The 115,343-nt window shown below is 43.0% G+C and carries 109 protein-coding genes, 2 tRNA genes and 5 pseudogenes (1 of these 116 only partly in view); 85 read left to right on the top strand and 31 right to left on the bottom strand.

Annotation, left to right across the window (positions count from 1 at the left end; all coding sequences use genetic code 11):
• Positions 1–11: 11 nt before the first annotated feature.
• Entirely contained in the window at positions 12–896 is an 885-nt protein-coding gene (locus AB4133_RS06495) for a LysR family transcriptional regulator (RefSeq protein WP_017059145.1), read from the bottom strand.
• Positions 897–1,028: 132 nt separating this feature from the next.
• On the opposite strand from AB4133_RS06495, the gene AB4133_RS06500 reads away from it, so the two are divergent.
• Both AB4133_RS06500 and AB4133_RS06505 read left to right on the top strand, forming a co-directional pair.
• Complete coding sequence (locus tag AB4133_RS06500; RefSeq protein WP_017059146.1) at positions 1,029–2,039, top strand: aldo/keto reductase family oxidoreductase; 1,011 nt, start codon at positions 1,029–1,031, stop codon at positions 2,037–2,039.
• Between the two features lie 9 nt (positions 2,040–2,048).
• Positions 2,049–2,441, top strand: coding sequence for a heme-binding protein (locus AB4133_RS06505; protein WP_017066157.1), 393 nt, complete (start codon positions 2,049–2,051; stop codon positions 2,439–2,441).
• A gap of 112 nt (positions 2,442–2,553) precedes the next feature.
• Here AB4133_RS06505 and AB4133_RS06510 read toward each other — a convergent pair whose 3' ends face one another.
• Both AB4133_RS06510 and AB4133_RS06515 read right to left on the bottom strand, forming a co-directional pair.
• Positions 2,554–3,927 (bottom strand): L-cystine transporter, encoded by a 1,374-nt coding sequence (locus AB4133_RS06510; protein ID WP_372224097.1) that lies wholly within the window; start codon positions 3,925–3,927, stop codon positions 2,554–2,556.
• A gap of 185 nt (positions 3,928–4,112) precedes the next feature.
• The gene (locus tag AB4133_RS06515; protein WP_017059149.1) at positions 4,113–4,808 is read right to left on the bottom strand and encodes an NAD-dependent epimerase/dehydratase family protein; all 696 of its coding nucleotides are present in this window, start codon (positions 4,806–4,808) and stop codon (positions 4,113–4,115) included.
• A gap of 717 nt (positions 4,809–5,525) precedes the next feature.
• Here AB4133_RS06515 and AB4133_RS06520 point away from each other — a divergent pair.
• The 11 genes from AB4133_RS06520 to AB4133_RS06570 all read left to right on the top strand — a co-directional run bounded on the left by AB4133_RS06520 (position 5,526) and on the right by AB4133_RS06570 (position 16,763).
• Positions 5,526–6,137, top strand: a complete 612-nt coding sequence (locus tag AB4133_RS06520; protein WP_017065519.1) for a flavin reductase family protein — start codon at positions 5,526–5,528, stop codon at positions 6,135–6,137.
• Between the two features lie 57 nt (positions 6,138–6,194).
• Positions 6,195–7,241 carry a nicotinate-nucleotide--dimethylbenzimidazole phosphoribosyltransferase gene (gene cobT / locus AB4133_RS06525; protein ID WP_372224098.1) on the top strand — a complete coding sequence of 349 codons (1,047 nt, stop codon included), beginning with the start codon at positions 6,195–6,197 and terminating at the stop codon, positions 7,239–7,241.
• Entirely contained in the window at positions 7,241–8,047 is an 807-nt protein-coding gene (locus tag AB4133_RS06530; RefSeq protein ID WP_372224099.1) for an adenosylcobinamide-GDP ribazoletransferase, read from the top strand. Before cobT ends, AB4133_RS06530 begins: the two co-directional genes overlap by 1 nt.
• Positions 8,048–8,056: 9 nt before the next feature.
• Positions 8,057–8,677, top strand: coding sequence for a bifunctional adenosylcobinamide kinase/adenosylcobinamide-phosphate guanylyltransferase (cobU, locus tag AB4133_RS06535; protein ID WP_372224100.1), 621 nt, complete (start codon positions 8,057–8,059; stop codon positions 8,675–8,677).
• 9 nt (positions 8,678–8,686) lie between these two features.
• Complete coding sequence (gene cobC / locus AB4133_RS06540; protein ID WP_372224101.1) at positions 8,687–9,304, top strand: alpha-ribazole phosphatase family protein; 618 nt, start codon at positions 8,687–8,689, stop codon at positions 9,302–9,304.
• Between the two features lie 139 nt (positions 9,305–9,443).
• Positions 9,444–11,240, top strand: a complete 1,797-nt coding sequence (locus AB4133_RS06545; protein ID WP_017066161.1) for a M3 family oligoendopeptidase — start codon at positions 9,444–9,446, stop codon at positions 11,238–11,240.
• Positions 11,241–11,517: 277 nt separating this feature from the next.
• The gene (locus AB4133_RS06550) at positions 11,518–12,546 is read left to right on the top strand and encodes a succinylglutamate desuccinylase (protein ID WP_017057427.1); all 1,029 of its coding nucleotides are present in this window, start codon (positions 11,518–11,520) and stop codon (positions 12,544–12,546) included.
• A gap of 133 nt (positions 12,547–12,679) precedes the next feature.
• Positions 12,680–13,675 (top strand): vitamin B12 ABC transporter permease BtuC, encoded by a 996-nt coding sequence (gene btuC, locus AB4133_RS06555; RefSeq protein WP_017096955.1) that lies wholly within the window; start codon positions 12,680–12,682, stop codon positions 13,673–13,675.
• Complete coding sequence (gene btuD / locus AB4133_RS06560; RefSeq protein ID WP_372224102.1) at positions 13,662–14,420, top strand: vitamin B12 ABC transporter ATP-binding protein BtuD; 759 nt, start codon at positions 13,662–13,664, stop codon at positions 14,418–14,420. The genes btuC and btuD overlap by 14 nt, the downstream gene beginning before the upstream one ends.
• Positions 14,421–14,449: 29 nt before the next feature.
• A complete protein-coding gene (locus AB4133_RS06565; RefSeq protein ID WP_102320089.1) occupies positions 14,450–14,809 on the top strand; it encodes a DUF6559 family protein in 360 nt (119 codons plus the stop codon).
• 487 nt (positions 14,810–15,296) lie between these two features.
• Positions 15,297–16,763 carry a lytic polysaccharide monooxygenase gene (locus AB4133_RS06570; protein WP_371724527.1) on the top strand — a complete coding sequence of 489 codons (1,467 nt, stop codon included), beginning with the start codon at positions 15,297–15,299 and terminating at the stop codon, positions 16,761–16,763.
• Between the two features lie 224 nt (positions 16,764–16,987).
• On the opposite strand, the gene AB4133_RS06575 is transcribed toward AB4133_RS06570, so the two are convergent.
• Positions 16,988–17,191, bottom strand: coding sequence for a hypothetical protein (locus AB4133_RS06575; protein WP_372224159.1), 204 nt, complete (start codon positions 17,189–17,191; stop codon positions 16,988–16,990).
• Between the two features lie 8 nt (positions 17,192–17,199).
• Positions 17,200–17,775, bottom strand: a pseudogene (locus AB4133_RS06580) (hypothetical protein); the annotation flags it as partial.
• 1 nt (position 17,776) lies between these two features.
• Between AB4133_RS06580 and AB4133_RS06585 the strand changes: the two are divergent.
• The 3 genes from AB4133_RS06585 (at position 17,777) to AB4133_RS06595 (ending at position 19,279) form a co-directional block, all read left to right on the top strand.
• The gene (locus AB4133_RS06585) at positions 17,777–17,986 is read left to right on the top strand and encodes a hypothetical protein (RefSeq protein WP_017059164.1); all 210 of its coding nucleotides are present in this window, start codon (positions 17,777–17,779) and stop codon (positions 17,984–17,986) included.
• Between the two features lie 180 nt (positions 17,987–18,166).
• Positions 18,167–18,676 carry a hypothetical protein gene (locus AB4133_RS06590; RefSeq protein ID WP_017059165.1) on the top strand — a complete coding sequence of 170 codons (510 nt, stop codon included), beginning with the start codon at positions 18,167–18,169 and terminating at the stop codon, positions 18,674–18,676.
• A 114-nt stretch (positions 18,677–18,790) separates the two neighbouring features.
• Complete coding sequence (locus AB4133_RS06595; protein ID WP_372224103.1) at positions 18,791–19,279, top strand: GNAT family N-acetyltransferase; 489 nt, start codon at positions 18,791–18,793, stop codon at positions 19,277–19,279.
• A 156-nt stretch (positions 19,280–19,435) separates the two neighbouring features.
• Here AB4133_RS06595 and AB4133_RS06600 read toward each other — a convergent pair.
• Positions 19,436–19,798, bottom strand: a pseudogene (locus AB4133_RS06600) (SAM-dependent methyltransferase); the annotation flags it as partial.
• A gap of 1,012 nt (positions 19,799–20,810) precedes the next feature.
• Between AB4133_RS06600 and drt3a the strand changes: the two are divergent.
• The gene (drt3a, locus tag AB4133_RS06605; protein WP_372224104.1) at positions 20,811–22,037 is read left to right on the top strand and encodes an antiviral reverse transcriptase Drt3a; all 1,227 of its coding nucleotides are present in this window, start codon (positions 20,811–20,813) and stop codon (positions 22,035–22,037) included.
• Entirely contained in the window at positions 22,038–24,062 is a 2,025-nt protein-coding gene (gene drt3b / locus AB4133_RS06610; protein WP_372224105.1) for an antiviral reverse transcriptase Drt3b, read from the top strand.
• A 490-nt stretch (positions 24,063–24,552) separates the two neighbouring features.
• On the opposite strand, the gene AB4133_RS06615 is transcribed toward drt3b, so the two are convergent.
• The gene (locus AB4133_RS06615) at positions 24,553–25,743 is read right to left on the bottom strand and encodes a hypothetical protein (protein WP_372224106.1); all 1,191 of its coding nucleotides are present in this window, start codon (positions 25,741–25,743) and stop codon (positions 24,553–24,555) included.
• A gap of 148 nt (positions 25,744–25,891) precedes the next feature.
• Here AB4133_RS06615 and AB4133_RS06620 point away from each other — a divergent pair, with 148 nt between their 5' ends.
• From AB4133_RS06620 to AB4133_RS06650, 7 genes are all read left to right on the top strand, one after another.
• Positions 25,892–27,118, top strand: a complete 1,227-nt coding sequence (locus tag AB4133_RS06620; RefSeq protein ID WP_372224107.1) for a chromosome partitioning protein ParB — start codon at positions 25,892–25,894, stop codon at positions 27,116–27,118.
• 168 nt (positions 27,119–27,286) lie between these two features.
• Complete coding sequence (locus tag AB4133_RS06625; RefSeq protein ID WP_372224108.1) at positions 27,287–28,804, top strand: type I restriction-modification system subunit M; 1,518 nt, start codon at positions 27,287–27,289, stop codon at positions 28,802–28,804.
• The gene (locus AB4133_RS06630) at positions 28,794–30,077 is read left to right on the top strand and encodes a restriction endonuclease subunit S (RefSeq protein ID WP_372224109.1); all 1,284 of its coding nucleotides are present in this window, start codon (positions 28,794–28,796) and stop codon (positions 30,075–30,077) included. The genes AB4133_RS06625 and AB4133_RS06630 overlap by 11 nt, the downstream gene beginning before the upstream one ends.
• Positions 30,078–30,155: 78 nt before the next feature.
• The gene (locus AB4133_RS06635) at positions 30,156–31,010 is read left to right on the top strand and encodes a DUF6933 domain-containing protein (protein ID WP_372224110.1); all 855 of its coding nucleotides are present in this window, start codon (positions 30,156–30,158) and stop codon (positions 31,008–31,010) included.
• A gap of 40 nt (positions 31,011–31,050) precedes the next feature.
• Positions 31,051–34,326: a type I restriction endonuclease subunit R gene (locus AB4133_RS06640; protein ID WP_372224111.1), complete on the top strand. Its 3,276-nt coding sequence runs from the start codon at positions 31,051–31,053 to the stop codon at positions 34,324–34,326.
• On the top strand, positions 34,326–35,102 hold the full coding sequence (locus AB4133_RS06645; protein WP_372224112.1) for a M48 family metallopeptidase: 777 nt from the start codon (positions 34,326–34,328) through the stop codon (positions 35,100–35,102). Before AB4133_RS06640 ends, AB4133_RS06645 begins: the two co-directional genes overlap by 1 nt.
• A gap of 165 nt (positions 35,103–35,267) precedes the next feature.
• Positions 35,268–35,864 carry a nucleoside triphosphate pyrophosphohydrolase family protein gene (locus AB4133_RS06650; RefSeq protein WP_004734924.1) on the top strand — a complete coding sequence of 199 codons (597 nt, stop codon included), beginning with the start codon at positions 35,268–35,270 and terminating at the stop codon, positions 35,862–35,864.
• A gap of 42 nt (positions 35,865–35,906) precedes the next feature.
• Here AB4133_RS06650 and AB4133_RS06655 read toward each other — a convergent pair whose 3' ends face one another.
• The 5 genes and pseudogenes from AB4133_RS06655 to AB4133_RS06675 all read right to left on the bottom strand — a co-directional run.
• On the bottom strand, positions 35,907–37,301 hold the full coding sequence (locus tag AB4133_RS06655) for a site-specific integrase (protein ID WP_004734925.1): 1,395 nt from the start codon (positions 37,299–37,301) through the stop codon (positions 35,907–35,909).
• An 8-nt stretch (positions 37,302–37,309) separates the two neighbouring features.
• Positions 37,310–37,825 (bottom strand): hypothetical protein, encoded by a 516-nt coding sequence (locus AB4133_RS06660; protein WP_232288505.1) that lies wholly within the window; start codon positions 37,823–37,825, stop codon positions 37,310–37,312.
• Complete coding sequence (locus AB4133_RS06665) at positions 37,812–40,151, bottom strand: site-specific recombinase (protein ID WP_372224113.1); 2,340 nt, start codon at positions 40,149–40,151, stop codon at positions 37,812–37,814. The genes AB4133_RS06660 and AB4133_RS06665 overlap by 14 nt, the downstream gene beginning before the upstream one ends.
• Positions 40,138–42,474, bottom strand: coding sequence for a hypothetical protein (locus AB4133_RS06670; RefSeq protein ID WP_004734928.1), 2,337 nt, complete (start codon positions 42,472–42,474; stop codon positions 40,138–40,140). The genes AB4133_RS06665 and AB4133_RS06670 overlap by 14 nt, the downstream gene beginning before the upstream one ends.
• Positions 42,475–42,611: 137 nt before the next feature.
• Positions 42,612–42,830: pseudogene (locus tag AB4133_RS06675) on the bottom strand (nucleoside triphosphate pyrophosphohydrolase family protein); the annotation flags it as partial.
• 213 nt (positions 42,831–43,043) lie between these two features.
• Here AB4133_RS06675 and AB4133_RS06680 point away from each other — a divergent pair.
• The gene (locus tag AB4133_RS06680; RefSeq protein WP_372224114.1) at positions 43,044–44,114 is read left to right on the top strand and encodes a diguanylate cyclase domain-containing protein; all 1,071 of its coding nucleotides are present in this window, start codon (positions 43,044–43,046) and stop codon (positions 44,112–44,114) included.
• A 38-nt stretch (positions 44,115–44,152) separates the two neighbouring features.
• Here AB4133_RS06680 and AB4133_RS06685 read toward each other — a convergent pair whose 3' ends face one another.
• Both AB4133_RS06685 and AB4133_RS06690 read right to left on the bottom strand, forming a co-directional pair.
• The gene (locus AB4133_RS06685) at positions 44,153–44,719 is read right to left on the bottom strand and encodes a DUF1415 domain-containing protein (RefSeq protein WP_017066169.1); all 567 of its coding nucleotides are present in this window, start codon (positions 44,717–44,719) and stop codon (positions 44,153–44,155) included.
• A gap of 85 nt (positions 44,720–44,804) precedes the next feature.
• Positions 44,805–46,004 carry an MFS transporter gene (locus tag AB4133_RS06690; RefSeq protein ID WP_372224115.1) on the bottom strand — a complete coding sequence of 400 codons (1,200 nt, stop codon included), beginning with the start codon at positions 46,002–46,004 and terminating at the stop codon, positions 44,805–44,807.
• 110 nt (positions 46,005–46,114) lie between these two features.
• Here AB4133_RS06690 and AB4133_RS06695 point away from each other — a divergent pair, with 110 nt between their 5' ends.
• The gene (locus AB4133_RS06695) at positions 46,115–46,987 is read left to right on the top strand and encodes a LysR family transcriptional regulator (protein WP_017065533.1); all 873 of its coding nucleotides are present in this window, start codon (positions 46,115–46,117) and stop codon (positions 46,985–46,987) included.
• A gap of 89 nt (positions 46,988–47,076) precedes the next feature.
• Here AB4133_RS06695 and AB4133_RS06700 read toward each other — a convergent pair whose 3' ends face one another.
• Complete coding sequence (locus AB4133_RS06700) at positions 47,077–47,313, bottom strand: glutaredoxin family protein (protein WP_016786183.1); 237 nt, start codon at positions 47,311–47,313, stop codon at positions 47,077–47,079.
• Between the two features lie 137 nt (positions 47,314–47,450).
• Between AB4133_RS06700 and AB4133_RS06705 the strand changes: the two genes are divergently transcribed.
• Positions 47,451–47,948, top strand: coding sequence for a YgjP-like metallopeptidase domain-containing protein (locus AB4133_RS06705; RefSeq protein WP_004734935.1), 498 nt, complete (start codon positions 47,451–47,453; stop codon positions 47,946–47,948).
• Between the two features lie 4 nt (positions 47,949–47,952).
• Positions 47,953–49,275 carry a 23S rRNA (adenine(1618)-N(6))-methyltransferase RlmF gene (gene rlmF / locus AB4133_RS06710; protein ID WP_017068287.1) on the top strand — a complete coding sequence of 441 codons (1,323 nt, stop codon included), beginning with the start codon at positions 47,953–47,955 and terminating at the stop codon, positions 49,273–49,275.
• A gap of 91 nt (positions 49,276–49,366) precedes the next feature.
• On the opposite strand, the gene pilW is transcribed toward rlmF, so the two are convergent.
• Positions 49,367–50,134, bottom strand: a complete 768-nt coding sequence (pilW, locus tag AB4133_RS06715; RefSeq protein WP_372224116.1) for a type IV pilus biogenesis/stability protein PilW — start codon at positions 50,132–50,134, stop codon at positions 49,367–49,369.
• A gap of 168 nt (positions 50,135–50,302) precedes the next feature.
• Positions 50,303–51,244 (bottom strand): homoserine O-succinyltransferase, encoded by a 942-nt coding sequence (gene metA, locus AB4133_RS06720; RefSeq protein WP_017059174.1) that lies wholly within the window; start codon positions 51,242–51,244, stop codon positions 50,303–50,305.
• A 273-nt stretch (positions 51,245–51,517) separates the two neighbouring features.
• Here metA and AB4133_RS06725 point away from each other — a divergent pair, with 273 nt between their 5' ends.
• Positions 51,518–51,886 (top strand): ATP-binding protein, encoded by a 369-nt coding sequence (locus AB4133_RS06725; RefSeq protein WP_372224117.1) that lies wholly within the window; start codon positions 51,518–51,520, stop codon positions 51,884–51,886.
• Between the two features lie 78 nt (positions 51,887–51,964).
• Positions 51,965–52,387 carry a DUF3859 domain-containing protein gene (locus AB4133_RS06730; protein WP_019824122.1) on the top strand — a complete coding sequence of 141 codons (423 nt, stop codon included), beginning with the start codon at positions 51,965–51,967 and terminating at the stop codon, positions 52,385–52,387.
• A 108-nt stretch (positions 52,388–52,495) separates the two neighbouring features.
• Here the strand turns inward: AB4133_RS06730 and AB4133_RS06735 are convergent, their stop codons facing one another.
• The gene (locus tag AB4133_RS06735; protein WP_017059177.1) at positions 52,496–53,602 is read right to left on the bottom strand and encodes a M20/M25/M40 family metallo-hydrolase; all 1,107 of its coding nucleotides are present in this window, start codon (positions 53,600–53,602) and stop codon (positions 52,496–52,498) included.
• Between the two features lie 260 nt (positions 53,603–53,862).
• On the opposite strand from AB4133_RS06735, the gene AB4133_RS06740 reads away from it, so the two are divergent.
• The gene (locus AB4133_RS06740; protein ID WP_372112786.1) at positions 53,863–55,821 is read left to right on the top strand and encodes a diguanylate cyclase domain-containing protein; all 1,959 of its coding nucleotides are present in this window, start codon (positions 53,863–53,865) and stop codon (positions 55,819–55,821) included.
• A 135-nt stretch (positions 55,822–55,956) separates the two neighbouring features.
• Here the strand turns inward: AB4133_RS06740 and AB4133_RS06745 are convergent, their stop codons facing one another.
• Positions 55,957–56,142 carry a hypothetical protein gene (locus tag AB4133_RS06745; RefSeq protein WP_017059179.1) on the bottom strand — a complete coding sequence of 62 codons (186 nt, stop codon included), beginning with the start codon at positions 56,140–56,142 and terminating at the stop codon, positions 55,957–55,959.
• 273 nt (positions 56,143–56,415) lie between these two features.
• On the opposite strand from AB4133_RS06745, the gene AB4133_RS06750 reads away from it, so the two are divergent.
• Positions 56,416–57,075 carry a DUF2726 domain-containing protein gene (locus AB4133_RS06750; RefSeq protein WP_372224118.1) on the top strand — a complete coding sequence of 220 codons (660 nt, stop codon included), beginning with the start codon at positions 56,416–56,418 and terminating at the stop codon, positions 57,073–57,075.
• Positions 57,076–57,202: 127 nt separating this feature from the next.
• On the opposite strand, the gene AB4133_RS06755 is transcribed toward AB4133_RS06750, so the two are convergent.
• Positions 57,203–58,216, bottom strand: a complete 1,014-nt coding sequence (locus AB4133_RS06755; protein WP_372224119.1) for a porin — start codon at positions 58,214–58,216, stop codon at positions 57,203–57,205.
• Positions 58,217–58,974: 758 nt separating this feature from the next.
• On the opposite strand from AB4133_RS06755, the gene AB4133_RS06760 reads away from it, so the two are divergent.
• Positions 58,975–59,051 (top strand) — tRNA-Val (locus tag AB4133_RS06760).
• 69 nt (positions 59,052–59,120) lie between these two features.
• Positions 59,121–59,197, top strand: a tRNA-Val gene (locus AB4133_RS06765).
• A gap of 131 nt (positions 59,198–59,328) precedes the next feature.
• Here AB4133_RS06765 and AB4133_RS06770 read toward each other — a convergent pair.
• Entirely contained in the window at positions 59,329–60,588 is a 1,260-nt protein-coding gene (locus AB4133_RS06770; protein ID WP_102547907.1) for an adenylosuccinate synthase, read from the bottom strand.
• A 214-nt stretch (positions 60,589–60,802) separates the two neighbouring features.
• Between AB4133_RS06770 and AB4133_RS06775 the strand changes: the two genes are divergently transcribed.
• From AB4133_RS06775 to AB4133_RS06790, 4 genes are all read left to right on the top strand, one after another.
• Complete coding sequence (locus tag AB4133_RS06775; protein WP_017068305.1) at positions 60,803–61,675, top strand: LysR family transcriptional regulator; 873 nt, start codon at positions 60,803–60,805, stop codon at positions 61,673–61,675.
• 276 nt (positions 61,676–61,951) lie between these two features.
• The gene (gene dmeF, locus AB4133_RS06780) at positions 61,952–62,947 is read left to right on the top strand and encodes a CDF family Co(II)/Ni(II) efflux transporter DmeF (RefSeq protein ID WP_017059184.1); all 996 of its coding nucleotides are present in this window, start codon (positions 61,952–61,954) and stop codon (positions 62,945–62,947) included.
• Complete coding sequence (locus tag AB4133_RS06785; protein ID WP_017059185.1) at positions 62,925–63,341, top strand: MarR family winged helix-turn-helix transcriptional regulator; 417 nt, start codon at positions 62,925–62,927, stop codon at positions 63,339–63,341. Before dmeF ends, AB4133_RS06785 begins: the two co-directional genes overlap by 23 nt.
• Before the next feature lie 618 nt (positions 63,342–63,959).
• Positions 63,960–65,684, top strand: coding sequence for a methyl-accepting chemotaxis protein (locus tag AB4133_RS06790; protein WP_102393909.1), 1,725 nt, complete (start codon positions 63,960–63,962; stop codon positions 65,682–65,684).
• Positions 65,685–65,829: 145 nt separating this feature from the next.
• On the opposite strand, the gene AB4133_RS06795 is transcribed toward AB4133_RS06790, so the two are convergent.
• The gene (locus AB4133_RS06795; RefSeq protein WP_004733935.1) at positions 65,830–66,069 is read right to left on the bottom strand and encodes a PAS factor family protein; all 240 of its coding nucleotides are present in this window, start codon (positions 66,067–66,069) and stop codon (positions 65,830–65,832) included.
• Positions 66,070–66,308: 239 nt separating this feature from the next.
• Between AB4133_RS06795 and AB4133_RS06800 the strand changes: the two genes are divergently transcribed.
• The 4 genes from AB4133_RS06800 to AB4133_RS06815 all read left to right on the top strand — a co-directional run bounded on the left by AB4133_RS06800 (position 66,309) and on the right by AB4133_RS06815 (position 73,366).
• On the top strand, positions 66,309–67,307 hold the full coding sequence (locus AB4133_RS06800) for a DHH family phosphoesterase (RefSeq protein WP_372224120.1): 999 nt from the start codon (positions 66,309–66,311) through the stop codon (positions 67,305–67,307).
• 487 nt (positions 67,308–67,794) lie between these two features.
• Positions 67,795–69,984, top strand: coding sequence for an immunoglobulin-like domain-containing protein (locus tag AB4133_RS06805; protein ID WP_372224121.1), 2,190 nt, complete (start codon positions 67,795–67,797; stop codon positions 69,982–69,984).
• A 234-nt stretch (positions 69,985–70,218) separates the two neighbouring features.
• The gene (locus AB4133_RS06810) at positions 70,219–71,139 is read left to right on the top strand and encodes a LysR family transcriptional regulator (RefSeq protein WP_017059189.1); all 921 of its coding nucleotides are present in this window, start codon (positions 70,219–70,221) and stop codon (positions 71,137–71,139) included.
• A 181-nt stretch (positions 71,140–71,320) separates the two neighbouring features.
• Entirely contained in the window at positions 71,321–73,366 is a 2,046-nt protein-coding gene (locus tag AB4133_RS06815; protein WP_372224122.1) for a TonB-dependent receptor domain-containing protein, read from the top strand.
• A 129-nt stretch (positions 73,367–73,495) separates the two neighbouring features.
• On the opposite strand, the gene AB4133_RS06820 is transcribed toward AB4133_RS06815, so the two are convergent.
• Complete coding sequence (locus AB4133_RS06820; RefSeq protein WP_102321012.1) at positions 73,496–74,239, bottom strand: class I SAM-dependent methyltransferase; 744 nt, start codon at positions 74,237–74,239, stop codon at positions 73,496–73,498.
• Between the two features lie 459 nt (positions 74,240–74,698).
• Between AB4133_RS06820 and AB4133_RS06825 the strand changes: the two genes are divergently transcribed.
• The 7 genes and pseudogenes from AB4133_RS06825 to AB4133_RS06855 all read left to right on the top strand — a co-directional run bounded on the left by AB4133_RS06825 (position 74,699) and on the right by AB4133_RS06855 (position 82,652).
• Positions 74,699–75,223 carry a GNAT family N-acetyltransferase gene (locus AB4133_RS06825; protein ID WP_017059192.1) on the top strand — a complete coding sequence of 175 codons (525 nt, stop codon included), beginning with the start codon at positions 74,699–74,701 and terminating at the stop codon, positions 75,221–75,223.
• Between the two features lie 14 nt (positions 75,224–75,237).
• Complete coding sequence (locus AB4133_RS06830) at positions 75,238–75,834, top strand: LysE/ArgO family amino acid transporter (protein ID WP_017059193.1); 597 nt, start codon at positions 75,238–75,240, stop codon at positions 75,832–75,834.
• A gap of 13 nt (positions 75,835–75,847) precedes the next feature.
• Positions 75,848–76,005, top strand: a pseudogene (locus AB4133_RS06835) (porin family protein); the annotation flags it as partial.
• Positions 76,006–76,218: 213 nt separating this feature from the next.
• Entirely contained in the window at positions 76,219–77,472 is a 1,254-nt protein-coding gene (sbcD, locus tag AB4133_RS06840; protein WP_372224123.1) for an exonuclease subunit SbcD, read from the top strand.
• 5 nt (positions 77,473–77,477) lie between these two features.
• Positions 77,478–81,194, top strand: coding sequence for an AAA family ATPase (locus AB4133_RS06845; protein ID WP_372224124.1), 3,717 nt, complete (start codon positions 77,478–77,480; stop codon positions 81,192–81,194).
• A gap of 276 nt (positions 81,195–81,470) precedes the next feature.
• Complete coding sequence (locus AB4133_RS06850) at positions 81,471–81,620, top strand: DUF2256 domain-containing protein (RefSeq protein WP_372224125.1); 150 nt, start codon at positions 81,471–81,473, stop codon at positions 81,618–81,620.
• A 147-nt stretch (positions 81,621–81,767) separates the two neighbouring features.
• Complete coding sequence (locus AB4133_RS06855) at positions 81,768–82,652, top strand: PA4780 family RIO1-like protein kinase (protein WP_029236383.1); 885 nt, start codon at positions 81,768–81,770, stop codon at positions 82,650–82,652.
• A 147-nt stretch (positions 82,653–82,799) separates the two neighbouring features.
• Here the strand turns inward: AB4133_RS06855 and AB4133_RS06860 are convergent, their stop codons facing one another.
• The 3 genes from AB4133_RS06860 to AB4133_RS06870 form a co-directional block, all read right to left on the bottom strand.
• On the bottom strand, positions 82,800–83,540 hold the full coding sequence (locus AB4133_RS06860) for an SDR family oxidoreductase (protein ID WP_065583629.1): 741 nt from the start codon (positions 83,538–83,540) through the stop codon (positions 82,800–82,802).
• Positions 83,540–85,111: a cryptochrome/photolyase family protein gene (locus AB4133_RS06865; RefSeq protein WP_102321009.1), complete on the bottom strand. Its 1,572-nt coding sequence runs from the start codon at positions 85,109–85,111 to the stop codon at positions 83,540–83,542. Before AB4133_RS06865 ends, AB4133_RS06860 begins: the two co-directional genes overlap by 1 nt.
• 293 nt (positions 85,112–85,404) lie before the next feature.
• Complete coding sequence (locus AB4133_RS06870; RefSeq protein WP_017063967.1) at positions 85,405–85,827, bottom strand: universal stress protein; 423 nt, start codon at positions 85,825–85,827, stop codon at positions 85,405–85,407.
• Positions 85,828–86,062: 235 nt separating this feature from the next.
• Between AB4133_RS06870 and AB4133_RS06875 the strand changes: the two genes are divergently transcribed.
• The 10 genes from AB4133_RS06875 to AB4133_RS06920 all read left to right on the top strand — a co-directional run bounded on the left by AB4133_RS06875 (position 86,063) and on the right by AB4133_RS06920 (position 93,881).
• A complete protein-coding gene (locus tag AB4133_RS06875; RefSeq protein ID WP_372224126.1) occupies positions 86,063–87,193 on the top strand; it encodes a PcfJ domain-containing protein in 1,131 nt (376 codons plus the stop codon).
• A gap of 23 nt (positions 87,194–87,216) precedes the next feature.
• On the top strand, positions 87,217–87,351 hold the full coding sequence (locus AB4133_RS06880) for a hypothetical protein (protein WP_017059202.1): 135 nt from the start codon (positions 87,217–87,219) through the stop codon (positions 87,349–87,351).
• 66 nt (positions 87,352–87,417) lie between these two features.
• Complete coding sequence (locus AB4133_RS06885; protein ID WP_372224127.1) at positions 87,418–87,852, top strand: GNAT family N-acetyltransferase; 435 nt, start codon at positions 87,418–87,420, stop codon at positions 87,850–87,852.
• A gap of 241 nt (positions 87,853–88,093) precedes the next feature.
• The gene (locus AB4133_RS06890) at positions 88,094–88,348 is read left to right on the top strand and encodes a DUF3297 family protein (RefSeq protein ID WP_017059204.1); all 255 of its coding nucleotides are present in this window, start codon (positions 88,094–88,096) and stop codon (positions 88,346–88,348) included.
• 542 nt (positions 88,349–88,890) lie between these two features.
• Complete coding sequence (gene glpT / locus AB4133_RS06895; RefSeq protein ID WP_052878355.1) at positions 88,891–90,264, top strand: glycerol-3-phosphate transporter; 1,374 nt, start codon at positions 88,891–88,893, stop codon at positions 90,262–90,264.
• Positions 90,265–90,341: 77 nt separating this feature from the next.
• A complete protein-coding gene (gene glpQ, locus AB4133_RS06900) occupies positions 90,342–91,397 on the top strand; it encodes a glycerophosphodiester phosphodiesterase (RefSeq protein ID WP_136978493.1) in 1,056 nt (351 codons plus the stop codon).
• Positions 91,398–91,659: 262 nt separating this feature from the next.
• The gene (locus AB4133_RS06905) at positions 91,660–92,124 is read left to right on the top strand and encodes an ASCH domain-containing protein (RefSeq protein ID WP_017059207.1); all 465 of its coding nucleotides are present in this window, start codon (positions 91,660–91,662) and stop codon (positions 92,122–92,124) included.
• A gap of 130 nt (positions 92,125–92,254) precedes the next feature.
• Positions 92,255–92,749 (top strand): HAD family hydrolase, encoded by a 495-nt coding sequence (locus AB4133_RS06910; RefSeq protein ID WP_372224128.1) that lies wholly within the window; start codon positions 92,255–92,257, stop codon positions 92,747–92,749.
• Positions 92,750–92,870: 121 nt separating this feature from the next.
• A complete protein-coding gene (locus AB4133_RS06915; RefSeq protein WP_017059209.1) occupies positions 92,871–93,251 on the top strand; it encodes an STAS/SEC14 domain-containing protein in 381 nt (126 codons plus the stop codon).
• 228 nt (positions 93,252–93,479) lie between these two features.
• Positions 93,480–93,881 (top strand): NUDIX domain-containing protein, encoded by a 402-nt coding sequence (locus AB4133_RS06920; protein ID WP_061018042.1) that lies wholly within the window; start codon positions 93,480–93,482, stop codon positions 93,879–93,881.
• Between the two features lie 53 nt (positions 93,882–93,934).
• Here AB4133_RS06920 and AB4133_RS06925 read toward each other — a convergent pair whose 3' ends face one another.
• Positions 93,935–94,336, bottom strand: a complete 402-nt coding sequence (locus AB4133_RS06925; protein WP_017065706.1) for a YkgJ family cysteine cluster protein — start codon at positions 94,334–94,336, stop codon at positions 93,935–93,937.
• Positions 94,337–94,544: 208 nt separating this feature from the next.
• On the opposite strand from AB4133_RS06925, the gene AB4133_RS06930 reads away from it, so the two are divergent.
• The 14 genes and pseudogenes from AB4133_RS06930 (at position 94,545) to AB4133_RS06995 (ending at position 102,336) form a co-directional block, all read left to right on the top strand.
• Positions 94,545–94,706 carry a hypothetical protein gene (locus AB4133_RS06930; protein ID WP_017059212.1) on the top strand — a complete coding sequence of 54 codons (162 nt, stop codon included), beginning with the start codon at positions 94,545–94,547 and terminating at the stop codon, positions 94,704–94,706.
• Positions 94,706–95,404, top strand: coding sequence for a pseudouridine synthase (locus tag AB4133_RS06935; RefSeq protein WP_372224129.1), 699 nt, complete (start codon positions 94,706–94,708; stop codon positions 95,402–95,404). The genes AB4133_RS06930 and AB4133_RS06935 overlap by 1 nt, the downstream gene beginning before the upstream one ends.
• A gap of 65 nt (positions 95,405–95,469) precedes the next feature.
• Positions 95,470–95,751: pseudogene (locus AB4133_RS06940) on the top strand (glyoxalase); the annotation flags it as partial.
• A 69-nt stretch (positions 95,752–95,820) separates the two neighbouring features.
• Positions 95,821–96,177 (top strand): hypothetical protein, encoded by a 357-nt coding sequence (locus AB4133_RS06945; RefSeq protein ID WP_136982724.1) that lies wholly within the window; start codon positions 95,821–95,823, stop codon positions 96,175–96,177.
• Between the two features lie 36 nt (positions 96,178–96,213).
• A complete protein-coding gene (locus tag AB4133_RS06950) occupies positions 96,214–96,684 on the top strand; it encodes a GNAT family N-acetyltransferase (RefSeq protein ID WP_372224130.1) in 471 nt (156 codons plus the stop codon).
• Between the two features lie 88 nt (positions 96,685–96,772).
• Complete coding sequence (locus AB4133_RS06955) at positions 96,773–97,117, top strand: VOC family protein (RefSeq protein ID WP_017063932.1); 345 nt, start codon at positions 96,773–96,775, stop codon at positions 97,115–97,117.
• A 119-nt stretch (positions 97,118–97,236) separates the two neighbouring features.
• A complete protein-coding gene (locus AB4133_RS06960) occupies positions 97,237–97,653 on the top strand; it encodes a VOC family protein (protein ID WP_017061801.1) in 417 nt (138 codons plus the stop codon).
• Between the two features lie 129 nt (positions 97,654–97,782).
• A complete protein-coding gene (locus tag AB4133_RS06965) occupies positions 97,783–98,364 on the top strand; it encodes an HD domain-containing protein (protein ID WP_102321002.1) in 582 nt (193 codons plus the stop codon).
• Between the two features lie 203 nt (positions 98,365–98,567).
• Positions 98,568–98,825 carry a hypothetical protein gene (locus AB4133_RS06970; protein WP_017061803.1) on the top strand — a complete coding sequence of 86 codons (258 nt, stop codon included), beginning with the start codon at positions 98,568–98,570 and terminating at the stop codon, positions 98,823–98,825.
• 178 nt (positions 98,826–99,003) lie between these two features.
• On the top strand, positions 99,004–99,468 hold the full coding sequence (locus tag AB4133_RS06975; protein ID WP_017066540.1) for a DUF302 domain-containing protein: 465 nt from the start codon (positions 99,004–99,006) through the stop codon (positions 99,466–99,468).
• A gap of 259 nt (positions 99,469–99,727) precedes the next feature.
• A complete protein-coding gene (locus tag AB4133_RS06980) occupies positions 99,728–100,243 on the top strand; it encodes an adenylate kinase (protein WP_136978486.1) in 516 nt (171 codons plus the stop codon).
• Between the two features lie 132 nt (positions 100,244–100,375).
• Positions 100,376–100,600: a hypothetical protein gene (locus tag AB4133_RS06985; RefSeq protein ID WP_017061807.1), complete on the top strand. Its 225-nt coding sequence runs from the start codon at positions 100,376–100,378 to the stop codon at positions 100,598–100,600.
• Positions 100,601–100,738: 138 nt separating this feature from the next.
• Positions 100,739–101,767: a radical SAM protein gene (locus tag AB4133_RS06990; protein ID WP_017061808.1), complete on the top strand. Its 1,029-nt coding sequence runs from the start codon at positions 100,739–100,741 to the stop codon at positions 101,765–101,767.
• A 17-nt stretch (positions 101,768–101,784) separates the two neighbouring features.
• Positions 101,785–102,336 (top strand): DUF1349 domain-containing protein, encoded by a 552-nt coding sequence (locus AB4133_RS06995; protein ID WP_136974256.1) that lies wholly within the window; start codon positions 101,785–101,787, stop codon positions 102,334–102,336.
• Between the two features lie 94 nt (positions 102,337–102,430).
• Here the strand turns inward: AB4133_RS06995 and AB4133_RS07000 are convergent, their stop codons facing one another.
• Complete coding sequence (locus AB4133_RS07000; protein WP_017068336.1) at positions 102,431–102,763, bottom strand: PBPRA1643 family SWIM/SEC-C metal-binding motif protein; 333 nt, start codon at positions 102,761–102,763, stop codon at positions 102,431–102,433.
• Between the two features lie 255 nt (positions 102,764–103,018).
• Between AB4133_RS07000 and AB4133_RS07005 the strand changes: the two genes are divergently transcribed.
• The 7 genes from AB4133_RS07005 (at position 103,019) to AB4133_RS07035 (ending at position 106,881) form a co-directional block, all read left to right on the top strand.
• Entirely contained in the window at positions 103,019–103,735 is a 717-nt protein-coding gene (locus AB4133_RS07005) for an HAD family hydrolase (protein WP_372224131.1), read from the top strand.
• A 51-nt stretch (positions 103,736–103,786) separates the two neighbouring features.
• A complete protein-coding gene (locus AB4133_RS07010; RefSeq protein ID WP_017061812.1) occupies positions 103,787–104,170 on the top strand; it encodes a nuclear transport factor 2 family protein in 384 nt (127 codons plus the stop codon).
• Positions 104,171–104,241: 71 nt separating this feature from the next.
• On the top strand, positions 104,242–104,973 hold the full coding sequence (locus AB4133_RS07015) for a glucose 1-dehydrogenase (RefSeq protein WP_372074088.1): 732 nt from the start codon (positions 104,242–104,244) through the stop codon (positions 104,971–104,973).
• Positions 104,974–105,066: 93 nt separating this feature from the next.
• Positions 105,067–105,699 carry a type B chloramphenicol O-acetyltransferase gene (gene catB, locus AB4133_RS07020; RefSeq protein ID WP_372224132.1) on the top strand — a complete coding sequence of 211 codons (633 nt, stop codon included), beginning with the start codon at positions 105,067–105,069 and terminating at the stop codon, positions 105,697–105,699.
• A 171-nt stretch (positions 105,700–105,870) separates the two neighbouring features.
• Entirely contained in the window at positions 105,871–106,122 is a 252-nt protein-coding gene (locus AB4133_RS07025) for a Rho-binding antiterminator (RefSeq protein WP_017068339.1), read from the top strand.
• An 8-nt stretch (positions 106,123–106,130) separates the two neighbouring features.
• On the top strand, positions 106,131–106,364 hold the full coding sequence (locus AB4133_RS07030; RefSeq protein ID WP_372224133.1) for a hypothetical protein: 234 nt from the start codon (positions 106,131–106,133) through the stop codon (positions 106,362–106,364).
• A 67-nt stretch (positions 106,365–106,431) separates the two neighbouring features.
• Positions 106,432–106,881, top strand: a complete 450-nt coding sequence (locus AB4133_RS07035; protein ID WP_372224134.1) for a GyrI-like domain-containing protein — start codon at positions 106,432–106,434, stop codon at positions 106,879–106,881.
• Positions 106,882–107,104: 223 nt separating this feature from the next.
• Here the strand turns inward: AB4133_RS07035 and AB4133_RS07040 are convergent, their stop codons facing one another.
• Positions 107,105–107,695, bottom strand: a complete 591-nt coding sequence (locus AB4133_RS07040) for a glutathione S-transferase (RefSeq protein ID WP_372224160.1) — start codon at positions 107,693–107,695, stop codon at positions 107,105–107,107.
• 173 nt (positions 107,696–107,868) lie between these two features.
• Between AB4133_RS07040 and AB4133_RS07045 the strand changes: the two genes are divergently transcribed.
• Positions 107,869–110,124, top strand: a complete 2,256-nt coding sequence (locus AB4133_RS07045; RefSeq protein ID WP_017063916.1) for a peptidase U32 family protein — start codon at positions 107,869–107,871, stop codon at positions 110,122–110,124.
• Between the two features lie 187 nt (positions 110,125–110,311).
• On the opposite strand, the gene AB4133_RS07050 is transcribed toward AB4133_RS07045, so the two are convergent.
• Entirely contained in the window at positions 110,312–110,776 is a 465-nt protein-coding gene (locus AB4133_RS07050; protein ID WP_372224135.1) for an acyl-CoA thioesterase, read from the bottom strand.
• Positions 110,777–110,925: 149 nt separating this feature from the next.
• Positions 110,926–112,749, bottom strand: coding sequence for an ABC transporter ATP-binding protein/permease (locus tag AB4133_RS07055; protein ID WP_372224136.1), 1,824 nt, complete (start codon positions 112,747–112,749; stop codon positions 110,926–110,928).
• A gap of 556 nt (positions 112,750–113,305) precedes the next feature.
• On the opposite strand from AB4133_RS07055, the gene artP reads away from it, so the two are divergent.
• The 3 genes from artP to artQ all read left to right on the top strand — a co-directional run.
• Positions 113,306–114,034 (top strand): arginine ABC transporter ATP-binding protein ArtP, encoded by a 729-nt coding sequence (gene artP / locus AB4133_RS07060; RefSeq protein WP_032545343.1) that lies wholly within the window; start codon positions 113,306–113,308, stop codon positions 114,032–114,034.
• Positions 114,035–114,154: 120 nt separating this feature from the next.
• Positions 114,155–114,886, top strand: a complete 732-nt coding sequence (locus AB4133_RS07065) for a lysine/arginine/ornithine ABC transporter substrate-binding protein (protein ID WP_004733839.1) — start codon at positions 114,155–114,157, stop codon at positions 114,884–114,886.
• Between the two features lie 3 nt (positions 114,887–114,889).
• Positions 114,890–115,343, top strand: the 5' portion of a protein-coding gene (gene artQ, locus AB4133_RS07070; protein WP_017061822.1) for an arginine ABC transporter permease ArtQ. It continues 233 nt past the right edge of the window; the window shows 454 of its 687 coding nt (coding positions 1–454); the start codon lies at positions 114,890–114,892; the stop codon falls past the right edge of the window.

The raw sequence follows: 115,343 nt of genomic DNA on the forward strand, positions 1-115,343 counted from the left end.
ATCTTAAACTATCAAGCTCTCAAGTTTTCAAAGTAATGCTGAACAAATTTAACGAACACTTGGTGTTTCTTTGCCGGATAAATAACTTGCGGATAGAACAGATAAATACTGTTGCCTTGTTGCAGACATTCATCAGGCAGCACTCGCTCTAATTCTCCCAGTTCGACCTCTTTCGCAACGTAGTAACTTGCAATACGGATGATGCCACTGCCTGCCATGGCTTGTTGCTTAAGCAGGTGGTTGTCATTACTTGAAAGCCAGCCGGACACATCAATATTTACCGATTTTAAAGGCCACTCGGTTTGGTGCAGAGTTGCTAAGCATTGATGATCACTTAAGTCACTCACATTGGTAGGGCGACCAAATTGGTTAAGATAACCGGGAGTCGCGACTAAATCATGTTGATAGCTAATCAAGTGTTTCGCCACCATGTTGTCAGGTGGCGTATTGGTGGCACGAAACGCGATATCGATATCATCTTGATTGAGATTAAAGTTGGTGTAGCTACTGTTTATCTCGAAACGAATCTCAGGGTATTGCTGCCTAAACTGTTGGCAGATATCGAATAGATATACCTCAGTAAACATCTTTGGCGCAGTGAGGCGTAATAGGCCTTTGACGATGTCGTGTTGCTCAGAAACACTGCGTTCAAGCTGTAAGACTTGCGAGCGAATCGTTAAGCCTTGTTGTAACGCGCGTTCGCCTTCTTGGGTTAAACGAACACTGCGAGTGGTTCTGACCAAAAGCGGGCACTGTAAATCGTTCTCTAAACGTTTGATCTGTTCAGAAAGGTAGCTCTTAGAGATACCGAGCTTTTCGGCTGCCTTGGTAAAGTTGAGTTGCTGAGCAAGTTCTACAAACAGGATCAGTCGTTCTATTCTTTTGTGTTCGTTCATTCGCGCGTTCCTACCAATCAATTGTTCGTCATATCAAACAATCATTTCGTAACTAGCATATTCTGTTTTTTAAAAAGAACAATATGATAGAGGCATATTTCTGGTCAGCAAATCTTCTAAGCGAGAATCGATATGACGAACAGCACTGAATCTACAAACAAAACGAATGACAAAAAACGTATCCCATTATCAAATTATCTACCGAATGTTGGGCAAATTGCCTATGGCTGCATGGGGTTAGGTGGTGGCTGGAATGATAATCCAGTGACGAGTGCGGATGTTGCTCAAACACGAAGCGTAATCGGCACCGCACTAGAATCGGGCATTAACTTATTCGACCATGCGGATATCTATACCTTCAGCAAAGCTGAGCAAGCCTTTGGTCAAGCATTACAACAAGCGCCTGATCTGCGTGAACAGATGTTCATTCAATCTAAGTGTGGGATTCGTTTTGAAGGCGAGGGCAATGTTGGTCGTTATGATTTCTCGGCTGATTGGGTAGGCCAATCGGTAGACGGTATTCTCAATCGATTGAATACTGAAAAGCTTGATGTGCTGTTATTGCACCGCCCTGATCCTTTGATGGAACTCGATGAGCTAGCAAGAACGTTAGAGAACTTAAAAGCGCAAGGTAAGGTCGATTATTTTGGTGTGTCGAACATGAACAGCCATCAAATTCAGTACCTGCAATCTGCGCTTGGGCAACCCATCGTCGCGAATCAAGTTGAGATGAGCTTAGCCAAATTGGATTGGTTGAATGATGGGGTGATGATTAACTCGCAAGGGCACCATCAATCAGACTTCGCCGCAGGCACTCTTGAACATTGCCAATTGAATAACATCCAACTGCAAGCTTGGGGCTGTTTGGCACAAGGCCGATTTGCTGAGCAAGGTTTGTATTCAGAACATGAAAACGTGAAAAAGACAGCGCACTACGTGGCTCAGTTAGCGAACCAATATGGCGTAGAAAGTGAAGCGATTGTGTTGGCATTTTTGCTTCGTCACCCTGCTCGTATCCAACCTGTAATTGGCACCACCAATCTAGAGCGAATCAAAGCTTCGGCAGTCGCGACTCAGATAAACCTGTCTCGTGAAGAGTGGTACAACCTATACGTGTACTCACGTGGTCAAGCACTGCCATAAGGAATGAATATGTTGAATCAAAAGATCGCGCAACAACTGGTGTCTAACGCTCTAGACATTGCTGAGCGTAATCAACAAGCAATCGCGGTGAGCGTGTGTGATACGCACGGTGAGTTACTGGCGTTTATTCGCATGGATAATGTGAGTGTTCAAGCCGGATTGTTAGCACAGAACAAAGCTTATACATCTGCAAGAGATAGACAGCCAAGCGGTAACTTAGGTGCTTGGGCGAGAGAAACTGGTAAAGACTTAAGTTACTGGACTGACCCAAAGATCACTGGCTTTAAAGGCGGTGTTCCCATTGAATTAAATGGGCAGGTGATTGGCGCTATTGGTGTCAGCGGATTAAGTGAAGACGACGATGAAGCACTTGCCGAAAAAGTCATTCAACTTGTGTTCTAAGCTGTTGCTCGTGAAGTAATGGAAGTTAGAAGTAACAGATAATAAAAAACCGATGCATGTGCATCGGTTTTTTTGTTTAACGAGACTCAAGTGCTTGAATCAATCGAACCCATTAAGCGTTCGCTTGTTCCAGATCTTGTTGCTTGTCTTTCTTGCCTAATAGGCGGCTTGTGATCGTACCGGCTGTCATAGCACCAGACACGTTAAGCGCCGTACGTGCCATATCGATAAGTGGCTCGATAGAGATAAGCAGTGCTGCAATCGTTACAGGAAGGCCCATAGCAGGAAGTACGATAAGCGCCGCGAACGTTGCACCGCCACCTACGCCAGCAATACCGAATGAGCTCACTGTGATAATAGCAATCAGAGACAGAATGAAGTTGATGTCCATTGGGTCGATGCCAACCGTAGGTGCAACCATGACTGCTAGCATTGCAGGGTAGATACCCGCACAACCGTTTTGACCAATCGTCGCACCGAAAGAGGCAGACAGGTTAGCAATCGCTGGTGGCACATTTAGCTTAGTGATTTGAGCTTCAACGTTCAGTGGAATCGTTGCAGCAGAACTACGCGAAGTGAAAGCGAACGTTAGGACAGGCCAGATTTTTTGGAAGTACTCTTTCGGGTTTACACCAACAAAAGAAACCAACACACCGTGTACGACGAACATCAGTAGAATCGCAACGTAAGAAGCAACGATGAAACCGAGTAGGCTTAGGATGTCTGAAGCACTCGATGTTGCGACTACTTTCGCCATTAACGCAGCGATGCCGTATGGCGTGAGTGCCATGATCATCTTAACTAAGCGCATAACGATAGATTGCGCCGCGTCAACGAAAGTACGGATTGGAGATTCTAGTTCTTCTTTCTCTGCCATCACTTTACGAGCAGCGATGCCCGTTAGCACACCAAAGATAACAACCGCGATGATAGACGTAGAGCGAGCCCCCGTTAGGTCTGCAAATGGGTTAGTCGGAATAAAGCTGATCAGCATTTGTGGAATTGTTAGGTCTGAAACGCTACCGATGCGGCTTTCAAGTGTTGCGATACGTGCTGTTTCGCGAGCGCCTTCTGTTAAACCTTCAGCAGACAGGCCGAATGCTTGCGTTACAACAATACCAACAATCGCAGAAATCGCGGTTGTTGCTAACAGTACAGAAATGGTGATACCAGAAATCTTGCCCAGTGAGCCGCCTTTTTCAAGCTTCACTACTGCTGCAATCATTGAAACCAATACTAATGGCATGATCACCATTTTCAGTAGGCCAACATAACCACGGCCAACAATATTTATCCAGTCTAGTGTTTCGTTGATGACCGGATTGCCTTCACCAAATAACAGCTGTAGACCAAGACCAAATGCGCTACCAAATACTAAACCGAGTAAAACGAGGCGAGAAAGTGTGTTTTCTTTTTTCTGCTGTCCGTAGAGAAAAAAGAGGATACCAGTGAATACCGCTAAGGCAGCGATAGCTGAAAATGACATTTGTTTTCCTTATGAATCTCTTTAAATCGATAGGGCGCTTAGATATATGGGCGCAAATACTGTTAGCTACAGTAGCGACCTGTAACAAAACGTAAAATAAGGAAAAGTAATTTATTAGAACGATTAGTAATATCCACTCAATAGGATGGGTGGATATTCAACATTGTGATGAATAGGTGAGCTTTTTAGCGATATTTTGCCAATAAATTGAGCATGTCACTTGACGAGTAAATTTCGATATTTTGGAAATTATTTTCGAATAACCGGAACAACATTGCTTTGGCTACGTCTTCCGACTGAATAGGGCGTAGGTTTTTGAACTTACCAAGCATAAATGGAGACAGCAGAGGAAAGACACTTTGCAGGAGTTTTTCATCAGCTCTAGGTTCATCACGCTCACCCACCAGAGGCCCAGGGCGTGCGATGAAAAGCTGCTTGAAGCCAATACGTTTTAAATTTTGTTCCATTTGTCCTTTACAGCGAAGGTAGTGCGAATAGGAATCTGGTGAAGCGCCATAGCTAGAAACGACCGCTACGCGTTGAACCCCAAGAAACTTCATCGACTGTGCGACTTGGCTAACCAGTTCCACATCGATTTTGCGAAGCGCTTCTTTTGATCCTGCCTTTTTCTTAGTCGTACCTAAGCAGATAACGCCAAGATTAGGCGTCGCATTCGTGTCATCCCAACTGGTAACTTGCAGGTCGCTGTGAATGAGTGTGTGGAGCTTGTTGGAATCAAACTGTGAATCTAACGCTCGGCGAGATAGGGCATAGATATGATCAACGGCGGGTTCATCGATGAGCAACTTCATCACATGATGACCAATTAACCCGGTTGCACCAGCCACCACGACCGATGTTTTGTCTCCAGAAATGCTCATTTTAATCCCTTCTTCACTCCACAAGTGCTTGTTTAATATAAACAGTGTTTGAATTTTAAGCGAATAAAAGTTTGTTAAACGAGTGGTCAGTAGTATGTGGGGAGTCGCCTGTTTATGGAAAAAGAGATGATTTAGTTTGGCTCGACGCATAAGTACGGTCTGAAGCATAAGTACGATATGAAACATAATGGCGGTGGGAAAGATAAATGCGGTTTGAAACTTAAGTTAGGCGTTAAACATAACAAAGCCCGCTGGGCGACGGGCTTTGTTACTTTTCTGCTTCTTACTAGGTAAAGGACAGTGGGATTTTCCTTACCTTTTTGCTAGCTTTCTTACTTGATTTATTTGGTTTTCTTTTACTTGAATTTGGAATCATTACACCTCCTAAATCGTTGTTCTGTTTTGTCTTTCAATCGATTGTCTTTCTTCGTGTAGCGTCAGTGTTGTGGGCATTCACTGTATGGGTACTTATCAATGGAGAGATTAATAAGTAATTTAGATAAGGCATAAACGATGCCAAAATGTAAGTTATTGATAAATCTATTATCAGTATTATTTGTGTTTTAGGGTTCGTCAATTTGACTGTCAATCTGAGAAAAAACCAGTGTGATCTGTTTAAATTAAGAACACTCTCTGCGGTTTCTGCCACATAGCCATAGATACAGCCTTGCTTAACACGTAAACTGAGTCGTAATTCACATAGACCAAGGACGTGCTATGAACCTCAAGCTTGATACTCTTGCTCCCACTCAGATTTATCACCTGATGACACAAACCGTTGTTCCTCGCCCGATTGCGTGGGCATTGACGGAATCTTCTGACCAAGAGTACAACCTCGCGCCTTTCTCTTATTTCACGCCTGTTTCTAGTAATCCGCCGTTACTGATGTTATCGGTTGGGAAGAAGCCGTCCGGCGAAATCAAAGATACCACTCGTAATGCCCTAGAAACGGGTAAGCTAGTGATTCACATTGCTTCTTCAAGTTCTGCCGAAACCATGACGGCGACAGCAGCTACCCTTGAACATGGTGATTCGGAAGTCACCGCGAATAACATTGATCTGGTTGAATTTGAAGGCTTCTCTTTACCGAGATTGAAAGAGTGCGCGGTCGCTTTTGGATGCACCTTGTACGAAGTAAAAGAGGTTGGAGAAGTGCCACAAAGCCTTATCTTTGCTCAAGTCGAAACCGTGTACATTTCCGAAGACGTGATCGACAAAGACAGTGAGCGTCTTAAGATCGACGCGTTAGCACTTGATCCTTTATCTCGATTGGGTGGCGGTGAATACGCCACGCTTTCCAATGTGTTTTCTGTCGCACGCCCTAAGTAGCAATACCTAAGTAGCAGCCCTATATCAACGTACCCAGAATAAGCGTTTTTAAAAACTATGTTAGATACCCAATACTCGCAGTACATCCAACACCGAATTGACCAAAAAACCAAGCCACTTGGCGCACTTGGCTTACTAGAAAAAGTCGCACATCAACTGGCTTTGATTCAGAGCCAAGGCAAAGAAGCTGCGGTTGAACACATCGAATTGAATAAGCCAAGTATCATCATTTTTGCTGGCGACCATGGCATTGCTGACGAAGGCGTGAGTATTGCTCCAAGCGCGGTAACACAACAGATGGTGTTGAACTTCTTAAGCGATGGCGCGGCGATCAATTGCTTCTGTGCGGTGAATAATATCGATATCACGGTAGTCGACACGGGGATATTGTTGCCTGTGGAATCAGACAGTGACATGTTGATCTCTCAGCGTTTGGGTACGCGAACCAATAACTTTGCCAATGAAGCGGCAATGAGTTTAGAAACGGTTGAACGTGGGATTGAACTGGGTACAGATCTTGTCTCTAGAACCATTTCGAATGGCACCAATATCATCATGTTTGGTGAAATGGGTATCGGAAATACCAGCAGCGCATCAGCGATCTTAAGTGCATTAGCGAATCGTGCTGCAGCGGAGTGTGTTGGCCTAGGCACTGGCATCAACAATGAACAGCTTGCACGTAAAGTGGCTGTGGTTGAGCAAGGTGTCGCGCGTTGCAAAGGTTTAGATGCGAATGAAGTTAAAGATATTAAAGAGGTACTCGCACAAGTCGGTGGCTATGAAATCGTTCAAATGGTCGGTGCTTTCCTTGGCGCTTACCAAAACAAAACCCCAGTATTAGTCGATGGCTTTATCGTGTCGGTTGCGGCGTATGTCGCGACTTTAATTGAACCGAGTTGCCGAGACTATATGATCTTCGCCCATCGCTCTGAAGAGTCAGGACACAAAATTCTGTTAGAGCTGCTCGACGCTGAGCCACTGCTCGATCTTGGATTGAGATTAGGCGAGGGCACAGGTGCTGCGCTAGCTATGCCAATCATTCGTGCGGCAGCCGAGTTCTATAACAACATGGCGAGCTTCGAAAGTGCTGGAGTCACGGTTTAATGAGTGATGCACCAGAAAGATCGTTGAAAGATCGAGTTACTTATCAGTGGGAGCTTTTTGCGCTGGCGATGGGTTTCTTTTCTCGCTTGCCAATGCCGAAAAACACGCCCTATTCTACAGAGCGAATGAACCGTTCTGGTCGCTACTTTTCAACGGTTGGTTTGTTACTTGGTGTTCTGTGTGGTGGTGTGTTCTTGCTACTCGATGCAATACTGCCGAGTGCAGTGGCCATCTTTTTGATGATGAGTTTTAGCCTGATGCTCACTGGCGCATTCCATGAAGATGGTTTGACTGATATGGCCGATGGCATTGGTGGCGGCATGACCCTAGAACGCCGTTTGACCATCATGAAAGACAGTCGAATCGGTACTTATGGTGCGTCTGCTCTGATTATGGCTCTGCTTGGCAAGTGGGTGCTGTTGAATGAACTCATAAGCATGACGGGACTGTTTATGGTAATCGTGACCAGTTATACCTTTAGCCGCGCGATTGCTGCATCGCTAATTTACGACATGCCTTATGTCAGTGATTTAGATACCAGTAAAAGTAAACCATTGGCCAACAAGCAAACCAAAGGCGAACTTGTCTTCTTGTTGCTGGTAGGCGTGCTGCCTAGCCTGTGGTTTGGTCTTGAATTCGCTTTGGTTTTATCTGTCGTCGCCTATCTGTTCAGAACAGGTTTTAAAACGTGGTTATTGGCTCGAATTGGCGGCTTTACTGGCGACTGCTTGGGTGCGGCTCAACAGTTAATGGAGTTGCTGACTTACCTTGTATTCATTACTGCATTTTACAATGGCTTTCTATAACGGCTTCCTATGACCAACACGAATGAAACTATTCAAGCTAATCAAATTAATCAAGCAAGTCAGCGAAACAGCCATTTGGTATTGGGTGGAGCTCGTTCTGGCAAGTCGAGTTTTGCAGAGCAACAAGCATTATGGGCGCTTGAAGCATGTTCAAATGGACGCCTCAATTATATTGCGACAGCGACATATCTTGATGATGAAATGCGAGAACGAATCGCGCACCATCAACAACGTCGTGGCGAGCAGTGGATTGAGCATGAAGTACCCGTCGAATTAGCCGAAAAACTGCAGTCTTTTGAGAAAGAAGATGTGGTATTGATTGATTGCCTAACCTTGTGGTTGAACAACATCATCTTTGAACTGGGTGATGACGCAACTAATGAACAGGTTGAAGCCGTGGTTGAAGTATTGGTCAAAAGCGTCGAGCAAAGTCCGGCGCAAATTATCATGGTCTCTAACGAAGTCGGTTTAGGTGTGGTGCCGCTGGGTAAAGTGTCTCGCTTGTTTGTGGACAATGCAGGACGAATGAACCAAGCGCTAGCTCGCGTCGTTGAGCGCGTCACGCTGGTTGCTGCCGGATTGCCGCTGCACTTAAAACCATCTAATCACTTGCTTGATATTCAAGGCTAGGTCGCACACATGGTCAATGGAACAACCAAAAACATCTATTTGTTAAGACATGGCAAAGTCGAAGGAAAAGCTGCGCTCAATGGTTTATCTGATGTGCTGGTCAACTCTGATCTTCAAGAACAGATATGTGAGGCACTAACTACACAAGACATTACCTTTGATAGCGTGGTTAGCTCTCCACTAAGACGATGTGGTGATCTCGCGAGCTTGTTTGCAGAGCGTATGTCTGTGCCTTTATCAGTTGCATCGGGTTTTCAGGAAATGAACTTCGGTGAAGTAGATGGTGTCCCATTTGATGAACTTGAAGACAAGTGGGGAATGTTAGAAACCTTTTGGAAAGACCCTGCTAATCATCAATTAACTGGCGCAGAAAGTTTACAGAGCTTCCACGACAGAGTAACTCAAGCTTGGTCGCAACTTTTGAATGATTCAAGTGACAACATATTGTTGGTTACTCATGGTGGTGTGATTCGCATACTGCTAGCGCACTGCCTTAATATTGATTGCAAAAACCCGAGTTTGTACTCGAAGTTATCGATAGAAAACGCATCGATAACGCATATTCAAATCACTCAGTTTGCGCAGAGCTTTATCAGCGTTAAATCGATAGGGATACCTGTTCTCTGAGTGTTCAAAAAACACAGTTTAAGAATTAACAATCTTTTAGATCTGTAAATAGAAACAGAAATATAAATAGAAGTATAAAGCGGCGTTCACAGCCGCTATACCTGATTGGTATTACTACCTACGTGAAAGGAATTTAGTCATGACAACACCAAGTTGGGATCTAAGCATTGCTTATAGCGATCTTAATGATGCAAAAATCGAACAGGACATTGAACTCATTCAGCAGTGCATTGAGCTGTTGAACCTACACGTTGAAAAGCGTCATATCATTCTAGCGATGCAAAACGCGATTCAGACTTCAGAAGCGGCAGGCACATTACTGAGTACAATCAACACCTTCGCTAATTGCCACGCATCGGTCGACGCGACACACACAGAAGCCAAAGCGTTGCTTGGTCGTGTAGCGAAGCTGAACTCTGAAATGTCTCAAGCGTTCAGCCCTTACGAAGATACGCTAATTCACGCAGAACCAGAATTTATTGATGCAGTATTAGAGCATGATAGTGCGGACGTAGCAGGGCAGCGCTTTGCGATTGAAAGCTCTCGTAAGTTATCAAGCAGCCGACTCAGTGTTGCTGAAGAGCAGTTATTAGCAGCGATGAAGGTTGATGGTCGTGACGGATGGGGTCGTTTATACGATAACCTAACCGGATCTTTAAAACTGTCGCTAAAGCTGGACGGTGAAGAGGAAGCCCTAGGCTTTTCACAAGCCGCGAGCCTGTTGTACGGCAGCGAATTCGACAAACAAGAACCAGCATGGCGCGCGGTTCAAGGTGCGATGAAAACGCACCAAGAGTCTTTTGCTTCGATTCTAAATGCATTGGCGGGTTGGCGACTGACTGAAAACAAAAAGCGTTCGAAGATTAGCGATGTGCATTTCCTAGATCCAAGCCTACACGGCAGCCGCATTGTGCCAGAAACGCTAGACACCATGATGTCGGTAGCGAAAGCTAATCGAGCTGTTGGTCAGAAAGCAGGTTTGTTAATGGCAAGAGTTCACGGGCTAGATGAAATGAAGCCTTGGAATCACTTAGCTGCGATGCCGCCGCTGGGTGACGCTGAATCTAAGGTTTACCCATTTGATGAGGCGATCGACGTGATCAAAACTGCGTTCGCTGAAGTAAATCCAGAGATGGCTGATTTTGTCGCTTTGATGGTTGATAATGGTTGGATTGATGCCGCACCAGCAGCCAACAAACGTTTAGGCGCTTACTGCACCAAGTTTGCTGCTACACGCACTCCGCTTGTGTTCATGACATGGAGCGGTAGCCGCTCAGATTTAATGACATTAGCGCACGAGCTAGGCCACGCGTTCCACAACTGGGTGATGAAAGACATGCCGTTGTGTCAAACACGCTACCCAATGACGCTAGCAGAAACCGCTTCGATCTTTGCTGAAAATATCGTTCGTGACCATCTATTGAAGCAAGCACAAACACGTAATGAGAAACTTGAAATGCTGTGGGAAGAGCTTTCTTCTTCTTTGGCATTAATGGTGAACATTCCCGTTCGTTTTGAGTTTGAAAAAGCCTTCTACGAGCAGCGTGAAAAAGGCGAGCTAACGGCTCAGCAGCTGTGTGACTTGATGGAAACGACTTGGAAAGAGTGGTATGGCGATGCAATGACAGAAGCTGACCCTTACTTCTGGGCGAGCAAACTGCATTTCAGCATCTCTCAAGTAAGCTTCTACAACTACCCATACTTGTTCGGTTACCTGTTCAGTAAAGGTGTTTACGCTCAGCGCGATGCGAAAGGTGAGCAATTCTACGGCGATTACGTTTCGTTGCTTCGTGATACGGGCAGCATGATGGCGGAAGAAGTCGTTCAAAAGCACTTAGGAATGGACCTGACTCAAGCTGATTTTTGGCAACAAAGCATCGACATGGTCAAAGTTCAAATCGATGAATTTGAAAGATTGCTCGATCAGGAAGATTAATTGATCTCAATCTGTTCATAGCAGGTAAGAGCTGTGTTAGCTTACGTGGCCTTATCTTGCTGGCATAACCTGAGATAAGCCGAAACAACCAAAAGTCTCTTTAAATAGAGAAAGTTATTTGGAACAGATGTCGGTTAGTAAAGTCAGCAGGTAATATAAAAATATATGGGTAGTATTTGTGAGTGATAACGGAGTTTCTGTTGATAAGTGCGATCCTAGCAACACAATTTCTATGTACAATTTATTAACATACGGCCGTGCAATTAAGGAGTAGCGCATGACGAAGACCCTCTTTCGCCAATCATTTCTTTTTGACAGCCTAGATCTTGAGCAAGAAGTGGTTGCAGGACAAACCGTACTGAGTAACGGTGTTCAAATTAAGCTTCATCAACGCGGTGTATTGGAAGTGATTCCCGCGGAGTATAATTCTGAAACCAAGAACATCATCTTTTCAACAGGTGTTCACGGCGACGAAACTTCACCAATGGAGCTGATTGATAAGCTCATTGAGGATATTGAAACAGGCTTCCAAGTAGTGACAGCAAGATGTTTGTTCATCATTGCTCACCCAGAAGCAACCAACGCGCATACTCGTTTTCTTGATGTGAATATGAACCGTCTGTTTGATGAAAAACAGCACGAGAGTAATCGAGAAGTGGATATCGCGAAGAACCTTAAGTACTTGGTTACTGAGTTTTACAAGGAAACGGTACCTGCCACTCGTTGGCACTTAGATCTGCACTGTGCGATCCGTTTGTCTAAGCATTACTCTTTCGCCGTGAGCCCTAAGGTTCGCCACGAAGTTCGCAGTAAAGCCTTGTTCGATTTCATTAACAGTGCTCACGTTGAAGCTGTGTTGTTGTCGAATGCTCCAACGAGCACTTTCAGTTGGTACAGCGCTGAAAACTTCGAAGCCCAAGCACTGACAATGGAGCTAGGGCAGGTAGCAAGAATTGGTGAGAACCAGCTTGATAAGCTTACTGCTTTCGATTTGGCAATGCGCAATCTGATTGCTGAAATAGAACCAGAGCATTTACCAAAGAAAACCATTACTTATCGCGTAAGCCGAACCATTGTTCGTTTGCACGATGACTTTGATTTCATGTTCTCTGATGACGTTGAAAACTTTACGGCGTTCAAGCACGGTGAAGTGTTTGGTCATGATGGCGATAAGCCATTGATGGCGAAGAATGAAAACGAAGCGGTGGTATTCCCAAATCGTAACGTGGCTATTGGTCAACGAGCGGCCTTAATGGTGTGCGAAGTTGAAACACGATTCGACCACGGTCAGCTTGTGTACGATTAATATCGAAATGGGTTAAAGCGACGAAAACAACCGCTCAACTGGTTGAAATAGCAAGGTTCACATTACGGTGTGAGCCTTGAGTTTATTTAGGGATACAGGTAAGGTTACGCGAACAATTTCAAAGTAGCTTGATATGGATTTCCAACAACTTCTTCACCAAAAACAGCGCAAATGGACCCGAGCCATTTATCTGATGGCAGCACTGCTTGTCGCGCTGAGTGCGATTTACCTAATGGTTGGCGATCTTTTCATTTCCCCTCTGGGCACCTTGTCCACGTTAGAACAAAAACTACTGATTGATTTACGCTTACCTCGATTATTAGCAGCGATTGCTATCGGGGCAGGGTTAGCTGTATCTGGCGCAAGCCTACAAGTCTTATTGGGTAATGTATTAGCAGAGCCAGGTGTGCTCGGCATTTCTGGTGGCGCAAGTTTGGCGATGGTTATCGTACTGTTCTTCTTACCGTTTGCTCCTACACCAGAACTGTTCATGATTGCCGCCGTTTTAGGCTCGCTCTGTTTTACCGTGATTCTAGTGAGCATGGTAAAAACCATGCGGCTCACCACGGCTAAATTACTGCTAGTCGGTGTCGCGTTGGGCATTCTTTCAGGAGCGATGGTGACATGGGCGTTCTATTTTAGTGATGACTTAAGCCTACGCTTATTGATGTATTGGCTAATGGGCAGCTTAGGTGGCGTCACTTGGTATCAACACTCGCTCACGTTGGTGATGATCCCCGTGATTATTTGGCTGTGCCTGCAAGGTAGTAAGCTAGATAAGTTAATGATTGGCGAAACGCATGCCGCACAGTTAGGCGTAAACGTACCGAGATTGCGCTGGCGTCTAATTTTCGCCGTGTCTATTTTAGTCGGCTGCGCGGTAGCTTTAGGTGGCGTGATCAGCTTTGTTGGCTTGGTTGTGCCACACTTGTTGCGTTTAGCGATTGGTACTGATAACAAATACCTTCTTCCTTTGTCTGCCGTTGCAGGTGCCGCGTTACTGGTGTTTGCTGATATTTGTGCAAGAACTTTACTAGATTCAGCAGAACTCCCCTTGGGTGTGATGACCACCAGTATCGGTGCGCCTATCTTCATTTGGATGTTAATTAAAAATCATGATTCAAATTAAGAGCCTGAGCGTCGGCGCTCGTTTATTACCATTATCATTTGAGCTCAAGCAAGGGCAGGTGACTCATGTCATCGGTCCTAATGGCAGTGGCAAAAGTACCTTACTCGAAGCGATATCTGGCGTTGGTGATGGCTACAAAGGTGATATAAAGCTCGACGGACAAGACTTGTCAGTATTATCACTGCAAGACTTGTCATTACATCGTGCTTACTTGTGCCAAAGCGCAAGACCTGCCTTCAACTTAGAAGTGTTCCAATACCTTGCGTTGTCACTGCCAAGTTCATCGCACGGCCTTGATGCTGAAATCAACGCAGCTTTGGAAGAAATCAGCCAGATGCTAGACATTGCAGACAAACTTCATCGTTCCATTCAGACACTGTCTGGTGGTGAATGGCAACGCGTTCGTTTGGCGGGCATGTGCTTACAAATTTGGCCGACACTTAACCCATACGCGAAGCTGCTGATCCTCGACGAACCCGCAGCTCCACTGGATATTGCTCAAGAGGCCTTGTTGTACAAGCTCATCGAACGAGTGGCTGAGAAGGGCATCGCCGTGATCATGGCTAACCATGATTTGAACAGAACACTAAGACACGCAGACCAAGTGTTGTTGCTCGATAAAGGTGTACTTCAAGCATCAGGCTCAGCTGATCAAGTGCTTACCCCTGAGCAGCTAGAGTCCGTGTTCAACACCGAAGTCAAAAGTATCTCAGTCGACAATCAGACCTATCTGCTGTTTGGTTAACTTAAGCTCATCAATACAAGGCAATCTATATGTTTAGATATATTCAACGACGACGAATCAAGAAAGTAATCAAATCACTTTCTGCAAAGTTGGTGAAAGCGTACGGAAGCAGTGACTTTTTCTCTATTGGGCAAGTAGAAACGAGTTCATGTGAATTAAGTAAGCGCCAACAACTGGTTGCCTTAGCATTGTTTGCTGATCCACAAGACCTTGCTGCTGAAATTGCTCCAGCCATTCAATTGCTGCGTAATAATGTGTCTAATGACTTCTTCGGTGGTGAGGAATATAACGCGCGTGATGTACTTAATTTGTTGGGCGGTGGCGGTTGGAAGGGCGGTCGTATGGACGATGATATGTCGAATCGATTTGGCATGAATAGCCGCTATTAGTTTAGCTCGTTCAAATTAACGTTTAATGATTTATCCATTTATAAACGTATACGCTCAATAGCTTAGCGACTTTACAGCAGTCTCAACAACGTAATAATAATGATGATAAAAAGCACTCAATATCATTATTTATGCGAGCGTTTCACTCCAATTAATTCAATGAAAAAATACCTTCCTAGCGATCTATTTTCTTAGGGAATGCGTAATTTTTGTCGGTAAAAATTGATAATTCGAACCAATATCATCTATCTACAACGCATTTGTTTGAGTTGTGTGATGCTGATTCCTATCAATATAAAATCCGCTGTTATTGATAAAATTGACGTATATATTTTTCGTTGTTCTTTAAGTCAGAAACTATAAACCTTCGAATTACAGTGCTGGTTGGTTAGTAACCAATTGGTTTTGTGTTTAGGGTAAAATAATAGAGAGTGGGAAAGTGACAACAATAAATAATAATATTCTAAAAATAGCAGTGGGTATGGCTATGCTATCGAGTGTGCCGTCAGTGGCAAATGCTCATGGTTGGTCTGAGTTTCCAAGCGCGCGTCAGAACACGTGTTACGAGCAAGGCGGGATTTGGTCGGGTACACCACCTAATGCTGCGTGTGCTCAAGCAAAAGACATTTCGGGTTCATACCCGTTTGTTCAACGTAACGAGTACGCGAAAAATGTCCAAGATTTCAATAATATCAATGCTGTAAAAGCGGCGATTCCTGACGGCACGTTATGTTATGCCAACGATTCGCAAAAACGCGGCATGGGTGCGCCTCATACTGGTTGGACTCGTACCGAGCTAAATACTGGTACGTTTGAATATGTATTCAATGCGACAGCGCCACACAACCCTTCTTTCTGGGAGTTCTACCTAACGAAACCAAACGCGGACCTAAGCAAAGGCCTAGCGTGGGGAGACTTAGATCTTATCCAAGAAGAGGGTAACGTTCCGGTTAATGGCGGCAAGTACCGCATTAATGTCACTATTCCTTCAGACCGTTCTGGCGATGCGATTCTATTCGTTCGTTGGCAACGTGATGATGCTGCGGGCGAAGGCTTCTACAACTGTTCAGACATCACTATCGCGGGTGGCACAACCCCTCCACCAGAGCCTACACCTCAACCTGATCTAGTCCGTGGCGACCTGTTTGTTTCTGACCAGTTTGGTACGCCAGAAATTGGTGATACGGTTAAGTACGACATCATCAACAAGTACGGTGAAGTCGCGCGTAGCTTCGACATCGTTATCGACGCTTCAAACGTTAACGATTGGGCTCGCTTGTTGGCTTCAGAGATTAACGGCTGGCACGAAGAGTTTAAAGATGGCGCGATCTTCATTGGTGATTGGCACGCTGAAATGCAGCACTACATGTACTTCCAAAACGATCCTTCACGTAACTTCTTTAACTCAAAAGATAGCCGTGCTTCTGGTCAGTTAACGCTGATTGATGGTGGCGACGGTGGTGTTGAACCATTAAAAGGCGACATCTACGAGCTAGTGAAGAGTGACAACGTAGTGAATGCTGGCGACAAAGTTGTAATTGCAACAAGCGAAGCGGCGACATTGACTCAAACTCAAGGTACTTCTGTAAGCATTCAAAATAACGGCACGGCTTCTATCGTAGTTGATACCACTGGCATCACTGCAAACGAAACTTTATCGTTTATGGCTAGCTCGATTGAAAGCGACAGTGTTGAAACCTTCACTTTTGAAGTAATTGCTGATGACGGTGGCGTAACACCAGACCCAGATCCAACGCCGGATCCTGATCCGACTCCTGACCCAGACCCTACGCCAGATCCAGGTACGTGGGACTCATCAGCGACTTACCTTGGTGGCGAAGTCGTGACTTACTCGAACCAGTCATGGAAAGCACAATGGTGGGTTCAAGGTGGTACTAACCCTAAAGCGACTTACGAAAATGACAAATGGGGCGTTTGGCGTCCAGCCAACTAATCTTAACTATTGTTAGTTAATTAGCCTTGCAATAATAACCAAGACACCACACTTTTTGACGAGTGTGGTGTCTTTTTTAGCGTCTGCATTTTCGGTTTTGAATGTCATCAGCCTAGAAAAAGTGATTCAGGAACGGAGTCTTAATCACTCAGCACGGCTCTATAAGAAGATGAGAGTTATATAGAAAACAAGAGCTATATAACGTTTTGTAATGTGTTGAAGAATTATTCCAGAGTAAGGTTTTGCTTAATCTCATCGTTAAGATACCCCTGATCAAAATCTGGTGTCATGAATTCGACGAAGGAGGAGTCTAGATAGCTGGTTTCTAGATAACTCGGCTCTAGATAATGGGAGTCTAAGTGATCAGCACTTACGTAGGTGGGAATCGCAGAAAACAAAACGATACTGATCGCTGCAGCGATATTAATGGCTTTGTTACGTTGTCATCGTTGTGGGTAAACCCGCCATTGGATCCATCACTGTTTTCGTGAGTGTATTGATAAGCTAAATCCCAGCCTGCGAGTGAGTACCCCGCACCGGCGATGAACTTATTGGTGTTGATCGTGGTGTCGCTTACATTCTCGAGTACTTGCCCTGACTGGTTATATCCCAATCCACTGAATACATTGAAGTTGTCGTTCACTTGATAATCGATAATACCTTCGATTAATAACTCTTCACCGTTGTCCCATTTACCAAGTTCACCGTATAGGTTGAACGTGAAGGACTCGCTGATGTGAAAGTCGTGGCCGTAACCCGCTGCCAGCCAACCCTGGTCATCAAAACCTATATAGACTTGTCCATTTTCTGAGGTATCGATTAATGCGCCAGCTTCTGTGGTGTAGACACCGCTATCAGCAGCATTAGAGGCAACGTTTTGTTCGATGTAAACTTGAGTCGAAGTCGCAAACGCTGCGCTGCTGAGTAACGTAAGTGGTAGAGCACCTTCCGATGCAATGCATGTTGCCGATGAAGGCTCGCTAAAAATAACGCACGGTGAAGGTGGAGGCATTATGACGGAATACACAATAAAGGATGGCCAACACGCTTTTTCTGTTATGTGTGGATACACCTCGGGTCCTTCATTTTGGGCTGATGGGAAACCAGCGAAGGTATGTGAAGAGGCGCAAGCACTAGCGGTTGCATTGGAAGCAAAAGGTGAATGGGAGGTGAAGCCAATGACTTACACCATCGCACCAGCAAGAATCGTAGTTGATAAGTGATTTTTGTCTACAGAACGCTCGTTATATCGAGCCTCGTTATCCAACCATATTGATTATTTGTAGTGAGACAGAGGGGTACTCAGGCTGAAATGGTCTTGAAGTTCCCCTTAACTTAGCTCACAAGAAGCTAAGTCAGCCAACTAATCAACTTTGTATTCGAAAATACAGAAGGTCTATCCCATGAAAAATACCATTAAGCTACTGGCTATCGCATGTGTTTTACTTACTCCAATGCTTGTCGCCGCTGCCGAACATAATCACAGTCACAATCATTTTAACCCTGAATTAGAGCAACTTGGCGACGACATTATTGGCCTAACCGTGTGTTACAAAAATGGTCATCTATCAGATGAGAATCAAGAGCCTGCGTTTATGAACCTTATCAACCACGCCAATGTTGAAGGAGAGGAGTTGGGGATGTTCTACATGGACAAATTGGGCCCTAAAGCCGAGCAAATCATGAGTGATGATGAGGCTCGACGTTTATGGACCGAAGAATATTGTGCTGATTTAACTGATACCTATTTGGACTCACACAAGTTAGCTCAAAGAGCAAATGAACACAAAGGTTATTCCCACGGACACGATCATGGTCATCACCATAATCATGACCACCATGGACATGGCGATTTAACGCCGGAGGTACTTGAGCAAGATATTGAGAGAGGGCGTTTACTCAGTATCAATTAAGCCCAATAAGATAAGTTCATCTAACCTATTGTTAAATATTCACTATTTGTTAGTGTGTTTAGGTGCACATTGAGGATGTGTTTCATATTTAGCGAAGAAATATTAGGAGTTGCGATGAGTATTATAGTGAGACGGTCTGAGCCGTCAGATGCAAAGGGAATAAAAGAAGTTTACGAATGCACTAATGCTTATACCGGTACGCTGCAACTCCCAAATCCATCTCTGGAAAGCTGGCAAAAACGAATCTCTAATATGTCTGATAACGTGTACTCGTATGTCGCGATGATCGACGATGAGATTGTTGGCAACTTGGGAATGGAAGTGTGCGTGAATCCAAGAAGACGACATGTGGCTTCATTTGGTATGGGTGTTAAAGACGATGTGCTAGGCAAAGGTGTGGGTAGTCAGCTGCTCGCGACCGCGATCGACTTGTGTGATAACTGGATTAACATCAAGCGAATGGAGTTAACGGTATACACCGATAATGAAAGAGCGATCAGCCTGTATAAGAAGTTCGGTTTCGTGATTGAAGGAGAGTCCGCAGGGTTCGCTTTCAGAAATGGCGAATATGTGGCGGCTTATCATATGGCTCGACTGGTATAGCATTTAGCTATGATTAACACACAGCTACGATTAACACAGTTAGAATTAACTGACAGATAATAAAACGCCACGTTATTTAAACGTGGCGTTTGCTATTTTGGTGCGCTGGTGCTTTAAAGAGCTACAGCCATAACCTTAGTTCAGTCGTAAACTTAGTTAAGCCGTTAGTGGCTCAAGGTTCGCAGGACGGTAGTGTACAGATTTTAGTACTTTACCTTGGCGAACTGTCTTGCCTTCCGATACGAAATCTTCCGCACACTTAGCGATGATGTATTCGCCTTTTTGAACCGCCATCAGCTTGATGTTCTGCTCAGCATAGAAAGCTTCTGTTTCAGCATATTCAGTTTCGTTGCGACATACTTTGCTCATGTTGCTTGAGTGTACTTCGTCCCAGCAAGGTAAGAAGTCAATTGAGCGGTTTTTAGAAACATTCAACAGTAGGTCGATCAGGTAGCTGATTGCTAGGTTGTCTTCAACCTTAGCTTGGCCAAGGTGAACCAGACGTCCCATCAAAACATATTTTCCTAAGTGACCTGAGAGTTGTCAAAACTCTATAGTTAGATCGTTTAATCAATTTTTCTTCAATATATCAAATTAGTATGGCTCCAAATGAACTCAAATAAGTACTATAAAGATGAAACAGATCTGATAGGTTTGAGCGAGTTGAACTGAGACAGTCAGACTGAACACCGAGCTAAGCGACTTTTGCTTATTGGTAATTTTCTAATTTAGTAAGATCACTGACTCTGAAGAGTCCAGAGATTTGCTATGCCGCTATGCTTAGGGATGTTACGTTACCCGGAATCATGACTATCTCGGGAACAAAAGCTTACTGGTATCGTAACGTGATCGGCAGATGGTGAAGAGTCTGGAACGGTACACAACATACATGATAACTATGTTGCAGGTACTTATCTGAATGGCGGGGTGACTACGTGCAATTAAGGCACGATTAGACTATAACGTTTCAACAGTAATCGATTGAATCAGGAGCGAGTTATGGAGTTACCTAATTTAGAGGCATTTCGAATGGTTGGGGCTGCATTCCCGCTGGTAGACCCGTCTGAATTGCCACCCAAATGGGAGCGGGTTTTTGATGAATTTATGCGAGGGAAGTCAGTTCCACACCCAGTTTATGTCTATGCTCACGACTGGAATTCATTCTGTGTTCGAGTCCAGCAAGGTGATGTCAAAATAGACTGATGTCCACGCGTGGAAACTAAGGCGTACTTACTCATACACGATCGGACACCTTTAGCGTTGAAGCCTGATCTAGTCGTACAGGACTACCCTCTATTGTCACCAAAATCGGTTTTGGACAAAAACACCTTAGTGCTACGATTCTAAAACGTTTGTGCCCAAAAATGTACGCCTCGAAATATAAACTCAGATAATCAGCAACTTTAGACATACAAAAAGTAATTAGTGGCAATAGGCAAGAAAGCTAGTTTGAAAATTGCATATAACATGATATTTATCAGTGTGTTATATGATATAGTACCAAAACGATTGAAATTATTGGAATAACCTAATGACAGATCAGGCTATCTCACCTAAAACCTTAGGCCAGTGTATCTATGAAGGTGATATCTACAATTGTGTCGATATACTCGATCCTGAAAAGAAGAAAAAGCTCATCGATTCGGCCTATAGTTCCTCTTTATCCTCTGAACTATCTTTCTCTACTGTGAAGATAAAAAGAAATGGTAAAAGCTGTTATACACTGAAAGATTTCGATCAAGTTTTAATATCAAGGAATTTGGCAAAGAACTTAAGAAAGGTATTAGATAAATCTAAAAGTAGAAATCAAATATCTAGACAGTTAGTACAACACCTGAAAGAAGGTACTAGTTATCGAGTATACCGATTGGATATTAAGTCATTTTTCGAAAGTGTGGAATATTCAACCATTCAAAGCTCATTAGAAAAAATTAAAGTCAGTAATCAAACGAAATTATTAATTAGCTCTATTGTTAAAGGATTAAATCAAACTGATAATAAAGGTATACCAAGAGGGTTAGAGTTTAGTCCAAGTATAGCTGAGCTAGTATTAAGTGATTTTGATAAAAAAATGAAAAATCATAAGGATGTCTTTTTCTATTGTAGATATGTAGATGATATAATTATTATTACTACCGGATTTGAAGATCAAAAAATATTTTTGAAATGTATAAAAGAAAAATTGCCAAACGAACTTTCTCTTAACTATAACAAACAGAAAGTAATTTTCGTTGATAGTAGAACCAAGCAGGATAAAATCGTAGCGACATTTGATTACCTTGGATATAACTACTCAGTTAGGGATACAGAGACTAGAATAAACAAAAATCTCTTTCGTGAGGTTGATATATCACTTTCTACTTCAAGAATGAAAAAGATAAAGACAAGAATCTCAAGATCTCTTTTTTGTTTCTCTAAAGATGGCAACTTTGAAATATTAAAGCAACGTTTAGATTTTCTTACGTCAAATAGGTTGATGAAAGATAAAAAATCGAAACGTATTATTGCAACAGGAATATATTACAATAACGTTAATTTAACTGATGATAGTGAAAGCCTACTAGAACTCGATGAATATATTAAAAAAACAATTCTAGGTTATGCATGTAAACGTGGTGCTAATTTTACTAACACACTCTCTAAAAGTCAGAAAAGAGAGTTACTAAAATTTTCCTTCATGAATGGTTATCGCAATAATAATTATAAGAAGTTTTCACCGAACAAATTAGGTGAGATCAAGAATGCTTGGAGATATTAAATGAAAAGTATAAAGCTAGACAAAAAAGATTACTCTAGAGCATTGTTGACTGATACATACCCAGCAGATGTCCCAATTATATTTAGTAATGATGGGTTATATATAAATGGTCATATTGTTAGAAAATCAGTTTCTGATAGTAAAACAGAAGTAGTGTCTGATATTTACATGGCTCTGATAAATCCTGAACTAAACACTTCTTTAAATGCAGCTGATAGAAAAAGAGACCAGCTAAAGCAAACAACACCATTTAAATATAAGATAATAAAGAATGATGTAAGTTTAAGAACATTATCTCTGATCCATCCTCGATCTCAAATTAACTATTCAAATATATATAGAGAGCATTCTGATTATTTGGTCTCTTTGTGTGACAAAAGTGATTTTTCTATAAGATCCCCAATGAAGATTTGTAATTCATTCTATATTAAGGGTGAGAGCCAAGTAACGAGTAATGCCTATAAAGAAATAAGAATAGAAACAATAGAAGAAGAAATATACAAAAAGCATGCGTCTTCATATTTTTCATATAAAGGGTTTAATCGTATTCATAAGCTATACTCTTCTCCTTTATATAAAGAACTTGAGTCTAAGTTTCCGTTTATGTTTTTCCTCGATGTAGCCAATTGTTTCGATAGTATCTACACCCATACAATTGCTTGGGCTGCGAAAGATAAAGATTATATAAAGGATAATTACGTCTCTTGGTCTAACCAATTCGCTCAGAAACTTGATACCACTATGCAAAGAAGTAATGCCAATGAAACAAATGGCATTCCTATTGGTTCGGAGTTTAGCAGGATATTTGCTGAGGTTATTTTTCAACGGATAGATATTAATATCGAGAAGACTCTTAAGAGCGAATATTCATATGTTAATAGGGTAGACTATCAAGTTTTAAGATATGTAGATGACTATATTGTATTTGGTATGACAGATGAAATATGTACTGTCGTTTCTAATACTATAAGCGACTGCCTTTCAGAGTATAATCTTTACATTAATTCTGAAAAAGTGACTAAACTTGAGCGTCCTTTCTGTACAGATAAATCTAAAATTATTATTTCGATGTCTAAGTGTTTGGATTACTTCGAAAACACGATATTTTCAAAAGAGCACCTTTCCTCAAGAAAGTACTTCCCTGCTAAAATATACAAAAAGCACAACTTCATGAATAAGTTCATGAATGAAGTTAGGCTCGTTGCATTAACAAGTAATAAAAACGGCTATTCAGAAGTTTCATCATATTTGGTTTCATTCTTTTCAAAAAGAATCGAAGCTGCAATGAATTGCTATTCAGAGTATATTGAACAAGGTGGGAAGGCAGGTATATTTGTAGCAAATGTTGAAATAATGATCGAGTTGATGTTGTTCTATTATAAGGTTCACCCAACGGTAAATGCATCCAATAAAATAGCAAAAGTTATAGTTTCGTTAATGGATTTTTTTAAATCAAATCAATCACTATCTACATTTGACCCTCAAATAAAACTGCTGATTACTAGTTCAATTATAGATTTCACCTTTGATAGAAATAAAAACGGAAAACGGAAAGGTTATCTTTCGATCGAGCGTTTGAATATAATTTTATCAACTAGTGACTTTGGTGATTGTTTTCGACTTCCAGAGTCTTACTTCGTTGATCTAGTACAGACCTCTTATAAGCTTAATTATTTCGAAGTGATTTCTTTGCTTTATTATTTTAAAAATCATCAGGAATACCTTGATATTCAGAGCCAAGTTGTAGACTTTGCTATTGAAAGGCTCTCTTCGTTCGAAAAGATAGAAAACGACTCAGAGCGTGTTCATATGCTCCTTGATTTAATTGCTTGTCCTTACTTATCTGAGCCTCAAAGGGTAAAGCTGCTCTCCATTATTTACGATGGGATTGCTGCCCCAAAACCTTCGGAACAATGTTTACGGTCATATCTTGTTGCTATCGATAGTGTGTATTGGTTTGTAAACTGGAAAAATCTAAATATCAAGCAACTAATTGAACGTAATGAATTGAAATCTCAATACTAATGCTATAGATTATGGATGTGGTGGAGGTCACGCCATATTACTTCTTCGACTCCTGCCCTTGAATGCTACGCTGATGACAGGTTACTTGATTCAAGTTGTTGGATGGGGCGTGGGACGACATTCGGTTATTGAAAACAGTGATGATTTACCGGAGACGGGACGTCATTTGGGCCGCAAGCCCCTCATGAGCAATTGCCTGAGAGCGCTGAAAGGTGCCACACACCAGATGTTGAAGCGTGACCTTTTCCCACCGCACCTATTATATCTCCTCTTTGTCTTCAAGCATCAATAGGAAATTTAGGGTCAGATCTTGCATTTTGCCACTTGAGATTTTGACTGACTTTTCCGAATCTAACGTAACTAAACTAGATTGAAAGATTAGCTCATTCATGTCCAAAAGTGTGCAGGAATTGAGTTTGGGAGCCTGTGTGCGGCGACATGTATTCTTCCAAGAATAATACTGGGTTATTCATGCCTTTTTTATGTTGAGTTAATAGCCAGTTACTGCAACAAAATACTCACACAGCCCAACCCGAAACAGTCTCGTCGAACTCGCAGCATTCTTATAAATACGCCCCTTAGCATCCAATTCCATTGCCGAGCAACTATCCCAGTGCTTGGCGTCCTTGCTGTAATCAAGGCTGCCCAATGCTTTACCTGCCGCTTGTAGGTCATTTAACGAAGCTTCATCACTAACTAACTGATGGATCGTTAATCCTAATGCTTGCCACACTTGTGGGGATAAGTGATAACCAGAACGACTATTTATGAATGCTTTAGCTTGTGGTTCAAGCCATGCCTTTAAGAAAGTAGAAATCTTGCTGGCATAGCCATCACTGAGCACAGAAGTAAGGCTTGTACCATTCGGTAACGTAACGTCCTTAGACATCTTACTGTATTCTTGAGTGCCCACTCCAGCGACAGCACCAACGATCAATTTGAATAAAATATATTGAGTCGTGATGCAGCGCTCTGAAACCTTTACATGTTTAGAGTCAAAACTCACACCACCGTATGATTCGATATTAGTCTCTTGAACTAACTGCTCAATGAAGGGTTTTAGAGGAAACTGATCATCGGGAAGTAAATTTTGTCCTTCATTGAGGTGTGGAAGGCTTAACGAAGAATCAAGCACTTGGCTTTTTTTAAATAACTCAACGATATGCTTTTCATCTAACCCCTGTTCATCATCGAATATCACTCGAATTTCTATGCTTTCCATCGCTAGGCGTTGTCTCAATTCGCTTTTCTGGTTTGCCTCTTTAACGCTTAACCTTGAGCTGAACAAAAAAGTTTTTATTCCTAAAATTTTGCAGATGGCGACCAAGCCCAAAACATTGCCGACAATGCACGTATTCGAGGGGCTATAACTGAGTGTTGATAACGAGCTAGAGGCCTTCTGAATACTGGGCTTACCCGTAATTGCAAATGTTAGCGATAGCGGTGCGCTTACCACGTTGTCAATCACGACTTTTTCAAGTTCAGCGTGAATGGCTTGTACTTTATTTGAATTTGTTGAATTAACCGCAGCATCAGCAACCCACTTCAGTTCTGGCAACAATTTTGTCAAAGAAAAATAAGCACTTACTTCAATCATGGGCATTGTAGTAATGAGTGTTTTTTGTGTTCGCCCTTTTGCAGAGAGCAACATGCCAGTGAGTTTATTATCTGAAAGCTTCAATTTTTTTAATCCAGTGACTCGACTAGCGCAGTCTAAAATAAAAACTAAACTTGATCCGACAAGGCTGTCGGATCAATAATGAAGTGAATGTTAACTCAATTACTGTTCCTAAACACTATATTGCCACACCAGCGATGAGGATTACCCAATGACAGATAAGTCTCCAGAAAATACACATGAAATATCAGATAAAAACCTAGAGGCATCTATCGTAAACACGTTAGTTAATCGTTTTGGTGACACTCCAAAATTGAGCTTTTTGGCCAGTTCACGACAATTGCTAGAATCTTCCAGTCAGCTACTTTCAAGAGATGTCATATCTGAAGTTTTCCAAAGTAAATCTAAATATTATTCTGGGGTTAGAGAGGTGGGTACAGGGTTAAAGCATGTTGATATTTTCATTAGCCCTGAGCTAGCACGAGATATGCTCGAACACTCTCGACGAGGGATAATCAACCCAGAGAACAAGAACAGGACAATCAGTAAAAATAAGGTCAAAAACTACAGTAAAGCGATGAAGGATAGAAAGTGGTGTCTGACAGGAGAGCCAATCATCATTTCTAGTGACGGAGAAATTCTGAATGGGCACCACCGCCTCGAAGCGGCCTGTGATGCGCAAGTCGGGTTTATTGCTCCAGTTACTTACGGTGTGACCGATGACTTGTCCTTTGCCCATATTGATGTGGGTAACACCCGTTCTCGCGCCCAAGTATTGGCAATGTCCGGTGTCAAAGTTAATCCTAGCGTACTCTCTCGTATTGCAATGCTCGCAAAGGCATTCGAGTTAACGAAGAATCCATTTTCGTTTCGTGGAACTCAGGGGACGTCTTTTCCGCCGCCTGAAATCTTAGACTTTGTAGAAAAGAATAGTGAACTCGCACTGTCCGTTAGCTTTGTTAGCGAGGTTGTCAAAAGATACAGGCTTGAGAGCCAAGCCTCTGAGCCGATTTATGCGTTTGCACATTACCTAATTAAAAAGAAACTCACGGAAGTTCAAATCGAAGAGTTACCACTATCACCAGAGACTTACCTTACTAGAGTTATTTCATCACTGGGTTTAGAGTCCGAAGACGATGTCGAATATCAGGTGAGGAACTACTTACAGTCACTTGTGCATGAATCGACGAGTTACTCTTTACTTTGCAAGTTATCAGCCATATTCAAAGGTTGGAACATGCACTTAGGCATCCCCGTCGCTGGTAATAAAATCGCGGTACGCCGAGTTGCTAGGTACAAAAAAGATGAAGATGGTAATAATATCCCTCTTCCTGCCGCAGGAAACATAAACGAACCCTTTACTGTCCCATGTGTGCCAAAAGGAACCGTCCCCAAAAGTATTCAAAAACAAAGTAATGTGAAAATAATCCGTAAGTAAACGTGAAGGAGCAAGATCGACTCTTGCTCTTCCATTTCTTTTGCCCTAATGAGCAGGTTTTCATATCAAATAATACGATGTGAACCATCACTTTCATCAAGTCTTTTCACTTGGCTTAATGGTAGAATCTCAGTATTAAAGTAAGTAACTCTACTAACTGGGAAAATCATGCCACACACTAAAATCAATCAAGATGACATTAACAAAGCCGTCTGGTCTGCCTGCGATACTTTCCGAGGCACCGTAGATCCATCCATCTACAAAGACTTTATCTTAACCATGCTGTTCCTTAAATACATTTCTGATGTGCATCAAGATAAAGTGGATGATCTGGCGAAAGAGTATGGTGACGAGCCTGAATTGATTGCAGCAATGATGGAAACTCAGTCTTTCAAGATCCCAACAGGTTCAACATTCTGGGATTTATACGAAGCTCGCCATGAAGCAGGTAACGGCTCACGCATCGACCAAGCCCTACACGCGATCGAAGAAGCGAACGGTACTAAGCTAAAAAATGTCTTCCAAGACATCAGCTTTAACACCGACAAGCTCGGTGACGAAAAGCAGAAGAACGATATTCTACGTCACCTACTGGAAGATTTTGGCAAAGATACGTTAAACCTTCGCCCAAGCCGCGTTGGTACATTAGATGTTATTGGCAACGCTTACGAATACCTGATTAAACATTTCGCTGCGGGTAGCGGTAAATCGGCGGGTGAGTTCTATACCCCACCAGAAGTTTCTGACCTTTTATCTATCATCCTAGAGCCACAACAAGGCGACACAATTTGCGACCCTGCTTGTGGCTCCGGCTCACTATTGATGAAGTGTGGTAAACAAGTTCAAAACAACTTTGCTGGCTCTAAGCAGTACGCACTGTTCGGCCAAGAAGCGATCGGTTCAACTTGGTCACTGGCGAAGATGAACATGTTCCTGCACGGTGAAGACAACCATCGTATTGAATGGGGCGATACCATTCGTAACCCTAAACTTCAGGATAAAGAAGGTGGCCTGCTGCACTTTGATGTGGTAACGGCAAACCCTCCATTCTCGTTAGATAAATGGGGCTTTGAGGATGCAGGTAACGATCATTTTGGTCGCTTCCGCCGTGGCGTACCGCCAAAGACCAAAGGTGACTATGCGTTTATCTCGCACATGATTGAGACGCTTAAGCCACAAACAGGCCGTATGGGCGTGGTTGTTCCTCATGGCGTGCTGTTCCGCGCATCATCTGAAGGTAAAATCCGTAAGCAACTTATCGATGAAAACCTGCTAGATACCGTGATTGGTCTGCCTGAAAAGCTGTTCTTCGGTACAGGTATTCCTGCCGCGATTCTTCTGTTTAAAAAGCAAAAGGATGATAACAAGGTGCTATTTATTGATGCCTCTCGTGAGTTCAAATCAGGTAAAAACCAGAACCAACTGACACCAGAGAACATCCAAAAGATTGTTGATACCTATAAAGATCGTGAAACCACGAATAAATACTCTTATCTTGCTACGCTAGAAGAGATTGCCGAGAACGACTACAACCTCAACATTCCTCGTTATGTAGATACCTTTGAGGAAGAAGAAGAGATTGATCTAGTGGCCGTACGTAATGAGCGTTTAGCGCTACAAACCGAATTGGCTAACCTAGAAGCAGAAATGGCGGGTTACCTAGAGGAGTTGGGTTATGGTGCCTAATGGTTGGGAAATCGGTAATTTTTCGTCACTTGGAATAAAAACAATAGATGGAGATAGAGGTAAAAACTATCCTAAAAAAGACGAATACTTAGAAGACGGTTATTGTCTATTTCTCGGAGCTGATAATGTATCCAGTAATGGCTTGATGCTCGATAAAAAGACTTTTTTAACGAGAGAAAAACATGAGCAGCTTGGTAATGGTGTCGTTAAATATGATGACTTGCTTTTAATTATGAGAGGAAACGGAACTGGCCGCGTATGCATTTATGATCGTGTCATTTCTTCTTATGAAAACGCGAGAATTAATTCTGGACTGATAATTATTCGATTGAATCCAGACTTTCTGGATAAGAATTTTGCCCTCCAGTTAATGCGTTCAAGTTTTGTTATTAAGCAATTTGAAAGTTTTATGTTTGGGAGTGCGCAACCGCAGCTAACAGTGAAGATCTTGAAATCTTTAAAATTACCAAGGCCAGCTCTCCCAGAACAACGTAAAATCGCCAAAATCCTCTCAACTTGGGACAAAGCGATTGCCATCACAGAAAAGCTAATTGAAACCAGCAAGCAGCAGAAAAAAGCCCTGATGCAACAGCTTTTGACGGGTAAGAAGCGTTTGGTGAATCCTGAAACGGGTAAGGTGTTTGAGGGGGAGTGGGAGGTACACACATTCGAGCAGTATTTCGATATTGGATCGAGTAAACGTGTATTGCAATCAGAATGGAGAGATGAAGGTGTTCCTTTTTATCGTACAAGAGAGTTGGTTTCTTTGGCGAAAAGAGAAGCGTTCCGTAGCGAAATTTTTATCTCTAAGGAGCTATTTGATTCTTTGAATGAAAAGTATGGTGCTCCAAAAAAAGGTGACCTGTTAGTCAGTGGCGTAGGTACGCTTGGTATATCTTACCTCGTAGGCGTTGGTGATAAATTTTACTTTAAGGATGGGAACGTACTTTGGTTTAAAAACTTAGGTAATATTGATAGTAAGTTTTTTGATTATTGTTTCCATAGTGATTTTGTTAAAAATCAGATTCTTAACCAAGCAACAATCACTACAGTCGGTACTTACACTATTACAAACGCAAAGAAAACCAAGTTTAAGTGCCCTCTTGATAAGCAAGAACAACAGAAAATCGCCTCTGTCCTTACCGCTGCTGATAAAGAAATCGAAGTGCTTCAAGCCAAACTTGCTTACTTTAAGCAAGAGAAGAAGGCACTGATGCAACAATTGTTGACGGGTAAGCGCCGCGTGAAAGTGGATGAAGAAGTCGCGGCGTGATGCATCTCTTAGCTCTCGACCAATGTGTGACGCAGTGCGCCACACATTATTGCCACTATCAGAACTAGGTATGAAACAATGTTAGTGTTTAACTGTACCAAAGCCGCTACTGACTTTTTCACCGTAAAACGCAATGGCAAAAAAGTCTCTCCTTTAGAAGCGCCGCCGACGGATTCTGTCAGTGGTTCAGACCCCGTAAATACGTTCAGCACCCAACCACCTATTAGTGCTTGGCTGGTTCATGCGATAAACGTTCAACGAAAGAAAGTGCTGATCGCCATGCATGTCGAAACTCGCTATTCCATGGTGTTTGTTGGCATTCAAAAGGGCGATTGGGCAGAGTTCACCAATCAACTACTTGAGAGACTGTTTAACAACATGCAGTTCTTTGGTGAAGAGTTTGAGCTGTGCGATGAAGAGAGCTTTGAGGAGATGTTTAATGAGTTCATCAAGCTTCATCCTAAGCCTATCTTTTGCCAACGTGGTGATCGTAGCGTGCAGAGCCACATTAATGATGTCGCTTGGCAGTTTGAAGACCGAGTTTATCAAGTTGGCTCTCTACCTGATGGGCATGAACAGTCGGCGAGTTTTGACGAGTGGATCAATGGCTTGATTCGCTCGACTAAACAGAAGAAAGACCACTTTCACCCTGATGAAGAGATGTTTATTGATTGGATGCAGACTTATAGCGAGTTAGGCGACAATGAGGATAAGCTGATACGTCAGTTATTTGGGTCTCTGCGCCGACAGATGATGCACGCAGAAATGGTTAAGCGCGGTATTCCAGATGACGGCTACTTTGACGAAATGAATTCTGAACTGAACCAAGCGATCAATAAGTACAACGAAGAGATTGCTCCTGACACGTTCAATGAAGTGTTACCAAATAACGTCATCGACTTCAATCAAGCTAAGAAACGCAAACAACATTAAAATCATAAAACAAAAACGAAACGATAAATAAAGGACAACAATGTCAGGCAACTTACCCAACTTCCGTGAAGAGCAAAGCGCCAAAATCCCAGCGTTAACCTTGCTCACCAATCTTGGTTATCAATTCATTCCACCGAGCGAATGCGTTGTTAAGCGTGGCAACCTATCAACGGTTATTTTGCCTGACGTTTTACGTGATGTGCTGAAACACAAAACCTACTCATTCATGGGCAAAGATCACCCGTTATCAGAAGCGGCTATCGACAAGATTGTCCACGAGTTAGCGAACCTAGCCATAAATGAAGGGCTGAAAGCGGCGAATGAAAAACTCTATAACGCACTGACCTACGGCATTGGTGTGACCGAGTTTGTTGATGGTAAGAAAGCCAACCCAACCATTAATGTAATTGACTGGCAAACGCCTAACAATAACCAGTTTCACTTCACCGAAGAGCTTGTCGTTGAAAATACTCATGGTACTGCTAACCGAATTCCAGACATTGTTTGCTTTGTAAATGGCTTACCTTGGGTCGTGATTGAAGCTAAACGTCCTGATTCGTCCCACGGAGGTAAGCCGACCGTAGCAGAAGGAATTTCTCAAAATATTCGCAATCAAAAGGTAGATGAGATTCCACATTTGTTTGCTTATAGCCAACTATTACTGTCGGTAAATGGTCACGAGGGCTTATACGGAACGTGCGGCACGCCAAGTAAATTCTGGGCAAAGTGGAAAGAAGAAGAGATCACCGAAGCCACTTTTGAGCGCTTAAAGAACAAACCTCTTGAGCAAACCAGCCTAGATCGAATCTTTGGTCATCGCCCAGCTAAAGTATGTGATGAATATTTATCGCTGATTGCTGGCGGTGAATTAGTGGTGACAGACCAAGACCGTTTGTTGGTGTCTCTGCTTCGCCATGATCGACTATTGGAAATGACCCAGCTCTTCACCTTGTTTGATAAGAAGGCCGGTAAAATCGTTGCCCGTTATCAGCAAGTATTCGGCATCAAAGCCTTGATTGAACGTGTCACCTCTTTTGATGAAAAAGGCGCACGTAATGGTGGTGTGATATGGCATACCACGGGTTCAGGTAAGTCATTTACCATGGTGTTCTTATCGAAGGCACTCATATGGATTAAAGAGCTGGCTAAATGTCGAGTAGTGGTCGTAACCGACCGTGTTGATTTAGAAGACCAACTAGCGAGTACCTTTGCCTCTGGCGGTGCGCTATCAGAAAAAGATCGTAAAGCCTCGATGGCAACAACAGGGAGGCGTCTTGCCGAGCAAATCGGTAAAGGTAATGAGCGTATTATCTTCTCCATCATCAATAAATTTGGTACTGCGATTGAGTTGGAAGAATGCTACAACGACAGTCCTGACATGATTGTGCTAGTTGATGAAGGCCACCGTAGCCAAAACGGTGAGAACAATATTCGTATGCAGCAAGCTCTACCGAAAGCCGCTTATATTGGCTTTACAGGTACACCGCTGTTGCAAGATGACAAGACTGAAAACAAGTTTGGCAAAATCATCCACTCCTACACAATGCAGCAAGCTGTGGAAGACAAAACAGTCACTCCGTTGTTGTATGAAGAGCGCGTACCAGATCTGAGCACCAACGATAAAGCGTTAGATGCGTGGTTTGATCGAATCACCGATAAGCTCACCGAAAAACAGCGCACCGACTTGAAGAGGAAGTTCGCTCAGAAAGGTCAGATCTATCAAACTGAGGGGCGAATCGAGCTTATTGCTCATGATATTTCGGATCATTTCCAAAACTTTAAGCGTCAGGGCTTAAAAGGTCAGCTTGCTTGTGACTCTAAAGCCTCTGCAATCCAATATAAGAAGCTTCTCGATAAAATAGGCAAGGTAACCTCGGTTGTTGCTATGTCTTCGCCTGATACGCGTGAGGGGCACGATACAGTTGATGGGGAAAGCACGGATATCGTTCAGAATTGGTGGAAAGAGAATGTACTCAAATCTGATTTTGGTCAAGATGAGAAAGCTTATACCAAATATATTATAGAAGAGTTTGGTAAGGATAATGGCCCAGACATCATGATCGTGGTTGATAAGCTACTGACAGGGTTTGATGAGCCAAAGAACACCGTGCTTTACATCGATAAGCCGCTCAAGCAACACAACCTGATCCAAGCCATTGCTCGGGTAAACCGTCTGCATCAGAAGAAAGAGTTCGGTTACCTCATCGACTACCGTGGCATTTTGAAAGAGCTGGATGCCACCATTGCCGACTATCAAGATCTTGCCGAGCGTACCCAAGGTGGTTTTGATATTGAAGACTTAAAAGGTCTTTATAATCGTATGGATACGGAATACAAAAAACTACCCGGTTTATACAGTGAGCTGTGGGCGATTTTTGCCGAAGTACCCAACAAACAAGATGGCCCAGCACTACGCCAAGTGCTCGCTCCGAAAATTGATACCATTGATGGGCAACTTACCGATACCAACCAGAAAAAACGTGATGACTTCTACTCTACGCTCACTGCTTTTTCAAATTGTTTAAAAGTGGCATTGCAATCCGCAACTTACTTTGAAGATAAAAGCTTTGACGATAAGCGCGACCTCTATAAGAAAACGCTCAAGTCCATGGCTGAATTACGTAAGCAAGTTCGTGAAGATGCCGAAGAGACTATTGATTACGATGAGTACGCTGAAAATATCCGTACCATGTTGGATAAGCATATTGCAGGTGTTGAAATTGAAGAGTCGAAAGGTGCTTATCTAGTTGGGAATATGGGTAAGGGTGTTAAGCCTGACCAACTCACCGACGATGAAGCTCGCAACCAAAAAGATAAGATCACTGGTCGTGTCACTAAAATGATCGAACAAGACCTTGCCGATGACCCTTATGCGCAAGAATACTTCTCGAAACTGCTTAAGCAAGCGATTCAGCAGGCAAAAGAGATGTTCGATGCGCCTGTAAAGCAATACCTGCTATTTGCTGATTTTGAAGAACAAGTAAAAGAACGCGATGTGAAAGGCATGCCGACGGATCGCTTCTCAGAACTCGATCCTAAAATAAAACGACACGTACAGGCATTCTATGGTCTATTCCCTCATCACTTAGGGGATAATGTTTTGTCAGAAGACGAGTGCTTTAACTATGCTTTACAAATCGATGAAATCGTTACTGCCGCAGTTGCTGAGTTTTCAATTAACCCTCAAGAAATAGAGAATCAGATCCGGCGTAAGTTAATCCCTGTGTTATTCAAAGCGATAGGCATGGATAAAACCCAAGCCATCATTACTGATGTCATCAAAATTACCCGCCTTGGCGTGTCAGGGCATCATTAATGACGTCGGTAAGCTCCAGTGAAGGCAACAAAGAAGAATACAGCTTCGTCTATGGCGACGAAGCTTTGTGCTACGAAGTAGTCAGAAAACCTCATTTAGACGGTAAGAAACGCAAAATCACCATCAAGGTTCACCCCAATTGTGAAGTGGTGATTACTGCCCCAGAAGATGCAGAGCGTAACGACATTCACCAAGCTGTGATGAAGCGTGCTGCGTGGATTTACGATGCGTTAAAAGAGTTTCGTGGTCATCTGGAGTACGTTCAAGCTAAACACTACGTTAGTGGTGAAATGCAGTTCTACCTTGGTCGTCGTTATGTATTGAAGGTCGTGGATGATTCAGAAGCACTACCAACAGTAAAAATGACTCGCGGCAAGTTACTGGTCACCTTAACTCGGTTTAATGATGACAAAACGGCCATGGTTCGCGCATTAGTGCGTAACTGGTACAAGGTACGTGCGGAGCGTATTTTCCATGAACGTCTATCTGAATTGCTGCCGCAAGCTACATGGGTTGATGGTATCCCGAGTTTTCGTGTTCTTCCCATGAGTAAACAATGGGGAAGCTGCTCGGCTAAAGGCAACCTGATGCTAAACCCACACCTCATTAAAGCTTCTAAAGAATGCATTGACTACGTTATTCTGCACGAGCTTTGTCACATCGCCGAGCACAACCACAGTGAGAAGTTCTGGCGCTTGCTGACCAGTGTTATGCCGCATTGGAAAGAAGTGAAAAGTAAGCTCGATGGCATGGCGGAGTTGTATTTGAATGATTAGGTTATATATCAAACAGGTAGCCTGTTACTGGTATATTTTTCAGGCTGTTTATCAATTGAGTTTCTGTGAAATGGTAAGGATCTAGCTTTTAGACTCTCCTCGTAATTACAAATTAGCTTGTAAATATGTTAAAATTCGAAAAAATTGAAATTGAAAGAGACAATTATGCTCCAAGAGTTTTCAAATAAGTTCACAACTCTTACTCCAGAGTTTTGGCTTCAGATGTGCCATGATATCAAAGACTTCAGAAACACATTCCAGCTTCCTGTAAACAATCCTATTTCTGTTAATGATTGTAAAGTGCACAATTCATTGCATATAGAAGAGTTGGTCGAGTTAGCTTTAGCGACCAATAAGGCTGAGCAAGCAGACGCTATTTTAGATGCAGTATACACATTGGTAGGTCGCACAGCCCAAGTTGGCAAATACGACATGGAAAGCTCTTCTGTCGCTCATATGGTGGATATTCTACTAGCTACCGCTTTAACGTTAGAGATCCCTTACGAAGCTTGTTGGAGAGCAATCCACGCATCAAATATGACTAAAGCAGCCTCTACTGAAGAAGAAGCCTTGACGACCGTTGAACATTATAAAAATCGTGGCATTGCAGGTGAAGTCTTTGTCGCAGATAGTGGTAAATACCTAATTAAGTGTAGCGAAGATTCAACCGATGAAACAGGTTCAATGATCCGCAAAGGCAAGGTTCTGAAATCAGTCAAATATACACCTGTAGACCTTGTAAAAGTGCTACAAGAAGCCTAATTGGCCTATGAAAAGAGCAGGGGCTTTAGTTGCCCCTTTTTTTTACTCAATATCCAACTCCAAACTAGATAAAGTATTCTGCATCTCCTCTATTGACTGATGAACAGTTATTAGGCCACTTTTAAGATTTGACTTGATTCGCTTGATAGCCTTTTTAGTAGATTCAATAGCTGACCGAATTTGTAGAGCTTTATACTCGGCGTCAAATTTGAAGCTTCGAGCGAATGCTAGTTTTATATAATCTTCCATTGATGAAAGATACTTATGGCCTGTCCATTCCTGTAGCTCACGTTTAAACCATTCAGTATTGATTATCAAGCGCTGGAAGTCTTCTGGAGTTTTCACATCCCCTCGTGATTCAATGATTTCGATTAGCTTGTTTGTAATATAGGTGTGTCTAAACAAATGTGCGTGTAGTTCCTCTTTTATGCAGAGAATATCACGCCAAATAGTGAAGTATGTTGTTAACGTATCTTCAGATAACGGATTGCCGCTAGTGGTGCTTATGAAGAGGTAACCATGATCATTCTCCCTCGCTTGACCCAATAAACGGTGGATAATAGGGCGTCTGTATAGTCTGATATAATTTGATAACTCGGAAAGGAATACCCTAGATACAGGCACATATCTCTCTGACTTCTCGGCATCTCTCTGTTTTAAGGTAATGAAACGCAATCGTGGGTATTTATCTTTTGATCTTAATGCGGCCTTGACATCGGATACTCGTAAATTAATTATTTCTGCTCTTCTCGCACCCGATTGATCGAGGACATGAAAAAGTGCTAAGTCACGCTCTCTAACATCAATGTTGGTGTTAGATTTTAAATAATTAAACAATTTATCATTTGCTTCTGTTGATATAGGTGTCTTAATGCTTCTTGGACTAGAGTTTGGGAAAGAGGTGTGTTTGTAAGGTGGTTCATTGCCTGTGCTAGAATATCCGTTGATTTTTCGACGGTTGCTTACAAGCGAAATTATTATATTGTTTTCTGGTGTCGTTCCAATGAAAAACTTCAGGTGATTCGTGTCTTGTATAAGCTGTAGGAAAGCTATACATCTCTTACCTATACTAATCACGGTGTTTGCTTTTCTTTTCGGTGTGACTTCGTCCCGCCGTCTCTCAGCAGAGAGACCATTAATAAAATTCGTAAAATAAGCATCTGTCAGTTGGGATAGCTCTATATTGTTTTTATAGGTATAATCTAATAGAATACTTATTTGAGAGGCATATGAGTGCAGTGTGCCGCCTTTCCGACCAAATGTTGAGACGCCTTTTTTCACAAGCATTCGTATGTAGAGATTTGCTTCGTAACATGGAAATCCGTTTGGATAAGTAATAAAGGGATATCTTTTTATAGGGTCAAGAGTATCTAGTTTATCATTTATTGGATTATAACCATCCCACAAGACATGATTTTCAATATAGGTAACAGTCATACGTGCCCTCAACTATTTTCATTGATTTTTGCATGTTGTAATTTAAGGTTTATAATTCTATTAATATTTTCTAAAGCACGTTCTGGATTTTCAGGTCTAGATAATAGTGCCTTTTTAAGCTCTCCTCTGAGTTGGTCTATAATTATAGAATAATGCGAGTTCTCACTCATAAGTTTATTTACTAGCATAGAGTCATCAAAATCTCTTCTATTTCGATGCTCCTTACCTTCATTTTTAGCATAACGTATTGCTGCTATAGCTTTTAACCTTTGTTCATCGAGTTTTTTATAACCCTCAATAAACTCTTGACGACACAAGGACTTTTGAGTATTTAATGCCATAGGATAAATTGATTCATATTTATCTTCTTTTTGTAATGATGCTTTAGCTAAAGATGATTGGGATGAAATAATGGCAATTAAATCACTGTCTTTCATGAATTTTTCTGGCTCTGATTCAATCGATGCTAGTAAACTCATCATATTGTGGATTGATTGAATTTTCATCTCTCTACCATTCATCATCTAAATCCCTTACTTTTATTGCAAAGTTAAATGTTGAACCATTTGATTCGTTCTTAAAAAACTCAGGTTCAAGTGTAATGATATCCTTATCAAGGAGATACTTTATTTGCCCCTCTAGTTTCGATTGTTGCACCAAAAGTTCTGAATCTAGATTCAACTTAAAGTCTTTATCTAGTTGGCTATCTGTAAAATACAAACCCATAAACTCTTTTATCGTCTTAAAATTTATACTATCGACACCAAACTGATATAAAAGGGCTGCATTAAGTTTCTCTAAGTCTGTACTTTTCAAACTTCTGAATTTGTGTGCTAGGTAAGTAGCTTTGGTACTATTTAGTACATCGCCAGTAACCGATTCGGTTATGTAATTATATAAGTGTTCAAGATCACTGTGGGCTAATTGATGTCGTAAGGAGTCAATTTTTGCATCTCCTGAAGACCAAAAGAACAAGAGTGAAAAAAACCTGCGAAGCTCATGTTCAAGGATGTAGTATCTATATACTACGCCGTCTACTACTGTTGTTGGTGTTTCTATATAATCACAAAAACAGCTTATCGCCTCATTAAATTGCTTAGTGTCTAAACAATGTAATTTAAAATTGTTGAATGCTACTCCATTGAATAGTGCAATATTTTCAACTGAGCAAAGTCCTTTTTTGATAAAAATAGCGTTATAATTTTCTATTTTGTAGATGAGTTTTGCAATAATTAGAGGAGTTGGTCTCTCTACGTAATCCCGTAAAGATATTTCTCCTCCAATACCTGTTTTTGCAGCACAGAATCTCAACTTGTAATCAGAAATTTCTTCTGAATTTTTTTCTAACCATGGGTTTCTATTGGTTGGTTCTAAATTTCCAACAGGAGGAAGGCTAGTTAGTTCATCAACTCTTCTAGCATTGAGTGTCCCGGTCAACACATAGATAGCCCCCATCAAAACCTTATAATAGTATACGATAGAGTTTACTTTTACAGGATCAGGTTCGTCGACATGGATAAAATGGTTAAACCCTAAATCTCTCAACTTATTACTAATGAATAGTGATTGGCTTACTATTTTTCTGTATGCACTACTATTACTTTTTAACCCTTTTGTTTCTTCTGAAAATTTCAAAATTGTATCGTAAAGCAAATCGATAATTAACACGGGTTCATTTTCGCATACAACATCAGGGTACCATAAGTCATCCTTGCTAAATTTATCGCTCAGGGTTAAATTAAACGCTTTTTCCATTGAGTTTAATACAAAAACAGGAGGTAAACTGAATGTTCTTCCTACAGGCTTGAAGTCATGCAGACCTTTCAGTCTCCTCAATGTTATGAGTGAAGGATCAACGTCAAGATAATTTATTTTCGCAAGTTGCGCGCTTACTGGAATATGTTGAACAATATTCATTAGAGCCATAACTGAAGACTGCGATATTGAGCCTTTATCTTGATAGTGGTTTATAGCTTCAAACTGACGCCTTTTTTTTTGAGGTTTAATTGCATACTTACTTAATGTATCAATGTTGTTATAACTAGATAATGGAATAATGCTTTTACCAAAAATAGCATTTGTAACAGTTGCATAGTTGGGTTTGTCAAGAATCCCTTGTTTGTCCCATGATCTTTTGTAAAAACCATTAATATATAGCTTGTAAGCGTTATTGATATGGTTATTTATTTCTAATTTGGATTTGAATAGTACATTTATATTATCAGATAGGTAAGGGTATTCTTCCAGAAAAGTTTCTAACGAAACTTTTTCAAATGCTATCTCAGGGAGGTTTTTAATGAATTTGTTAAACTTTTCATTGTAATTGATAGTATGGCTAAACCCACCTTGACAATATTTTAATAGAGCTGAAAATATAAAATCACTATTTAGTCGGTCGTAAGACTTGCCAATATTTAGCAATCTATCATTTGACAATATTATATTTATCAATCTTATTGAGTCGGTTATGCTGGACGATATGCTTCTTATTTTCTTTACTGAACCTCCATTTGTAACTGGACAGTTTGGGGATAATATTAGATATTTAAAAAAATTCAGTGTTTTTTTGTTTTTTATATCAGTCAATATACTGCCATCACTTAGCAAAATTTCATTCCAATCTATTACTTTAATATTAGGCGTACCGAGGTCAATGCTCCATCTATCATCTTCGAAATCAGAAGTAAGCCAAAATGGAGAGTCTATGTCATGATCATATATTCCAATCAATTCATTTGAATGATTAACAGTTTCATTATACGTATCATATGGACTTGCGTTAGCTATCAGTTCTTTATGCTTTATGTTATTGCTAGTAACTCCACTTAATATTTTGTTATATGCGTGCATTTTCTATCCTTAATGTAATTGACGCTACCTGTTTACCCAAGGCCTCGTTGTACATTTGAATAATGTCATCCCCAACTTTAAAGTTCGTTGTATTATCTATTGATGATTTAATGTGTGTTATCACATAAAGGGATAACAGCTTCCATTTTTCAAATATAACTAGACTAAGTCCTAATTCTTCAGCGTCAGTGTTATTCAGACTTTGTATATACAGCATTAGTTGTAGAAGTTGTACAGTGATAATGATTTCAAGATTATTGAATTCATTTTCTTCATATTTCTCATCAATGTCTACTTTAAAACCGTGCTGATTAAAGAATTTATCTATATCGATAATAGTTCCATCTAATACCTCTGGAAGTAGGTTGTTATCCTTCATTGCCAAGTATATTACTGTGTTTTGGAATATTCTAATGTCTCGATCTTGGACGTATCTTTGTAATACATCAGGCAGGTATGCATCTATCAAATCAATATATGATGAAGTGTGACCAAGAGTTTTATGGAATACATTTAAGGAATTGGTTTGAAGATATTTATATACAGCGATAGAACTCCTTAAAGACCTAAGGCTAACGAATATATCTCTTTTATCTTCCTTAACTCTCCATGCACCACTTCGTTTGATTATTGAGTAACTAAAAATGTCGAACAAGTTATAATAGGAATCATGCTCTCTCCTGATAAATTTAATAGGTGCGGGCTTTCTGTTAATACTTCTACTGACTAACAGTAGTTTCTGCCAGTTAGTATCTCCTATGCTTTTTAGGTATTCGCGAGAATATCTGGTATGTTCAATTAACGCCTCTACACATAGTTTAGATAGTCTTGTTGTTGGGATTAATTGTGCGGATTTCTTACTTCCTTTTCGATGTTTAAATGTACTGATAAGCCAGACACCATTCGACTCTTTAAACCCTGTTAACCTACCGTTGGAATCATAGAGATTCCAACTTTCAAATGATGAGGGTACTAATTCAGGGTGTTCACGTACTATTAATAGTAGAAAGGGATATATTGTTTTAAGTGTTGGGATATTAAGTTCTTCAACAAGTTCATCCACTGTCATTTCGTTATCTTTGCTAGTAAGAAAAGTGGTATAGTGATCAACTCCCTTAAATCCATAACTGTAAAATGTAGCAATGGTATTATTTAAATAATTCTTCCCAAAAGGGTAACTTATTGCACCAGTCTTGCTATCTAGGTTAGCACCATGATTTGGAAGAGGCTTTACAACACCTAACTTTATGGCACGCTGAATTCTATGATGTTTATGGATTACTCTGCGAACCATGTTAAATGAGTGATGAGTGACATGCTTGATATCATCTTTTAGCCTCATTTTAATAATCTTGAAAGACTCTTCATTCCGGATATCTAAGGGTATACCAGAGGTTAACCTAACCATTGTATCCTTCGATATCCCGCCTCCGCTAGAATGATATCGTTCCGCATTCTTAAGCCCCTTTAAAGTTGGTATAATAATCTGTCTTTTAGGCTCATTTATGAGGTGAGTTTCAATAAATAGATCGCGATATACACGAACTTTTGAGGGGAATCTACTCCTTATAAGGTTACGAAGTGCGTTGGGTTTGTCGTTATTACTTACATCGATGAGGTCTAAATGCAATATTGTTTCGAATGTCTTTGAGATATGCTCTGGGGAAATTGAGAGTATTATTGAATCACTATCTTTATATATATCAACAATTTGTTGGAATAAATTGACAATATTTTGGACAGCACTGTCAGCAAAATTCTTCTTGTGTTTTGCAAAATAATTAATACACGCTTGATGGATAAAGTCTACAAACTCTTTATTTGTACTATCATGTAAAAAGGCGAAATGCAGCCTGACTGTCTGTTGGTCTACTGTTGTTGCCTTCCAACCTTCGTAGTATTCAACCAAGCTATCATTCTTGTACTGTTGGTAAATTGATACGTACTTATCGAACTTATCCTTTGAGATAGGTAAATCAGTTGCTTTAACCACACACGTTTTAGTTAGAGCAGCATAAATCCGTCTAGCGTATTGTAATGCAATGCTTCCGTCAGTTTTTAATTCTTCAATGCAGAAACCAACATAGCATTTTATATGAGTTAACAATAGATCTGCATCATTTTGTACTTTCAAGTTATCAAACGTTTTGTTATCCCCAGTGATTACATGAAGAAAACATGCGTAATTTTTTATGATTGTTTCTGGTAGCTGCTTGCTAGGACCGTTGTCACATATGTGATGAAAAATATACCACCGATACGCATCGTTAATAGCGCAGTAGAGGTTTGGATAGAAGTTCAGAGATCTTGTTTCAATTGCCATGTGTGCTTCCTTCGTCTTATAGATAAAAACTAGGGGGCATTTTGACAGTTGTCAATTTTTAGAGGGGATTTTTTGAAAATTAAGTCAGTTAAAACAGTAACTTATACTTGGATTGACATTAGTGCAAGTTAGGAAAATACGTAAACGCTGTCTACGATAGCGTCCGCTTGTTCGATTTTAGAGTCAGCTTCTGCAAGTTCTGTTAGTTCTTCGATCGCTAGAGAGGTATGTAGCGTATCGCCTTTTTCGTCCATTGTTTCAGGAGCAGCAACCGGCAGATCAAAAGTACTGCGGAACTCTTCAATGTCGCGGTAAAGGTGATCGTAGATTTCTTGGTTTAGTTGAGAAAGGTTCATATTCCTATCCATTTTGTTTCGTTAATGGACCATTTTAACAAAGGTAGGAATGGGGTGCTAACGCAAAGTGGAAGAACGCGACTTTTATTCATTGGACCAATGAGGTATTTTGCATACAAACTAATTGATTATTATGTTTTTTTACACTTTACTCTTCTTAATATACGAAATATTAATGTTGCCATTAATGTCAGCAGTAGTGGAATCCCATTTATGAACCAAGCCAGTGAAAGCGAAATTGTTATACGCCGCTTGTATCAAATCACCAATGATTATCGAAAGGGCTTCGATATTCAGATCGCTCAGCTGCTTATTATGGGGCTTGAACGCTTCAACCTTGATATTGGTATCTTATCGAAAGTCGATGGCAATACTTATGTTGTTGAACATTGTGTTACGCCTGAAGGGGTAGAACTCAATAGCGGTGACACTTTTGATTATCGTTCAACCTATTGCGAAATTACCTGTAAATCGATTGGTCCTATCTGCATTGAGCATTGTGGTAAACACGATAAGTATGCGAAGCACCCTGCTTACCAGTCTTTTGGCTTGGAGTCTTATATTGGGGTTCCCATTTTCGTTAATGATGAGCTTTATGGCACCTTAAACTTTTCAAGTCCAGCTCCCTATCATCGTGAGTTTAAAGAGTTCGATGTCGACGTGATGAGACTAATGGCGTCATGGATCGAAGTGGAGCTGGTTAGAAGGCAGCAAGAAAGAAAGCTAAAAGAACTGAATGAGAAATTGGAGTATCAAGCTCTGTATGATCCTCTGACACACTTACCAAATAGACGTTGCTTGTTCAAAACATTGAATGCAGAAGTGGAGCAATTAAAAGGCTCTTTAGGAAAGGGAACCTTGGCCGTTGTCGACATCGATTTCTTTAAACAGGTCAATGACACTTATGGCCACCAAATGGGCGATGTTGTCTTAAAGAAAGTGGCGAACGTGCTGAGCAATAACACTCAAGAGGGTGAGTTTGTGGCGCGTTTTGGTGGTGAAGAGTTCATTCTTTGGTATCCAAATAAAACACCAAGTTGTGTTGAAGATAAGTTCATGACTCTTTTGCAAGAGATGAAGAAAATCACACTGGATAGAAAGCCTGTCACTATATCAATCGGTGCGTGTCATTTTGAGTTGAGTACCGGGGATACCAAAGGGGAAAGGATGTCGGCACTCGACTCTTTGATCAAAGTGGCTGACGAGTGTTTATATATCGCCAAACAAAATGGACGAGATCAGTTTGTGTCTCGTCCATATCATCAAGAACGTGCAAGTTCGTAAATACGGAAAATGTAATGCATTTTCCGATTCGGAATCGCTTAACTAAATAGGTAAGGGAATAGTTTACGACGCTCTTCAGGCGTTAAAGACTCAACTCTTGCGATGTTGGTATCTGGGATCGCTTCAGGGTTAGGGTAGTGCTTCAGTACCTTTTCCATGCTTGCCTCACGAATCAAATGGTAAACAGGGTATGGAGAGCGATTCGTTAGGTTTTCATCGTCTTCTGGATCCGCACCACCAAAGCAATAGTCAGGATGGAACGTTGCCACTTGGTAAACGCCTTCCCAGTCTTGCTGTTTGATCAACGCTTCAACCCAATCAATGAACATGTTGTAGTCGAAGAAGTCTTGCAGCATGTTAGGAACCACCACTAAAGTCGTCTCTAATTCAGCGACTGGCGTGTTATCTAACTCTACGAAATGCGTCATGATGTCTTGCAACAACGCTTCTTCCGTATTTGCTTCACTCACAAAGATCTTAATCTGTTTATTACGTTGTGGCTTGGCTGCGAATGGACACAGGTTTAGGCCAATAACGACATCGTCTAACCACTGTTTTACTTGGTCGTGGATGGTTTGAAGATCTGTGCTTTGAGTGTTCGACATAACAGGTTCCGAAATGAAATTTTGCGTAGGATATCAGAACGGACGTCAATCAAAAGCAATAATTGAGTTACAACCTTAGTCGTACTTATGCTTGTGCAAGTTTAGACGCCGATACTTGTAGCTGTTTCAACTGGTAGACCCAAGCAAATATCGCGACATAGAAGATTGAACCGCCCGCAATCACGCCATTCCAACCGAACAGTTGCCAGCAATACAAGAGTAAGAAACCACCTAAGCTCCCGCCTATGTAATAGTGTACTAAGTAAAGAGCGGTTGCCGTTGCCTTAGCGCTCGGTGCTTTTTGACTTACCCAAGAGTAGGCAAGGGTATGGGCGAAGAACGCGCCGCCACTAATCAATAACAAGCCTGCTAGCATGAACGGAACTTTGTCGACTGCAGAAATTAGCATTCCGATTAAGCTAATACACACGCCCATCAATATTCCGCTTAACGGGTCAAAGCGAAGTGTCCATTTGTTGGAGAGCTTAGAGCTTACCGTACCGGCCAAGTAACATAGGAATATCAGTGAAGCTAAACCAACGGGTACCGAGTGAGGTTCGGATACTAGCCTAAAGCCCATTACAGAGTACAGGTTAACAAACAGCGCGAAGTTAGCACCACCAATCAACATGGCAAGCCACAAGGTACGGTTTCTTAAGTGCATTACAACGGAGCGGTTGTGATGAAAGAACAGCCCTTTTTGAGGTTTGAAGTTCTGTTGGTCAGGTAGGCGATAGGCAATAAAGAGTGCACCAAGCAATGAACCGACAACGAAAAACAGTACAGTTGCATGCCAATCGAAATAGTCTGTAATTAAGCCGCCTAATACACGTCCGAAGATTCCACCCAATGAGTTGGCCGCAATATAACCTCCAATCGCGACAGCAAAGGCTTTGGGTGTTAACTCCTCAACCATATAGGCAACCGCCACACCAGCAAACGCCGCCACAGCGATGCCCATAAATGCGCGGGCAATAACGAGTTGCAACAAGGTAGTCGTGAACACCATGCTTAACCCTATTAATGGGATAGCGAACAGACTGGACAGAATAATGGGTTTACGACCAAAGGTTTCAGAGGCAATTGCCCAAGGTACCAAGCTAATCGAAAGGCCGAGTGTTGTAGCAGCAAATAACCAGTTGATCTGAGTTTCAGATACTTGGAAGTGCTCCGCCATGTGCGGCAAGATAGGCTGAAAGAGGTAAAGGTTACAGAAAATGATAAATGAACCAATCGCCAATGATTGAGTGATACGTTTGTATTGAGGACTGCCTTTATCAAACATTTACGTTGTGCCTGCGCGAGTTAGTAAGCTATTTGTGAACAAGTTATCAGTACAGGTGTGATTAAAGAAATATATTAAAAATATTACCTCTATATATTAAATATATCGCCATGCTTGAATCAAAACCACTTCGACATTTTCTGGCTGTTGCTCAGTTTGGTAACTTCACCCAGGCGGCCAAAGCGCTGCATATCGCACAGCCTGCATTGAGTATCTCCATTAAAAAACTAGAACAGACACTAGAGTTGATTCTATTTCGTCGAGGCGATAAATCCGTCACTTTAACGGAGGAGGGCAAAGTACTGTTTGAGCATGCAAAGCGAATCGCCCAGCAGTTTGATGATGCTCAGCTCGCGATGAATGAACTAAAGGGGCTAGAAAAAGGCGAGGTTCGATTAGGCGCTCCAAGTATGATGGGCAGTTACTTTTTCCCCCAAGTAGTGATGGCATTTAAAAGCCAATACCCAAACCTAAAGTTGACCTTGATTGATGCTGGCACCGCATCGATTCGTGAAATGCTGTTAAACGGCGAACTCGATATTGGCGTAATTAATCATGAGAACGTTCCAGATGATTTGGAAACGGATCATCTGTTAAGCTCAGAAATGTTAGCTGTAGTTGGCAAAGATCACCCACTGGCAACGCAACCATCCATCACCTTTGAAGAATTTTTTGCTCAAGAGCTGATCATGTTCAAATCGGGCTACTTCCACCGCGATTTTATCGATGCGACTTGTAAGAAGTACAATCTCGATATGACCATTGCGTTTGAAACCAATTTATTGCCAATGATTCTTTCTATCGTGAAGCGAGAGTTTGCCATCACCGCGTTGCTTAGCTTGGTGACAGAATACGAGGAAGATGTCGTAGGCGTGCCATTTAAAGACCCTGTAAAACTGAATCTATCGTTGGCCTGGAGAAAGGAAGGGTATTTGTCGAAAGCTGACAGAACCTTTATTGATTTCGTTAAGCGGTATGTGTGATTTAGTAAGATTTAAATAAACAAAGCCCGAACATCCTAGATTGGATATTCGGGCTTTGTTGTATAGAAGTATGACTGGCTCAGAGCACGTTAGGTGTTCTTTGAGTTATACATCTTATCGAAGTTCTTCTGATTCCAGCCGACCATCACTTGATCGCCGATCTTAAGCACGGGGATAGAACGAGCCCCCATCGCTTGTAATTCTTTACGACCACGCTGCATCTTTGCATTCGTCAGGCGGTAAACAATTTTCTTAGAGTCTAAATACCTTTGGGCATCTTTACAGTGCGGGCATTTGTCTGCGACGTACAATACAACACGTTTCATTTTTTCATTCTCTTGGTGAATCTCGCTAAAGTGTAACGAATCCTAGGTGATTAGAAAAGTGTGATCAGTTACACTATGCGGCTCAATTTTCAAGACCACAACGTATTGTCGTGGTGTAACTTGTACGGTCTTTCAGCATGCATCCTTCTTTACGCTATATTCAAGGCTATCCTAAGCACATTCTTGATCCTGTTACTCAACTTGTAGAGTCGGGTAAATTGGTGCCTTGGTTTGAAGCTCGCTACCCAAAGAATCATGAAATAAAAAGCGAGAAAGCCCTGTTTGACTATGCGATTGAGATAAAAAATCGCTACATGAAAAAAACACCACCGATCAGCAAAGTGATTTACGACGGCAAGATACACCTAATCAATAATGCGTTAGGTCTGCATTCTTACGTTGCTAAGAATCACGGTGGAAAGATCAAATCAAAGAATGAAATTCGTATCGCCAGTGTTTTTAAAAATGCACCAGAACCTTTGCTAAGAATGCTGGTGGTACACGAACTGGCGCATATCAAAGAGAAAGAGCACGACAAAGCCTTTTACCAACTATGCTGTCACATGGAACCGGAATATCATCAACTTGAGTTGGATGCCCGTTTATTCATGATGTATTTAGATTTAAAGAAGTAGCCCAATGAGCCAATCACAAAATAGAACGACGCTAAGCCTGTCGAAAAACAGCACTTCATCAGCAAAAACAAAAGACAACCAAGCTGATGTTAAGCCAAGTACAGCTAAGCCAAGCAGCGACAAGCGTATTTCTACAAAGAACACATCTGATAAAAGCCGCAAGAATAGCGCACCTAAAGGCGCGGGCAATAACAAAGCAAAGCGACCTTTTGCAAAAGACAGTAAAGGGAAGCAGGGTGCAAATAAAGGATCATCGAATAAGGGTTCTTTCAATAAAACGGCTTTTAACAAGAACGCAGCTCAGAAAAGACGCTCGGCTGAAAAACCTCAAGGTGGATTACACCCAAGAAACCAGCACACTGGCCGCTATAACTTCGAGTTACTAGTTGCAGCCTTGCCTGAGCTAAAAGAGCATCTGATCAAGAATCCGGTTGGCGAAGACACCATTAATTTCTCTGATCCATTGGCTGTTAAGCTACTCAACAAAGCTTTGTTGGCGCATCACTATGGCGTTAAACATTGGGATATTCCTGCTGGTTACTTGTGCCCGCCAATTCCTGGTCGTGCAGACTACATTCACAGAGTGGCCGACATCCTTAATAGCGATGGCCAAGGTGAACCCTATAACCACGCGTCTGTGAAAGCATTAGATATTGGTGTCGGTGCAAACTGTATCTACCCAATCATTGGTGCGACAGAGTATAAGTGGCGTTGTACAGGGACAGATGTTGATTCAGTCTCCATCAAAACAGCGAACTTCATAGCGGAAAGCAACCCTAATCTAAAAGGTAAGATCCGCGCTCGCCTACAAGCTGACTCTGAATCTATCTTTAAGGGCGTGATTAAGGATAATGAACGTTACGATGTCACTATTTGTAATCCTCCATTCCACAGCTCTCTTGAAGAGGCTGAAAAGGGGTCACAACGTAAACTGGATAATCTAGCGGCGAACCGTGCTAAGAAAGCCGGTCAGTCATTCAAGCCTGAAACGAACAAGAAGCCAGTTAAGTTAGATAAATCAACTAAGCAAGCTAAACCAACCTTAAACTTTGGTGGTCAAAAAGCCGAGCTTTGGTGCCCAGGTGGTGAAGCCGCTTTCATTATGAAGATGGCAAGAGAGAGTCAACTTTTTGCTACTCAAGTTTTGTGGTTTACGACATTGATTTCTAAGAAAGATAACGTCGATATGGTTCGTTCAGAGCTTGGCAAGCTTAGAGCTAAACAAGTGAAAGTCGTCGAGATGTCACAAGGCCAGAAGGTAAGTCGCTTTATCGCATGGACCTTTATGGACGATGAGCAAAGACAAGAGTGGATCGCGCTAAAATAGGGGCTGCACTTAGTTAAGATATTAAGCTGAAATACGGACGGGCTTGTTGTTAACGCAACAAGCCCGTTTTTTTTTGTGTTTTGCATATAACCTAAGCAGAAAGCAACTCATCTAACTTACTCTGATATTTCTGCTCTAGAGCTCTGTTGCCTGCTTTATTTTCGAGATCGACCAAGATTCTAAGTGATGGAATTTGATAGCCATAACGCTGGTGGAATTTGAATAAACGGAGTCGAGCTTCATTGTAATCGGCGTCACTCACTTCAATCTTTGAAAGCTGCAGTATCGATTTCACGCGGTTTGGATCGTGGTCAATTGCTCTGCTAAAGTAGTACTTCGCTTGGTCCGTATTGCCAGCCTTAAATGCGCAAAACGCGGCATTTTCATAACTTGCAGATACCAAGTAGTAGTAAGGTTGATCGATAGCGCGATTAAAGTACTTATCAGCTTGCTCGTATTCGCCCTGTTTACACAAGAAGGTACCGTAGTTGTTCAATACATTGCCGTTTCTTGAATCAAGACTGAGTGCTTTACGGTAAGTGGTTCTCGCTTCATCTACTTCACCCACTTGTTCGTAGTAATGCGCCATTGAAAGCCGAGCACGGTAGTAGCTAGGTGCGTGTTTAATCGCGAGCTCAAGGTTTTCACGCGCTCTCACCATATTGCCTTGTCCCATATAGCCCAAACCTAATTCGATTCGAGATTCAGACATCGCGATAGGATCACTTTCAATCTTTGGCGGTCCTTCAGTGACAGAGACACAACCGGCCAAGGAAAGCGAGGCAAGTAGTACCACACTTGATAACGAAAGAGGGCGGGACAACGAAATCGGATTTGAAAATGATGGCTTGGCAGGCATGTGAAGCTCCTTATGAACACCAACCCATCATATGAAATCAAACCCATTGAAGTCGTAAATCTATCATGGAATGCGACCCACACACCATAAAAAAACCGCGTCCAATTCGTCGTTTTATCAACAACATACTGAACACGGTTTATGTGTTTGTGAATCGGAAGAAAGAACTTAATCGTCTTTGGTAAAGTTGTCTTCGCTGAAATGATCCAGATCGTAAGGCGTTTGTTGGTAAACGCAGTAGTTTAGCCAGTTTGAGAACAACAAGTGTCCGTGGCTGCGCCAGCTTGCAACCGGTTTGTTGTCTGGATTGTTATTCGGGTAGTAGTTGATTGGTATCACAGGCTCCATGCCTTCACCCAAATCTCGAATGTACTCATTGTGAAGTGTGTGAGAGTCGTACTCAGGGTGACCCGTTACAAACACGTTTCGCTTATCTTTGGTTGCTGCTAGGTATACGCCTGCAACATCAGAAGTTGCAAGAACATCAAGGTCAGTATGTTCCGCTAAGTACTCTTGAGAGAAGTCCGCATAGCGAGAGTGCGGAGCTAAGAATGTATCGTCGAAGCCACGTAAAATAGGGTGGTATGGGTTATGTATCTCGTGGTTATAAACACCAGACAGCTTCTCTTTACGAGTGCGTTTTGGCAAATCATATAATAACTTCAAACCAGCCTGAGCCGCCCAACACACGTATAGCGTTGAAGTAACGTGCTTGTTTGCCCATTCCATGATGGTTTTCAGGTGGTCCCAGTAGATCACATCTTCAAATTGAACCAAGCCAAGCGGTGCACCAGTAATGATCAATCCATCAAAGTTTCTCCCTTTGACCATTTCAAATTGGCGGTAGAAGTTATCAAGGTGTTCAGTCGGTGTGTTCTTGCTTGGTCGATCATCAATGCGTAGCAGCTCTACATCCACTTGCAATGGACTGTTCGATAGTAGGCGTAAGAATTGAGTTTCAGTTTCAATCTTCTTCGGCATCAGGTTGAGGATCAAGACTCTAAGTGGACGAATTTCCTGTGTCGATGCTCTTGATAACGGCATCACGAAGATGTTTTCTTCACGAAGAACATCAGATGCTGGCAATTGGTCTGGAATGCGAATAGGCAAAGCTTTCTCCCTAAGCTAGATATGTAGACGTCTATACATCTAAATCTATAGTAGTTTGGTACGCTTGTCGATATACAAAATGGATAGATGTAAATTATTTGTGTTTTCTATCAGAAGCCATCTTCCGACGTCGGGGGAGTCTTATAATGTTTTACGACTACCTGAGTAAGGCATAAGTGCTTGGTTCTGTTATGTAGAACTAGGCAGTTATCAGAGCAAGCGGCTAGCATTTACGATAAACTCATGTTTTCGAATTAGCCTGTAAAGTGACAGATGAAGTTAATACTCATCCGAGGGTTGCCCGGTTCTGGCAAATCAACAAAAGCAAAAACCTACGATGCATTGCATGTCGAAGCGGATATGTATTACGTGAATGAGCAAGGTGAGTACCATTTTGACCCTAGGCAGCTGCAACAAGCTCATGGGTGGTGTCAAAACACAGCTGAAAACGGCTTAAAGCAAGGGTTTGATGTGGTTGTTTCGAATACCTTTATTAAGCATTGGGAAATGAAAGCCTACCGCCAACTTGCACTCAAATATAAAGCAGAATTAATTATCGAAGTGTGCCGAGAGCAATATGGCACTATTCACGACATTGAACCTTCAGTAATTAAGCGTATGGCGAAAGACTGGCAAGAATAGCCTCGTTCTTCTTCTGCTTGCGTGGCTGAATGGCAAATAGAATTAAATTAATAGAACAACTTCAAGGTAACGATTGAAATGGCAAAGCGCTCTGTTGTGGTCGACATGACTTCTTATGGTATCTATTCCACATGGGATTCAAAATCTAAAGATCTTCCAAAAATCCAAGAGTTCACCACCACCGTTGATGCTGAAATCGACGTAGAGTTTGGCTATATCCTGAATATCAAAAAAGCCAAAGGTGAGAAGATCCGTTACTGCATTTATCACCCAAACATCACCACAGACAAAGGTGAAGTGCTCGAACCGTTTGATGGTGAGGAGTATGTCGGTAACAATGACTGGGATTTCTACTTAGGTGACACTATCTGGGCTCCTGTCTCGAACAAGCTAGGAAAGTGGCGCATGACGGTTGAGCTAAAAGGCAACATCATCGCCGACAAGACATTCGACCTAGTAGCAAAAGACGAAGGCCAATTCTGGAAGCGTAGAGGGTTTTAGGTTCGACCTTCTATGTTCACCTAAACAACAAAAAGCCGAGCATCGTGATGATGTCTCGGCTTTTTTCATTGTGCTAGATAGAAGTGACTACCTAACTAATGGATTCGATTATTGCGTTACGTAAGCCACAACAAACTCAGTGATTGCGACCATGTCTTTCACTGCAATGTACTCTTCAGTGGTGTGAACTTTCGCCATACCAGTAGAAAGGTTAACTGTTGTCAGGCCTTTTGCGTTGAAGTTGTTTGCATCGCTACCGCCGCCAGTGCGTTTAGTGTTCGCTGTGACGCCAAGCTTCTCAAACGCCGATTTGATAGAAAGAATGTGCGGATGATCGTCTGCAATAACGAATGCATCGTAAGCACGAGTTGATTCGATTTCTACTTCAGCGCCGAACTGCTTAGCACTTTCTTGGAATGTAGAGATCATATGTTCAACTTGAGCCGTTAGCTTTTCGCCGTTTAGAGAACGTGCTTCAGCCACGACTTTAAGCTCTGGCATTACGATGTTAGTTGCTTGACCACCTTCAACAATACCAACGTTTGCTGTCGTTTCTTCATCGATACGAAGTAGGTTCATCTTAGTGATAGCGTCTGCAGCAACTTGAATTGCGCTGATGCCTTCTTCTGGTGCTAAACCAGCGTGAGCAGGGCGACCTTTGATTTTAGCAACAATCTTCTGCTGGCCAGGCGCTGCGTTTACGATAGTGCCAATTGGACCGCCTGTATCAAGTACGATTGCGTGCTCAGATTGAATGTAAGACATATCGAAGTTCAAAGAGCCGAACAGACCGCCTTCTTCGAATACAGTAAATGCAATCTCGATAGTTTTGTGCTCTTGTCCTTCAGCTTTAATGCAACGAACCGCTTCCATGATAGCTGCGATACCAGACTTGTCGTCACCACCTAGAATTGTGTTGCCTTTTGAACGGATGATACCGTCTTCGATGATTGGCTCAATGCCGATGCCTGGCGTTACTGTGTCCATGTGGCAGCTGAACACTGTGCTACCTGGAAGAGTGCCATCTAGACGAGCGTAGATGTTGAAACCATTAGACACTTCTTCAGGAACCGCCAGTTTGTGAACTTCAAAACCTAGTTCACCGAGTTGCTCAGCCAAAGCTTCAGCAATCGCTTTTTCGTTACGAGATTCACTATCAATTTTCACTAGATCGCAGAAATGTTCTACAAGACGTTGTTCATTAATTTGGGTCATTGTTAATTCTCATTATGCTTCCGCTTGTTCAAAAAGAAGCCGCGGAGGTAGGAACAGGAAAATCACTATAACGCCAATGAGGTAGATGATTGTCTGAGTTAAATCAAGAAAGTTGCCTGATTATTCTAATTAATGAGAAAAACCCAATTCAGATCCACCAGTGCGCAGGATTTTAATCTGTATATCTGTCGGGTATAATGTTTGACCGCTCTTAAAAAACGTCAATAAAATTGGAATTCAATCAATAATGGCCCTGATAAATGAATAGAAACAATGTGTTAGGTTCATTCCTTTTCGTGGTGCTGATGAGTATTGTGCTGGGGCTGTATTTGCTCTATCCAACTTATGACGACGATTTAAAGCATATTCGCCCTGAAAACCCGAGTGTTTATAGTCCAGAGAAAGAGTTATCACTCTCTCAATATGGATCTGCGTTGATCGATATTCTCGATGTATCTCGCGGTGACCCTAATTTAGCTTCCCAACAACTTGAGGCTCTCCAAGCCAAGTTCCCAGACCAAGATAAAGCCATCTATCGTGCTTACGAATTGATGATTTTGTCCAACCTCGCGCAACATAAGTTGGATACCGAAGCGGTTTCCGAATACGTCAGGCAGATTAAAGCACTCGCACAACACGAACATATGGGTTGGCTAAAGGCCCAATCTCTCGTTGAATTGGCGATTGAATACATCAGTAAGGGTGAGCTAGCGGAATCTGAAATCCAAATCAGAGCAGCGATAGATATCGCAGAATCGCTTCACTATGAAGAGTTGTTGATTAAGGCCTATAACACGGCTGGTGTCATCAATAACATCCGCAATGACTTTCCTGAAGCTCAATACTTTTTCCATAAAGGTTTAGACCTTGGTAAGAAGTACCCTCATCACATCTACAACAGCAAGTTAGTGTCAAATATGGCACTGCTTTATATCTATTTGGAAGACTGGCCTAAAGCGCTCAAGCTGATTAAAAGAGCCAAAAAGCTCTATTACAAGAGTGGACTACTCGAAGCGTCTACCATCGGCGTGCTGCATGTGAATGAGTCTTTTGCTTATCTGCGCAGTGGTGATTTAGTCAAAGGCCGAGAAGCATATCAAAGTGCGGCTAAGCTAAATGGCGATAACGTGAGTGAACGATACAAAATCATCCTATTAAAAGCAGAGAGTGATGTGTTGTTGGCGGAAAAGAACTTTGAGTCAGCACGACAAGTCGCAAACTTGTGTCTTAGATACCCAGGCGTGGACAAATACACACTTCAATTGGGGCAGTGTTACCTAAATAGAGCCTTAGCGAACATTGGTTTGAACCGAGATAATTTTGTTTTTGCTGATCTAAAGCGATCGTCTGCAATGTTCGATGTTGTGGGGACTCGCAGCTGGAAGGTCCTCGGCTTAAGAACACTTGCTGAATACTATGATTCGAGAGGCGACAGCGAGAACGCACTTCGTTACTTCAAACTCTATTACAAGGGCAACAAAGCGCTGCTATTTGATAAGCGCCAGAGTGATATCTTTTTACTAGAGCAAGATTTCGCTACAGCATCATTAGCTCAAGAAAACGAACTGCTTAACGCAGAAAAAGAGTTGGGTGAGCTGACATTAGATAAGCAGCAATTACGGAATCGAATCGTCGTCGCTTTGGGTATCATGGTGATGATAAGCGCCACGTTACTATTGATAAGGTTACGCTCGATCCAGAAGACCAACAAAGAACTACTTAAGCAATCAACAAGATGCGAACTGACAGGCTTATACAATAGGCGTTACTTAGAGCAACGGTTAACTCAGCCGATGCCACATCATTTGTCGTCGTTTGGGTATACGCTCGCTATTCTAGATTTAGACCGCTTCAAACAAGTTAATGACACTTATGGGCATGATATTGGTGACCAAGTGCTGGTGGAAGTCGCTAAGCGTTTAGAGAAAATCTTATCAACAAACGATGTAGTGGCAAGATGGGGTGGGGAAGAGTTTGTTTTGTTGCTGGCTGGGAATCAAGATCCTAATAAAGAGCTTAAGCTTATAAGGCAAGCGATCGCTGACCGAGCGATTGAAACGCATTCTGGCCCATTAGAATTAACCACATCGATTGGTGCGACGACTCATCTAACGGAGCAACAGTTGAATAGCCGTACCTATAAGAAACACTTGAAATCGGCAGACGATGCTTTGTATCAAGCTAAGCAGTCAGGGCGCAATAAAGTCGTTATCATTTGAGTTCCTAAACTTAGTTAATCCCCTGCAATCAAGAAACCTGAACTTCAATAACTAAGCGAATAAGAGTGCTTATCTGAACTAATACGGCTATTTACTCTTATTCGCTTAATTCATACTGTGATTTGGCTTGGTGGGTTACTTAGCGACACCTTGAAGCATTTCAACCAATTCGCCTTCTGTCGCTGGTTCGCTAGCGAGTTCAATCACAGCCGAAGCTCCTCCCTTTAACATGTAGGCTTGGGTTCCGCAGTGGTCATAGTGGAACCATTTACCATCTACACATACGTCGGTATAACATCTTGGGTCTTGTTTAAGTTCCATATCAATTTCCTTATTAACATTTGCCTAACGTTTTTCAGACTAGTTGATCACAAATCTAGGTAAATTGATCTAAATCAATCTAGAGTGTAATTGATGATTTAATTATCAAAATAAGAGAGGTGTGTCTAGCGAAGGAGCGACCTCTCGTTGGGCACTGCGCTCAAAGGTCGTGATTCTGGTTGGCAACTCTCGCTCTTTTGCTTGCCAGGTGATGCTTTTCTACATACGCTAGCTACTCTCTTAATCCCTATACAGACTTGATTGTGTTGGAAAATGACTAATATCTTTATCGTTGTAATTGTTCTGGTTGTGTTCTTTTACTTTATTCAAAAGTATGTGGTGAAACACGATGACACCAAAGACCACGCTTATCAGAAGAAAGGCGCGTTGATGTCGGCGCAACAGGCGACATTCTATAATGCGCTAAAATCAGCTGTGGGCAACCATGGGGAAGTGTTTGCTAAAGTCAGCATGTCGAACGTACTTGTTCCTGCTAAGACGAACAATAAGAAGAATTGGTTTATCGCCAACAACAAGATCTTACGTAGTTACTTCGACTTTGTTGTTTGCGACCCGCGAACGCTAGAGCCCCGCGTTATTATCGAACTTGATAACGGCAAAGAGCTCAATAAAGGGAAAGTCGATCGCGAAAAGCTACTAATTCACGTGTGTAAATCGGCAGGTTTACCTCTGATTGGTGCATCTATTAAACACAGCTACCAAGTGAGCCGTTTGAAGAGGTTACTGGCAGCACACATCGATTTAATCGAGCCATCAAAAGAAGTGCGATTTTGTAAGAAGTGTGGAAGCCCAATGATCATCAAACTGGCAAGCCAAGGCGATTACAAAGGCCGACGCTTCTTCACTTGTAGCCGCCAGCCAAACTGCACCTATACCGAAAACTACAACGTTGTATTCGATGTTGAAGAATAGTTGGTATCGATAGTAATGCATCCGGTTGGACTCGATTCAATCGCTTAGATACGAATAAGTTATACAAACTAAAAAGCCGAGCATTGATTATGCTCGGCTTTACTAATATTAAGTGGATTGGTTTAGACTAAAACGCGTAACGCATACCGAGCTGTAGCTCATCTTCGTCGTTATCGCCTTCCCCACCTTCGCCCTCGTCTAACATGTTAAACTTATAACTACCAAAGAAGGCCACATCGCCAATATAACGTGCGTATTCTAGACCGATAAAGTTAATGTCGTAATCTGCAATATCGTCAGCTTCAAAGTAGCTGTAGGTCAGGTTGACGGTGTTGACACCAAACGAGTATCCCAAGTAAGCATCGGCAGAATCGTAGTCTGAATCTTTTACGCCTAGACCTGAAATACTACCAAATTGATAGAGTGCGGCGAACCAAACCCCCTGATCGTTGGTGTACTTAACCGCACCAATATAGGCATCAGAAGTTTCTGTATCTGTCCCAACGCCATAGGCTTCATCACTTGACGCATAACCGACGCCAATATCTAACCCAATCGAAGTGCTGCCGGCGACAACTGCACCGAAGCCGTCACTTTGTGCTGATTCACTATCTGAATTGAAATTGCCATCAATTTGAAAGGTGATGTTGTCGCTTGTCAGTTCATAACGTAAAACATTTTTTGCTCGATCAGCAGTCGACACCGTGTATTCATTGATATAGCCGCTGAAGGTTTCAGCCATATCCGTCCAATCGGTTAAGTAGGTAACGGCATTATTTTGGTGGCCATAATAGACGTTACCGTGATTGGTTTGAACACCCGTATATAAGAATCGAGTGTTAATGCCGATATCATCTGATGCGCCATCTTCAGACTCTGTTAGTTCGAATTCATATTTCCCAAAAAAGGAAATATCGTCCGACGCTTTTTGTGTGCCATCGACACTTAAGCGGACACGTGATCTATCACTATAGGTGCTACTATTACCAGCACTTTTATTCGCATCAGAGAAATTCCCTCGAACTTCTGCGCGGCCGCCGATATTGAATACTGTTTCATCTGTCTCATAAATGGTCGCCGCCGATACGGCAGATGTCGATAGTATGCTCACCACTGCAATGGCGATATGTGATTTTTTCATAATTTATTCCCTATTTTTCACACTTGTATTTATCGTAAACCATAAATTCACGTATAGCATTGAATTTAGATTATTGATTCCTACAGGTTATGAATATAGGCGCGCTTTACCATTATGCAAATTTCATTATGTATTACTGTGCTGTATGTATTCAAAATAGCTATGATGTGTGGGGTTGGGTTTTGAATTGCTTATAGATTGTTGCTCTTGAGGGAGATTAATTGTAGCTGATGTTTTTCGACTATAGAGTGCTATCGTATTTATGTATGTTGGTAATAACCCGGCCACTTTATATGAAAAATCCGAATTTAGTCATTGCGGCCTAGTAATTCGATGACGACGATTACAAAATCGTGGTGATTTTTATGAATGATGTATTTCGGTGAGTTACAAAGCCTCTGCGTGCCTTTCACTTATAATGATCAAAATACTACGGTAACCCAATGGGCAAGCAAAATTTTTGACACTAAATATAGGCATTGATCTATACCTGTATGGTTACTGTAAAGGCCAAGAAAAACGGTATAGACAACAAAAATCCCAAATTGAACACATTAGGTTAGTTAATTGGTTGTCATCAAGGATTAGAATTTTTTCTAACTAAACTTTGTTTTTCAGCGGTTTGACGATAATCTGGGTGTAAAATCGACATGTTGTTATGTCTTTGATTGCAAAGTGAGCAAACGAATCGCAAGATGCCAGTTAATACTTGCACCATCTGTTTATCATAGATATCATCGTTGGCGTTCTAAGGGAATGCGTCCGTAGCTCAGTTGGTTAGAGTACCGCCTTGACATGGCGGGGGTCGGTGATTCGAGTTCACTCGGACGCACCATTCCTTATTTGTTTTTATTGCATAACTATTGAGTTTGTCACAATGGTAGTAATAAGAAACTAGAACATCGCCCGCTTAGCTCAGTTGGTTAGAGTACTTGCATGACATGCAAGGTGTCACTGGTTCGAGTCCAGTAGCGGGCACCACATTATACGAAAAAGCCCACCTAGTGTGGGCTTTTTTGTGTCTGTAATTCCTTGTGTTATCTCGTTCTTTATGAACAATCAAAAAAGTCCACTGAATGTGGGCTTTGATGTAGATCTTGTCGTCTTCTAAGCTAACCTCGAATGATCATTTGCTCGCGCTCTGGACCTACCGATACCATCACGATTGGCACACCCATCAGCTCTTCGATACGAGTAACGTAATCTTGCGCTGCTTGAGGAAGGCTCTCAAACGTGCGGCAACCCGTGATGTCTTCATCCCAGCCAGCCATATCTTCATATACGGGCTTTAGCTCAGCCGTTTGTGGCCAAATCGGGTTCTCTGTGTGCTCTCCTGAGTAAGCAGTACAGATCTTAAGCTCAGACAAACCAGACAGGCAATCAATCTTAGTCAGTGCGATTTCCGTTGCAGCTTGCAGGTCAACACCGTTGCGAGTTGCCACTGCATCAAAGTAACCCATATCACGTGGTCGACCCGTAGTTGCGCCGTATTCGTTAGAGCTTTCGCGGAAGCTGTCTTGTTCTTCCATTGCAGTTACTAGCGTGCCAGTACCAACAGACGAGCTGAATGATTTAGCAACAGCGATAACACGTTCAGGACGAAGTGCAGGTAAACCGCTACCAATGCCAGCATAAGCTGCGGTTACATTCGAAGATGTTGTCCAAGGGTATTCACCGTAGACAAGGTCGCGACCTGCGCCTAACTGAGCTTCAAACAGTAGGTTTGCGTCTTGTGATTGCAGCGCTTTAAGCGGCTCAGTTACGTTGCAGATGAACGGGCGCCACGCTTTAGTTACTTCAAGTAGCCATTCTGTCATTTCAGAAGCAGTCTGGGAGAAGTCACATTGAGGGTAGAGCGCTTTAAGCTGAGGCATCTTCCAATCAAGTAGGAATTGAATACGCTGCTCTAAAATTTCAGGTTGATTCAGCCAACCGACAAGAATGCCTTTCTTCATTACACGATCGCCGTACGCTGGTGCAATGCCTTGACGTGTAGAGCCGTAAGCGCCATCGCCCAAACGCTCTTCTTCAAGCGTATCTTCAAGAGCATGTAAAGGGAGACACAGTGTCGCACGATCTGAGATCGCCATTTTCACTTTGATGCCAGCCTCTTGAACTTCTGCAATCTCTTCAGTTAGCGCAGCAGGGCTGATCACCATGCCAGGGCCAAGAACCGCCGTACAATTAGGATTAAAAATACCACTAGGTAGTTGGTGCAGTTTGAATGTACCGAAGTCATTTACCACAGTATGACCTGCATTGTTTCCGCCTTGGAAACGAATGCTAGCAGAAGCTTGGTCTGCTAAAAAATCGACGATGCGGCCTTTGCCTTCATCACCCCAGTTTGCGCCCACAACAACGATAGATGGCATAATTTTTCTCCTAACTGATTGAGGAATCATGTTAGGCCTACAAGGTGGATAAGAGAAATTAATTATCTTTATTATCTTGATAAGGATTTCATATATCCTTAAAGTCTTAAGCTACAAACGAGATTCCCTATCACGTTCGTTCCTCACTGTAGGGAATGACGATGGGGCATTCTTTACTTTTAGGGAATGATATTAGTGACACGAGAGAGAGGACATGATGCTCGATATTAATTTGTTGAAGACGTTTGTGACGCTTGCGGAGTACAAGCATTTTGGGAAAGCGGCCAATGCACTGCACATGACACAACCCAATGTGAGTTTGCACCTAAAACAACTGGAACAACAAACACGCATAAAGTTGATAGAGAGAAGCCCTTTTCAATTGACTCAAGCGGGTGAACGGCTATTGGAAACAAGCCAAAGAACGCTACTCGAACTGCAGATTTGTCAGGCCGATCTCAATGCCATTAACGACCTTAAAATAGGGACGTTAACCATTGCCGTAAGTGACATCATTTCTCGATTTTTGCTAATTCGTCCGTTCCAGAAGTTCAAAGCGCAGTATCCCGGTATTGACCTTACGCTCTTGAATACCACGTCATCTCAGGCATCGAATTTAGTTAAAAATGCTCAAGCGGATATTGGTTTTGTTATCGCCAAAGAGCAGCACAACGAGTCTTTGTATTTCACTAAGCTGCAAGAGCTTTCTTGGTGTGCGCTTGGCGATGGGGTTGATATCCGAGACTCTGATGCAGAGCTCACTTTGATTCTACTAGGTCATGATACGAGAACGCGTGACTTTATTGATGAAGGTTTACCAAGCCTTAATCTACCTAATTATAGGGTGATGGAAGTAGGGAGTGTCGATGCTCAAATCGACTGGGCAGAAGCGGGATTTGGTGTGGCTATTGTCCCGGAGTTTGCGGTATCAACCAAGCAGCACCTGCATTCGAAAGTGACACCATTGACCAACTTCTCGAGCACCAGTCTTGGTTATATTGTTCGGCAGAACCAAGTCTTGTCGAAAGCAACCAAGCAGCTGTTAGGTTGGGTGAATGATGAGATTATTTCATTGCAAAACAAATAAATACAATCATTGAGTTTGACTCAATCAGCCCACCTCGAGTGGGCTTTTTTGTCCCTGGAAAGCCTCGTTTTTACTGAATCAATAATCTTTGGAACAAACTAGCGCTCACCATCAACTATTCGTCCCGCAAATCAGAGTTTCAAAATTCATCGTTGACAAAGTTTGATAATCAAACTAAATTTCAAATTATTACTTTGATTGTCAAATTACTTGTCAATCAAAGGGCTTTTATTTGCAACGATCATCTAACCACAAACACAAGCTAAGGACGCCATTTTGAGTTTTCCAACACGTCACCAACACAACTTTTCTTCACATAACAGTCAAGGTGAGAAACGCACGTTCTATGTCCTGTTATTGACCGTCGTTACCATGGTTGTCGAAATTGTTGCAGGTACTATTTACGGCTCGATGGCATTGCTTGCCGATGGTTGGCACATGGGGACGCACGCCGCAGCGTTTGGTATCACCTTATTTGCATACCGTTATGCGAAGAAACATGCCGAGAGCGAACGTTTCTCTTTCGGTACTGGCAAAGTCAGCGTGTTAGGGGGCTACACCAGCGCGATTGCATTGGGGATTGTGGCATTGTTGATGCTGGTGGAATCAGTACATCGTTTGTTTAACCCACAAGCGATTCAGTTCAATGAAGCGATCATCGTTGCTTGTATTGGTTTAACTGTGAATGTGGTGAGTATGTTTTTACTTGGCGATCACCATCATGATCACGGACACGAGCATGGCCACAATCATAGTAAGAATCACGGTCATTCACATAGCCATGAGCACGACAGCGACCATGGTCATAAACATGGCGAGCATCACGGACACCATCATGATCACAACCTACGCGCAGCCTACATGCATGTGTTGGCGGATACTCTAACTTCGCTGCTTGCGATTGTTGCGCTGCTATTTGGTAAGTTTTACGGTTGGAACTGGTTAGATGCAGCAATGGGAATGGTTGGCGCATTCGTGATTGCTAAGTGGACGATGAACCTTATGAAACAAACCAGCCCAATCCTGCTGGATGAGAATATCGACCAAGATTATCGTGACTCAGTGACCAAAACCTTAACGCCTTATGCGTCGGTCACCGATTTCCATATGTGGAAGGTGAGTGGGCATCACTATTCAGCAGCGATTACTCTTGAATCAAACAGTGATAAAACCGTCTCTGAATATAAACAAATGCTCGCCAAGTTTGATAAGATTAATCATCTTACTCTTGAAGTGCATTCAAACGACCATGCGAAATATAGAACAGCTTAACCAAATACTGACTGAGTTCTACGATAAAATGTCTTCGTGGGAGCAGTCTGTTGTCAAAGAGACGGGTTATTCCCTGGCTCAAGTACACACCATTGAAGTACTTGGTATGCATGGCGCGTTAAGAATGAAAGAGCTCGCTGAAAAATTAGGTATCACCACGGGTACACTTACTGTTCAAATAGAAAAGTTGGTTAAAGCTGAATTGATTGAGCGCCATGAACACCCAACAGATCGTCGTGCGATTGTGGTTGCCTTGACGGATGAAGGGCAGAAGATACACGTTCACCACAATCAGCTTCACTTGAATTTGGTTAATGAGCTGACGCAAGATATCGAAGAAGACGAGAAAGCGGTGTTATTGAAGTGCCTAACCAAGATGGTGAAAGCGTTTTAGTCAGCGTTAAGTTCGCACCCTAACTAATTAGCTGAAAAGCTATTGATTAAGAAATCCAAAAATGGACCTGACTCGAATTGAGTAGGTCCATTTTTTCACCATTTACGATCGACTGTACAAACACCAATCGTTGGGTTCCCCGTTTAAAAAACAAGTCAAAATCTCCAATATTGGTCTTCGTTCTTGCTCCTCTGATGAGCCAAAAAAATGTCATCATAAATAATGCATCCAAATGTGCGTCAAAGTCTTTTAATTCAATGCCTTGTATACCATGACATTCAAGCCATTTATGTTCCGTCAAATAGCTGTCTCTCACTTTTATCATTCAACTAATGTACATGTATTCAATTTGTGTTATTGATGCTTTTATCTTTAGTGAAAAGATTCATTCTCTGTTTGAATACCATTGAGAATGTCACTGCTGGTGGGCTGAACAGTCGCTAGATTTAGTGCTCATTACTGATACAAAAAATATAACAATAATCAGGTCGCGCAAGTTGGATATCCATTCTTTGATGCGATTTATTTAGATACTCATAGTTAATTTAGTAAAGACGAGCCACGTATATGAACATAAAGAGAAAGCTCTATTCGTTGGGGATGTTCTCCATCTTCGGCATGATTTCACTGCTGTTTACCACATCACAATTTGCAGACACCACCGCTCAAATGAGCGAAGCCAAACAAATTACCAAAGAGCTTGAAGTGCGTTTGCTCAACCTTCGCCGTAACGAGAAAGATTTTTTACTGCGTAGCGATATGAAATACCTCGACAAGTTCGACGTAAACTACAACAAATTCTTAGCGTCTGAATCTGAGCTAGATACAGTGCTCAGTGATTTAGGTTTAGCCAACAGCACACACCTACGTGAAGACATCGAAACCTACCACACCAGCTTTGTTAACTTAGTTAAAGCGAGCGAAGTCTATGGGCTATCACGTGACAAAGGTATGCTAGGCGAGTTTCATGTTTTGCTCGATAACATCAGCGCGACAGCCAGTGCGGAACAAAAAATCGAGCTTTACCTGTTCAATGACTTAATTGAGAAGGGGGAGTTTGACCCGAGTGTTCTTTCTATAACTTCAAATATGAGTAGCTCAGCTGCTTTGATTGACGCTGCTCGCCAAGTGGTTGAGCAAAAGCGAGTGATTGGCTTGAAGCACAACGAAGGTCTGCTTGGGCAAGCTCGCTCGGGTTCTCATGCTATCGAAACTCAATTTAAAGAGTTCTCCGCGGTGCTAGACCAACAAACGCAGCAAGAGATGGACAAGCTATCGCTGATCAACAACATCCTTTGCGTCACGCTACTCGTGTCGATCATTCTGTTCAGCTGGTTAATCGTCCGTTCTATCATTGGTAAAATTGAGTCACTGCTTTCGGTGATTCGTAACATCGTTGATTCTAACGACGTGTCTATTCGTTCGCACCTTGATGGCAAAGACGAACTCAGCACTTTAGGCCAATACTTCAACCAACTGTTGGATCAACTGGAAGGGCTTATCGCTGCCTCTCAATCTAAGTCACTGCAACTGACACAAAGCACATCGAACATGCATGATGAGCTAGAGTCAGTAATCAAACAGTTTGAAGTTCAAGCAAATCACACATCTACAATGACAACGTCAGTTCAAGAGATGGTACTCACCATTGGCGAGATCTCTGAAAGCACATCGGTTGCCGCTGAAGGTGTACATCAAGCGAAAGTGAATGCCGATAAAGGCCGTGAAGTGGTGGTTGAAACCATCAGCAACATCACCCAGTTGTCTGAACGTCTTTCAAGCAGCCAAGATTCGATCAGTTCACTGAACCATCATGTTGACCAGATCGGCGATGCAGTAAACATCATCCAAGGCATTGCAGAACAAACTAACCTATTGGCATTGAACGCAGCAATTGAAGCAGCACGTGCGGGTGAACAAGGTCGTGGCTTTGCGGTAGTTGCCGATGAAGTACGCGCACTAGCAAGCAGAACGCATCAATCGACCACAGAGATAACTTCAGTGGTGAGTGCAATTCAAAGCCAGATGCAGGCGTCGATGGCAGAGATTGGCGAGTGTAATCAACAAGGTCAACTAACGCTGAAAGATTCGGAAGAGCTGGATGCGAGCTTGCAACTTATCTTGAGCGACATGGAAAGCATCCAAGGTAATTCAGAACGTATTGCTTCAGCGATTGAAGAGCAGGGCGCAGTAATGGCGCAAGTGAGTGACTCAATTACTGAGCTGAACACTATCTCGAACGACAATAACGCTTCGGCGCAGCATTGCTTAGTTGAAGTGGACAAGGTAGCAGAGCAAGCGAACGATATGGACCAAGCGGTCGCGCAGTTCAAGACTTCATAAACAACATAGAACTTACTAAAACAAAAGGCGTGGATCATCTACGCCTTTTTTGTGCCTGAAATTCAAATAGATAAATGACGAGAAAAAAAAAACGGCCCGATCTGGGGGAAGATCTGGGCCGTTATATTACGTATTAAAGGGGGGACTACTTATTTCGGCCTTCCAGCACATCCAGTGCCAGTTCAACCGCTTTATCAATATTGTCGCATCCCGCTAACTTACCTGAGCTGATAGGACCAAGCACATTAGCGTATAACGAGAGCTGCTTGTTAAATGGCAGGCTCAACTGCTCATATAAACGCTGGCGAATCTCGGCATGTTGCTCAGGAGCGTGAGCAGCAAGGCTTTTCAAAGTGTCATAAACAAGAGTGGTGGTAGTGTTCATTCGTCTCTTTATCATTAAGTGGGAGGCGCTTATTTTATAATCTTTTCGTATTCTTTTACTGTGATATAAGTCATACAATATTATTAATGTGTTTATCTTTTCAATCTAATGAGAATAAGGCATTCCAAAATAGACTTAAGTATCTGTGAAATATAACTAAAATAATGACAGACTATCGAACACACAAACGAATTGGCGCGTTTCTGGCAAACGGTTAAATCTATAGGAAGAGGAACAACATGCACTACGACGTATTCAACGGAGACGCAGATGGCATAATCGCGTTGTTACAGCTGCGATTAAGTGAGCCAAGAGAGAGCGTGCTCATTACTGGTGTTAAGCGTGATATTAAGTTGGTCTCTCAAGTTGTTACTCAAACTATGGAGCCGGGTAAGCAAGGTGATGTTTCTTCCGTTACCGTTTTAGATGTATCGATGGAGAAAAACCTGCCTGCACTGCACTCACTGCTAGACGCAAACATCAATGTATTTTATTGCGATCACCACCGAACAGGGGATGTCCCAACTTCTAGTCATTTAGATACTCTGATTGATACCGCGCGAGAGAGCTGCACGAGCTTGCTGATTAACCAGAAGCTGAATGGTGCGCATGTGGCTTGGGCAATCGCAGCTGCCTTTGGCGACAATCTAAAAACGGTGGCGGCGCGGCTAGCGGATGAAAATGGATTCGCTCAATCTCAAAAAGAGTTTCTAGAAGAGCTAGGTACCTTGATTAACTACAACGGTTACGGTTCGTCACTCAGTGATTTGCATTTCACGCCAGCTGAGCTCTACGAAACCCTTTATCAATACCCGAACCCGTTTGATCTTTTGGATGATAAAGACTCTGTGTTTTATCGACTACGAGATGCTTATCAAAATGATCGCCAGCAGTTATCAAACCTTGCTCCTGTTTATGAAAGTGAAGTCGCACGTGTGTTTGAACTGCCAGGTGAGACGTGGGCAAGGCGCATCAGTGGCGTATTTGGTAATGAAATCGTTAATCAAGATCCAAACCGAGCGCAAGCAGTATTAACGAAAAACCAAGACGGCGAGTCTTACACGGTGAGCTTACGTGCGCCATTATCAAATAGAACGGGTGCAGACGAAATTTGCTCAAGTTTTGCGACTGGCGGAGGAAGAAAAGCAGCGGCTGGAATTAATCAACTTAATGAACTTGATAAGGTGAATTTTATTTCACTATTGGATGTATATTATTCACCCGGTACTGAGGGTTAGTCGAAAAACTCCCGAGGTATACATTCAAAATTCTACAAATTCTTGCTCCTATATTCCGTTATACGTGTGTATTGCTAGCACATGTGTGATGGCTATATCCAGGCTGCTTTAGTGATATCACTCGCAATGGTATCTGGTCTGAGGTCAGTGATTACGGCGTGTTTGGGGTGATTTTTGCCGATTTAAAGTTCATTTTTTCCTATCGGTGATTTTTTATATTTTTGGTTAATTATCTTAGTGAATTAAGGTTGATTAAATATTTGCATGGTCAATGCATTCGACCGAAAATAACAGTTTTTAGCATTTCAATTTGAATAAAAAGTCAAAGTCATATTGATTCTGATATTCAATCTGTGACTTAAAATCACAAGTTAAATCAAAGGTCATCTTTTCCTATAAATTCCATTACTTCTCTATAAATATTCATGATTACAATGAATTGGTTCGGTTGTGATTGGCACAGCTGTTAAGTAAGGAAGTGGGACTAATGTTGAAACGTAAAGCTCTACAATTAGCAGTATCGGTCGGCATGGCGGCTATGTCTGGCGCTGTTTATGCGAATGGTTCAGATATGACGAATCCAGACTCTGGCGTCGTGGTTGGCTATTGGCATAACTGGTGTGATGGTGGCGGCTACCAAGGTGGTAATGCGCCATGTGTGACACTGGATGAAGTGAACCCAATGTACAACATCGTGAATGTGTCATTCATGAAGGTCTACGATGTGGCTGATGGTCGAATCCCAACTTTTAAACTGGACCCAACCATTGGGCTTTCAGAAGAACAATTTATTGACCAAATCTCTGAGCTCAACAAGCAAGGTCGCTCTGTACTGTTGGCTTTGGGTGGTGCTGATGCACACGTAGAGCTAGAAACCGGTGATGAAAGAGCCTTTGCTGATGAGATTATCCGTCTTACCGAGCGTTACGGCTTCGATGGCCTAGATATTGACCTTGAACAAGCAGCCGTAACCGCCGCAAACAACCAAACCGTGATTCCGGATGCACTTAAGCTAGTGAAAGATCACTACCGCGCAGAAGGTAAAAACTTCCTTATTACAATGGCGCCTGAGTTCCCGTATCTAACGACAGGCGGTAAGTACGTTCCTTATATCGATAATCTAGAAGGCTACTACGACTGGATTAACCCACAATTTTACAACCAAGGTGGCGATGGTATCTGGGTTGAAGGCGTGGGTTGGATTGCTCAAAACAACGATGCGTTAAAAGAAGAATTCATCTACTACATTTCTGATTCTCTTATCAACGGAACGCGTGGCTTCCACAAAATCCCACATGACAAGCTCGTGTTTGGTATTCCTTCAAGCATCGATGCTGCAGCAACCGGTTTTGTACAAGAGCCACAAGATTTATACGACGCATTTGATAGCCTAACGGCGCAAGGTCAACCGCTACGTGGTGTGATGACTTGGTCTATCAACTGGGACATGGGCACCAACAAAAACGGCCAACAATACAACGAGCAGTTCATTAAAGACTACGGCCCGTTTGTACACGGTCAGGTAACGCCACCACCAGTCGAGGGCGAGCCCGTTCTTAAAGGTGTCGAAAATACGCGTGTTCTTCACGGCACAACGTTTGATCCTATGGATGGCGTGACGGCAACAGACAAAGAAGACGGCGATCTAACGTCATCAATCGATGTTGAAGGTTACGTTGAAACCAGTGTTATTGGCACTTACGTTTTGACTTACCGAGTGAAAGACAGCGATAACAACGAAACCACTAAAGCGAGAACGGTAGAGGTTTACAGCCAGAAGCCAGTATTTAATGGCGTATCTGACACAACAGTTGTGTTGGGTACTGCATTTGATGCTATGGCAGGCGTGACGGCGAATGATGCTGAAGATGGCGACCTGACAAGCACTATTACACACACTGGCAGTGTCGATGTAAATGAAATCGGCAACTACACACTTGTGTATAGCGTGACAGACAGCGCGAACCAAACCGTAACCGTTGACCGTAAAGTGTCTGTAACTGATAGTTCTAACTGTGCTGCTGCATGGGATGCCGACACCGTTTATGTTGAAGGTGACCAAGTATCTCATGACGGTTCAACGTGGGGAGCAGGTTGGTACACTCGCGGCGAAGAGCCAGGAACAACAGGTGAGTGGGGCGTTTGGAGAAAAGTTTCAGACTCTTCATGTGGTGGTAACCCAGATCCGGGCGATGACTTAGAGCTTTCGGTTTCAGGACTTCAATCACAATATGCGCCAGATAACGGCAACGTGCGTTTAGATCTGACACTGACATCAAATGAAGCATTAGATGTTACCGCTATGGTGATCAACAGTGCAGGTACTGTGGTTGAGCAAACTAAGGTTAACGTAACGGACAGCCGTGCTATTACCATCGACTTATACGATGTAGCGGAAGGGCAATATGCACTTGAAGTAGTCGGTAAAGCATCTGACGGTGAAATGGTGATGGTAAACGATTCGTTCGCTGTTAAAGACGGTGGCGGAACAACACCTCCTCCAGGTGATTACCCTCCATATGAAGCGGGCACAAACTACGCAGCGGGTGACATTGTGGTCGGCAGCGATAATGGCTTGTACGAATGTAAGCCTTGGCCATACACGGCATGGTGTGCAAGCGCGTCTTACGCTCCAGCAGATAGCCAATACTGGCAAGATGCTTGGACAAAGCTGTAGTCTGATAGCTCAACGCTAGCAATATAAAGTAGACGATCAAAGAGAGGCCATTGTGCCTCTCTTTTTTATGTTTAAACAGTTCTGACTTAGAGCTTTAAAACCCACTTAACCTTAAACTCTGCTCTGCTCTGCATATTGCTCTAGATCAAAATAGGAGTGATTATCAATTGTATTACATGTTAAGAAATAGCACTATGCGCACATTGAATTTTATATATTGTTAATATTTGCATAATGAATCTTGCTCAAGTCGACCTCAATCTACTCGTTATTCTTAAACACCTTCTTGAAGAGAAGCACGTTTCCAACACGGCATTGGCGCTGGATATGAGCCAACCTACGGTGAGCCGATCTCTGCAAAAACTGCGTACCGTTTTCAATGATGATCTATTGGTGCGAGCGGCTTATGGCTATGAGTTAACGCCAAAAGCAGAAGCCATTAAGCAAGATCTCAATTCGGTACTGACACGTTTAGAAAAGCTGGTACATGGCGATGTATTCGAACCGCAAAGCAGTGACAGTACGGTTCGCTTCTTTGGTTTAGTGCCTAATGTCGCGCACTTGCTGCCCAAGGTAGTTGCGGAGATACGTCAACAAGCGCCAAACATGACTGTTGATATCGACTCGATTCCTAAACGACACTTTGAGCCTCTGTTATCCGGTGATGCGCACTTTGTGTTGTCGACCCACGAGCCGTTAAGTTCAGAGCAAAATTTGTATCGAATGTTCGTGATTAGCCGCGATTACCGTTTGCTGATGAGTAAAAAACATCCTTTGGCGGACAAAGAGATCACGGTTGATGACTTGTTGAATAGCCAACTTGGTCAAATCTCACTGCAAGGGGATAAGAAGCTCTCGATCGAAAGTCGATTTAAAGATCTTGGCTTGATTGATAAGCAGCGCCAGCTGTCCATTCCAATTCAGCTTTCCAATTTTAACGTCGCGCCGGATATGGCAGAAGCAACCGACATCATCTTTCATTTACCGACACCTTTTGCTCAACAAGCCGCTACGCAAAGAGATCTTGTTTGTAAACGCGTGCCTAAAGCGTTGCGCCACCCATCAGAAGACGTCTACTTATACTGGCATAAGCGCTTTCATAACGACCCGATGTGTCGCTGGGTTCGCAATATATTCAAAGAGCTTTATACATAATCCATCTGCAGGGTGAATGAAAATTACGAATACCTATCGAGTTGGATATAGATCTCTTTCATTATTTGAATGGTGAATAACGAGAATCGATTTTTGGTATGAAACTTTCGTTGATAAGAGTGGTAGTTGGTTGTTTAATGCAAACCATTATCATTACCAATCACATATAAGAATGAATATCATGTCTGAGAGATCTCTTTTGATTCGCAAACCTCTTTTGGTTCGTAAACCCCTTTCGATCGCAGTCGCTGTTATTTGTACCTCACTTTCAGCTAACGTGTTGGCGCAAGAAGAAGCGCAAGCAACAGATGAGCAAATGGTTGTTACGGCAACTCGTACCGAGATGGCACTAAAACAAGCGCCAGCTTCAATGTCGGTTATCACCGCGCAAGACATTGAAGACAGCCCTGGTATTACCTTGGCAGACATCGTTGCCGAATCAACGAGTGTTGAGTCTGATTTTGATAGCACACGTGCTGGCCGTCAGATGATCTCTATTCGTGGTATGGATTCAGATTACACTCTTATCATGGTGAACGGTCGTCGTTTAAGCTCTGCAAGTGCCATCATCCGTGGTAACGACTTCGATCTATCAACGATTCCTGCTGATTCGATCGAACGTGTTGAAATAATCCGTGGCCCAATGTCTGCACTTTACGGTTCAGATGGTATGGGCGGTACAATCAACATCATCACTAAGGCTCCAGAAAACGATTGGAGCTCTACACTGAGCATGGACACTTCATCTCCACTTGATGGTGATGGAGGGGAAGAGTATTCGATGGGCTTCACGACATCTGGTGCGTTGATTGAAGACGAGTTGTTTGCTCGCCTTTCTGTTAACCAGACAAGCCGTAACGCTTGGCAACCATATTCTGGTACACACAGCTTTGGTTACGATCGTTCAGATGTAACAGCTCTAGAAGAACGTGACACGTTAAGCTTACTTGCAAGCCTGACATGGAATGCGACAGATAACCAAACCATCGATTTCGATTTTGGCTACAGTGATGATGAACGTGAGTCATCTGCGGAAAACGTATCATCTGTGATTGAGTCTGACACACGTGTTGTACGTCAGAGCCAAGCGATCACACATAGTGGTTTTTGGAGCTGGGGTGACACGCAAGTACGTTATTCACGTGAAAATGTGACAGATAATGATGCTGCGGACTCAGATACTAACTATAGCAGTGACATCGAAGAGCTGACTCAAATTGTTGAAGCTTCGGCGACCACTTATCTTGGTGATAGTCACACCGTAACGTTTGGTATGGACTACCAGTTGAGTGAATTAACCAACAAAGAAAACTTAGTCAATGGTACATCTGAAGCTTATCAAGGTGCGTTATTTGTTCAAGACCAATGGTTAATGACGGATCAACTAACGGCAACCATTGGTGGTCGTTTAGATAAGCATGAACTGTACGGTGAAGAGTTCAGCCCACGTGTGTACTTGGTTCATCAAACAACGAATGACCTGATCATCAAGGGTGGTGTGGGTAAAGCATTTAAAGCACCAACATTGACTCAAAATCAGACAGACTACACAGTTAATAGCTGTAAAGGCGTATGTGATTTACATGGTAATGAAGATCTTAAGCCCGAAACCAGCTTGAACTATGAGATCGCTGCGATTTATAGCCAACCTCGTTGGAATGTTGAAGGTGCCTTATTCCGAAATGAAATCAACGACCTAATTGATCGTGATGAAACCTATTGTGAGAACGGCGGAGTGTTTGAATCGGGTAAAGGTTGCGCTGATAGTTCAAGCTCAACTGGCTATGTGAATGGTAAGCGTACTTATACAAACGTATCAGAGGCTGTAGTTCAAGGTGCTGAGCTTACAGGCCAATTCCAAATTACTGATGAATGGGGTGTGTCTGGTAATTACACATTCTTAGACACTGAAGATAAGTCTACTGGTGACGAATTACTTGATCGTTACAAGCATTCGGGTTTAGTTAAACTGAACTGGAGCCCAACTTACGATCTAAATACCTTCGTGAGTGCGCGTTACCGTGGTGAACGTCAGATCGAAAGCGATCTAACTCAAGACGCTTACACAACGCTGAACCTAGGTGCTGTCTACAACGTGAATGCTTCAGTACGACTACGTGCAGGTATCACGAACTTAACTGACGAAGCTGTATCACAAGAGCTAGAGAGCATGGGCTATGTTGAAGAGCCACGTACTTACTACGTAGGTATGACAGCGGACTTCTAATTTAGAGTTCAGTAACTGATAGCTTGATACAAAAGAACCCACACTGGCTGATGCTCTAAAAGGAGAATGGCGAGTGTGGGTTCTTTTTTGATCTATAGATTTGGTTTAATTTGCCGTTTATCTATTAATCTAGATTTTGACACATGTGATCAGCGCATTACCGGACTGAGTATCCCAAGGAATCAGCTTGTCGTAATCGTGCTCGAAGATATTAACCTCGAAGTAGGGCTTCAATATCTCGATTAACTCTTTAAACGAGAATGCCACCATTGGGTGTTCATCATTCCACACTTGAGTTTCACCAGCAGTCGTCTTTTCGATGCTAAGCTTTAGCGCTTGCTTATCACCCTGACCAGAGTAATACCAACCAGAACGGAACGTGAAATCGTCTTTGTCTTGGTTTTTTGTGTGTCTAACAAACAGGTCGTTGCTGATCTTGTCTTTATCAACCACGTTAAAACAGAAAATACCTTCTGGCTTTAACGCACGATGCACACTTTCAATACACTCTTTAAGCTTCTCAAGGCCATCGTTGTAATGGATGGAATACAGGAAGCAAGTGATAAGATCGAGTGGTTCCGTGACCTCAAAGTTACTCATGTTTTGTACTGAGAACTTGGCTTCCGGGCAGCGAACTTCTGCGATATCTAACATCGGCTTGTTAAGATCTAGGCCACCGCTTTGGTAACCGAAATCAATAAAATGACGAACGTGTGGGCCAGTGCCACAAGCTAAGTCGAGGTGTGTTTTTCCTTCATTTCCAAAGATTTGATGGAGTCTACGTACGCAGTTACTTTGCGCTTGGTAGTCAATATCTACACACATTAAATCATAGTAACCGGATAGGTCGGTATAGAGTGCGTTGGCGGACATATTTGCCTGCAGCATAAGCTGAAAAATTAGGGTGGCGCATCATATACCGAAATTGGAAAATCGCAATCAAATATTCGATCAATGAAAGCGTTTTATTTTCTAACTTATGGTCGTTTTAAATGAGACCGTTTAAAGGGATGTTTAAGCTGCCAACAACATCAGTACGCGTGTCATCGCTATTCACTTTGCCCTGACTACTTATTCGTTAACTAAAACAGGTGTTGCTCCCTCAATGCAGCGACCATACGGGCTTTGCGGAACGCTTTTATCACGAGACGAGATAGGAAAAATATGGTATCTAGGTAAACCCAGTGTGACATTTATAATTTTATGATTAATCAGTAATTTTACTGATTCAAACCGAGTTCTTGAAAAGGAAACAATTCAGGAAAGTGGGCTGTTGATAAAAACCAAATCACTCAAGCTAAATAAGCGAACTAAACAAGGAGAGTTGAAACAATGACATCAGCAATAAATGCACAGGGTTCAATGGAAAATAGAACAGCATTGGAAAGCAGTGCTTCAATAGAAATTAAGGTGGATGACTTGTCGGGTGGGGAAGTCATTGAATTACTTGAAGAGCACCTCGCTGATATGTACGCCACTTCGCCAGCCGAAAGCGTTCATGCACTGGATCTAGATGGGCTCAAGTCACCAGAGATTACTTTTTTCAGTGCTTGGAAAGACAGCCAACTACTTGGGTGTGTTGCCATTAAAGAGCTAAATACCCAACACGCTGAACTCAAATCGATGAGAACCTCACAGTTTGCTCGAAAGTCAGGTGTTGCGAGCCAACTTTTACAGCACGTATTGGATACAGCAACCGCCCGCCAGTATCAAACAATCAGTTTAGAGACCGGCTCAGAAGACTACTTTAAGGCTGCGCGTAACCTGTATGAAAAGTTTGGCTTCGGATACTGTGAACCCTTTGCTGATTATGTGTTAGACCCGCACAGCCAGTTTATGAGTATTGAGTTGCGTTAAGAGACTAGCCTTAGATGTCGACTTACTTTGCAGGTTTCTCCCTTGGCCTTTCGCTGATTCTTGCGATTGGCTCTCAAAATGCGTTTGTTTTAAAGCAAGGGCTTAAGAACCAACACGTATTGGCAGTTTGTGCTGTATGTGCCATTTCTGACGCCTTACTGATTAGCTTTGGCGTGACGGGCTTTGGCGCAATCGTTAAGCAGTTCCCACAAATTGAGCAGTTCGCCCGTTATGGTGGCGCTATCTTTTTGGGTGTCTATTCATTCTTAAGCTTCCGATCAGCATTTACCGAAAACCACGCCTTAGAAGCCACGGCAGAAACTAAAGACTCATTAACCAAAGCGATTGCGATGTGTTTGGCGTTCACTTGGCTTAACCCGCATGTGTATTTGGATACTGTGGTATTGCTGGGGTCTATCTCAACTCAATATCAACCGGATCAAATGTTGTTTGGCGCTGGGGCGGTATCGGCGTCATTCGTGTTCTTCTTTTCACTTGGATATGGCGCTCGCTTCTTGGCTCCAATGTTTAAGAACCCGAGAGCGTGGAAGGTGTTGGAATTTGTCGTTGGCGTGATCATGGCATCTATTGCAATATCTTTGATTGTCTAGCTGCGCGTAATTAGGCTTCCATTTTGGTATAGGTGTTGAATACACGCCAGTAGAAAGCCTAACCTTACGTTTAATCTCACAAGCAGATGCAGTAAATATCGTATTCTTCGGCCCGAAAGCCGTTATGTAGCGTTTAGCACAGTAACTCTGGGCGCTTCGTACAATTTTTGACGACCTCTGTGAAATAGCTTAAAGCTAAAGCTATGGACACCTAAAACCGCTCTAACGTTGAGCGGTTTTTTTATGTCAAAAATAACGATTGGTCACGCTATGGGCGGAGTTGGTCCAAAGCCTGAAATTAGTTGGTTTTCACAAGCTTATAAAAGGGAATTATCTCGACTATTTTGGTAGATTAAAGGTATTACAGACTTCCAGTGAGCAGCAATGAAGATTCTTCACACGTCCGATTGGCACCTTGGCCAAAACTTCTACAATAAAAGCCGCAAGAATGAACATGAACGGTTTTTACAATGGTTACTTGAGCAAGTTACAGAGCACGACATCGACGCGATCATTGTTGCTGGCGACATTTTCGATACCAGTACACCGCCGAGTTACGCTCGTGAGATGTATAACAAGTTTGTGGTCGATTCGAACAAGATCGGTTGCCAATTGGTGTTATTAGGTGGAAATCACGATTCAGTCTCTGTGCTTAAAGAGACACAACAGCTGCTCAAATACATGGGCGCAGACGTGATTCCTAATACCAATGAAGATCATGCGACTCAGGTTGTCGAACTAAAAGGCAAGAACGGCGATGTAGAAGCGCTGGTTTGTGCCATTCCTTTTATTCGCCCTCGCGATGTGTTGATGAGCCAGGCGGGTGTCACTGGCGTTGAGCGTCAGAAGCAACTCGGCGATGCAATCAAACAGCATTATCAAAGTGTTTATGATGCGGCGGTTGTTAAGCGCGCGACGTTTGTAAACAGCGAGCACATGCCGATTATCGCTACCGGTCATTTAACGGCGATGGGTGTCCAACAATCGGATTCTGTGCGTGATATCTATGTCGGCAACCTTGATGGTTTCGCCGCTGATGGCTTCCCAGACGCAGACTATATCGCACTTGGTCATATCCATCGCCCACAAGTGGTGGCAAAGCGTGAATACATTCGTTATTCAGGCTCTCCAATCCCACTAAGTTTTGATGAACTTAAGTCTCAAAAACAAGTGTGTGTGGTTGAGTTTGTTGAAGGTGAGCGCACCATTTCTCAACTGCCTGTTCCCACATTCCAACCTCTAGCTGAAATCAAAGGCGACTTGAGCGAGATCGAATCTCAGCTGAACCAATACATAGGTTTAGATAGCGACCAAAGCGTATGGTTATCGATAGAAGTGCAAGCGCAAGATTACTTGTCGGATCTACAAGAACGTATGCGCGCACTGACCGAAGGATTGAATGTGGAAGTACTTCAACTGCGCCGAGCAAGAGAGCGTCGTAATCAAGCATTAGAGCAAGAGTCGGCAGAGACCTTATCTGAACTGAGCCCGATGGACGTGTTTACGAAGCGTATTGCCTTAGAAGAGTTTGAAACCGATTCTGAAAAAGCACGTTTAGAGCGAATGACGGTGAAGTTTAAACAAGTGATGGTTGAAGTGTCTGAAAGCGCTCAAACACCAAATAAAGTAGAAGAGTAACCAGTATGAAGATTTTAAGCCTAGAATTTGAAAACCTGAACTCTTTGAAAGGGCGTTGGAAGCTCGATTTCACCCAATCACCGTTTGCAGAAAATGGTCTGTTTGCGATTACTGGCCCAACAGGGGCGGGTAAAACCACCATTCTTGATGCGATTTGTTTGGCATTGTTCCACCGCACACCGCGTTTAAAGAGCATAGCTAAAGGCAACAACGAATTAATGACGCGTGGCACGGGTGAGTGTTTTGCTGAACTGGAATTTGAAGTTCAAGGTAAAACGTACCGATCTAATTTCCACCAAAAGCGAGCGCGTGGAAAACACGATGGCGCATTGCAAACGCCAACGTGCGAGTTTGCCGATGCGGACACCGACAAAGTCTTAGAGACCATGTTGACCAAGAAGACCAAGCTGGTGGAGCAGGTTACAGGGCTCGATTTCTCACGCTTCACTAAATCCATCATGTTGTCTCAGGGTGAGTTTGCGGCGTTCTTAAATGCCAATGCTAACGACCGTGCAGAGCTACTTGAAGAGCTGACGGGAACAGAAGTTTATAGCCTGATTTCAGAGCGTATCTACGACCATTTTAAGTCGAGTGAAGAGTCGCTTAATCAACTTAAAGCGAAAGCTGAAGGTGTGAGCTTACTGTCTGAAGAGCAAATCAAAGAGCTGACCGCAGAGCGTGAAACGCTAGAAGTAGAGCAGAAGCGTTTAGCCGAGCAATTAAAAGAGTGGCAAGTGCATCTTAGCTGGTGGAAAGACGTGACCAAAGCTGAGCAAACTATTGCGGCCAGTGAGCTCGATCTGAAAACCGCTCAAGATGAACTAGACCGTAACCAACCGTCACTAGAGCGCTTGGCAAACAGTGAGCCGGCTGAAAAGCTGCGTCCAGTACACAAAGATTTAAAGCGTTGCGAACAAGAGGTGAACACTACTCAAGCTCACCTAGATAACAGCACCAAGTTACTTGCCGTTCGTGATGCAGAAATGCAAGACGCGCAAACTAAACTGACTCAAAGCAGTGCGATTGTCGAACAGGTAAAAGCCGAACAGCAGGATCAAGAGAAGATCATCGAGCAGGTTCGCCCGTTAGATAACCAAATTGCCGTACTCAAAGATAAGCAAACTGCGGCCGTTAGTGCAGCGAATACGCTTAACGAGCAACATACGCAGCAGCGTAATCAACAGGTTGTTTTAGTCCAAAAAACAGATGCACTGAAGCAACAAGATAAACTCAGCACTGAGTACCTAAATACGCATCAAGCTGACCAACATCTGGAAAAATACCTAGGTCAGTGGCAAGCAAAGGTCGAGCAAGTTCGTACTCTAGAGCGCCAGCATTCAGAGCAGTTGAATTCAGCGAAGCAAGCTTTGTCTGCAGTTGATGCACAGCAAACGATCATCAAATCCGCGCAAGATGCTAAAGCAACGCAAGATAAAACTTTAGCTGAATTGGTTGTTCTCGAGAGTAGTGCAAAGCAACAGTGGTCAGCCTTGCAAGGCAACACTAGCGAGCAAGTGTTGAATTCGCAAAAAGATCGGTTGGAGTTTTGGAATCGCAATACGCACTCATTACTCGAGATCAACCGTGGTTTTCTAAATGCCCAACAACAGCTGCACGTGAAAACACAGGCACATCAAACCAACACCCAGTTGGTCGACAAGCTTTCGAAAGAGCGTGAAGTGTTGGTGGAGCGATATAAAGAGAAAGAGACTTCGCTTGAGCGATTAACGCGATTGATTGATCAAGAAGGTGAATTAGCAAAATATCGTGCAGCTCTAGAATCTGGGTCTGAATGCCCACTGTGTGGTTCAACAGACCATGCGATTGAACAGTCTCAAGATATTGCAAATTTGGTTGCTCAAAAAGATAGAGAAAACCTAGAGCTAACGGCTATCAAAAAAGAAGGCCAAGAGCATCGTCAGCAGTTAGATTCTCTTACCCTTGTGATTGTGGCGCTTAACGATGACATTCAACGTGCGCAAGCGGATATTCAACAAGCTCAGCTGAATTGGCAAGGCGTTGTCGGCAAGCTTCAACAGAGCTTATCGGATTTCGTTGGCACGGCTCCTGAACTGGCACTGCTAACGATTAACGATTTAGGCAATGAAGCTACAGTCGCGACCTTTGCTCAGCAGTGTGAACTTCAACTAAGTCAGAGCGCGCAGCAACTCAAAGCGTTGGGTGATGCTAAAGCGCATTACGCTGAAGCTGAGAAACAACGCCTGTCTGTAAGTGTTATGGCTGACAAGGCGCAGTCTAATCTCGAGTTGGCCGAGCAACGCTTAGCTGATTTGAATAAGCAAAACCAAGTCGCAAACGAGCAAGTGACTCAAATAGCTCAAGCGAAAGGCCAGCAATGGAACGCTTTGAAAGAGAGCATTGTTCAAACTTCTATCGAAGCACCTGAACTTGAGCATATCGATGATTGGTTTACTGCGAAATCGCAAGCATCAAGCACATGGCAGCAAACCAAACAGCAACAGGCCGATATTGAGAAGCAACTGATTACTCAAAATGCCGAATTGAAAACGTTAGACGACAAGCTAAGCAGTGTTGAGAAAGAGCTCGCGACACTGACGCAACAGAGTGAGTCTTTAGTGTCAGAACTCACTCGTGTAACGGCTGAAAGAACAGAATTGTTTGGTGATAAAGACATTCAAGCCACCAGCAATGCGATGAAGCAAAAAGTCACTGAAGCGGTAAATGCATTTGATGCTGCGCAGTTAGTGCTTAACCGTTGCGAGCTGGAACATCGAACCGAGCAAACCAAACACACTGGTTTCTCGGACGATTTAGTCAGTAAGCAATCGAGCTACATACAAGCGTCGAATGCTTGGTTAGCAGCGCTGAAAACCAGCCCATTCGAAGATGAGGCTAATTTTGAAGCAGCGTTGTTAGATGAAGAGGTTAGAACTCAACTTCAAAGCTTGAAGAAGTCTTTAGACGAAGCGATTGTCAGTGCGCAAGCTAGGTTGAACACCGCCACAGCGACACAAGTGGAGCTACAAAATCACGAAAATGCGAAAGCATGGCAAGAGCAAGACCAACAGCAAGTTGAAGAAGCGACTACTGAGTGTCAAAACGCACAGCAAAGCCATGCGACAAAGATCGGTGCAATTTCTGCCAATCTTGAAACGGATAGCCAGAACCGCAGTAATCAGCAAGATCTGTTCAAGCAGATCGACGAGCAGCAGGTCGAGTTTGATGATATTTCACGTCTGAATTCACTTATTGGTTCTAAGAACGGCGACAAGTTCCGTAAGTTTGCTCAAGGTCTAACACTGGAAAACTTGGTGTACTTGGCGAACAAGCAGCTACAGCGTTTGCATGGTCGTTACGAGCTAAAACGTAAAGCCGATGATGGCTTAGAACTGCAAGTGCTTGATACATGGCAGGGCGATGTGATGCGTGATACTAAGACCTTGTCAGGTGGTGAAAGCTTCTTGGTTAGCTTGGCGTTGGCATTAGCGCTTTCTGATCTTGTGAGTTACAAAACCAGTATTGATTCTTTGTTCTTGGATGAAGGTTTCGGCACGTTGGATAGTGACACCTTAGACATTGCTTTAAACGCGCTCGATAACTTGAATGCATCAGGCAAGATGATCGGCGTAATCAGCCACGTTGAAGCACTGAAAGAGCGTGTGCCCGTTCAGCTTAAAGTAACAAAACACTCTGGCTTAGGTGTGAGTGAGATGGAGAAGCAGTACAAGGTTGTTGCTTAGTCTTGATATAGATGCGGATAAACAGCCCCTGACTCAGTCGTGTTTCCTTCTCGAGGATGACGGAGTTTCGGGGGGCTGTTATCAATCACTCCGCCGTCACGTTCTGCAGTAAAGAACGATTAGAGTAGCTGCCGCTATTCCCTAAAATGAGGCGCGAGCGTAACAGGGAATCTGAGTTTGTTGGTATTGCCTTCGTCACTCCCTAGAGCGAGGAATGAACCTAATAGAGAATCTCTAGTAGACGCAGGAAGTGGACTCATCAAAAAGGAAACGGCCATGCACAAGAAGTCTCATTTACCAGCTAAGACATGTCCTATTTGCCAAAAGCCTTTCTCATGGCGTAAAAAGTGGCAGCGCTGTTGGGATGACGTGATCTACTGTTCTGAACGTTGTCGTCGTAATAAATCTGAGTCTTCATACTCTTGAATAGATCAGCTCAATCCTCACGCTCTAAACCCACTAACTCCTATATTTCCTTTCTTTGTCATCATTTTGATGCTCCTTTAATCGTTTCGTAATTCATTTCTCAAGTTAATATTTCTATCTGTAAGATAAGTGATGTATAAAGGCGGCATGAAGATACCTAAAAGAATACAGCCTTTAGTTGACGATGGTTTAGTCGACGAGGTGACAAGCCAACTCATGAGTGGCAAAGAAGCATCTGTGTACATTGTACGCTGCGGCGATACGATCCGTTGTGCCAAGGTATATAAGGAAATTAGCCAGCGCAGCTTTAAAAAAGCGACCGCGTATCGTGAAGGCCGAAAAGTCCGAAATAGCCGCCGTGCTCGAGCGATGGAAAAAGGCTCTGGCTTTGGTCGAGAGCAACAAGAAAAGGTTTGGCAAAGTGCTGAAGTGGATGCCTTATATAAACTGGCAGAAGCGGGCGTACGTGTGCCTGTCCCTTACGGTTGCTTTGATGGCGTGCTGCTTATGGAACTGGTCACTGACGATGATGGTTATGTTGCACCACGTTTGAACGATGTCGTGATGTCAGCAGAGCAGGCGATCGAAGACCACGCTGTGATGATGACTTACGTAGTTAAAATGCTGTGTGTCGGTTTGATCCATGGTGACTTGTCTGAGTTCAACGTATTGGTGGATGAATACGGCCCCGTGATTATCGATTTACCACAAGCAGTTGATGCTTCTGCGAACAACAACGCCGAGTGGATGCTGGCTCGTGACATCAATAACATCCGTGACTACTACGCTCAGTTTGCCCCTGAATTGGCGAAAACCGAGTATGCCAAGGAAATGTGGGCGCTGTACGAGAAAGGCGACTTGAAGCCAGACAGCAAACTGACGGGTGAGTTTACGGAAACCGACGACTTGGCTGATATCGAAGCCATCATGCAAGAGATAGACGCTGCGCGAATTGAAGAACAACATCGACGCGAGCGAGCTAAAGAAGAGAAAGAAGGTGTTGACGATACTAAGTTCAATTGGGCTGAATAATCGTGATGATCAGTTTTGATCTTTAGCTAGATATCAACCAAACGCCTTTTAAAACAGAGGCGTTCTTTCTAAATAAAAACCCAATGGAGCTTCAACTCTGTTGGGTTTTCTTTTTTAGCACTAATGAAAGACGGACACTCGTATCAACTACCAATTTAACTGTTCACCATCGTAAGCGTAGAAGTGCCCACTGTTATCCGGTGTGGCAGTGCGAATAATATCGACCAACTGATGGGCGACATAGCTTGACTCAAACAACTTACCTTCAGGGACATTGGTCTGAAAAGGCTTCGACAGAGCTGTGTCTGTCGTGCCCGGGTGCAGAGCCAACACGGTGCCTTTCTTAATGGTGCGTTGCCATTCGATCGACATGGTTTTGATGAACATATTTAGGGCTGCTTTCGATGAGCGGTAGCTATACCAACCGCCTAATCTGTTGTCTGAAATACTGCCAACCTTTGCGGATACCACAGCAAACTTTGGATTGTCGCTCGCTTTAAGTATCGGCGTGAAGTGTTTTGCTAATAACAAGCTGGGCAAGGTATTCACAGAGATGTTTTTGAGGAAAAACTCAGGGTCGATGGACGACAAGTTCTTTTCCGGTCCAAGATCTGGAGTGTGGAGCATACCCACGCAGTTGATCAGCCAATCAAGTTGTTCAAACTCAGAACTCAAGCGCTTAATATCAGCTTCGTCGGTGGCGTCGACTTTGTGCCAGCTCAAGCGATTGTTTTCTAGTTCCGGCTGTTGAGAGTGGTAAGTCGCGTCTACATGCACATCAAGAAAATCAAACCGAGAGAGCTCAGATAATAGGTGTTTAACCACAGCGAAACCAATACCGCCGCTCCCACCGACCACCAATATGTGTAATCTGAGTTGCTCCACCATTATAAGTTCTCCAAGTTTGTGATTCGTTGTTCAGCAGTATCGAGAATCGCTTGTTGTGATTGCTCATCCATGTTGTCCCAAGAGCGATATAACATGCCCATACGTGGGTTGCGGTTTAACGCATCGCGGTGCTGGTCCATAAAGCGCCAATACAAGCTATTGAAAGGGCAAGATTGCTCGCCGCTGCGTTCTTTTATCTTGTAGTGACAGCCTTTGCAGTAGTCACTCATGCGGTTGATATAGGAACCGCTGGCAGAGTATGGTTTGGTTCCTACGATCCCGCCATCCGCAAACAGTGCCATACCTCGCGTATTTGGCATTTCAACCCACTCAATCGCGTCGACGTAAATACCGAGGTACCAACTGTCGACTTGGTCAGGGTCTATACCCGTGATTAAACAGAAGTTGCCAGTGATCATTAACCTTTGGATGTGGTGCGCGTAAGCAAACTCAAGAGACTGGTCAATCGCATGCTTCATGCAGTTCATCTTGGTTTGTCCGTCCCAAAAGTAATGGGGCAGGTTATTATGTGCTGAGTAATGGTTTTTGTTGGCGTAAGCAGGCATGTTTGCCCAATAGACGGCGCGTATGTACTCTCGCCACCCCAGTATTTGGCGTACAAATCCTTCGACCTGTGCAATATCGATGCTTGGCTTATCTGGTGAGCTGTCTCGAAGACAGGATGCTTGGTAGGCCGACAGTGCTGCATCAATCACTTCTTTAGGGCTCAGCAGTTTACTGTTCAGCGAGAACGATATACGGCTATGATACAAGCTCCATTTAGAGTCGTGCTCTGTCGTCATCGCATCTTGAAACTGCCCAAATAACGGCAAGCAGACTTGGCAGAAATGAGCGAGTAGAGACAAGCTTTGTGCGCGGTTCACCGGCCATAGTAACTGGTTACCGACTTGACCAATGGTTTGTACTTGGTGACGTTCGATACGTTGCAAAATGTCGGTTATATCATTGGTAAACATCAGCGGCTGAGGCAGGTTTTCGATGTCTTGTTTCTTGAGCTTATTTCGATTGTTCGCGTCGTAATTCCATTTTCCGCCAACGGGCTTTCCGTCTTCTAGCAAAATGTCGAAACGTTTTCTCATTCGGCGATAGAAGTGTTCCATCATGATGTGTTTGTCTTTTGGAAACTGTTGTTCTATCTCCTCGAATGGAAAGAGGAAGTGTTCTGTATCACAACAACCTTTGGTCGCATTGGTCAGCTTGAGCTTGTTCATCTGCTCTAAGAGGCGATATTCATCTGGCCTTTGATATTCGAATTTCTCTGCGCCGAATTCGTGTACATAGTGCTTTAAAAGTGTGTCTAGGTTTTCAAATTGCGTTGTGTCGTCAAGAGTAAGGTGTAGTACTTGATGACCTTGTTCTTTGAGTTCGTTAGCGAAGTAACCCATCGCACAGAAAAACGCGGCCACTTTTTGAACGTGAGAGGCAACATAATCTGTTTCTTGTTTTAGCTCAGCAATGATGTAAATAACGTCATCGTTAACCTGTCTAAACCATGAATGCTCAATGTTGAGTTGGTCACCTAATACAAGTCGTACCGTTTTAAATTTCATAATGCGTCCTGGTTTGTGAGGCTTGTTGTGACTGCGTTACCGCCTGTCCATTGATTGATGAAGGCATGGTCTGGGTCGTACATTTCAGTACGTTGATTCAAATCGAAATGACGTGATTTGTTAATTATTAGACGCTTACGAGTTGATAAGCTGACAAGATCACAAATTTCTACTCTAAGCGGGAAATAGGAGATTTCGGTCAGGATGAGTGTGTTGAAGAGGATATCAAGCCAACCAATAATACCGATAGAGGTTGGCAAAGCCGGTTATTTTTGAGTGTCGAACTGGAGCTTCTATTCCATAGGAACAACGAGAATATCGATAGGGGAAGTATCGATGATCTGTTTAGAATGGGAGATGAGCTTATGCCAAAAATCATGGTGATGGCCGCATAGCAATAGGTCAACGCCGTTGGCTTCGATGGCATTTTTGAGCTTATCGTTCAAATCACCCGTTCCCACGAAAATGTGCTTGATTGGGTGCTTGGCGTAGGCTTCAAACTCTTTCAAATGCTTAACGGCATCTTCATTGATGGGTAAATCACCGTCATTTCCCTGAATATCAACGAGCTCTGGATAAATTTCTCCATGCGTACCATCGATATAAACAAATGAAATGCCAGCCTCCAGTTTATCAGCGAAGAAGGTCGCTCTATCAATGAGAATCTTGGTGTCGTCAGACAGTTCAAGTGCGACCAGAATATGTCGGTAATCCATAATTAAAGCCTCTTGTTGTGAGTTATGTAACAAGCATAGTTTCTGTTGACGCAAATGATATCGAAGAGATCTCATATTCCGTAAAATCATCATTCAATGTTCTTCTAAGCACTATCGTATTTATATCGCTTTGATTGGTAAGAAATTTACAAAAGGTTGATATAGTGGTTGAAGCGCTAGCTTATGCTGTTAGATAGGCTTGATAGTTCAATGCGCCAATAACGAAGAGGCATCAATGACAGCACTACTAACCATTCCCACTCGAACATTAGGTTTCGACTACGATATTGAGATCCGAGACTGGTCTCAAAAGCTCGTCGGCTTTCATGTGTTTGAAGATGGTAGACGACCGCTTGATGGAGGCATTGGGCTGAGCCTCAACCTTGTTGAACAGTTTGACGTGAATGGTCGTTGGCTAAATTCATTACCTGCGCGTTATCGTGAAATCACCGACGACTTTCCAGAATACCAATACCAGATGTTGTGGCTTGCTGCGAATACTTATGAAGCCGCGCAATTGCTTGAATTAAGGCCTGTTATTTTGGCTTTGATCTGCATGAAATACAGTGTCGACAACAAGAAAGCACTGGCACTAAGTCGCTTAGGGCAGAAGAAGATCCTTACCAAGTTGGGCTTAGACGGCAGCAAGGCGACACTCAAATTCATCGACAAGCTAGAGCTTCATTACAATGTTGGTGATGAACTCGACCACATTGTTCGCATTCTCGAGCCACTGCAAAGACGAGTCCTTAAGTTTAAGCATTACTCAAAAGTTGGATACACAGCCCTGCGTTTGGACCAAGTTCATCCATTTCTAACTGGTAGCAGGCTAGGGATTGCAATGGTGGAAGAGGGCAGACTTAACGCACCGTCGAAGATGGCGATGTTCCAAGATGCGATATTGCTAGGGCAAGATTTGGAGATGGATGATCCACTGCGCGCGATTACCAGTCAGAACTCTTTTGCGATGTTTGAACAACTCCATGACCGCTGGACGGAGCAACGCCAATTACGTCGTTTGGAGGGTAACTGCCCAATGGATAAAGACATCCCTTATCCCGTTCCTTTACTTGGCAATGACAACATTCATCCGCTCACGGATTATTACGACCTTGAACACGAAGGCATCGAGCAGAAGCACTGTATTGGCGTGTATCACAACCGAATCATGAGCGATCGTTATGTGGTGTTCCGCATGCTCAAGCCTCAGCGTTTAACCATAGGTTTACGCCGCGTCCCGAGCAAAGCATTTCCGTTTGAAATCGACCAAATCTGCGGAAAACGAAATGCACCGCCGTCGGAATCCGCTCGCCAAGTTATTCACGACTGGTTAGAAGCGAGTAAGCGACAGTATCCTAAGCAATAGCGATGAAGTAGAAGGAATACAGGATGTTTCAACAAGGCGATCTTTGCCCGCATTGTGGTTTGATTATTGTGATGCCTACGGATCTACAAGGTGAGTGCTTAGGATGCGGCGAAGAGATTAATCAAGACCCTGCAGACGACTATGACGAAGAAGAGTAGCTTTATCTACTCTGATATAAACCAAGGCTAGGATGGCCAAATCCTCCCCTTCAAAGGACGGAAAAAATGCAGAAAGTAATCTTTAGAAATTGCGATGAAAGCTCTCCTTATTGGAGTGAGGTAGAAGACTTATTTCAAAGCAAATGGTCGGATTTCAAGTTTAAAGACACCTATGAAGAAAACGTAAATCTCCCTCCGGTAATCACAGCACTTCGCGATAATGTGGTCATTGGTGGCTTGGCGTATTCCTATTTTCAGGAACCTCATCAAGTTCGGGATGTGGTTTGGATCAACGCCGTGTTTGTTGCCCCTCAGTGGCGCGGCCAAGGTATTGCCAGTGAATTGATTAATCGTGGTGTCAGACAAGTATCTTCTACAGTGCAAACTCAACTCTACGCTTACACCAATGTCATGGGACTTTATCAAGGGCTAGGTTGGTCAGTTGTCGACATCGAATCAGAGCCAAACCATAAAGTGATGAGTATTGAGGTCAAACGATAGGCTCACAATGAAAACCTACTTGTGTGGTATCTGCTTTTCAAGTAATGAAGTGCTCGCTGTATCCACACCTCATAACTCTGTTAAATTTTCGTTTGAAATTATGCATATATCGCCTTTAAATCAAACAACTCGCTGTTGATTAAAACGATCAAGACGATTTATTGCAGCAGTTGTTGAGCACAAAGCCTATATTGACTAGAATGACGCACTTTTTTTATTTACGTACATACAGGTAATGAACATGAGCGATACTAATTCAAGACCAGCTTTACCAGATCATCTTGCAGGCAACCCACGCAGCCCACACCACGTTGCTGAGTGTTTCGAATACCCAATCGGCATTCGTCTAAATGGTAAAGAGCGTACTGATGTTGAAGAATACTGCATCAGCGAAGGTTGGGTTAAGATCCCTTCTCCAAAAGCGCTAGATCGTTTTGGTCAGCCAATGCTTATTACTCTAAAAGGCACTGTAGAAGCTTTTTACATCGACGCATAATCATGTCGTGTGGCTAGCTAATACATCGACGCATAATCACGTCGTGTGGCTAGCTAATACTTCGAGTAATTAGCTAATGTTTGCTTAATTAGCCAACATCAAGCCACCAAGCGTTATTACCTAAAAGGGTCTAGAGAAATCTAGACCCTTTTTGTTTGCATTGATTTTGACGAACTTCTTTAATCGATAGCCCAAACCACCTTCATAATTCCACAGATTCAACCAAAATTGTTGTTATTCACTATGCATTTGCAGTAATAACAAAGTTGTTGTTGGTTGATTTATGTTCGCTCGCTCTTTTTGGATTTATTTACCCTCGAAAGTTCTGATGTTTAATTGAACAGATACCAACAAAAATATGAAGCGCAGTCTAATTAAATGAAACTAATGTGCTGTATTTAAAGTTATTTTTTGTTAATAACTACCTCTATCACAGAAATTAATCCTGAAGCACATACAATCCCTCCTGTTTTCGAATGAGCGTAAATTTTTTCGTTCGAGCATTTTTAATTCTTCCTTCGCCCAATAATTATGAGGTTCCTATGTTTGGAATATTCAAACCTATGGCGCATATCGATCGCTTGTCATCAGATAAGATCGATAGCACCTACACACGACTACGATGGCAGCTGTTTCTTGGCATCTTCGTTGGCTATGCGGGGTACTACTTAGTCCGTAAAAACTTCAGTTTGGCAATGCCTTACTTGATTGAACAGGGTTTCAGCCGTGGTGAGCTAGGGGTGGCATTAGCAGCCGTATCTATTGCTTACGGTTTATCTAAATTCTTAATGGGTAGCGTTTCTGACCGTTCTAACCCTCGTTATTTCCTCAGCGGCGGCTTGTTAATGTCGGCACTGGTGATGTTCTGCTTCGGCTTTATGCCATGGGCTACAGGCAGCATTACTGCGATGTTTATCCTGCTATTCTTAAATGGTTGGTTCCAAGGTATGGGTTGGCCAGCTTGTGGGCGAACCATGGTTCACTGGTGGTCACGTAAAGAACGTGGTGAGATCGTGTCGGTATGGAACGTTGCTCACAACGTGGGTGGCGGTTTGATTGGTCCAATGTTCTTGTTGGGGCTGTGGGCTTTTAACGACGATTGGCGAACCGCTTTTTATGTTCCTGCATTTTTTGCCACTCTCGTTGCTATCTTCGTTTGGTTTACGGTAAGAGACACGCCTCAATCTTGTGGTCTACCACCGATTGAAGAACACAAAGACGATTACCCAGACGACTACGATACGTCTCACGAGAAAGAAATGACGGCGAAAGAGATCTTCTTTAAGTACGTTTTCTCTAACAAGTTACTGTGGTCAATCGCGATTGCTAATGCGTTTGTTTATCTTATCCGCTATGGCGTACTTGATTGGGCTCCAGTTTACTTAAAAGAAGCGAAAGACTTCTCTGTAGATAAATCCTCTTGGGCTTACTTCCTGTATGAGTGGGCAGGTATTCCTGGCACGTTATTGTGTGGTTGGATTTCAGATAAATTGTTCAAAGGTCGACGCGCTCCAGCAGGGATCCTGTTTATGGTTCTCGTAACTGTCGCAGTGTTGGTGTACTGGCTGAACCCTGCGGGTAACCCAACGGTTGATATGTTGGCACTGGTTGCGATTGGTTTCCTTATCTATGGTCCTGTAATGCTGATCGGTTTGTATGCACTGGAACTTGCACCTAAGAAAGCTGCAGGTACAGCGGCTGGTCTAACAGGTTTGTTTGGTTACTTAGGTGGCGCGGTTGCTGCGAACGCAATACTCGGCTTTATGGTTGACCATTACGGTTGGGATGGCGGCTTCATTATTTTGGTCGGCGCTTGTGTAGCTTCAATCATCTGTCTGCTGTACGCCTTCTTAGGTGAGCGTGCGCACCATAAACAAAAAGATCTCGAACGAGAGAAAGAAGCGTTAGCTCAGTAGTGTATTTACTGAATCACATCTATAAATAACAACAGAGGCAGGTATATCCTGCTTCTGTTTTATCAAGGGAAACAATAATGAAAACAACGTCACTGTCTCTGACCTTATTAGCACTAAGCTTATCTGCAAATGCATTAGCAGATCCTTTAGTGATTGCGCATCGCGGTGCTTCTGGTTATTTACCTGAACACACATTACCCGCTAAAGCGCTCGCTTATGCAATGAAACCTGATTACATCGAACAAGATGTCGTGATGACCAAAGACGACCAATTGGTGGTTTTGCATGATCATTATCTAGACCGAGTCACCGATGTCGCGGATCGCTTTCCAACACGTGCTCGTTCAGATGGCCGTTACTACGCGATTGATTTTACGCTCGCTGAGATCAAATCATTAAAGGTGACCGAAGGCTTTAAGTTAGATGAACAAGGCAACAGAGTGGCAGGGTACCCAACGCGCTTCCCAATGTGGCAGTCTGATTTCCGTGTCGCTACCTTTGCAGAAGAAATCGAGCTGATCCAAGGCCTAAATAAGACCTTAGGTTATGACGTGGGCATCTATCCTGAAATTAAAGCACCTTGGTTCCATCGTCACGAAGGCAAAGATATCTCAAAAGCTGTGCTTGCAACCTTGCATCAATATGGTTACCTATCAAAAGACGACAAAGTGTATTTGCAGTGTTTTGACGCCAATGAACTTCAACGCATTAACGATGAGCTCATGCCAGTGATGGAAATGGATCTTAAGCTCGTTCAGTTGATGGCCTATACAGATTGGAATGAAACCATGACCTACCAAGGTGACAAAGCAACGCCGTACAGTTACGACTGGATGTTTGAAGCTGGTGGCATGGAAAAAGTGGCGTCTTATGCGGAAGGAATAGGCCCTTGGAAGCCAATGTTGGTGGACGATGCATCGACCAAAGATAACATCATTATTAAACCGTTAATGAAGTCAGCAAAAGACGCGGGCTTAGATGTTCACCCGTACACGTTCCGTGCTGACCCAGGAAGAATCCCAGCTTATGCTGATAACTTTGATGGCATGTTGGATGTCTTCTACAACCAAGTCAAAGTTGATGGTGTGTTTACCGACTTCCCAGACAAAGCGGTCGACTTCTTGAACCGTTAATACCCCGTCAGTTACGAGCTATTAGTAACGAGATACTAAGAGCCAAAAGCACCGACTAAAGGTGCTTTTGGCTCTTCTTTCACTTTTTGGATCTCCTTGTACTGGCCTCGAAATCCTACCTATATTCTTCTTTCTCAGCCCGCATTTTGATATTCACTCGGTTTACAGCTATAACCTGACTTGATAGGTTACTCCCACTGCAGCCAGATGCTTAATCTATAAGTGTTTATCGGCTCAACCTGATATTGAATTTGGAAAGATCATGGAAGAAAGAAGCAAAGCTTATCTTGATAGCTACCTCAACACATTACCAGCAGACGTTGCTTCGCAATACACCTCTTTTAGTGCCGACTATTACTGTGCTGATGAATACAACGCCAACCTCTGCGCCCAGTTAATTCTCAAGGGTGAAAAACAAGCGTCTTGCAGCCTTGAATATTGGTACAGCCATGAAGGCGAGACGAGACCAGTAGTTGGTCACTTGCAAGTCGTCACTGACTGGGATGGCAAGCCAGTTTGCATTGTAGAGATCACTTCAGTCTCACAGTGCAAATATAACGAAGTGACGGCGGAGTTTGCTGCTGCCGAAGGCGAGGGTGACAAAACACTCGAATGGTGGAAAGAAGCTCACTGGAACTTCTTCTCTCGTGAATGTGAAGAGCTCAAGATCTCACCAAGTGAAGACATGTTACTTATGTTGGAGCGTTTCAAAGTGGTTTATCAATAAAGGGTATTTTGTGTTTAGAAGATCGTGCTCCATAAACAGTAACAAGGTTGTCCATAATGAGCCTAACCGTCCGAGAAGTTTTTATAGGCTCGCTTAAACATTAGATAATTCATCGTATGCAGGAGGCAAGATGACAAAGCTAATCGAATTAACAGAAATAGTCTTATTCGACTGGGGCAATACGCTGATGGTCGATTTCCCAGACGCACAAGGGAAGATGTGTGACTGGGAAACCGTACAAGAAGTGAGTGGTGCTCGTACATTACTGGGGGAGTTGTCGAAAACTCATCTAGTTTATGTTGCTACCAATGCTGGTGATTCCAGTAAAGACGACATCATTCGAGCCTTTGAGCGTGTTGGCCTGTCTCAATATATCTTGGGTTACTTTTGTAAGGCGAGCATTGGCTTTTCTAAGTTCGAGTCGGGGTTCTATCCTGCCATTATTTCTAAGCTCGGTGTTTCACCACAAGAGATCACCATGGTAGGCGACACTCTAGAGAAAGACATTTACCCAGCACTTGAAGCGGGTTTGCAAGCGGTGTGGTTGAACACGGAAGGTGCTGAGCTTAAGTCACAGCATCCAGGTATCGTACAAGTTCAAAACCTAAGCGAACTGTTGGAGTAGCGCGATTAACTCTCTGATATTAAGTTCAGATAAAGCGCTTGTCCGTTTTGACGTAAACCTCTCATCTCTTTGCTGTTTAATCCTCTAAGCTAACTCTAGTTTCTACTATGAGGGCTAGGTTATGAGTATCGAACGTCATGGAATATCGGTTGGAATTGAACGTGTTAGCGGTGAAACCATCGTTGTGTTTAAAGCGAAAGGCAAGCTTACACACGATGACTATCAAGCAATGATGCCAATTCTAAATACCACGCTAGAAGAACTCGATTCATCTAAACTCAAGATGCTGGTCGACATCTCAACCTTAACAGGATGGGAGTTACGTGCAGCTTGGGATGATTTTAAACTGGGATTAGAGCTCAATTCGAAGATAGACAAAATCGCGATTTATGGTGATAAAAGCTGGCAAGAAATGGCATCAAAAGTCGGCAGTTGGTTTGTGTCCGGTGAGATTAAGTCATTCGAAGACCATGACTCTGCGCTTAAGTGGCTAGTCGATTGATACTATTCGCGGGCAGCTAGAGAGCAGTTCGTAAACATCGCCAATGACAGTTGACGAGAATTGTCTCGAACGCTGTCATTTTTCGTTTTGGTTATGATATTTCCTATTCGATTCAATAGAGTATATTCCTTCCAGCGTGTAACATACCCAGGCTTTGTTTGGTCGCGACTAATGGTGTGGCTTGATTCAGTAAGAACGAGAACTAAAACAGAAATAAGGTCTAACGACATGCATAAGGTAATTGATAAGCTGGCTTGGATATTCATCAAAGACGGCAAGCTGTTGATGGTCAGATCAAAAGGCAAAGAACTGTTCTATCTACCGGGTGGTAAGCGTGAAGCTGGCGAAAGTGATGAGCAAGCACTGGTTCGCGAAATCAAAGAAGAGATCTCAGTTGATTTAGTGCCTGACTCCATCAAATACGTCGAGACGTTTACAGGCCAAGCTGATGGCAAAGCGGAAGGCGTATCGGTGCAATTGACTTGCTATCTTGCTGATTATAATGGCGAACTGTCTCCGGATGCCGAAATTGAAGAGCTTAAGTTTGTGGATGGCAACGACAGAGCGGTATGCTCATTGGCGGCACTGGTTGCGCTTGATTGGTTAGAAGCGAACCAGTATTTGGCTTAAGGTTTTAGCGGCTACTAGCTAATACTGAAGATTGATCTTCAAAAGATCATCGCTTACGAATAGCTTGAAGGGCGGCTGTCTTTCATCAACAGGTCGAGTTTCCTTTGAGCTTTCTTCGTGTCTTGTAAATCCACCACCTCAATCATTTCACACTCATCTCGTACCATCTCATTAATTAGGCTTGGGTAGTGTCGGCAATCTTCTGGTCGGTCTAAGTAAATGCTACATGTGTACTTGGCTTGAGCCTTGGTGTCTTTCGTCGGAACCAGCTCCAGAAAAGGGCAGCGAGTTAAACGTTCGCCAGATTCAGGGTCGAACCAGATCTCGCTTCCTCGAACATATTCAAAGATGTCTGGGTTGAACAACTCCCACAAATCGATCTCTTCTTGAGTCGCGGCAAGGTCGCCATCTCCGTATTTGATACAGCATTTTCCGCATTGATTACAATCTTTCATTATCGACTTCATAAGTTGGTGAGCTTTTATCATTTTACCACTGATAGGCGTGGCACGTTGATTTTGTTGTTCATGGTTAAGCCGTTACGGGCGGGAACTTGGAATAGCGGTACTTAAAATCAATTTATCTATGAACCGCCACTCCAATCAAAGCTGTAAACAGTGATACAATTTGCGCCTCTCACGTTATTCAAGCAAAGGCATCAAAATGAGAACCGTATACACCACCGAAGGCAACATTAACGCAAAGAAACAAAAAGAGGCTTACCCAAAGCTCGCTTTATGTGACAAGTGCGTTGGTGACTATGTGGTTATCGAGCAAGGTGAACGAACTTACAAGCCTTGTGCTAAATGTGGTGCCGACGATTAATGCGCCTTGATAAATACCTATGTAAAAGCACTGACCTAACCAAGCCTGAAGCAATTGAACGCATCCATAATGGCGAGGTGAACGTAAACAGTGAGACGGTCACCGATGAATCGACTCAGGTTCATGAAAGCAACACCATCTTGTTAAATGGCACTCCGCTTAAGTTGCGAGAATTTCGATACCTCCTAATGCACAAGCCTGCGGATACTATCTGCTCTAATATCGATGAAGTTTATCCTTCACTGTTCAACTACATCGAGATAGACAAAGCATCAGAACTGCACATCGCAGGACGCTTAGATGCAGACACCACAGGCTTAGTCTTGATTACCGATGATGGGCGATGGTCATTCAACATCACTCTGCCAACCAAGTCATGTAAGAAGGTGTATCGCGTGACATTGTCACGAGATATCAAAGATGATGTCGCTGACAAGTTCAAAGCGGGCGTTAAATTGCAGGGCGAACAAAATCTGACGCGTCCGGCAGAACTCGAAGTGATTACCAGTAAAGAAGTGCTGTTGACCATTACAGAAGGTAAGTTTCATCAAGTAAAACGAATGTTTGCTGCGGTAGGAAACCGAGTTGTTGGCCTTCACCGTGAACAGATTGGTGATGTTCGTTTAGATGTTGAAGCAGGCCAGTGGCGTTATCTAACTAAAGCCGAAGTCGACTCATTTCAGCAAGACTCTGAATAAACACCGTAACCACTTAAAGCGTTAAGCGTGTCAGCACAAGAACATCAACACTATAAGGATGTAGGATGGAAAACCTCAAAGTCTCAGAGATTAAGTCTTTCGTACCCTCGAAAGACTTCGATTTATCCAAGCGTTTTTACCAGTCAATCGGCTTTGAAGTGATGTCTGAATTTCACGATATCGCCTATCTACGACACGGCGGTTGTGCCTTCCTTCTGCAAAACTTTTATGAACCTGCGCACTGTCACAATTACATGATGCACTTGCTGGTTGAAGACGTAAAAAGTTGGTATCAACACATCCAAAACTCTAATGTAGTGTCGGAATTTGAAGTTACCGTTTCCGATTGAGCTTGAATTTGTAACAGACTCGCGCGCATCTTCCCAATATCAAAACAATCCTTGGAGTATTTAGAAATGTTGTTTTCTAGTCTGTCTAAACCATTGGTTCATGGCTCCGAGTTATGTTCTGAACTGCTCAATTTCTTAACCGAGCATAAACGTGAATTCGAAGAAAAATTAATTCCTGATCTGTCATACATCGATGATATGGCACATGTGGTGAACGGTATCAAAATCAAAGACGTTCTACACATCAATGCGAATCAATACCGACTTCAATATTCGTTTGATTGGGAGTTGTTTCTAGGTTGTTCAGATAGGAACGAAACCGGTGTAGAGAATGGAAGTGTTCTATTCACTCTTGAGGACGATAACGTTCTTAATATCAACTTCCCAAAATACGGTTCTCGAGATACTAGCGATGAGCTCTAGTCGGTTCTTCGTGGGTGCTATACAGAAGGAACAACAATGATAACTATCGAAAGGCTTGAAGAATCCCATGTGGCGTCAGTTCAGGCCATCCAACTCGCCGATGAACAGGTTAAGTTCGCTGGTACAGCTGCAGAGTTTTTATTAGACGGCAGTGAAACGACGCACTTGCACGTGATTAAGTCTGATAACGAAGTTGTGGGTTTCTTTAAGCTGGATATCGCTTACGCAGAGCACTACGAATTCTGCCCTGAAGGAAGCATTGGCTTGAGAGCTTTTGTGCTTGATAAAAACCAGCAAGGTAAAGGTTTAGGAACAGGCACGGTGAAGGCTTTGTTTCCGTATTTAAAAGCGAATTACTCAGCGTATGAGTCGATTTACTTAACTGTGAATTGCAAAAATCCGGCAGCATTCAACTGTTATAAGAAAGGCGGCTTCGAAGATATCAATCAACAGTATTTAGGTGGCGCAGCAGGCCCGCAATTTATCATGCGCGGTCGAATTGCTTAGTAATATGGAACCGATTAATTGTTGATGAGAAACACCTGCACAACTGTATGCAGATTGAGAGTCTTAAAGAACACGAGAATGAAATTTGATGAAGGTTCAATATCTTGAAGTGGTTACCCCAGAGGTCGATGTCGTTTGTGCAACATACGCTCAGCTCTACAACGTGAAATTCAGTGGTGCAGATGTGAACCTTGGTGGGGCGCGCACTGCAAAGCTATCTAATGGCGGGGTAATTGGCATTCGAGCACCGCTTCGTGAAACTGAAGAACCAACTGTTCGTCATTACACGTTGGTTGAGGATATTCAGTCTGCAGTAACTGCAGCCGAGAAACTAGGCGCCGAAGTTGCGGTGCCGCCAATGGAGTTACCACGTCACGGAATGTGTGCCATTGTTATTCAAGGTGGCGTCGAACTCGGATTCTGGGAGTTATAGCTGATGCATAGCCTTTAGATTGTGAAGGACGAGATACTACGATTTATGATGCGACACCTAGTGTCTTTACCTGCTTCATGGCATCATTCCCTGCAGTAAAAACCCCAACAAGGTATGTTATGAAACAGAATATTGTCCACATTGCACTCGTGGTAAAAGACTACGATGAAGCGCTTGATTTCTATGTAAACAAGCTTAAGTTTGATCTCATCGAAGACACGTATCTACCAGAAGAAGATAAGCGTTGGGTTGTTGTTGCTCCACCAAATTCAACCGGTGTGAGCCTGTTACTTGCTAGAGCTTCCAAGCCAGAGCAACTCGATTTCATCGGCAACCAAGCTGGTGGACGCGTATTCCTATTCTTAAACACCGATGACTTCTGGCGTGATTACGAACGTATGACGTCTTTGGGCATTAACTTTGTCCGAGAGCCTAAAGAGCAAGGCTACGGCACCGTTGCTGTGTTTGAAGATCTTTACGGTAACTTGTGGGATCTGCTTCAGTTAAATCCTGAACACCCTATGGCTAACAGGTAGATAAGCTTAGCCCACAACCATCGGGTGTTGCGTATTACAAAATGTCGGTTCATTGGGAGTAACGCTTCTCTTTCGTTAGGTTAACCCTCCGCACCGCTAAATCATCAACTTAAGTTAAGGAAGCTCATCGTGGAAGAAATCAAAGGCATTCTGCAATTCATGGTCGAGATTGAACAATTAAAGGATGTTCATCGACAGACAAAACCGGTTGGATTGGATCGATATGAAAACTCCGCTGAGCACAGTTGGCACGTCTGTTTGAGCGCACTCATGTTGAAAGACTATGCCAATGAAGAAATCGATATTACGCGAGTAATGAAGATGCTGCTGATTCATGATCTTGGGGAAATCGATGCCGGAGACACCATCATTTATGCCAGTGAAACCGAAGAAAACAAGCTCAAAGAGAGAAACTGCGTCGAGCGCTTGCTGAAATCATTGCCGAGCCATTCAAGAAGCGAGTATTTGGATTTATGGCTTGAGTTCGAAGCCGGTGAGTCACCGGAAGCTAGATTTGGTAAGGCGATCGATAGAGTGCCGCCTTTGCTTCATAACATCCATGGTGGTGGTCATAGCTGGAAGAAGCACAACATATCCAAAGACAAAGTCCTGACCTTCAATGGCGAGCGTATTTCTAAAGGCAGTCGTGCCTTATGGAAAGAGCTAGAAGTGCAGCTTGAAGGTGCTGCGGACAAAGGGCTATTAAAGTAAAAGTTAATTTCGTACCTAAGCGTAACAATAGCTTTAGCTGTTCAATGAGGGAAATCTCGATGGCAACTGATTCAAGATGCATGGCACTTACCTTGTGTCTCATTTCTTTCAAATAAAGATCTAGTGGACAACAATAAGTTCGAGAACCGAGTGATAAGTTGTTAGTATGCATCAACTTTATAAATATTGGTTGGCTTATATAAATGCTTGATAATAAGTATATTAAACATCCTTATCACTGCGAACTGTGTAACGCACTTACCCCGCACCTTGCTGTTAACGCTTCCGATGCTGAATCTAAAGCGGACACTGAATCTGAAAAGAAACAATGGAAGTTAGGCGTGTTGATGGAGTACCTGATGACGTTATTGTTTAAAGGTGACCATAATGTTCCCGGCTTTTACGTCGACAGTGATTACGAATACCAGTGTGAGAAATGTGGAACCAAATCGTGGCACTGATCGTGTGTTTAACTTTTGAAAAAATCCCCACCTAAACTGATAATAAGACGCATTAGAAAAGTGATCCTCTCTGCAAACTGAGAATGGAATCGCGTCTATACTGACATGGGTTACGTCGCTGAATTTGGAAGTGGCGCTATGAATGTAAGTTTGATTAGGTTAAATCTCAGAGGTGACGATGAAAAAATTACTACCACTATGCGCCATTTTACTCTCGGCATCATTTTCAGCTGCGGCTTCTGATGGTTTGATTAAATACCAAAGTAATTATTCAGTGAAAGAGACCGCTGACCGCTTTGAAGAAATCGCCAAGAGCAAAGGTTTGACCTTGTTTGCGAGAATCGACCATCAGAAAAACGCGAGTAAGGTCGATCTTGAATTGAGACCAACGGAAGTCATCATCTTTGGTAACCCGAAAGTAGGGACACCATTAATGCAATGTGCTCAAGAAGTCGCGATAGATTTACCGCAGAAGGTGTTAGTCACTGAGGATTCTAATAAGAAAGTATGGTTGTCTTACAACGATCCTAATTACTTGGTAGAGCGTCACGCGATCAATGGCTGTGACGAGGTCGTTAAGAAAGTATCGGGTGTACTAAGCAAGCTATCAGAAGCGACAGTGGCGAAAAAGAAAGCAAAATAACCAAGATCAATAAGCACTCATTAAGACTATTAATGGGTGCGATATGACGATGATATCGCCCATTAGTCATTGTGTTGACAACTAAGCAACAGTATATAAAAGTAGTTTTATGAAACTGAATTTAGCGCAATCTAACCAACGAATTATCATCATTCCATAGGAATGGTGGGATTGTTGATGCGCTTTGTTTATCGAACCCACCCGTAAGGTGGGTTTTTTGTCGCTGTCTTATGGGTTTTATCTGAATAGAGGAAGTCATATGAAAAAGATCGCGGTTTTTGGCAAGCCTGGGAGTGGAAAATCCACAGTCAGCAAGGCGTTAGCACTAGCTACAGGGATAGAGCTTCACCAGTTGGACTCTATTGTTTACAAGGCCAACGGAGAGTTTGTTGAACGTGAAGTATTTGAGGAGGCTCATGAGAGCATACTTAAGTCAGAAAGCTGGATCATCGATGGTTTTGGCCCTCTAGGCTCGTTCAACACACGTTTAGATGCAGCTGATACCTTGGTTTATATCGACATTCCTTATTCAACTAGCTACTGGTTTGTAACCAAGAGAATGCTCAAAGGTTTATTTGTTAAACCTGAAGGCTGGCCTGCTGGAAGCTCAGTGATAAAAGGCACGATACAAAGCTATAAGACACTACAACTGTGTCCTAAATTTTGGAATGACGACTTTAGAGCGCAGTTAGAATTGCGCGCTAAAGAGAAAGAGGTTTACATCATCAGAAGCGTGACTGAATTGAATAACTTTGTTCACCAACACTTCACTTAACAGTCGAGAGTTTACTTTTCTTTAAAACGCTCTTACTTACTCATAACTTCATGAAAATATTTAGATTTAACTCTACGTGTGGCATATTTGCCATATGTTTAGTTTGTGCTTTGAGTTAAGGAGATAGATATTATGTATGGAAGTGAGAAGACGAGAGCGTTCTGTAGTAACTGTAAGGAACTGACACTGCACAAGTACACTATGTTCAGTAACCAAGCCGAAAAAGCGCCACAACATGAAAAGAAGCCAGGGTTGCTTGGAATGATTTTATCGTCGCTAGCTTCAAGTGGCGGAAACGGTGACTATAAATGTACAAAGTGTGGAACCAATTTACGTACACCGGACAACCTTGATTAGCCTTTAACCTACTTAATACTTCAACATTCTTCTTCTTTAATTATCCGTTTTCATTTGATAATAATTCAAATTGTACCGTGTTTTTCATTGAATGAACTTCTAGTAGTCTATGCGAATAGTTAATTATTGGGCATTCAAATGACACAGTATCAGTTCCAACAAGGGCATATTCGCCCACCTTCAGAAGCGGATAGCTTATTGATTCGCACCACCCAAGGTTGTCCTTGGAACAAATGTAAATTCTGTACGCTGTTTGAGGGGATGGAGTTTGCAATTCGTCCCGTTGAAGAGATTAAGAAAGACATTTGGGCTGCGAAAGCATTCTATAAGAACCGTAAATTTGAGACCTGTTTTCTGCAAGACGGTGATTCATTCACTATGGATACCGAAGACTTGCTGGATGTGTTGAATACACTCAAACAAGCCTTCCCAGAGTTAAAGCAGATCAGCTCTTATGGACGAGCGCAAAGCATGACTAAGAAGTCGCCTGAAGAGATGAAAGCCATCTGTGATGCAGGGCTCAACATGCTTTATTGCGGTATGGAATCGGGTTCTATTGATGTTCTCAAATTGATGAAAAAAGGCATTACTCCGAAATCTATTTTGAAATCGACCGAATACGCGAAGCAAGCGGGTATGAAGATGATGACCTTCATTATCCTTGGCTTGGGTGGTAAAGAATATTCGGCGCAGCATGTTGAAGAAACGGCGGCCTTACTTAACCAAATCAACCCAGATGAAATACGCATTCTGTCGCTTGCTGTGAAGCCTGGAACCGAATTGGATGAACTGGTGCAGAATGGAGAGTTCACGCCACTTAGCGAACGTGAAATGCTTGAAGAACAATATCAATTGATCAGTAAACTAAACCGCGTGACGGGCAACTATGGTAACTATCACGGTATTAATTTGTTGATGGAACTGAACGGACAGCTGCCACAGGATAAAGCGAAGTTCTTAGCGACAATAGACCGTTTCAATATGATGAGTGAGAATGACCAGAATAACTTTATCTTGGGACGTCGCATTCATTACTACGCCGCATTGAAAGACATGGATAACCAACTTATGTACGATTCTGTACAAAGAGAGCTTAATCGCATTCAAAAGCAAAATCCCGATGAACTCGACAATGTGTTTTACCAACTCCGTCAACGCATGATCTAGCAGCAAGGACTAATAACATGAATAACCTCGTTAACTGGCAAATCAGAAATGAAAATCCGGAACATCGATCTTTGGAAAACGGCGTGCTGACGATGCAAGTGCAAGAGGGCAATATCTTTGGTGCGGGTTCAGCTGATGTTGATAATATCTTCGTTCATCCAGTATCTAGCTCGGATTACAGCACAGAAGTGACGGTTCAATTAGATCCAAACCTCGCATTTGAACAAGCTGGGTTAGGTATTTACTGGGATAACGACAACTACATTAAAGTGAGCAAAGAGATGTTCATGGGCGAGCGTTCATTGGTGTTCGTTGTAGAACAAAATGGTCAGCCACAGATCAAGGAACGTCTGTTGTTTAGTGAATCTAGTGTGTCGGTAAAGCTCGTCAAACAAGGCGGAAAAGTCGGCGCTCATTTCCGCCCGTTAGAAAAACAACAATGGCAGGAAGTGATCACGTTTGATTCGTTAGTAGGCAGTGAACAGGGTGTGATGCTTTATACGTTCAGTGGCAGTAAGGCGACGCCTAATTTCGCCAAATTTAGTGGCTTCAGTTTGTCTGACGCCTAATAATTTGTCTTACGCTGAATAAGCTTGCTTAGCGTATAAAAAAACGGACCGATATTGCTACCGGTCCGTTTTTAAATTCTTCAAGTCAAAGCGCTTATGCACAGCACTTCTTGTATTTTTTACCGCTGCCGCAAGAACACGGATCGTTACGGTTAGGGGTCTTTTCAAACGTCATCGTTTTTGGCTTGTTCAGTAGAGTATCAAGCTCGATGGTGTTCTCTTCTTTGTCTGCGTCGACTGTAACAGTAACGAAGATAGTATTTTCAGCGGCTAGTGCTTCAACTTCTGCTTTGCGCGCTTCAGTTTGAACCATTACTGCGATTGGAGATTCTTCAGTACCCGCTTTCACATCGCGGTTTACGTTGTAGCCAGCAAGAACGTGGTTCTGTCTTGTTTCGATACGGCCTTTGAAAAATAGTTTCGACATTGGGTACTCATTAAAAATGTTGAATGGCGCTATTTTTAACGGCGATAGCGCAATGGAGCGGGGATTATACGCATATATTGCAATTGATAAAGCAGTGATGTGAGCAAACACTGTTTGGTTTTTGTTTTCTAGTAACGGTTTGTTCTCTAGCTTTGCTTCTATTCGACAAATTTCGAAATTCAAGACAATAAAATTGCCCTAAATAGGCTTATGAATGATAAATTCAAATTACTAATCGAAACAAAGAGATAGTGTATGAAGTTAGATGCCATCCTGTGGGATTACGATGGAACCATAGTCAATTCCGTTCCAAAGAATATCGCAATCACAAAAGACATTATCTCTTTAGTCGCGCCACACTTGTCAGGTGATAACTTACCTAAATATTTGCTCAGCGAAGCGCTTTATCATGAAGCCAACCACGGGGCTAAAAACTGGCAAGCCTTATATGTCGATTATTACGGTTTATCACACGATGAAATGTTGACCGCTGGTGGAATGTGGGCAGAGCATCAAGAGAAAAACCAAACAGCCGTTGCCTTGTTTGAAGGAATGGAAACCGTGGTTAATCAGTTTGCTCATCTTCCACATGGGATCTGCTCTCAAAACTCTCAATTGAATATTCGTGGTGTGCTCGACAGTTATGGCATTGGTGATTTGTTTAAATCGGTCGTGGGCTATGACGATGTCTCGAACGGTAACCAAAAAACCCATCCATTTGGTGGTGTGAAATGTGTCGAGAACATATTTGGCGCCGATCCGACTAACGAGCTTTGTTTGATGTACATCGGTGACCATGAAGCGGACACACAGTTTGCTCGCAATATTGAAGCCGCGCTGGGTAAAAACGCAAAAGTGATTGCCGTTGCAGCAGGTTATAGCCGATCGAAACCTGAAAATTGGCAAACCAAGCCCGATTACATTGCTAACAGTGTCGATGATCTTTTAACGATCATTAGCAAGTACGCATAACGAAGCAGACATTTAAAAATCACCACACGTAAATAACTTTAAGGAAGAATAATGACACCAAAACAAGTGGTATTGGGATTTTGGGATGCAATGCGCAGTAATGATTTTGCAAAGGCAGGTGAATGGCTAACCGCAGATTTTGAAGGCTATTGGCCGCAGTCGTCTGAATTGACGTTAGGGCGCGACAACTTCACTGCAATCAATACTGAATACCCAGCCAATGGTGTTTGGGAATTCACGCTCAATTCGATTGTCTGTGAAGGTGATACGGTAGTCACGGACGTTTCGGTCACTGACAGTGTGTTGAAAGGCCGAGTGATCACCTTTCACACGGTGGTTGACGGTTTAATTCAAAAGCAAACTGAGTTTTGGCCAGACCCATTCGAAGCGCCGGCGTGGCGATCGCAGTGGGTTCAGATCGTATCGAACAATTAGTTTGTATCGATACGATCAGTTTGTCACGAACAATCAGGTTGCACAGAATAAGTAAACATTAGGAGGTTTCATTGAGCAAGGTAGTGGTTGTAACCGGCGGAAGCCGAGGCATTGGCGCAGCAACGTCTAAATTGTTGGCCAGTAAAGGCTATGCTGTATGCGTTAACTTCATACACAATGAGTCGCGAGCTGAAGATCTAGTAGACGAGATTCGTGAACAAGGCGGAACCGCGATAAGCGTGCGTGCGGATGTGTCTGTTGAATCGGATGTGAAATCTTTATTTGAGATTGCTCGTAATAAGCTAGGTCCAGTGACGCACTTGGTCAATAATGCCGGGATCTTGTTTACCCAGTCACCATTGGTTGATATTGAATTGGATCGCTTTGAAAAGGTGATGAAATCCAACGTATCAAGCTGCTTTCTGTGCAGTAAAGCCTTTATCAAACAAGCCGATGGCGCGGGTTCGATTGTGAATGTATCGTCTGCCGCTTCTCGTACTGGCGCACCGTTTGAGTATGTGGATTACGCAGCATCGAAAGGTGCGATGGATTCACTCACCAAAGGCTTATCGCTTGAATTAGCTTCACGCAATATCCGAGTGAATGGCGTAAGGCCAGGTTGTATTTATACTGAGATGCATGCAGACGGCGGAGAGCCAGATCGCGTAGACAGACTAGCTTCGCAGTTACCGTTACAACGAGGTGGCACACCAGAAGAAGTCGCGAACTCTATCGCGTGGTTATTATCAGACGAAGCTTCGTATGTCACAGGCTCGTTTATTGATATTGCAGGCGGTCGATAGGGCACGTTTGCCTTTACACTAATATAAACAAGTTACAACCATCAACACGCAACAAAAGTACCTAACTAAAAGAACGAAACTAAGAGTACAACCATGAAAAACTATTTTGAAAGCCCGTTTGTTGGAAAGTCACTCAAAGAACAAGTGACCAACCCGAACATCATCGTGGGCGAGCACAGCTATTACTCGGGTTACTACCATAACCACAGCTTTGATGACTGTGCGCGTTACCTATTACCGGATAGAACCGACATCGATAAGCTGATCATTGGCAGCTACTGCTCGATTGGTTCTGGCGCCGTGTTTATGATGGCGGGCAACCAAGGCCACCAAAACCAGTGGGTGAGTACCTTCCCGTTTTTCTATCAAGACGATGAGAAGTTTGAAGGTGCGATAGACGGCTTTGAACGCTCTGGTGATACCGTGATTGGTAACGATGTGTGGATTGGTACAGAAGCCATGATCATGAGTGGTGTTAAGGTTGGTGACGGAGCCATCATCGCAAGTCGAGCGGTTGTGACTAAAGATGTCGCGCCATACTCGATTGTCGGTTCAAACCCAGCACGCCATATCCGTTATCGTTTCAATGAGACTGAAATCGCTCAGTTGCTAGAAATGAAATGGTGGGAATGGAGCGAAGAACAGATCAAAGGCGCGATGTCGTTGATGTGCTCTTCAGATATCAACGGGCTTTACCAGTACTGGAAAGAATTTTCTAAGCATTAAATTGTAGAACACAGAAGAAACGTGAAGAGCGAGGAATCAGTCTAAAATTAATAGATAACTCAGTAGCTTTACGATTAAAGTGTCAATGTGATTTAGATAAATGATTGATTATATGCATATTGCATAGTATGGCGTGTCGCATTAGCGTGGTGGATGAATTGGAGGGGTATTATGATTAGTTGCAACGATTACGATTATATTGAAATTGTGTGTATGCACCGATACCCAATCAAGTTAACGCTGAAGTCTGGCGAGCAGATTGAATGTGTCGGGTTAGATACCCAGCGCAATGACAGCCGTGAAGAGTGCATTAAAGTCAGTACTCAAGGCGAGCAACAACTTGTCGTATTAACTCAAATAGCGACATTGGATGTCTGTGTCGACAACCCTCACTTTCAGCATGTTTCATTCAAAACGTCATAGGCTTTCAAATGAATAGCACCATAGAACAATGCTATTGCACCGCGTGCCGAGAAGATACACAGCACGTTGTTGTGTTGGTCAGAAAGACGAGTGCGTTTGCAGACAAACCTAACCAAAAGCGAAGTGAGTTTTGGGCAGGCATGATAAAAGGTTGGTTCCTTGGCCCGTTTGTCGCGTCAATGGATGAGTTTTCTCGTCACCTTGTCTGTGAAAAATGTGGCCATAAAGAGATACAAGATTAGCATCGTTATCTTATAAAACATTGGATTCAATACAGTTAGATCGTCAATTGGCTTAGGAATAGAACGAATGAAAGTTGAAACGATAGAAGCCGTAAAGGCGTATGGTTTTTCAGTAAGAACCACTAATACCGATGAGATGGACCCAGCCAAAGCCAAGATAGGGCAATTGTGGCAGGGCTTTTTTGACCAAGCGTTTCCAAAATTAACGCCGGATTCAAAAGTGTACGGTGTCTACACCAACTACGAGTCAGACTTTACGGGTGAATTTGATGTTATCGCTTGTACTAGCGCACTCACCGATAACAATTTAGATGCGCTTGTAGAAACCGAAATACAAGCAGGCAAATACTTAACGTTTTCTGCTGAAGGTGAATTACCACAAGCTGTGATCGACCTATGGGGTGAAGTGTGGGCGTATTTCAGCGCTGCTGACTGCCCACATGTGAGAACTTACACAACAGACTTTGAATTTTACAAAGGTGAAACTGAAGTCGAGATTTCGATAGCGATTCAGTAATCAGGTTAAAATGAACAAAAGGCTTAGCTTAGACTGTGTTTGCCAGTTAAGAGACAGTAGTTACCGGTAAAGAGACAACGGAATCCCAGTTAAGCCTTTGAATATCTGTTCTTTACAAAGAAGATACAGTGTCACGTAACTACTTTAATACCTAGGAATTATCTATTCCAGAATTCCCCTAGATCACCCTAGATACCCTTAAGTCACCCAAAATTCTCTTAAGTTATCCAAAAAGACAATCTTGCTTGGTTTCATTCCACAAAGGGTATTGCTTCATGACTTGGGTGTAGAGCTTACTTTCAAGGTGCGCTCTTAACCAACGTCCTACGTTTTGATATTCCGATTTCACAAACCACTTCTTTTCGACCCGCACAAACTGACTGACGAAAGGCATCACCGCAAAATCGGCCAAGCTTGGGGTTACTCCAAAAAAGTAGGGCTGATCGGTGAGTAGCACTTCTAATTGATTAATGAACGCTTCGCAGGCTTGTCGACGTTGTTCAACATCGATGTTTCGATAACGAACCGACGCGCGATACTTTTCTAAGTGGCCAATAAAATCTTCATCGTTGGTTTTAATGAGCTGCTGAACTTGTTCGCTAAGCGTTGGATTGCTTGAACGCAGAAGATCTTGAGGATCGTTTTGTTGAAGTGACCAGTTCATCACATCCAAGCTCTGTTCAATGACTTGTCCATTGGGTAACACCAATACAGGCACTGTTCCTTTTGGCGAACTGGCCAATAGTTCGCTAGGCTTGTCTTTGGTAACGATTTCTCGAAGTAACACTTTTTGCTGTGATAGTGCGATGCCCATTCGTCCGCGCATTGCATAAGGGCAACGGCGTAAAGAATAAAGGATAGGTAGATCGGATTCGTTCGGCATTATTGAGGTCATTTAGTTTGAAAAGTGTTGTACGGTGGTAAAGAGATCGTGATGTGGGTAGAATACGCGGCTTAAAAATTATAAGTAAGTGAGCGACTTCAAAAATGAGCAGAAAAATTGAGTTATTAGCCCCAGGTGGCGATGTAGAAGCGATAAAAGCCGCCATCGTAGCGGGTGCTAATGCAGTTTATTGTGGTTTAGACACATTCAACGCTCGTAACAGAGCCTCTAACCTGTCGTTAGACGAATTGAATGGTGTGATTCGCCTTGCTCATGAATACGGCTGTGAAGTGTTCCTGACTCTTAACGTTGTGCTACTGGAGCACGAGACTAAGAGCATCACCAAACTGCTGAACCAGCTTGTGAACACCAAAGTGGACGGCATCATTGTTCAAGACTTGGGTTTATTCAACCTGGTTAAGAAGCATTTCCCATCGTTAGACGTTCACGCGTCGACTCAGTTAACTACGCACAACGAAGGTCAGATTAAGTTCTTGTCTAAGATTGGCGCGACGCGCGTTAACTTGTCTCGTGAGTTGAACCTGCCTGAAATCAAGATGCTGACGGAAGTGGCACACGATCACGACGTATTAACCGAAGTGTTCGTACACGGCGCTCTGTGTATCGCATTCTCTGGTCAATGTTACTCAAGCTCAGTAAGTGTGGGTAACTCAGGTAACCGTGGTCGTTGTAGCCAAGCGTGTCGTGATGAGTACGAAATCACCAACGCGGGCAACAAGTTCCCACTTAACCTGAAAGATAACTCAGCTTACTACGACCTACCTGAATTGGTTGATGCGAAAGTCGACTCATTGAAAGTAGAAGGCCGTATTAAAGGCGCACACTACGTTTACACTGTGGTAGACACATGGCGTAAACAGATTGATAGCTTTGTAGAAAGTGGTTTGTTGATCGAAGACGATTCGAACCTGCACAAAGTATTCAACCGTGATTTCACCAACTCTTTCCTAAAGGGCAACCTAACGAAAGACATGTTCATCGATAACCCGCGCGACAACAGCATGAACTACGCTGTTGAAAAAGCGACGGAGCAGAACAACGAAATCTCAGTTGTACAGATTCAAGAAGTGACCAACGAACTTCACCAAGCGAAAGACGTTCTTGGTAACGAAATGCGTGACAAGATCGAGTTCCTTGATATTCGCAAGACACCAGTAGCACTGTCGTTCAGCGCAAAAGTGGGTCAACCATTTACGGTGACTGTGAACACGCCAAAAGAGAACTTTACTCTTCAATCTAAATCGCTATTGAAGGCGGTTGAAGAGAAGGCGATTACTCAAGAGCTACTTGAGAAGCGCTTCAAAAACGTGAAGAGTGCAGTTCACACGCTAGAAAGCCACGACTTCAGTGAAGTGGATGCAGGCTTGTTGATTCCTCTAAAAGAAGTTTCAGACCTAAAAGACGAGATCGACTTCATTCTGAACGGCTCTGTGGAAGTGATTAAGCACGTTGAAGTGCCAGCACTGCCTCAGCACCCTAAAGTGAACGAGAAGCCGACTATGTCGATGCTTATCGCCGATGTAGAAGACTTACACCTGTGTGACGTGACTGACGCGGATGTTTACTTCAAACTTCCAGAAAGCTTCAAGAAGCGTTGTAACAAGTACATCGACATCTTGGCAGCAAACCCACGTTTGATTCCTTGGTTCCCAGCCGTATTGATCGGTAAAGATTACGACGAAGCGGTTCGTATTCTTGAAGAGATCAAGCCAGCTCGCATCGTAACCAACAACACGGGTATTGCTTACAAAGCTTACGAGATGGGTATTGAGTGGGTTGCAGGCCCGTTCATGAACACGACCAACTCTCACGCACTGGTTACTCTGAAAGAAGAGCTGAACTGTGCAGGCGCATTCATTTCGAACGAGATCAACAAAGGTCAGATTCGTCATATTCGTCGCCCAGAGAACTTCAAACTGTTCTACAGCATTTACCACCCAATCTTGATGATGACCAGCCGTCAGTGTTTCTTCCAAAGAACCGTGGGTTGTAACAAGCCAAGCATCGAAGCAGGTTGTATGTTGAAGTGTGAGAAAGCGACCACGATTACCAACGTGAAAGGCATCTCTTTTGCGGTTGATAAACAGAAGGGTGGCTACCCAAGCATTTACAACCACGAGCAGTTCTTGAACCACGACGCAGTAACTGACTTCTCTGGTCTGTTCGACGAGTTCTTCATTGACCTAACCAACATCGGTGCAGGTTCTAAAGAAGTGAAAGACAAAGTTGAGCTTATCAAGCATTTCGAAGCGCTACTGAACGGCGTTGAAGGTTCACAACAGAACCTAGAGCAGATGGTTGAAGTTCGAACTAATGCTCAGTACGTGCAAGGTCTATAGCGTACAAGGTTTATAGGGTTCAATGTCTATGGGCTGTAAGGCTTATAGCTTCTAACGCAAAGAGCGTTCAAGGTTTATAACGCTCAACCGCTTATAAGCACTCTGAACCAATAAACAAAAGGCCACTCAATCGAGTGGCCTTTTTAATGTCTGAAACTTTCTGAATCTTTCTCAACCAACGAATACGTTATTCTGTCACGGCTTCTTGTTTGAAGCATGGGCTTTTCAACGTGTTCATCTTTTCGATTTCATTGGTTAAGCGCAGCGAGAGCAGGGCTTTCTGGTTCGAAGCAAAATCAAACATCACGATAGTCGCAGTGCCAACGGTCGTCAGTTTCTGTTGAGCCTTACTGACAATCGCGTATTCCATGGTGAATCGGTCATCTTGAATATCGGTAACACGTGAGGCGACCATCAAGGTATCTGGATACGTGACTGGGCGGAAATACTTACAGTAAGTGTCACCAAGAACAGGACCAACTTTGGTAATCGCCATCTCTTCCATCAGCTCGACGTGCTTGAAAAAATCTAAGCGAGCGGTTTCGAAATAGCGAAAATATACAGCGTTGTTAACGTGATTGAGTGCGTCCATTTCTCCCCAAGCGACAGGGATTTCTGTTACTACCGGGTAGTCAGATAATAGTGCTTCCATGCGAACTCTCTTATTGTTATGTAGGGATAAGTTGTTATTGGAATAAAAACCCTACCGCTAAATTAACAAAACTGCAACACGCGTGATTTAAGTTTTTGAAGCTTGAAACCACACAATGTCAGTGACTTAGTTGCACATCCACTCAATAGTTAGGCACTAAGGTGTTTGAATTGCAGCTCAACCAAGCGTTGGTACAATTCGCAGCTATTGATGAGAGACTGGTGGTCGCCGATGTCTACTAGTTGTCCTTTATCGAGCACCGCAATTTGGTCGGCGTGTTTAATTGTTGATAATCGATGGGCGATAATGATCGTCGTTCTGCCACGCATTAACTCTTCTAACGCTTGTTGTACGTGATGCTCACTTTCACTGTCTAGTGCGCTGGTTGCTTCATCCAACAATAGAATATTTGGATCTTTCAAGATGGCACGTGCGATGGCAATACGTTGTCTCTGCCCACCAGAAAGCCTTACACCACGTTCACCAAGAAAGCTGTTGTAGCCATCAGGTAGGTTTTGAATGAACTCGTGTGCGTGCGCTTTCTTCGCCGCTTCGATCACTTGCTCGTCTGTTGCCTGCGGGTTGCCGTAGCGAATGTTATGGAACACATCGTTACTGAACAGAGTAGGTTGTTGCGGTACCAATGCCATCTGCTTTCTTAGCTCGTTAGGATCAAACTGATTCAGTTCAACACCGCCTAAGGTGACCTTACCCACTTGTGGGTCGTAGAAACGTTGCAGCAGTTCGAACAGGGTAGTTTTACCTGCGCCAGACGGGCCAACCAGTGCCAACACTTTGCCTTCATGGGCAGTAAGCGTGAGGGTGCTTGTTGCGGGTTGGTCCGGTCTTGATGGATAACAGAAGGTCACATTATCAAATGCAACTTCTGGCGTTACGTTAGCAAGCGAAGTTGGATTCGCAACTGGCGCAACAATATGGCTTTCAACTTGTAGGATCTCGATTAATCGCTCGGTCGCACCTGCCGCGCGTTGCAGTTCACCCATCACTTCAGAAATCGTACCTAACGATGAAGCAACCATAATTGCGTAGAACACAAACGCCGCTAAGTCACCAGCCGACATAGTGCCGTTGATAACATCACTGCCGCCAACCCAAAGCATGCCTGCAATAGCACTAAATACAATCACGATAACGCCAGAAATAAGAATCGCGCGCTGTTTTACACGCTGGCGACCAATCTCATACGCCTTTTCCACTTCTACCGCGAATGATGCTTTCTCTTGCTCTTCTCGGCTGTAGCTTTGCACCGTTTTAATGTGCTCAATTGCCTCACCTGCGTAAGAACCCACATCAGACATGGAATCTTGGCTTTGGCGAGATAGGGCTCTTACACGGCGCCCATAAACAAGGATCGGAATCAAGATAAATGGCACCGAGGCCAATACAATCAACGTCAGCTTAATATTGGTCGCAAACAGCATGATGATTGCACCAATACACATCAACGCGCTGCGCATCGCCATAGAGAACGATGAACCTATGATGCTTTGAAGCAGAGTAGTATCCGTGGTGATTCGCGACATGATGTCGCCACTGCCATTGGTTTCAAAGTAACTCGGGTGCAGCGTCACCACGTGATTGAAAACCGACAGGCGTATATCCGCACTTACTCGCTCACCAACAGAAGAGACCAAATAGAAGCGGAAGAAGGTGCCAATCGAGATCAGCACGACCACCACCATGATGAATTGAATCGCGCTGCCTAAGTCTGACAACGATTGTTGGCTGAAGCCTTGGTCGATAAGAAGACGAATACCGTGTCCGACTGAAAGGGTTAAGCTCGCTGTGAAGATCAACGCGATCAACGCCGCAATAACACGACCTTTATAAGGCTGAATGAATTTAATCAGCTCAAACAAAATACTGAGGCTTTTTTTCTCAGGTTTGGCATCGGGATTCTTTTGAGTCTGTCGCTGGTTTGAGTCGAGCGTAGAAGAGACATCGTTTTGCATATGACTGCCTTAATGTGTTGTCGCTTTAAAAATAGATGGCTTGTTGCTTATGGCTAATTGCTTTATGACTTATTGCCTGTACTGCGCGTTGTTCGCTGGGCAGTAATTGTTGTTGAGAATCGAACCCATTAAAGCATTTATTGCGCTGTGACGCTCCCTAGGAAACTCAATTTCCAATATTTCATCAACACTAAGTGAATAATTCGAAACGACCTTAAAGGAAAACTAAGCATTTTGATCCAGTCAGTTGGATAGGAAACTAAGCTATTTAACCCTAATTTTTATGCAAGTAAATTAGCGGTGATAGGAGAGTGCACACATAAACGAGCAACCGTGCAATGATTTATAAATTGATAGCAAAACGTTTGCTTTTTGTCTCGATATTAACTTTATCAATGACTTGCAAATTTTGGTTGTAAGACCAGTTATAGCGACTGATTTTTGTGCAATATTTGTTACAAAAATTCAACAAAGTAGTTTTTTATACATTTTTCTTGCATAAAACCTCGGATTGAATAGAATAACCAACAAATGACAATTAATGCAGTATTGTGGCATGAGTATTCAAGTAAAGAGCATCAACAAATCATACGGTGATACCCAAGTTCTTCACGACATCAGTTTCGACTGTGAGAGTGGCGAAACCTTGGTATTGCTTGGCCCAAGCGGCGCGGGCAAGAGTTCATTACTGCGTGTATTGAACCTGCTTGAAATCGCGGACAACGGCGAATTAGACATTGCGAATGAGCAATTCGATTTTTCAAGCCAAATCCAAGAGAAGCAGGGGCTTAAACTTCGTCGTAAAGTCGGCATGGTGTTCCAGCAATACAACTTATGGCCACACATGACGGTGATGGAAAACTTGATTGAAGCACCAACCAAAGTGGCGGGTTTGGATAAGCAAGAAGCGATTAAGCAAGCGCAAGAAGTCCTAAAGACACTTCAACTTGCCGACAAAGCAGACGCTTGGCCACTTCAACTGTCTGGCGGTCAACAACAGCGTGTTGCGATTGCACGTGCGCTGATGATGAAACCGGATGTGTTGTTGTTTGATGAACCAACAGCGGCGCTTGATCCTGAGATCACCAACCAAGTCGTGAGCATTATTAAAGAATTGAGCGGAACGGGCATTACCCAAGTGGTCGTGACGCACGAAGTCGATTTCGCGAAGAAGATTGCTAGCCACGTTCTGTACCTAGAGAAAGGGTACATCGTTGAACACGGCACCAGCGATTCATTCGTTAATCCGCAGACACCTGAGTTTGCCGAGTATCTGACTCATTAAGTAAGTCACTTATTAAAAGAAAGTTGACTCACTAGATCTAGCTAAACACAACATCAATTAAAACAATCAAATTATAAGAATGGCCACAGGCCGCTATTACACAGTATTCGGAGTAACAAAATGAAAAAGATTCTACTAGCTTCACTTATCGGCCTTGCTTCTTTTAACGCAGCAGCTCAAGAAGAAATCAAATTCGCGATGGAAGCAACGTACGCACCATTCGAATACATGGATGAGAACAACCAAATTCAGGGTTTTGACGTAGACTTAGCAAACGCACTTTGTGAAGAGCTGAAAGCAACGTGTACTTTCCACAACCAAGCATTCGATAGCTTGATCCCTGCACTTAAATTCAAACGTTACGATGCGGCTATCTCGGCAATGGACATCACAGAAGCGCGTCTTAAACAAGTGAACTTCTCTAACGCATACTACGATAACTCTGCAGCATTCATTTCTTTCGAAGGCAAAGTAGCAGACCAAGCAGCACTAGAAGGTAAGCGTGTTGGCGTTCAAAACGGTTCTACTCACCAGAGCTTCCTACTTGAGCAAATGACTGGCGTAACAGCGGTACCTTACTCAAGCTACCAAGATGCATTCATCGACATGAAGAACGGTCGTATCGATTCTGTATTCGGTGACACAGCCGTTGTAGCAGAATGGTTCAAGAAAGAAGACAACCTAACGTACGTAGGCGACCAAGTAACAAACCAAGAGTACTTCGGTAACGGCTTTGGTATCGCAGTAAACAAGAGCAACCAAGAACTTGTAGACCAGCTTAACGTTGCACTTGCAGCAGTGAAAGCGAACGGCGAATACGACAAGATCTTCAACAAGTACTTCGGTAAGTAATTTATGGAATTAACGGGTTACTCTTTAGGGCTCGTCGAAGCAAGCTGGATGACAGTTCAGCTTGCATTCGTAAGCCTATTGGTTGGATTGGTTCTAGCAGTTTTGTTTGCAAGTGGTGAGATGTCTCGCCGTATTGCAATCAAATGGCCAACGACTGCATTTGTGACGATTGTTCGTGGTTTACCAGAAATTCTGGTCGTACTGTTTATCTACTTTGGTTCGACACAAGTTCTGTTCATGATCACTGGCGACTTCATCGAAGTGAGCCCGTTCTTATCTGGTGTTGTTGCACTGTCACTTATCTTTGCTTCTTACGCGTCACAAACCTTGCGTGGTGCTTTGAAAGCAGTAAGCAAAGGGCAGAGAGAAGCAGCAAGCGCACTTGGTATTTCTCAGTCTCGTGCATTCTTTCGTATCGTGTTACCTCAAGCGGTAAGACACGCACTACCAGGGTTAA

This window comes from Vibrio sp. 10N.286.52.F8 (assembly GCF_041468745.1).
Lineage (GTDB): Bacteria > Pseudomonadota > Gammaproteobacteria > Enterobacterales > Vibrionaceae > Vibrio > Vibrio crassostreae_C.

What these genes read in the sequence shown, in the direction of transcription:
- AB4133_RS06495 (WP_017059145.1), bottom strand. Translation starts at nt 896, where the DNA reads ATGAACGAACACAAAAGAATAGAACGACTGATCCTGTTTGTAGAACTT.
- AB4133_RS06500 (WP_017059146.1), top strand. Translation starts at nt 1,029, where the DNA reads ATGACGAACAGCACTGAATCTACAAACAAAACGAATGACAAAAAACGT.
- AB4133_RS06505 (WP_017066157.1), top strand. Translation starts at nt 2,049, where the DNA reads ATGTTGAATCAAAAGATCGCGCAACAACTGGTGTCTAACGCTCTAGAC.
- AB4133_RS06510 (WP_372224097.1), bottom strand. Translation starts at nt 3,927, where the DNA reads ATGTCATTTTCAGCTATCGCTGCCTTAGCGGTATTCACTGGTATCCTC.
- AB4133_RS06515 (WP_017059149.1), bottom strand. Translation starts at nt 4,808, where the DNA reads ATGAGCATTTCTGGAGACAAAACATCGGTCGTGGTGGCTGGTGCAACC.
- AB4133_RS06520 (WP_017065519.1), top strand. Translation starts at nt 5,526, where the DNA reads ATGAACCTCAAGCTTGATACTCTTGCTCCCACTCAGATTTATCACCTG.
- cobT (WP_372224098.1), top strand. Translation starts at nt 6,195, where the DNA reads ATGTTAGATACCCAATACTCGCAGTACATCCAACACCGAATTGACCAA.
- AB4133_RS06530 (WP_372224099.1), top strand. Translation starts at nt 7,241, where the DNA reads ATGAGTGATGCACCAGAAAGATCGTTGAAAGATCGAGTTACTTATCAG.
- cobU (WP_372224100.1), top strand. Translation starts at nt 8,057, where the DNA reads ATGACCAACACGAATGAAACTATTCAAGCTAATCAAATTAATCAAGCA.
- cobC (WP_372224101.1), top strand. Translation starts at nt 8,687, where the DNA reads ATGGTCAATGGAACAACCAAAAACATCTATTTGTTAAGACATGGCAAA.
- AB4133_RS06545 (WP_017066161.1), top strand. Translation starts at nt 9,444, where the DNA reads ATGACAACACCAAGTTGGGATCTAAGCATTGCTTATAGCGATCTTAAT.
- AB4133_RS06550 (WP_017057427.1), top strand. Translation starts at nt 11,518, where the DNA reads ATGACGAAGACCCTCTTTCGCCAATCATTTCTTTTTGACAGCCTAGAT.
- btuC (WP_017096955.1), top strand. Translation starts at nt 12,680, where the DNA reads ATGGATTTCCAACAACTTCTTCACCAAAAACAGCGCAAATGGACCCGA.
- btuD (WP_372224102.1), top strand. Translation starts at nt 13,662, where the DNA reads ATGATTCAAATTAAGAGCCTGAGCGTCGGCGCTCGTTTATTACCATTA.
- AB4133_RS06565 (WP_102320089.1), top strand. Translation starts at nt 14,450, where the DNA reads ATGTTTAGATATATTCAACGACGACGAATCAAGAAAGTAATCAAATCA.
- AB4133_RS06570 (WP_371724527.1), top strand. Translation starts at nt 15,297, where the DNA reads ATGCTATCGAGTGTGCCGTCAGTGGCAAATGCTCATGGTTGGTCTGAG.
- AB4133_RS06585 (WP_017059164.1), top strand. Translation starts at nt 17,777, where the DNA reads ATGACGGAATACACAATAAAGGATGGCCAACACGCTTTTTCTGTTATG.
- AB4133_RS06590 (WP_017059165.1), top strand. Translation starts at nt 18,167, where the DNA reads ATGAAAAATACCATTAAGCTACTGGCTATCGCATGTGTTTTACTTACT.
- AB4133_RS06595 (WP_372224103.1), top strand. Translation starts at nt 18,791, where the DNA reads ATGAGTATTATAGTGAGACGGTCTGAGCCGTCAGATGCAAAGGGAATA.
- drt3a (WP_372224104.1), top strand. Translation starts at nt 20,811, where the DNA reads ATGACAGATCAGGCTATCTCACCTAAAACCTTAGGCCAGTGTATCTAT.
- drt3b (WP_372224105.1), top strand. Translation starts at nt 22,038, where the DNA reads ATGAAAAGTATAAAGCTAGACAAAAAAGATTACTCTAGAGCATTGTTG.
- AB4133_RS06620 (WP_372224107.1), top strand. Translation starts at nt 25,892, where the DNA reads ATGACAGATAAGTCTCCAGAAAATACACATGAAATATCAGATAAAAAC.
- AB4133_RS06625 (WP_372224108.1), top strand. Translation starts at nt 27,287, where the DNA reads ATGCCACACACTAAAATCAATCAAGATGACATTAACAAAGCCGTCTGG.
- AB4133_RS06630 (WP_372224109.1), top strand. Translation starts at nt 28,794, where the DNA reads ATGGTGCCTAATGGTTGGGAAATCGGTAATTTTTCGTCACTTGGAATA.
- AB4133_RS06635 (WP_372224110.1), top strand. Translation starts at nt 30,156, where the DNA reads ATGTTAGTGTTTAACTGTACCAAAGCCGCTACTGACTTTTTCACCGTA.
- AB4133_RS06640 (WP_372224111.1), top strand. Translation starts at nt 31,051, where the DNA reads ATGTCAGGCAACTTACCCAACTTCCGTGAAGAGCAAAGCGCCAAAATC.
- AB4133_RS06645 (WP_372224112.1), top strand. Translation starts at nt 34,326, where the DNA reads ATGACGTCGGTAAGCTCCAGTGAAGGCAACAAAGAAGAATACAGCTTC.
- AB4133_RS06650 (WP_004734924.1), top strand. Translation starts at nt 35,268, where the DNA reads ATGCTCCAAGAGTTTTCAAATAAGTTCACAACTCTTACTCCAGAGTTT.
- AB4133_RS06655 (WP_004734925.1), bottom strand. Translation starts at nt 37,301, where the DNA reads ATGACTGTTACCTATATTGAAAATCATGTCTTGTGGGATGGTTATAAT.
- AB4133_RS06660 (WP_232288505.1), bottom strand. Translation starts at nt 37,825, where the DNA reads ATGATGAATGGTAGAGAGATGAAAATTCAATCAATCCACAATATGATG.
- AB4133_RS06665 (WP_372224113.1), bottom strand. Translation starts at nt 40,151, where the DNA reads ATGCACGCATATAACAAAATATTAAGTGGAGTTACTAGCAATAACATA.
- AB4133_RS06670 (WP_004734928.1), bottom strand. Translation starts at nt 42,474, where the DNA reads ATGGCAATTGAAACAAGATCTCTGAACTTCTATCCAAACCTCTACTGC.
- AB4133_RS06680 (WP_372224114.1), top strand. Translation starts at nt 43,044, where the DNA reads ATGAACCAAGCCAGTGAAAGCGAAATTGTTATACGCCGCTTGTATCAA.
- AB4133_RS06685 (WP_017066169.1), bottom strand. Translation starts at nt 44,719, where the DNA reads ATGTCGAACACTCAAAGCACAGATCTTCAAACCATCCACGACCAAGTA.
- AB4133_RS06690 (WP_372224115.1), bottom strand. Translation starts at nt 46,004, where the DNA reads ATGTTTGATAAAGGCAGTCCTCAATACAAACGTATCACTCAATCATTG.
- AB4133_RS06695 (WP_017065533.1), top strand. Translation starts at nt 46,115, where the DNA reads ATGCTTGAATCAAAACCACTTCGACATTTTCTGGCTGTTGCTCAGTTT.
- AB4133_RS06700 (WP_016786183.1), bottom strand. Translation starts at nt 47,313, where the DNA reads ATGAAACGTGTTGTATTGTACGTCGCAGACAAATGCCCGCACTGTAAA.
- AB4133_RS06705 (WP_004734935.1), top strand. Translation starts at nt 47,451, where the DNA reads ATGCATCCTTCTTTACGCTATATTCAAGGCTATCCTAAGCACATTCTT.
- rlmF (WP_017068287.1), top strand. Translation starts at nt 47,953, where the DNA reads ATGAGCCAATCACAAAATAGAACGACGCTAAGCCTGTCGAAAAACAGC.
- pilW (WP_372224116.1), bottom strand. Translation starts at nt 50,134, where the DNA reads ATGCCTGCCAAGCCATCATTTTCAAATCCGATTTCGTTGTCCCGCCCT.
- AB4133_RS06725 (WP_372224117.1), top strand. Translation starts at nt 51,518, where the DNA reads ATGAAGTTAATACTCATCCGAGGGTTGCCCGGTTCTGGCAAATCAACA.
- AB4133_RS06730 (WP_019824122.1), top strand. Translation starts at nt 51,965, where the DNA reads ATGGCAAAGCGCTCTGTTGTGGTCGACATGACTTCTTATGGTATCTAT.
- AB4133_RS06735 (WP_017059177.1), bottom strand. Translation starts at nt 53,602, where the DNA reads ATGACCCAAATTAATGAACAACGTCTTGTAGAACATTTCTGCGATCTA.
- AB4133_RS06740 (WP_372112786.1), top strand. Translation starts at nt 53,863, where the DNA reads ATGAATAGAAACAATGTGTTAGGTTCATTCCTTTTCGTGGTGCTGATG.
- AB4133_RS06745 (WP_017059179.1), bottom strand. Translation starts at nt 56,142, where the DNA reads ATGGAACTTAAACAAGACCCAAGATGTTATACCGACGTATGTGTAGAT.
- AB4133_RS06750 (WP_372224118.1), top strand. Translation starts at nt 56,416, where the DNA reads ATGACTAATATCTTTATCGTTGTAATTGTTCTGGTTGTGTTCTTTTAC.
- AB4133_RS06755 (WP_372224119.1), bottom strand. Translation starts at nt 58,216, where the DNA reads ATGAAAAAATCACATATCGCCATTGCAGTGGTGAGCATACTATCGACA.
- AB4133_RS06770 (WP_102547907.1), bottom strand. Translation starts at nt 60,588, where the DNA reads ATGCCATCTATCGTTGTTGTGGGCGCAAACTGGGGTGATGAAGGCAAA.
- AB4133_RS06775 (WP_017068305.1), top strand. Translation starts at nt 60,803, where the DNA reads ATGATGCTCGATATTAATTTGTTGAAGACGTTTGTGACGCTTGCGGAG.
- AB4133_RS06785 (WP_017059185.1), top strand. Translation starts at nt 62,925, where the DNA reads ATGCGAAATATAGAACAGCTTAACCAAATACTGACTGAGTTCTACGAT.
- AB4133_RS06790 (WP_102393909.1), top strand. Translation starts at nt 63,960, where the DNA reads ATGATTTCACTGCTGTTTACCACATCACAATTTGCAGACACCACCGCT.
- AB4133_RS06795 (WP_004733935.1), bottom strand. Translation starts at nt 66,069, where the DNA reads ATGAACACTACCACCACTCTTGTTTATGACACTTTGAAAAGCCTTGCT.
- AB4133_RS06800 (WP_372224120.1), top strand. Translation starts at nt 66,309, where the DNA reads ATGCACTACGACGTATTCAACGGAGACGCAGATGGCATAATCGCGTTG.
- AB4133_RS06805 (WP_372224121.1), top strand. Translation starts at nt 67,795, where the DNA reads ATGTTGAAACGTAAAGCTCTACAATTAGCAGTATCGGTCGGCATGGCG.
- AB4133_RS06810 (WP_017059189.1), top strand. Translation starts at nt 70,219, where the DNA reads ATGAATCTTGCTCAAGTCGACCTCAATCTACTCGTTATTCTTAAACAC.
- AB4133_RS06815 (WP_372224122.1), top strand. Translation starts at nt 71,321, where the DNA reads ATGTCTGAGAGATCTCTTTTGATTCGCAAACCTCTTTTGGTTCGTAAA.
- AB4133_RS06820 (WP_102321012.1), bottom strand. Translation starts at nt 74,239, where the DNA reads ATGTCCGCCAACGCACTCTATACCGACCTATCCGGTTACTATGATTTA.
- AB4133_RS06825 (WP_017059192.1), top strand. Translation starts at nt 74,699, where the DNA reads ATGACATCAGCAATAAATGCACAGGGTTCAATGGAAAATAGAACAGCA.
- AB4133_RS06830 (WP_017059193.1), top strand. Translation starts at nt 75,238, where the DNA reads ATGTCGACTTACTTTGCAGGTTTCTCCCTTGGCCTTTCGCTGATTCTT.
- sbcD (WP_372224123.1), top strand. Translation starts at nt 76,219, where the DNA reads ATGAAGATTCTTCACACGTCCGATTGGCACCTTGGCCAAAACTTCTAC.
- AB4133_RS06845 (WP_372224124.1), top strand. Translation starts at nt 77,478, where the DNA reads ATGAAGATTTTAAGCCTAGAATTTGAAAACCTGAACTCTTTGAAAGGG.
- AB4133_RS06850 (WP_372224125.1), top strand. Translation starts at nt 81,471, where the DNA reads ATGCACAAGAAGTCTCATTTACCAGCTAAGACATGTCCTATTTGCCAA.
- AB4133_RS06855 (WP_029236383.1), top strand. Translation starts at nt 81,768, where the DNA reads ATGAAGATACCTAAAAGAATACAGCCTTTAGTTGACGATGGTTTAGTC.
- AB4133_RS06860 (WP_065583629.1), bottom strand. Translation starts at nt 83,540, where the DNA reads ATGGTGGAGCAACTCAGATTACACATATTGGTGGTCGGTGGGAGCGGC.
- AB4133_RS06865 (WP_102321009.1), bottom strand. Translation starts at nt 85,111, where the DNA reads ATGAAATTTAAAACGGTACGACTTGTATTAGGTGACCAACTCAACATT.
- AB4133_RS06870 (WP_017063967.1), bottom strand. Translation starts at nt 85,827, where the DNA reads ATGGATTACCGACATATTCTGGTCGCACTTGAACTGTCTGACGACACC.
- AB4133_RS06875 (WP_372224126.1), top strand. Translation starts at nt 86,063, where the DNA reads ATGACAGCACTACTAACCATTCCCACTCGAACATTAGGTTTCGACTAC.
- AB4133_RS06880 (WP_017059202.1), top strand. Translation starts at nt 87,217, where the DNA reads ATGTTTCAACAAGGCGATCTTTGCCCGCATTGTGGTTTGATTATTGTG.
- AB4133_RS06885 (WP_372224127.1), top strand. Translation starts at nt 87,418, where the DNA reads ATGCAGAAAGTAATCTTTAGAAATTGCGATGAAAGCTCTCCTTATTGG.
- AB4133_RS06890 (WP_017059204.1), top strand. Translation starts at nt 88,094, where the DNA reads ATGAGCGATACTAATTCAAGACCAGCTTTACCAGATCATCTTGCAGGC.
- glpT (WP_052878355.1), top strand. Translation starts at nt 88,891, where the DNA reads ATGTTTGGAATATTCAAACCTATGGCGCATATCGATCGCTTGTCATCA.
- glpQ (WP_136978493.1), top strand. Translation starts at nt 90,342, where the DNA reads ATGAAAACAACGTCACTGTCTCTGACCTTATTAGCACTAAGCTTATCT.
- AB4133_RS06905 (WP_017059207.1), top strand. Translation starts at nt 91,660, where the DNA reads ATGGAAGAAAGAAGCAAAGCTTATCTTGATAGCTACCTCAACACATTA.
- AB4133_RS06910 (WP_372224128.1), top strand. Translation starts at nt 92,255, where the DNA reads ATGACAAAGCTAATCGAATTAACAGAAATAGTCTTATTCGACTGGGGC.
- AB4133_RS06915 (WP_017059209.1), top strand. Translation starts at nt 92,871, where the DNA reads ATGAGTATCGAACGTCATGGAATATCGGTTGGAATTGAACGTGTTAGC.
- AB4133_RS06920 (WP_061018042.1), top strand. Translation starts at nt 93,480, where the DNA reads ATGCATAAGGTAATTGATAAGCTGGCTTGGATATTCATCAAAGACGGC.
- AB4133_RS06925 (WP_017065706.1), bottom strand. Translation starts at nt 94,336, where the DNA reads ATGAAAGATTGTAATCAATGCGGAAAATGCTGTATCAAATACGGAGAT.
- AB4133_RS06930 (WP_017059212.1), top strand. Translation starts at nt 94,545, where the DNA reads ATGAGAACCGTATACACCACCGAAGGCAACATTAACGCAAAGAAACAA.
- AB4133_RS06935 (WP_372224129.1), top strand. Translation starts at nt 94,706, where the DNA reads ATGCGCCTTGATAAATACCTATGTAAAAGCACTGACCTAACCAAGCCT.
- AB4133_RS06945 (WP_136982724.1), top strand. Translation starts at nt 95,821, where the DNA reads ATGTTGTTTTCTAGTCTGTCTAAACCATTGGTTCATGGCTCCGAGTTA.
- AB4133_RS06950 (WP_372224130.1), top strand. Translation starts at nt 96,214, where the DNA reads ATGATAACTATCGAAAGGCTTGAAGAATCCCATGTGGCGTCAGTTCAG.
- AB4133_RS06955 (WP_017063932.1), top strand. Translation starts at nt 96,773, where the DNA reads ATGAAGGTTCAATATCTTGAAGTGGTTACCCCAGAGGTCGATGTCGTT.
- AB4133_RS06960 (WP_017061801.1), top strand. Translation starts at nt 97,237, where the DNA reads ATGAAACAGAATATTGTCCACATTGCACTCGTGGTAAAAGACTACGAT.
- AB4133_RS06970 (WP_017061803.1), top strand. Translation starts at nt 98,568, where the DNA reads ATGCTTGATAATAAGTATATTAAACATCCTTATCACTGCGAACTGTGT.
- AB4133_RS06975 (WP_017066540.1), top strand. Translation starts at nt 99,004, where the DNA reads ATGAAAAAATTACTACCACTATGCGCCATTTTACTCTCGGCATCATTT.
- AB4133_RS06980 (WP_136978486.1), top strand. Translation starts at nt 99,728, where the DNA reads ATGAAAAAGATCGCGGTTTTTGGCAAGCCTGGGAGTGGAAAATCCACA.
- AB4133_RS06985 (WP_017061807.1), top strand. Translation starts at nt 100,376, where the DNA reads ATGTATGGAAGTGAGAAGACGAGAGCGTTCTGTAGTAACTGTAAGGAA.
- AB4133_RS06990 (WP_017061808.1), top strand. Translation starts at nt 100,739, where the DNA reads ATGACACAGTATCAGTTCCAACAAGGGCATATTCGCCCACCTTCAGAA.
- AB4133_RS06995 (WP_136974256.1), top strand. Translation starts at nt 101,785, where the DNA reads ATGAATAACCTCGTTAACTGGCAAATCAGAAATGAAAATCCGGAACAT.
- AB4133_RS07000 (WP_017068336.1), bottom strand. Translation starts at nt 102,763, where the DNA reads ATGTCGAAACTATTTTTCAAAGGCCGTATCGAAACAAGACAGAACCAC.
- AB4133_RS07005 (WP_372224131.1), top strand. Translation starts at nt 103,019, where the DNA reads ATGAAGTTAGATGCCATCCTGTGGGATTACGATGGAACCATAGTCAAT.
- AB4133_RS07010 (WP_017061812.1), top strand. Translation starts at nt 103,787, where the DNA reads ATGACACCAAAACAAGTGGTATTGGGATTTTGGGATGCAATGCGCAGT.
- catB (WP_372224132.1), top strand. Translation starts at nt 105,067, where the DNA reads ATGAAAAACTATTTTGAAAGCCCGTTTGTTGGAAAGTCACTCAAAGAA.
- AB4133_RS07025 (WP_017068339.1), top strand. Translation starts at nt 105,871, where the DNA reads ATGATTAGTTGCAACGATTACGATTATATTGAAATTGTGTGTATGCAC.
- AB4133_RS07030 (WP_372224133.1), top strand. Translation starts at nt 106,131, where the DNA reads ATGAATAGCACCATAGAACAATGCTATTGCACCGCGTGCCGAGAAGAT.
- AB4133_RS07035 (WP_372224134.1), top strand. Translation starts at nt 106,432, where the DNA reads ATGAAAGTTGAAACGATAGAAGCCGTAAAGGCGTATGGTTTTTCAGTA.
- AB4133_RS07040 (WP_372224160.1), bottom strand. Translation starts at nt 107,695, where the DNA reads ATGGGCATCGCACTATCACAGCAAAAAGTGTTACTTCGAGAAATCGTT.
- AB4133_RS07045 (WP_017063916.1), top strand. Translation starts at nt 107,869, where the DNA reads ATGAGCAGAAAAATTGAGTTATTAGCCCCAGGTGGCGATGTAGAAGCG.
- AB4133_RS07050 (WP_372224135.1), bottom strand. Translation starts at nt 110,776, where the DNA reads ATGGAAGCACTATTATCTGACTACCCGGTAGTAACAGAAATCCCTGTC.
- AB4133_RS07055 (WP_372224136.1), bottom strand. Translation starts at nt 112,749, where the DNA reads ATGCAAAACGATGTCTCTTCTACGCTCGACTCAAACCAGCGACAGACT.
- artP (WP_032545343.1), top strand. Translation starts at nt 113,306, where the DNA reads ATGAGTATTCAAGTAAAGAGCATCAACAAATCATACGGTGATACCCAA.
- AB4133_RS07065 (WP_004733839.1), top strand. Translation starts at nt 114,155, where the DNA reads ATGAAAAAGATTCTACTAGCTTCACTTATCGGCCTTGCTTCTTTTAAC.